We start from the raw sequence: 115,343 nt of genomic DNA, 5'->3' as shown, positions 1-115,343 counted from the left end.
AAGCGCATGCGCCAACCGGTTCGCCCGCGCATTCAGCTCCGCATACGTCAGACGCTCCGCTTCATGCACAACGGCGACATGATCCGGCGTCTTCCGCACCTGCTCCTCGAACAGGCTGTGGATCGTCCGATCCGACGGATACGATGCTCCCGTATCGTTGAAGCGCTCCAGCAGCTCGGCTTTCTCCGTTTCATCCAGCAGCTCGATGTCCGCCAGCTTCATGTCCGGGTTCGCCGCCAACTGCTCCAACAGACGAATGAAATGACCCGCAAGCCGCTCCATCGTCTGCTGCTCATACAGCGCTGTGCTGTATTCCAGCGTGAAGTACAGCCCTGCCGCTCCCTCTTCCGCCGTCAGCGTAAGGTCGAATTTCGCAACCCCGTTCCCCGCAGCGTACGGGCTCAGCCGCAATCCTTCCAGCTCCGCCTCTCGGCTCTCCAGGTTCTGCAGCATGAACATCGTATCGAACAGCGGGTTCCGGCTCATATCCCGCGCCACATCCAGCTTCTCCACCAGTTCCTCAAACGGATAATCCTGATGTGCGAACGCCTGCAGCACCTGCTGTTTCACTTCCTCCACGAACGCCGCGAACCGCTTCTCTCCTGACGGGTAGTTCCGCAAAGCCAGCGTACCCACGAACATCCCGATCATCTGCTCCAGATCCGCATGCGGCCTTCCCGCAACCGGCGTACCCACGACGATATCCGCTTGACCGGTATATTTGGAGAGCAGCGCCGTATACGCCGATAGCAGCACCATGTACAGCGTCGCTCCCTGATCTGCACCCACTTGGCGCAACCGTTCCACCAGCTCCGCTTCCACCGTGAACTCGATGTGATCTCCCTCGAAGTTGCGTACCACAGGCCGTGGATGATCTGTCGGCATTGCGAGCACTGGAAGCTCACCCGAGAAGACATCCTTCCAGTAGTCCTCCTGCTTCGCCAGCTCTTCTGCACCTAACCGCTCATTCTGCCACACCGCGTAATCCTTGTACTGAATCCGCAGCGGACGCAGCTCATCTCCCCGATACAGCGCGGCAAACTCCTGCTCCAGCACACCCATCGATACACCATCAGAGATAATATGATGCATATCGTACAGCAGCACATGACGCTCCTCCGACAGACGCAGCAGACCGACCCGCAGCAATGGCGCGCGCTCCAGATCGAACGGACGGATGAAGGCCTCCACTCGGGATGCTACCCCTTCCTCGCTGCAGCTCTCCCAGGAAATCGTGAACGGCATCTCTCCATGCACGCGCTGCATCGGCTCACCGTCCACCCATTCAAACGATGTCCGCAACGATTCATGACGCGCCACCAGATGGGCGAACGCCCTCTCCAACCGAGAGCGATCCAATGGACCTTCCATCGTCAGCACGCCCGGCATGTTGTAGCTTACTTCTGCGCCTTTCAACTGCTGCAAAATCAACATCCGCCTTTGAGCTGGCGAGACCGGATAATACGTCCGCCCTTCCACCGGCTCGATGGCCGCGTACGGATTCTCCGCCAGCCCTTCAATCGCCTGCGCCAACCCGCGCACCGTTGGCGATTCGAAGATCGTCTTCAGCGGCACCTGCACGTTCCATTCCTTGTGCATCCGCAAGATCAACGTCATCGCGCGCAGCGAATGGCCTCCACGGTCGAAGAAGTTGTCCGCCGCGCCAATTCGTTCCACGCTAAGGATGTCCTCCCACAGCTTGGCCAGCCCGGCTTCCATCGCCGTGGTCGGCGCTTCGTAAGACACACCTGCGGATCCTTCTTCCGGTTCCGGCAACGCTTTGCGATCAAGCTTGCCGTTTGGAGTTAGCGGCATGCTCGGCAACTGGATAAAATAGGAGGGGATCATGTACATCGGCAGATCCCTTAACAGCTCATCTTTTAATTCATAAGCAGTATAATCCTTAACGCTCACGAAGTACGCACACAACGTCTTTTGCCCGTCCCCGTCCTCTTTCACAACCACTGCTACTTCCTTTACAGAAGCAATTCGTAGAAGCCTCGCTTCAATTTCTCTAACTTCAATGCGATAACCCCTTATTTTTACTTGATCGTCCATCCGTCCTGCATATTCCATGTTGCCATCCGGCAACCACCTGACCAGATCCCCAGTCCGATACATCCTCTGCCCAAAACGGAACGGATTAGAAACAAATCTCTCACTCGTTAATTCCTGTTTGTTCCAATAACCACGACTAACGCCGCTTCCTCCAATATATAATTCTCCAATCACACCTATCGGCTGCAACGATTGCTTGTTGTTTAACACATACATCTCCACGCCTGGAAGAGGCTTTCCGATAGGCAGTGTACTAAGCGCCTCTTCATTGCTACCTTCAAAGTAACTGGAGTCAATACATGCTTCTGTCACACCATAGCTGTTAACAATTCTCATCCGTGAGCCAAAACGCTGAAACAGTAAATTAAACTCTTTCACTGGACAATGATCCGAACCAATGATTAACAACCTCAAGCTCTCGGGTACTAACCCCTCGTCATGCAAGTAATTCATCAACGGGATTACCAATCCAGGCGTCGACTCGAACATCTGAATCCGATACTTCTGAATCAGCCTATAGATTGCCTCTGGATTAGCCCTTGCGTCTGTAGGACATAAAATGAGCGTACCGCCATGCAACAGTGCGCGAACCAAATCTCCGGAGAAGACGTCAAACGAAAAGTTCGCCCATTGCAGCCACCTGATTCCTGTCTCATGCAAGCGATATTCTTGTTTCCAAGCGTTAGCAAGTGATGCAAGCTGCCTATGCTCGATCATGACTCCCTTTGGATTGCCCGTCGTTCCAGAGGTGTAAATGACATAAGCCAAATGCTCTGAAGAGTTGTACACAACCGGATTTGAAGTATTAAAATAGCAGGACTCTTCCTCCTCAAGCAAAACCCAAACGCCTTCAAAAGATGTACGTGATTTTAAATGGCGTTGAGTGATCAGAACCCCGGTTCGGGAGTCTTCCAGCATGAATTGGATGCGGTCCGCCGGATAATCCGGATCAATCGGCAGGTAGGCTCCGCCCGCCTTCAATATCCCCAGAATGCCCACAATCATGTCCACCGAACGCTCCATCATCAAGCCAACGATCTCATCCGGTCCCACGCCTTGCTCTCGCAACGCATGCGCCAACCGGTTCGCTCGCGCATTCAGCTCCGCATACGTCAGACGTTCCTCTTCATGTACCACTGCGACATGATCTGGCGTCTTCCGCACTTGCTCCTCGAACAGGCTGTGGATCGTTCGTTCCGATGGATACGACGTTCCCGTATCGTTAAAGCGCTCCAGCAGTTGGGCTTTTTCCGCTTCATCCAGCAACTCCATGTCTGCCAGCTTCATGTCCGGGTTCGCCGCCAACTGCTCCAACAGCCGGCTGAAATGGCCCGCAAGCCGCTCCATCGTCTGCGGCTCATACAGCACTGTGCTGTATTCCAGCGTGAAAGACAGCCCTGCCGCTCCCTCTTCCGCCGTCAGCTCAAGGTCGAATTTCACACCCCTATTCCCCGCAGCGTACGGGCTCAGCCGCAAGCCTTCCAGCTCCACCTCCCGGCGCTCCAGGTTTTGCAGCACGAACATCGTATCAAACAGCGGATTTCGGCTCATATCCCGCGCCACATCCAGCTTCTCCACCAGCTCCTCAAACGGATAATCCTGGTGTGCGAACGCCTGCAGCACCCGCTGTTTCACTTCCTCCACAAACGCCGCAAACCGCTTCTCTCCTGACGGGTAATTCCGCAAAGCCAGCGTACCCACGAACATCCCGATCATCTGCTCCAGATCCGCATGCGGTCTTCCCGCCACCGGCGTACCCACGACGATATCCTCTTGACCGGTATATTTGGACAGCAGCGCCGTATACGCCGCCAACAGCACCATGTACAGCGTCGCTCCCTGATCTGCACCCATCTGGCGCAGTCGCTCCGCCAGCTCCGCTTCCACCGTGAACCCGATGTGAGCTCCCTCGAAACGGCGCACCCCAGGCCGCGCATGATCCGTCGGCATTGCGAGCACTGGAAGCTCACCTGAGAAGACATCCTTCCAGTAGTCCTCCTGCTTCGCCAGCTCTTCTGCACCTAGACGCTCGTTCTGCCACACCGCATAGTCCTTGTACTGAATCCGCAGCGGATGCAGGTCATCTCCCCGATACAGCGCAGCAAACTCCTGCTCCAGCACACCCATCGATACACCATCAGAGATAATATGATGCATGTCGTACAGCAGCACATGGCGATCCTCCGACAGGCGCAGCAGGCCGACCCGCAGCAATGGTGCGCGCTCCAGATCGAACGGACGGATGAAGGCTTCCACACGGAACGCTACCTCTTCCTCGCTGCAGCTCTCCGAGGAAATCGTGAGCGGCATCTCTCCATGCACGCGCTGCATCGGCTCACCGTCCACCCATTCAAACGATGTCCGCAACGATTCATGACGTGCCACCAGATGGGCGAACGCCCTCTCCAACCGAGAGCGGTCCAATGTACCTTCCATCGTCAGCACGCCCGGCATGTTGTAGCTTACCTCTGCGCCTTCCAGCTGCTGCAAAATCAACATCCGCCTTTGGGCTGGCGAGACCGGATAATACACCCTGCGCTCTACCGGCTCTATCGCCGCATACGGATTCTCCGCCAACCCTTCGATCGCCTGCGCCAACTCACGTACCGTCGGCGATTCGAAGATCGTCTTCAGCGGCATCTGCACATTCCATTCCTTGTGCATCCGCGAGATCAACGTCATCGCCCGCAGCGAATGGCCGCCGCGCTCGAAGAAGTTGTCCCCCGCGCCAATCCGTTCCACGCCGAGAATGTCCTCCCACAGCTTGGCCAGCCCAGCTTCCATCGCCGTGACTGGCGCTTCGTAAGGCACACCTGCAGACCCTTGCTCCGGCTCCGGCAGCGCTTTGCGGTCGAGCTTGCCATTGGCCGTCAGCGGCAGGTTCTCCAGCGCCACGAAGGCGGACGGCACCATGTACGCCGGCAGCTTCCGCTGCAGCGACGCCTTCACCTCAGCAGCCGCTTCTCCTTCCTTGCCTGCTGCCGCCGCGATGTATGCGCACAGATACAGGCTGCCATCCCGATCCTCTCTCGCCATCACCGCTGCTTCGCGGACGGAAGGTTCCTGCAGGATCGCCGCTTCGATCTCTCCAAGCTCGATCCGATACCCCCGGATCTTCACCTGCTCGTCGATTCGCCCCAAATACTCGATATTGCCGTCCGGCAGCCATCTTGCCCAATCACCCGTTTTATATAGCCGCTCTCCCGGCACGAACGGATTCGCTACAAATTTCTCCGCCGTTAATTCCGGTTTGTTCAAGTATCCCCGTGCCAAGCCGACGCCTCCGATGCACAGTTCCCCTGGCACGCCAAGCGGTTGCAGCTTTCCAGCGCGATCTACAATGTACAGGCTGGTATTGTAAATCGGTTTGCCGATACACATCCGTTCCAGCTCGTCCATGTCGCAATCGAAGGAGGTCACGTCTACGGTGGCTTCGGTTGGTCCATACAGATTGCTTAGCTGCGCTCCACCAATCATTCGCCCGAACCGCTTCGCCTGCTCCACCTTCAACGCTTCCCCACTGGCAAATACCTGCCGCAAGCTCACCGTCTTCTCCAAGCTGCCGGGCACGCTTTCCACGTATTCCAGAAATGCGTTCAGCATCGACGGCACAGCATGCATTACCGTAATGCCATGGGCTGCGATCGTATCCGCAATAAGTCCCGGATCCTTCTCCCCTCCAGGCTTGAGCAGACACACCTTCGCACCCTCCAACGACCACCACAGCAGCTCCCATACCGACACATCGAAAGTGTACGGTGTTTTCTGCAGGATGACATCGTCTTCACGAAGCGGGTACTTCTCCTGCATCCACTTCAACCGGTTAATGACCGAGCGATGCTCAATCATTGCTCCTTTGGGCTTCCCCGTTGAACCCGAGGTATAAATCACATACGCCAAATCCGTCGGACCGTTCACGTCCTCCAGTTCACCGCTGTCCACCCCGGCGTACAAGCGCTCATCATCCAGCAGTACCGTTCCGATTGCGTGGCCGCCTGCTTTCTCCTTCCAGCGCTCTGCTGTCACCAGCAGCCTTGCTTCGCTGTCCCCCAGTATGTAGCAGATGCGCTCCGCCGGATAATCCGGATCAATCGGCAGGTAGGCTCCGCCTGCTTTCAAGATCCCCAGAATGCCCACGATCATGTCTACCGAACGCTCCAGCATCAGGCCAACGATCTCATCCGGCCCCACTCCTTGCTCCCGAAGCGCATGCGCCAGCCGGTTCGCTCGCGCATTCAGCTCCGCATACGTGAGATGCTCCTCTTCATGGATCACCGCGACATGGTCCGGTGTCTTCCGCACCTGCTCCTCGAACAGGCTGTGGATCGTTCGATCTGACGGATATGACGCTCCCGTATCGTTGAAGCGCTCCAGCAGCTGGACTTTCTCCGCTTCATCCAGCAGCTCCATGTCCGCCAGCTTCATGTCCGGGTTCGCCGCCAACTGCTCCAATAGACGGCTGAAATGGCCCGCAAGCCGCTCCATCGTCTGCGGCTCATACAGCGCTGTGCTGTAGTCCAGCGTGAAAGACAGCCCTGCCGCTCCCTCTGTCGCCGTTAGCATAAGGTCAAATTTCGCACCCCCATCCCCCGCAGCGTACGGGCTCAGCCGCAAGCCTTCCAGCTCCGCCTCCTGGCGCTCCAGGTTTTGCAGCATGAACATCGTATCGAACAGCGGATTCCGGCTCATATCCCGCGCCACATCCAGCTTCTCCACCAGCTCCTCAAACGGATAATCCTGGTGTGCGAACGCCCCCAGCACCCGCTGTTTCACTTCCTCCACGTACTCCGCGAACCGTTTCTCTCCTGACGGATAGTTCCGCAGGGCCAGCGTACCCGCGAACATCCCGATCATCTGCTCCAGATCCGCATGCGGTCTTCCCGCCACCAGCGTACCCACGACGATATCCGCTTGACCCGTATATTTGGACAGCAGCGCCGTATACGCCGCCAGCAGCACCATGTACAGCGTTGCTCCCCGGTCTGCACCCATCTGGCGCAGCCGCTCCGCCAGCTCCGCTTCTACCGTGAATCCGATGTGACCTCCCTCGAAGCTGCGCACCGCAGGCCGTGGATGATCCGTTGGCATCGCGAGCACTGGAAGCTCACCCGAGAAGACATCCTTCCAGTAGTCCTCCTGCTTCGCCAGCTCTTCTGCACCTAGCCGCTCATTCTGCCACACCGCATAATCCTTGTACTGAATCCGCAGCCGACGCAGCTCATCTCCCCGATACAGCGCGGCAAACTCCTGCTCCAGCACACCCATCGATACTCCATCGGAGATAATATGATTCATGTCGTACATCAGCGCATGGCGCTCCTCCGACAGACGCAGCAAACCAACCCGCAGCAGCGGTGCGCGCGCCAGATCGAATGGACGGATGAAGGCCTCTACCCGAGACGCCACCTCCTCCTCGCTGCAGCTCTCCCAGGAAATGATGAACGGCACTTCTCCATGTATCCGCTGCACAGCCTCGCCGTCCACCCATTCAAACGATGTCCGCAACGATTCATGGCGCTCCACCAGACGGGCAAACGCCGTTTCCAACCGGGAACGGTCCAATGGACCTTCCATCGTCAGAACGCCCGACATGTTGTAGCTTGCCTCTGCGCCTTCCATCTGCTGCAAAATCAACATCCGCCTTTGGGCTGGCGAGACCGGATAATATGTCCGCCCTTCCACCGGCTCTATCGCTGCGTATGGATTCTCCGCCAGCCCTTCAATCGCCTGCGCCAACCCGCGCACCGTCGGCGATTCGAAGATCGTCTTCAGCGGAATCTGCACGTTCCATTCCTTGTGTATCCGCGAGAGCAGCGTCATCGCCCGCAGCGAATGGCCTCCACGGTCGAAGAAGTTATCCGCCGCGCCAATCCGTTCCACGCCAAGGATGTCCTCCCACAGCTGAGCCAACCCAGCTTCCATCGCCGTGGCCGGCGCTTCGTAAGGTACGCCCGCTAACCCTTGTTCCGGCTCCGGCAGCGCTTTGCGGTCAATTTTACCATGGGTCGTCAGCGGCAGATTCTCCAGCGCGACGAAGGCGGATGGCACCATATACGCCGGCACTTTCTCCGATACATACTCGCGGATTGCGGATGGTGCTATCGTTCCGCTCGTCGTATAGTACGCGCACAGCGATTTCTCTCCGTGCTCCCCCTCCCGAACGATCACGATTGCCTCTCGCACCGCTTCATGGCCGAGCAGCACATATTCGATCTCGCCCGGCTCAATCCGGTAACCCCGGATTTTCGCCTGTTCGTCGATTCTGCCCAAATACTCGATGTTGCCATCCGGCAGCCATCTCGCCAAATCTCCTGTACGATATAGACGGCCGCCCGCTACGAACGGGTCCGTTCCGAATCGCTCCGCCGTCAGTTCAGGTCGGTTCACATACCCCCGGGCCACCCCGTCGCCGCCAACCAGCAGTTCCCCCGGCACGCCGATCGGCTGCGGATTCCCAGCGCGATCCACAATGTAAATCCGCGTGTTCGGCAACGGTTTTCCAATTGGTATGTTCATCTGCTGCCTTTCGATTCGATGGCTTGTGCAAATGACCGTTCCTTCTGTTGGTCCATACACATTCCACAGCGCGTAGCTCTTCTCCTGATGGACCTTCGCCTTGTCCCCGCCCGTCATCAGATGCCGCAAAGTAGCGTTCTCTTGCTCCAGCATTTGCTCAAAAATTTGCGGCGGCAGCCAGCTCAGCGTGATCCCGTTCTCACGGTAGTACCCGCTTAGTCCCGCCACATCCAGACGCAACCGCTCCGGCACAATATGGACATTCGCCCCCGTGATCAAATAAGGGAACCACTCCCATATCGAGGCATCAAAACCACAGGAGGCGTACTGCGTGCTTCGATCCCTTTCGCTGATTTCAAATTGCTTCATATGCCAGAAGCACAGGTTTACCAGTGAGCGATGCTCCACCTCCACGCCTTTCGGCCGTCCCGTTGAGCCTGAGGTGAAGATGACGTAGGCCAGTTGCCTCGCATCCCCAGTCCATGCCGGATTTGTGTCCCTGTATCCACTAAGATTCGCTTCATTCAACAACAGCACACGGCCGTCAAAAGCGGACGCCAAGTCCACTGTCCCTTCCTGTGCTACAAGTACAGACGTCTGACTGTCCGCCAGCATCTGTTGGATTCGCATCGCAGGGTATCCCGGATCGATGGCCATAAACGCACCACCAGCCTTCAAAATGCCCAGCATCCCGACGGCCATGTCCACCGAACGCTCCATCATCAGACCAACGATCTCATCCGGTCCCACGCCTTGCTCCCGCAACATGTGCGCCAACCGATTCGCTCGCGCATTCAGCTCCGCATACGTCAGCCGATCCTCTTCATGCACCACGGCGACATGATCCGGCGTCTTCCGCACCTGCTCCTCGAACAGGCTGTGGATCGTTCGATCCGACGGATACGACGCTCCCGTATCGTTGAATACATGTACTAATTGATTCTTTTCATCAGCACTAACCAATTCGATTTCATCTATTCGCATTTGAACATTTTGCAAAACTGTCGTTAATACCAATGAAAACATATCCACATACCTCAAGATTGTTTCCCTTAAATATGCTTTGCAGTTGTAATGCACAGTCACGTTCAAATGACGATCACTTTCGCTTTTTCTAAAAACGAAGACCGTTGAATATATTTGCTTTTTCAAAAAGTCTTCTGTAACCTTAGCTCCATGTATGCTCTCATAAACCATCATAAGAGTCGGAACACTGTATGACCCGTTGTAATTCTCATCATTAGACTGAGTAATATAGGAAACAGGATAGAATTGATGCCTATAACCACCTGTAACAGTTTCATTGATTCGAGAGAGCAGCTCCTTTACAGTCATTTCTCCCTTTATTTGCTCATACATAAAAACAGAGTCATTATATTTACTGTCATCTTTATAGCCTTGATGCAGTGGTGTTGATATACAAATTTGATCCGAAATCAAACATTTGTGTAAAACGATATTTAAGACAGACAATAAAATCGAGAACGTCAAAATATCATTATTTTTACTTATATTGTAAATTGAATTTAAAGTTTTCTCCTCAAATTGCATCGTATATTCATTAATTTCATATCCATATTCGGAAATAGAATCTTTTGGTATCTCGGAAGCTTCTGTGTAGCCGTCTAACTTTTGAATCCAATATTTTTTCGCGGCTAAAAATCCTTCTTTTTCATCCATTATATGGTGTTTATATTCCAAGCTAGCCCCTCTTTTCTTGCTTATATATTTGACAAAGAAGGGATGGCTACAAAATGATTCATCATGTTTACCATCCCTCAACAGACTAAAAATCAAAAAGCACTGACAACTCTTCTCTGCCGTGACTCAAATGTTCTATTTCTTCCCTGCCAAACACATCCATTTCACAAAGAGCTTTAAATGGTTCTTTTACGATTTGTTCCAACATTGAAATAAATCGCTGGGTGAATAATTCCATCGTTTTTCTTAGATACAACCCTGATCGATATTTCAATATAAATTCAATTTCTTTTGAACTCTCGATACCGCCTAATTCCAACTCGAATTTTGCCTTCTCAACTTCATAATTCATGACGGTCACTTTCAACAAATCAATTTCTATGCCATTGTCCTCCGTGTTCTGAAGCGCGAACATAACGTCGAATAGCGGATTACGACTCAACCCCCTCGAATGATCAATCTTTTCAATCAACCGATCAAACGGAAAATCCTGATTTGTATAGGCTTTGAGCGCATTCTCCTTAACCTCTGCCAAAAATTCGGAAAAAGATTTGCCAGACGCCGGATAATTTCTCATGGCAAGAGTATTTGTAAGCATCCCAATCATATTTTCCAGATCTGCATGTGATCGACTTGCTATTGGCGTTCCCACGATGATGTCCTCTTGACCGGTGTATTTCGACAACAGTGCCGTATACGCCGCCAGCAGCACCATGTACAACGTCGCACTATTCTCGAAAGCCAATCGGCGTAATTTTTCCGTCAGCTCTTCATCAATAGAAAATGAAATCTGTCCCCCTGCAAAACTTGGAACCACTGAACGCGGAAAATCAGTTGGCATCGCGAGCACCGGAATTTCATCCGAGAAAACACTCATCCAATACATTTCTTGATTGACCATTTCTCCAGAAGCAAGCAGAATATTTTGCCATACGGCATAATCTTTGTACTGAATCCGCAACGGAATCCGTTCATTCCTGTCATATAAGTTTGTAAACTCCTTCACTAGGACCGTCATGGATACCCCGTCGGAGATAATATGATGCATGTCGTACAGCAGCACATGGCGCTCCTCTGACAGATGCAGCAGACCGACCCGCAGCAGCGGCGCAGTCTCCAGGTCGAACGGACGGATGAAGGCCTCTACCTGGGACGCCACCTCCTCCTCGCTGCAGCTCTCACAGAAAATCGTGAGCGGCACTGCTTCATGCACACGCTGCATCGGCTCGCCGTCCACCCATTCAAACGATGTCCGCAACGATTCATGACGCTCCACCATGCGGGCAAACACCGTCTCCAGCCGGGAACGGTCCAATGGACCTTCCATCATCAGCACGCCCGGTATGTTGTAGCTTACCTCTGCGCCTTCCAGCTGCTGCAAAATCAACATCCGCCTTTGGGCTGGCGAGACCGGATAATGCGACCGTCCCTCTACTGGTTCGATGGCCGCGTACGGATTCTCATCCAGCCCTTCGATCGCCTGCGCCAACCCGCGCACCGTCGGCGATTCGAAGATCGCCTTCAGCGGAACCTGCACATTCCATTCCTTGTGTATTCGCGAGAGCAACGTCATTGCCCGCAGCGAATGGCCGCCACGGTCGAAGAAGTTGTCCGCCGCACCAATCCGTTCCACGCCAAGGATGTCCGCCCACAGCTTGGCCAATTGGGCTTCCATCACCGTGCTCGGCGCTTCGTAAGGTTCGCCCGCTAACCCTTGCTCCGGCTCCGGCAACGCCTTGCGGTCGAGCTTGCCATTGACCGTGAGCGGGAGTTTCTCCAGCGAGACGAAGTAGGACGGCACCATGTACACTGGCAGCTTCCGCTGCAGCGACGCCTTCACCTCTGCAGCCGCTTCTCCTTCCTTGCCTGCTGCCGCCGCGATGTATGCGCACAGATACAGGCTGCCATCCCGATCCTCTTTCGCCATCACCGCTGCTTCGCGGACGGTAGGCTCCTGCAGGATCGCCGCTTCGATCTCTCCGAGCTCGATCCGATACCCTCGAATCTTCACCTGCTCGTCGATTCGTCCCAAATACTCAATATTGCCGTCCGGCAGCCATCTTGCCCAATCTCCCGTTTTATACAGCCGCTCTCCCGGCACGAACGGATTCGCTACAAATTTCTCCGCCGTTAATTCCGGGCGGTTCAAGTATCCCCTTGCTAAACCGACGCCTCCGATACACAATTCCCCCGGTACGCCAAGCGGCTGCAGCTTTCCAACGCGATCTACAATGTACAGGCTGGTATTGTAAATCGGTTTGCCGATACACATCCGTTCCAGCTCGTCCATGTCGCAATCGAAGGAGGTCACATCCACGGTAGCTTCGGTTGGTCCATACAGATTGCTTAGCTGCGCTCCACCAATCATTCGCCCGAACCGCTTCGCCTGCTCCACCTTTAACGCTTCCCCACTGGCAAATACCTGCCGCAAGCTCACCGTCTTCTCCAAGCTGCCGGTCACACTTTCCACGTATTCCAGAAATGCGTTCAGCATCGACGGCACAGCATGCATTACCGTAATGCCATGGGCTGCGATCGTATCCGCAATAAGTCCCGGATCCTTCTCCCCTCCAGGCTTGAGCAGACACACCTTCGCCCCCTCCAACGACCACCACAGCAGCTCCCATACCGACACATCGAAAGTGTACGGTGTTTTCTGCAGGATGACATCGTCTGCACGAAGCGGGTACTTCTCCTGCATCCACTTCAACCGGTTAATGACCGAGCGATGCTCAATCATAGCCCCTTTGGGCTTCCCCGTTGAACCCGAGGTATAAATCACATACGCCAAATCCGTCGGACCGTTCACTTCCTCCAGTTCACCGTTTTCCACCCCAGCGTACATGCGCTCATCATCCAGCAGTACCGTTCCGATTGCGTGGCCGCCTGCTTTCTCCTTCCAGCGCTCTGCTGTCACCAGCAGCCTTGCTTCGCTGTCCCCCAGTATGTAGCAGATGCGCTCCGCCGGATAATCCGGATCAATCGGCAGGTAGGCTCCCCCGGCCTTCAAGATCCCCAGGATGCCCACGATCATGTCTACCGAACGCTCCAGCATCAGGCCAACGATCTCATCCGGTCCCACTCCTTGCTCCCGCAACGTGTGCGCCAAGCGGTTCGCTCGCGCATTCAGCTCCGCATATGTCAGGCGATCCTCTTCATGGATCACCGCTACATGGTCCGGCGTCTTCCGCACCTGTTCCTCGAACAAGCTATGGATCGTTCGATCCGACGGATACGATGCTCCCGTATCGTTGAAGCGCTCCAGCAGCTGGGTTTTCTCCGCTTCATCCAGCAGCTCGATGTCCGCAAGCTTCATGTTCGGGTTCGCAGCCAATTGCTCCAACAGTCGGCTGAAATGGCCCGCAAGCCGCTCCATCGTCTTCTGCTCATACAGCGCTGTGCTGTAGTCCAGCGTGAAGTACAGCCCTGCCGCTCCCTCTTCCGCCGTCAGCGTAAGGTCGAATTTCGCGACCCCATTCCCCGCAGCATACGGGCTCAGCAGCAATCCTTCCAGCTCCGCCTCCTGGCGCTCCAGGTTTTGCAGCACAAACATCGTATCGAACAGCGGGTTCCGGCTCCTATCGCGCGCCAGATCCAGCTTCTCCACCAGCTCCTCAAACGGATAATCCTGGTGTGCGAACGCCTGCAGCACCCGCTGTTTCACTTCCTCCACGAACGCCGCGAACCTTTTCTCTCCTGACGGGTAATTCCGCAGGGCCAGCGTGCCTACGAACATCCCGATCATCTGCTCCAGATCCGCATGCGGTCTTCCCGCCACTGGCGTACCCACAACGATATCCACTTGACCGGTATATTTGGAGAGCAGCGCCGTATACGCCGCCAGCAGCACCATGTACAGCGTCGCTCCCTGATCTGCACCCACTTGGCGCAGTCGCTCCACCAGCTCCGCTTCCACCGTGAATCCGATGCCATCTCCCTCGAAGCTGCGCACCGCAGGCCGCGCATGATCCGTCGGCATCGCGAGCACCGGAAGCTCACCCGAGAAGACATCCTTCCAGTAGTCCTCCTGCTTCGCCAGTTCTTCTGCACCTAATCGCTCATTCTGCCACACCGCATAATCCTTGTATTGTATCCGCAGCGGAGTCAGATCATCTCCACGGTACAGCGCAGCAAACTCCTGCTCCAACACACCCATGGAAACACCATCAGAAATAATATGATGCATGTCGTACAGCAGCACATGGCGCTCTTCCGCTAAGCGCAGCAGACCAACCCGCAGCAGCGGCGCAGTCTCCAGGTCGAACGGACGGATGAAAGCCTCTACCCGAGATGCTACCTCTCCCTCGCTGCAGCTCTCCCAGAAAATCGTGAACGGTATTGCTTCATGCACGCGCTGCACCGGCTCGCCGTCCACCCATTCAAACGATGTCCGCAACGATTCATGACGCGCCACCAGACGGGCAAACGCTGTCTCCAACCGAGAGCGATCCAATGGACCTGCCATCGTCAGCACGCCCGGCATGTTGTAGCTCACCTCTGCACCTTCCAGCTGCTGCAAAATCAACATCCGCCTTTGGGCTGGCGAGACCGGATAATACGCCCTGCGCTCTACCGGCTCTATCGCCGCATACGGATTTTCCGCCAGCCCTTCAATCGCCTGCGCCAATCCGCGCAAAGTAGGCGATTCGAAGATCGTCTTCAGCGGCATCTGCACGTTCCATTCCTTGTGCATCCGCGAGAGCAGCGTCATCGCCCGCAGCGAATGGCCTCCACGGTCGAAGAAGTTATCCGCCGCGCCAATCCGTTCCACGCCAAGGATGTCCTCCCACAGCTTGGCCAACCCAGCTTCCATCGCCGTGCTCGGTGCCTCGTAAGATACGCCCGCTAACCCTTGCTCCGGCTCCGGCAGCGCCTTGCGGTCGAGCTTGCCATTGGCCGTCAGCGGCAGTTTCTCCAGCGCGACGAAGGAGGACGGCACCATATACGCCGGCAGCTTCCGCTGCAGCGACGCCTTCACCTCTGCGGCAGCTTCCCCTTCCTTTCCTGCTGCCGCCGCGATGTATGCGCACAGGAACAGGCTGCCATCCCGGTCCTCTTTTGCCATCACCGCTGCTTCACGAACGGAAGGCTCCTGCAGGATCGCCGCTTCGATCTCCCCAAGCTCGATCCGATACCCTCGGATCTTCACCTGCTCGTCGATTCGTCCCAAATACTCGATATTGCCGTCCGGCAGCCATCTCGCCCAATCTCCCGTCTTATACAGACGCTCTCCCGGCACGAACGGATTCGCTACGAATCGCTCCGCCGTTAACTCCTGATTGTTCAAGTATCCCCGTGCTAAACCCGCGCCTCCGATACATAGTTCCCCCGGTACGCCGAGCGGCTGCAGCTTTCCTGCACGGTCTACGATATACACGTGTTGGTTTGCCACAGGCTTTCCGATCAATGGACGCTCCGCACGTTCCATATGGCGATAGTAGGTCGTCACGACACTGTTCTCCGTCGGGCCGTATTCATTCACCAGTTCGAGCGTGCCGCTTACTGCCAGACTCTTCTCCACAATGTTCGAAGTGACACGCTCTCCCGCTAGCGTGACTACCCGCAGCATCCGCGCTTCCTCCGCCGTCAATTCATCCAAAATCGCGCCGTATAGCGAAGGAACGCATATGAAGTGCGTTACCCCGTTCTTTGCAATGGCCTGTTTAATCACTACTGGATTCCTGGCTTCATTGGCCCCTAGCAACACCACGCTAGCTCCGCTTACAATTCCCGTAAAGAAGCTCGTTACAAAACCGTCAAAGGCGAACGAGAACAACTGCAATACGCAATCGTCTTCACCCAGATGGTACGCTTCGCTTCTCCACTGCAGCGCATTGGCTGCACCACGATGCTCCACCATTACCCCTTTGGGACGTCCCGTCGAGCCTGAGGTATAAATCACATACACCAGTTGCTCCGCATCCGCATCGCTGCAGACCTCTGGATTCGTGTCCGGGTAGCCCTCTAGGTTCATAGCGTGCAGTAGAAGGACCGTTCCGCCACATCTAGCCGCTACCTTCGAGGTCCCTTCCTCTACCAGCAGCACACGTATCCCACTATCCTCAAACATATATCGAATGCGTTCCGCCGGATAATCCGGATCGATCGGCAGGTAGGCTCCTCCGGCTTTCAAGATCCCCAGAATGCCCACGATCATGTCCACCGAACACTCCATCAACAGGCCAACGATCTCATCCGGTCCCACTCCTTGCTCCCGCAACGCATGCGCCAACCGGTTCGCTCGCGCATTCAGCTCCGCATACGTCAGACGCTCCTCTTCATGCACCACCGCCACATGGTCCGGCGTCTTCCGCACCTGCTCCTCGAACAGGCTGTGGACCGTTCGATCCGACGGATACTCCGCTTTCGTATCATTGAACTTGTTCATATAAAGATTGATTTCATCATTCGTCAAAAGAACAATATCTTTAACTAAAGCATCCTGTTCATTCACAACAGCATGAATGAGTTGGCGAACATGACCCTGCAGCCGATCAAGCATCCCTTCATCAAAAACAGCAGGATTATAAATAAATTCAATAGCAATACTACTGCCTGGAGTTACCGTAATATTAAAATCGTAGTTCGTTTCTTCATCGTGTTGAAAATTGTAAATCTGAAATCCTAGTCCGTTTCTTGCGTTTTTCTCGATCTCTTCACCGATCGGGTAATTTTCAAATGCCATAATATGATCGAAAAGACCCTGCTTAACTTCTGAGTTCGCCTGAATTTCGAATAAAGGATGATAATGGTGATCCACAGCCAATAAAGATTTTTCTTGCAGCTTCTTAAACAGTTCCTGAATTCGCGTTGTCTCATCTGCTTGAATTCTAACAGGGATTGTATTGATGAATAGTCCGACCATTTGCTCGATACCGGGAATATGTGGAGGTCTGCCTGACACGACCGTACCGAACACTACATCTGAACAATTGTTATATTTTTGGAGCAGCATTCCCCAAATACCCTGGATGACAACGTTTAATGTAACATCAACATGATGCGCCACATCCAATAACTGCTTGCTTATTTCTTCATCAAGAACAAGTCGTTTTTTGGAATTTTTTCTATAACCGTGATCCTTATACATGGACTTATCTCGATATTTCGGCAAAGATATACTCTCATCGTAATTGCTCAGGTACGCTTTCCAAAAAACACTGGATTCCTCGCTATTCCTTTCACTCATCCATTTGATATATGTGCTGTACGAAGTAACCGGTGGAAGCGATACCTCGGAACCGTTTTTTAATGCTTCATAAATCGTAAATACTTCACTGGAAAGAGTAGTCAGGCACCAGCCATCCATCAATATATGATGATGGGTCCAGACGACATGATAGGATTCTTGAGCTGTTTTAAAAACAGCAATCCTGACCAACAAATCTTTCTTCAGGTCGAACATGAATTGGGAATCTCTTAATTTGTAGTCATTAAGATATTCTTTTTGAATATGTTCATCCAGCTCCGAAATGTCCGTGTATGGAACATTCAATTTCCTTTTCGTCAATACGATTTGCAGTGGCTTCTCGGCCTTATCGAAATGAAATACTGTTCTTAAAATATCATGCCTCTGAATCAAATGATTGAACGCTTCCGTAAAAATACTAACGTTAAAATCGCCCTTTATTTCGAATGAAGTCTGTGTTAAATAACTGCTTGATTGTTCGTCTAGTAAGCTATGAAATAACATTCCTTGCTGCATGGGAGTTAACGTATAAATATTTTGTATTCCTTGTTTTTGTTTCATAAACGAACAATAACCGCCCTTCTAGCCCATGTTTCAACTTTCGATATCGAAATCAATGTCATCCATTGCAGTTGCAATTTCGCTAGCGATCTCGTCAAGTTGATCCAAAGTTAATTCGTTGTATAATAAATCGCTTGGTGTGATTTCAGTAAATTCCCTGTTCATACAATGCTGTATAACGGAGATCAATTGGGTTCTGAAGCTGTCGGCTAAGCTGTTGATTGTGGCTGCTTCGAATTCCTTTCTGCTGAAGCCAAATGAAAACACCAACTTACTGTTTGTTACGATTCCGTTTATCTCTAAAGCATAAGTAGATTTAAGCGAAGAACTCATAGACTCCCCAGTGGAATAGGGAGAGATGGCGAATAAATCTGTTTCCGTATCGGAATCGAATTGCCCTAAGTAGTTAAAGCTGATTTCAGGGGAAACATCCACGTTAAGTTTATTTCCTCGATGACCGATTTCCTTCAGCATTCCGTACCCAATTCCAAGGTTAGGAACCGCCCGCAAACTTTCTTTAACAGATTTAATTTGATACGAAAGATCTTTATCATTTGGCATCACCAGCAAATAAGGGTAAATCGATGTGAACCATCCGATCGTCCTATTCACATCCGTATTCACAATCGCCTCAGATCTTCCATGACCCTCCATTTCAACAAATATATTGGTTATTCCCTTCCATTCCACCAAAGCAAGACCCAGTGCAGTCAACAAGATATCATTCATTTGCGTATTGTAGATTCGATTTACTCCCGTTAGAAGCAGTGAAGTCTGTTCTTCCGTAAGCTCTATTCGTACATCCGTATTGTCGGCAAGCACAGATTGCTGTTTCCCTCTATCTCGGGGAAGCTTAGACGAATAAGCAGACACAACTCGCTCCCAATATTGCAATTCTGAGCTCAGCGCATCACTGCTGCTGTACTCGTATAGTTGGTTGGACCATTCTGCAAATGAATGGGTTTTAAATGGTAGTTGGATGGGCTGTCCGTTCACTGCTTGCTCGTAAGCCATTTTAAAATCCTCAAGGAAAATCCTCCAAGAAACACCATCAACAACGAAGTGGTGAATGCATATTAACAGATGATCCCCTTGCTTCGTTTTAAATAGTCCGAATTGAACTAATGGTCCTTTGACAATATCCATGCCCTTTTGAATTTCAGTCGATTTTAAATGGATGTAGTCCCCGACTTCGTCGTCATGAGCAGTTAAATCAATAACTTCAAAATCAAATAAGTCGCTCTCATTGGAACTTCTGTAGAACTGCCTGTAATCTGAGGCCTCTTCTTTAATGAATACCGACCTAAGATTGTCATGATGCTTCACGAGTTCATGAAATACTTGAACGAGCAAATCTTCTTTAAAACCATGTTTGCCATACAAAAATATAGATTGATTAAAATGATTGGCATGCTCTTCATTCTGCTGCAGAAACCTTAGCTGTATTGGCGTCAATTGGCTATAACCTGCAACCTCGTCTTGACAGATCAATTGCTCCGCTTTTGCAACAGCTGTACTTAGTTCCTTCACTGTCGGTTTTTGAAACAAATCTTTAATATCAATTTTGTAGCCCTTCTGATGGATCCGAGAAGCAATTTGTATGGCTTTGATCGAATCCCCGCCTAAATCAAAGAATCGATGTTGGATTCCAATATTGGAAACTTTCAGCACCTCTGACCAAACGTCTAGAAGCATTTCTTGTATGGGATTTTCAGAAGCCATATAATCGGTGTTGGCCATATTTGAAAGCTCCGGCTCCGGTAACGCCTTGCGGTCGAGCTTGCCGTTAACCGTGAGCGGCAGTTTCTCCAGCGCGACGAAGGCGGACGGCACCATATACGCCGGCACTTTCTCCGACACATACTCGCGGATTGCAGACGCTGCTATCGTTTCGTTGGTCGTATAGTACGCACACAGCGATTTCTCTCCGTGCTCCCCCTCCCGAACGATCACGATTGCCTCCCGCACCGATGCATGGCCGAGCAGCACATATTCGATCTCACCCGGCTCAATCCGGTAACCCCGGATTTTCACCTGTTCGTCGATTCTGCCCAAATATTCAATCGTTCCGTCCGCCAACCATCTCGCCAAATCTCCTGTACGGTAGAGGCGGCCTCCCTCTACGAACGGGTCTATTCCGAATCGCTCCGCCGTCAGTTCAGGACGGTTCACATACCCTCGGGCCACCCCGTCACCGCCAACCAACAGTTCCCCCGGCACACCGATCGGCTGCGGCTTCCCTGCGCGATCCACAATGTAAATCCGCGTGTTCGACAACGGTTTTCCTATTGGAATATTCATCTGCTGCCCTTCGATTCGATGGCTTGTGCAAATGACCGTTCCTTCTGTTGGCCCGTACGTGTTCCACACCTTGTAGCTCTTCTCCTGATGAGCCTTCACCTTGTCTCCGCCCGTCAACAGATGCCGTAGCGTAACGTTCTCTTGCTCCAGCATTTGCTCATAGATTTGCGGCGGCAGCCAGCTCATCGTGATCCCGTTCTCACGGTAGTACCCGCTTAGTCCTTCCATATCCAGACGCAACCGCTCCGGCACGATATGGACACTCGCCCCCGTGATCAAATAAGGGAACCACTCCCATATCGAGGCATCAAATCCGCAGGAGGCGTACTGCGTACTGCGATCCGTTTCGCTGATTTCAAATTGCCTCACATGCCAGAAGCACAGGTTTACCAGGGAGCGATGCTCCACCTCCACGCCTTTCGGTCGTCCCGTTGAGCCTGAGGTGAAGATGACGTAGGCCAGTTGCCTCGCATCCCCGATCCATGTCGGATTTGTATCCTTGTATTCGCTAAGATTCGCTTCATTCAACAGCAGCACACGGCCGTCAAAGGCGGACGCCAAGTCTGCAGTCCCTTCCTGTGCCACAAGCAGGGACGTCTGACTATCCGCCAGCATCTGTTGAATCCGCACCGCAGGGTATCCCGGATCGATAGCCATAAACGAACCGCCGGCCTTCAGAATGCCCAGCATCCCGACAGCCATGTCCACCGAACGCTCCATCATCAAGCCAACGATCTCATCCGGTCCCACACCTTGCTCCCGAAGCGCATGCGCCAACCGGTTCGCCCGCGCATTCAGCTCCGCATATGTCAGACGTTCCTCTTCATGCACCACGGCGACATGGTCTGGCGTCTTACGCACCTGCTCCTCGAACAGGCTGTGGATCGTTCGATCTGACGGATATGACGCTTGCGTATCGTTGAATACATGTAATAATTGATTTTTTTCATCAACACTAACCATTTCGATGTCCGCCAGCTTCATGTCCGGGTTCGCCGCCAATTGCTCCAACAACCGGCTGAAATGGTCCGCAAGCCGCTCCATCGTCTGCCGCTCATACAGCGCTGTGCTGTAGTCCAGCGTGAAGTACAGCCCTGCCGCTCCATCGTCTGCTCCCTCTGCCGCCGTCAGCGCAAGGTCGAATTTCGCAGCCCCGTTCCCCGCAGCGTACGGGCTCAGCCGCAAGCCTTCCAGCTCCGTCTCCCGGCGCTCCAGGTTTTGCAGCACAAACATCGTATCGAACAGCGGGTTCCGGCTCATATCCCGCGCCACATCCAGCTTCTCCACCAGCTCCTCAAACGGATAATCCTGGTGTTCAAACGCCTGCAGCACCCGCTGTTTCACTTCCTCTACGAATTCCGCGAACCGCTTCTCTCCTGACGGATAGTTCCGCAAAGCCAGCGTACCCACGAACATCCCGATCATCTGCTCCAAATCCGCATGCGGTCTTCCCGCCACCGGCGTACCCACGACGATATCCTCTTGACCCGTATAGTGGGACAGCAGCGCTGTATACGCCGCCAACAGCACCATGTACAGCGTCGCTCCCTGATCTGCACCCATCTGGCGCAGTCGCTCCGCCAGCTCCGCTTCCACCGTGAACCCGATGTGATCGCCCTCGAAGCTGCGCACCACAGGCCGCGCATGATCCGTCGGCATCGATAGCACTGGGATGTCCCCCGAGAAGACATCCTTCCAGTAGTCTTCCTGCTTCGCCAGCTCTTCTGCACCTAGACGCTTGTCACCTAGACGCTCGTTCTGCCACACCGTGTAATCCTTGTACTGAATCCGCAAAGGAATCAGCTCATCTCCCCGATACAGCACAGCAAATTCCTGCTCCAGCACACCCATGGATACACCATCAGAGATAATATGATGCATGTCGTACAGCAGCACATGACGCTCCTCTGACAGATGCAGCAGACCGACCCGCAGCAGCGGCGCAGACTCCAGGTCGAACGGACGGATGAAAGCCTCTACCCGAGATGCTACCTCTCCCTCGCTGCAGCTCTCCCATGAAATGGTGAACGGCACCTCTCCATGCACGCGCTGCACCGGCTCTCCATCCACCCATTCAAACGATGTCCTCAACGATTCATGACGCGCCACCAGATGGGCAAATGCTGTCTCCAACCGTGAGCGATCCAATGGACCTTCCATCATTAGCACTGCCGGCATGTTGTAGCTTACCTCGGCGCCTTCCAGCTGCTGCAAAATCAACATACGCCTTTGAGCTGGCGAGACCGGATAATACGTCCGGCCCTCCACCGGTTCGATGGCCGCGTAAGGGTTTACCGCCAGCCCTTCGATCGCCTGGATCGCCTGCGCCAATCCGCGCAAAGTCGGCGATTCGAAGATCGTCTTCAGCGGCATCTGCACGTTCCATTCCTTGTGCATCCGCGAGAGCAGCGTCATCGCCCGCAGCGAATGGCCTCCACGCTCGAAGAAATTATCCGCCGCGCCAATCCGTTCCACGCCGAGAATGTCCTCCCACAGCCGGGCCAGCCCAGCTTCCATCGCCGTGACCGGCGCCTCGTATGGCATGCCTGCGGACCCTTGCTCCGGCTCCGGCAACGCTTTGCGGTCAATTTTGCCATTGGCCGTCAGCGGCAGTTTCTCCAACGCGACGAAGGCGGACGGCACCATATACGCCGGCAGCTTCCGCTGCAGTGACGCCTTCACCTCTGCGGTCGCTTTGCCTTCCTTGCCCCCTGCTGCGACTTCTCCTTCCTTGCCTGCTGGCTCCGCTTCTCCTTCCTTGTCTGCCGCCACCGAAATGTACGCGCACAGGTACAGGCTGCCATCCCGATCCTCTTTCGCCATCACCACTGCTTCGCGGACGGTAGGCTCCTGCAGGATCGCCGCTTCGATCTCTCCAAGCTCGATCCGATACCCTCGAATCTTCACCTGCTCGTCGATTCGTCCGTAGTACTCCATTTCACCGTTTGGCAGCCATCTTGCCCAATCTCCCGTTTTGTACAGCCGCTCTCCCGGCACATATGGGTTCTCCACGAATCGCTCCGCCGTTAATTCCGGTCGGTTCAAGTAGCCTCGGCATACCCCTTCGCCTCCTACATACAGCTCCCCAGTTACCCCTATTGGCACTAGTCTCCGCTGACTATCCAGAATATAGGCCGTGAGGGTCGGGATCGGCTTGCCGATGCTGCTGGCGTTCCTTTCGATTTCGTCCGCCGTGATTTCCTTGTACGTCACATGCACCGTCGTTTCCGTAATGCCGTACATATTCACCAGCTTCGTCTCTGGATACCTTTCATGGAAATCCTTCAGCATCACCGGCTTCAGCGCTTCACCGCCGAAGATGACGTACCTCAGCGCCAGTTCCTTTCCATTCTCCGCTTCTCGCTCTGCCAGCGCATAGAACGCCGCTGGCGTCTGGTTCAGCACCGTCGTACCCGTATCCACCAGCAGCTTCGCGAAGGCCGCTGGGTCCCGCACCGTTTCCTTCGGCACCACGATAAGCCGGCCTCCGTTTAACAAAGCGCCATACATTTCCCATACCGAGAAATCGAAGCAGTAGGAATGGAACAACGTCCACACATCCTCTTCGCCAAACGCAAACGGTTGCCGATCATTCACCAGCAGCCTCACCACGTTCCGATGCTCGATCAGCGTTCCCTTCGGCGTCCCCGTCGTTCCCGAGGTATAAATCACATACGCCAGATCACTCGGACCGTTCACCCAATCGGGATTCAAAGAATCTCGTCCTGCCAACTCCGGATTCGAGCCTGGCAGCTCCGAATTCGAGCGGTCTCGCCCTGCCAGCTCCGCTTCATCCAGCCGGATGAGGGTGCCCCCAAACACCGGTTGTTCCGAAATCGCGGGGTCTATAACCAACCACTTCGTCCCGCTGTTCTCAAGCATGAATCGGATGCGGTCCGCCGGATAGTCTGGATCAATCGGCAGGTAGGCTCCCCCGGCCTTCAAGATCCCCATGATGCCCACGATCATGTCCACCGAACGCTCCAATATCAGGCCAACGATCTCATCCGGTCCCACTCCTTGCTTCCTCAGCACATGCGCCAACCGGTTCGCCCGCGCATTCAGCTCCGCATATGTCAGACGCTCCTCTTCATGCACCACAGCCACATGGTCCGGCGTCTTCCGCACCTGCTCCTCGAACAGGCTGTGGATCGTTCGATCCGACGGATACGACGCTTCCGTATCGTTGAAGCGCTCCAGCAGCTGGGCTTTCTCCGCTTCATCGGGCAGCTCAATGGAAGAGAGGCTGGATTGAGGGTGCGATACTATAAAATTCAATATGTTTATAAAATGCTCAGATAACCTTTCAATCGTTTCTTTTTCGAACAATGAGGTGCAAAAATCAAATCTGCAGCTTAGACCGTCCCCTGCTTCCGCAACGTTTAAAGTAAGATCAAACTTTGTAAGCTTGTTATGGAGGGGATATGGCCTTAGCGAAGCATCTCCAAATGAAATTTGGGAATTGGATGCATTTTGCAATACAAACATCGTTTCCACCAACGGGTTTCTGCTTAGATCTTGACGCAGATCAAGTGAGGAAACGACCTCCTCAAAAGGATAACTTTGATTCTCGAATGCTTTTAATGAGGTATCCTTAATGCTATGCAAATATTGAATAGCTGTTTGGTCAGGCTCCGGAAAGCATCGAATAGCCAACGTGTTTAGAAACAGCCCCATGACTTGATGCGTATCCGCATGCTGTCTTCCCGCTACGGGAGTACCGACAATAATATCGGTTTGTCCGGTATATTTGGAAAGAAGTACAGAGTATGCAGATAACAAAATCATGAACATCGTCGTCTCTGAACGGTATGAGAACAGCTTTAGATCGTCTAGTAATTTAGGGTCGATAGATACAGTTACTCTATCTCCAGCATACGTTCTTACAGACGGTCTAGCGTAATCGAGTGGCAAATTCAATAAAGGAAGCTCGCCTGTCAGCTGCTCCGACCAGAATTTCTTTTGTTTCAAAAAACGAGGACTAGATTGAAATCCTTGTTGCCATACGGCGTAGTCCTTATACTGAATTCTAGTCTCTGGCAGACACTGATCCTGATCCTGATACAACTGTGTAAATTCCCTCAGGAAAATATCCATGGAAATTCCATCGGAAATAATATGGTGGATATCAAAAGCAAAAATATGTTTTCTAGGATTCAAGCTAAAGAGCCCGAATCTGAACAACGGAGCCTGTTCGAGATCGAATGGCCGAATAAACTTCTCTAGTACCGCTTCTATCGAGTCCTCTTGAGTCGGCAGAATCTCCATAGAGGAATCCACTTCCTCTTGAACAGTTTGAACGAGTTCTCCTTCTACCAAATGAAAGGAGGTACGCAGCACTTCATGCCTGAGCGTAAGCAGACGAATGCAATGCTGAACCTTATCAACCTGCAACTCCCCATCCATCTGCATAAATACGGTTTCATTGTAGCTTTTGTTACTTTCCGAAAGTTGGTTGAGTACATACATCCTCTTTTGTTCGGATGAAACCGGATAATACATCCTCCATTCCACATTAGGGATGGGCACGAAGAATGAATTTCCTGCCATAGTTATAGCTATTGCAAGCTCAGCGATCGTAGGACGTTTAAAAATCACACTGAGCGGAATCTCCACATCCCACTCCTTGTTGATTCTCGACATGAGCAGCGTAGCTCTTAAAGAGTGGCCGCCAATTTTGAAAAAGTGATGCCTTGTTCCAATATTTTGGACGCTCAATATTTCCTCCCATATAGAAACAAGCTTTCTCTCGATTTCATTAGCAGGGGCCACATAATCAAGACCATCATCTATGATCGCCGCCGGCTCAGGTAGCTCCTTGCGATCAATCTTGCCGTTTGGTGTTAACGGCATCGCCTCAAGTTGAACGTAAGAAGACGGAATCATGTAATCCGGCAATGACAAGGATAAATAAGCTGTTAGCTCATCGAAAGCGACAGGCTCGTCCGATACATAATAAGCGCACAATAAGGATTGCTCGTGTTGGTCTTCCCAGACGATAACGGCAGCTTCTCGAATTGCAGGATGCAGGAGCAAATTGGATTCAATTTCGCCCAGCTCAATCCGATACCCACGAATTTTGACCTGCTGGTCTATACGACCCAAACATTCCAAACGTCCATCAGGCAGCCATCTTCCCACATCCCCCGTCTTATACAAACGTTCCCCAGGATGGAATGGGCTTGAGATAAATCTCTCTTCTGTCAGTTCTGTTCGATTAATATAGCCTTGGCTTACTCCGTCCCCACCAATCCATATTTCTCCTTTAACACCCACTGGAACGAGCCGATGATAGTGATCCAGGATCAAGAACTTCGTATTCAGAATCGGCTTGCCGATACAAACAAAACCATCTTCACCGATCTCATATGTCGATGACCAAATCGTCGTTTCCGTTGGTCCGTACATATTGATCATCCGTGCATCCGTATGCCGCCTCAAATCCATAGCCAATTGTTCATCGAAAGCTTCCCCTCCAACAAGCACGGTTTTAAGAGACTTGATAAAACGGGAGGAATGGGCGTCATTCAAAAGCATTTTCATTCTCGATGGTGTACATTGAAACATTGTAATTGGCTTGTTTACCGGCTTCAATGATGTTTCTTGATGTGTAAATTTCTGTTTTAATGTAGTCAGCTGGTCTAATCCTTCCATAACGGAATCATAATCGATTCCGAAATCGACCAAACATGCAATCTCATCTACACCGATAGCAATAAGCTTCCTTACCATCCGTTCGCATGATTCGGGCGTCCCAAGCAGTGCTGCTGCTTGCCAATATTTATCGAATGCAACCTCCAGTAATTGCTCCATCACCTCATCGGATAATGCAGCATCCTCCATCTGCAGGCTTCGAGCCAAATTGCGAATTAAATCTACACTGGAGCGCAAATAATTGCAGAATGGACCCTTCACCTTTTCTCGAACTGCTTCCAGATCATCCGAAATATAGGTATGCAGCATTAGAGTTACTTTACAAGTATCTGGAGAATGTCCGTGTTCGGCTAGAGAGCGACGGTATAAATCAATGTTTTGCTCCAGCGCCTCCAGATCTTGACCTAATAAATGAGTCAATACATTAGCACCCAGCTTGCCCGCTTGGACAAAGGTTTCCTTATTTCCCCCAGTGGTGATCCAAATCGGTATATTTTGTTGAACAGGTCTAGGATAGGTTTTCACGGAAACAGGTTGTCCCGTTCCGTTATTGAATTCCACGGCTTCGCCTCTCCAAAGCCGTTTAAACAGATCGATCTGCTCTAGCATTTTGGCAGACCGAGCCTGATATGCCTCAGGTGCTAGAATGAAATCATCCGCGTGCCATCCAGCTGCGAAAGAAACGCCCGTTCGTCCATTTGACAACTGATCGACTACAGCCCACTCTTCGGCCAATCGAATCGGATGGTGAAGCGGCGCCACGACACTCCCCGATCTGATCCCAATGTTCTCCGTTACCATGGACAACGCGCTTGATAGGACAGATGGGTTTGGAAACAACCCTCCAAATTCATGGAAATGACGCTCGGGCGTCCAAACCGCTTGATAGCCATTGCGATCCGCATATTTCACACTATCCATCAACAGCCCATACTTTTGCCGCTCCCCATCATGATCATAGCTTGAAAAGAAGAATAAACTGAAGTCAATCGTTGCTGCCTTCCGCAGCGATAAGTAATCGTCGTAATTACCAAGACCTTGTTCTAAATCATTGCCTAATACAACGGAGATCCCTCGCGTTAATGTCCATAATAGCTCCAGCACCGATATATCGAAGGAAATGGTCGTCACCGCTAGAAGACAATCATCTGAAGTGCCGCCAACTCTTTGATCCATGGACAAAAAGAAATTATGAACGTTGCGATGGGTTACCATGACTCCTTTGGGCTTCCCTGTCGACCCCGAAGTATAGATAACGTAAGCCAAGGTCTCGGCAGACTGCTGGGATACAAGGTTTTCCGGGCTTGACGATACAATGTCCCTCCAATTGAAGTCCATTGGGACGACATGCTCTACTATTCCGTTCGCCTTGCCGGCATGTTTACTCTCCGTAATAAGCAGCTTCATTCCGCTATCTTCGATAACATACTGTATCCGATCTTGAGGATAAGCAGGATCTAAGGGAACATAAGAAGCTCCCGTCTTCAAAACCGCTAACAAGCCAACCATCATTTTCTCAGACCGATCCATCAGAATGCCGATCCTGTCATTGGGCTGAGGCTCATAAGATCTATTCAGGTAATTGGCCAATCGGTTCGCTTGTTCATTTAACTCACGGTAGGTCAACTGGACGTTTTGATAAGTTAGCGCAATGCTATCAGGCGTTTGCTCCGCTTGCTCTTCGAATAATTCGTGAATAAGTTTGTCGTTTAATACAGCCTGATCTGTATCGTTAAACATGGATAGTATTTGCGTTTTTTCCGTTTCCGTAAGCCATTCAATTTCTTGAACGGTGCCCTCCGGCTTGCTGATAAGCTCACCCAGAACATGTTTAAATCGCTCACACAACTCGTTAACCGCATGCGCCTCGAAAATCTGTTTATTATATTTGAATTCAAATGAAATTTCCCCAAAGGCTGAGATCAGAAGTGTCAAGGGATAGTGCGTTACCTCGAACATGGCGTACTCCGTCAATTGAAGCGCGTATCTGCCATGCTTCAACTGATGATCGAGCGGATAGTTTTCTACAATAACCAATGAGTCGAACAATTCCCCTGGTTGAGAATATCCGCTTGCCTCCTTAATATCCAGGATTGGAGTGGACGAGAATTTCTCCCTTTCAATACAAGATTGATGGACATGGCTCAGCAAATGAGAGATGCTTTCATGCGGTTCCACTTGAACACGAAGCGGCAGTGTATTAATAAATAAACCTGCGATATGTTCGATTCCTTTTATTTCTGGTGTTCTTCCCGACACGGTTGACCCGAAAACGATGTCAGAGCTGCCGTTATAGCCATGCAAAGTGAGCGCCCATGCCGTGTAAAATAATGAGGCGAGTGAAATTTTGTGCTGTTTAACAAATTCATGAAGTGTAGTTGCAAGCTCGATTGATAGATCCGTCCGGATGCTGGAAAAGCCTGCATTGTCTTGAATGCCATGGCGGACAGGGAGCTGCGTTTTCGTGTGAAACCCTTCCAAATATTCCTTCCAATACAGGTGATGGCTTGTTTTGTCTCGGTTTTGAATCCAGTTCACGAACTGCTTGAACTTCGTTTTCTCAGGTAAAATTACAGGTTGATGATCAGCAATCGAACTGTAGATCTCAATAAATTCCTTGAAAAGAACGCCATAGCTCCAACCATCCAGCAAAATATGATGGCTGCTGAAAATCATCTCATATTCTGTATCGCTTATTTTGCATAACGTTATTCGATAGGGCTCCAGCGTTATATCTATAGCACGCTTTCGGTCCTCTTCCTTGATGAATAACAAACCTCCCTCCGTTTCTTCTTGGGCAAGATGGCTCAGATCCTGCCTGTAAATCGGAGGGAGTATTTGCTTTACTATGATTTGCAACGGCTTTTCAAGCTTCTCCCATCTAATGACGGAACGAAGCACTTCATTCGCTTCAATTAAGTGGTTCCAGGATTGAACGAATATGTCGTCATCGAGACGGCCTTTTAACCTTAAAGATAACTGTTCGAAGTATAATTCACTATGCGGGTTTTGAATATAATGAAAGAGCAAGCCTTCTTGCAAAGGGGTTAACGCGATAATATCCTCCATATTGCTTCTATCTAATTTACCGCTTTTAAGCATAGTTATTAACTCCTTGCTGTATTTTTGCTGAAATAATGCTCAACAAAGTGTTGTTGATCCGTCTTGCCACTTGCTGCGCTTCCTTATGTATAAAGAAATGTCCTCCGGGAAATACATGAATGCTGGATCGTTTGCAAGTAAACTTCCCCCATTCCTTGACCCCTTCCATGCCTTTCTCTTCACTACCGTGCAGAATCATAATACTGCATGGAAATCTAACGTCCATTTCCTTATAAACATATTGCTCAACGATTCTAAAATCGTTTCTCAAAATCGGCAAATAGAACGCCATTAATTCATCGTTTTGAAAGAAATCGGAGGGTGTCCCCTCCATCTTCTTGATCTCTTCGAGAAACTCCCGATCATCCAATGTATGCAGCAGCTTTTCTCTTTTCACTTTATGAGGGGCAGTACACCCTGAGAAGAATAGCAGCTCGGGTGTACGGTCATTATTTTGAATGAGCAATCTGGCTAATTCGAAAGACAGCAGGCTGCCCATACTATGTCCGAAAAATGCAAAGGGCGTCCCATCCAAATGGGGTTTGATTTGCACATATAAATCTTGAACAGCTTCATCGAAATTGTCGTACAGCGAATCTTCGAATCTACTTCCTCTTCCGGAAAGCTCTATCGGAATGAGTTGGATCGATTTATGAAACCAACCATTCCAATCGTTATAAGAATAAGCAGAACCACCGGCGTACGGGAAACAAAACAGTTTAAGTGGCTTCATCATCTTAACCTGCGTGAAGAGCTTCTTCGCCCTTTGCCTGCTCGGTCATTTGTCCACCGTCCATTTTCATTAGCCTGTCAGCTACATGGAAGTAGGCATCATCATGCGAAATAATGATCACGCATTTTCCTTTCTCTTTAAGTTCGGGAAGAAGGTGTTGATAGAAAAAACGTCTGAATTCCGGGTCTTGCTCAGCAGCCCATTCATCAAATAAGTAAATTGGAGCATCTTCTATAAAGCTGATGAGCAAAGCTAATCTTTTCTTCTGCCCCGTGGAAAGCATCGCGCCTGAGAAGTTTCCGGCTTCCAGATTTATTTTATTATCCAAACCAAGCGTTTTGAGATAGTGGTCGATCTCCGGCAGCCTATTCTCATAGTCTGTGCCATACAGCTTGTCAAACAGGTAATTTCCACTAAAGACGACCGAGAATTGATCACCCAGCTCTCTGTGATCCATCTTACTGCCATTCAGCATGATCGCTCCGCCTTGCGGAATATACAGGCCTGTAACGAGCTTAGCCAGCGTGGATTTCCCGCTGCCGTTACCGCCTGTGATGAATACGATCTCACCTGATCGAAATTCCGTATTAAGAGGACCCAGTGTGAATGTTTTGTCATCCTGGTCTATGTGCTGAAACACCACATCTTTTAATTGCATATGTACACTCGAATACTGAGTGTCAGCTGCGTTGTGTACAGAATGATGATCCTCGCTTAACTGCGAGACTTCATTTAACGTCATATTCATTCGCTTCCAGCTTATTCTGATTTGAAGAATTTGGGGAATGACGTTCAGCAGCACGTTTACAGGTCCATGCATATAAAGAAATACAAAGACATACGTGAGCAGTTGGGTTCGATCCAGTTTGTCAAATAAAATCGGAAATACAAATACAACCGCGCCGATGATTGATACAAAAAGAAGTTCTCCGAACATACCTACATTCAGGAATTTATATTCACCTTGAATGCGCGTATATTTGTTTTGCTCACAGCTTTGAATCATATCTTTTTCAAAATCTTCACGCTTTCTCGTGCGAATCGAAAGCTCTTTAAATCCTTCAATCATATCGTAAATAAATCTGAAAAATTGATTTTGGATATCTCTATTTTGCTCCCAAAAACGATTGGCCCGGTTTGCAGAAACGTAATACATCAATGCAGCAATTAAAATAACGACAAAAGAAAAAAGCAATGCATACAGATCGAGAACAGCCAAATAAATGAAACAACAGACTAGCGTGATTGCAGAGGAGACGACCGAGACAAACACGCCTGCAAACATACTGATCGTTTCCGTATCATTATTCAAAACAGCATGGATTTTCCCTTTATCCAGGTTCTCCATTTTTTGAAACGGCGCTTTCAATACATTCTTTATGATGGTGACTCTTTTCTCATATACCATTTCATTTGTTTGCTTAATAAGCTTCGAACGGACAATTCGATTGCCCGCTAATGAAACAAATATGATCATTGAAAAATAAAGCAGCAGTACATTCAATTTTGAATCCAGCTGTATAGCTTGCGTTAAAATAAAAATCGTTCCCGCTCCTGCGAAGCCGCTAACAATGGATAATATTACAATGGGGAGCAACGATTTATTGTTTTTCCCTTCAAACAGGTAGTAGATTAAAAAATATGAAGCCAAAATGATGCCGATGCTTGCGCCTATGCCAAGCGCCCAAAATGCACTTACCGGAGCCCATACCCAAATAAACGACCATGTTAAGCCCCGGAACAAAAATATGGGAGAGTAGTAGATACACGACAACAATCCAGCTATAAACAATAAATAAGAGAGCATGCTATACCAGAATGTTGGCTTAAAGCCGACAAATCTGCTTTGGCCTCGACATATTTGATAAATCGCCTTGATAAATAAAAAGAAAAGAATGAGAAGTATCGGGATCATGATATACGTTGCAGTAGAAAACTTCTGATCCTCTCCTACAAAATATTCCGTTCCCGAATAATGAAATTCCATTCCTTTAATAGAAAAGTAAATAGAGTCGGCAACAAGACGTGTGTAAGTTGATTGTGAATTGGAAAGAACAACGATACCTAAGCTCTCTCTAGGCTTTAGCAACATATAGGATGAATACCCGGGGGTGCTGCCATCGTGAGAGATCGTATCCTGCGAGACATACCATCCTGTTCCGTATGAAAAGCCAAATGCATCTTGCAGCTCCCCAGGCTGATGGGATGTGTTGAAATATTCTGAAGGAAGACCTGCAGAATGAATGGAGCCAAGCTGCATTTTCATCCATAACGTTAGATCCTGCAAATTACTGAAATATTTAGAGCTGGGCGTGTCACCACGATATACAGGGGCTTCGTATTCCAACGTTTTACCGAATCCAAACTTATGCCCTTTCGCCAACTCTTTGGTTTTCGCTTCGTTTTTAAATAAATAAGTATGATTCAATCCTAACGGTTCAAGAATATGGTCTCTCATGTATTCTTCGAATACTTGTCCGCTCACTTCTTGAACTACCAAGCCAAGCACATCATAGTTTATTGTTGCATAAGTAAAGGTCTCCCCTGGTTTTGACGCCAAGTCCTTATCGACCAAAGTTTTTACTGTCTCTTCCAGCGCGGATTCATCCTGACGAGCAGGAATAAAGCCAATAGATTCGAAAGGTATTCCACTCGTGTGGCGCATTAACTGCTCAATTGTTATTGCAGCATAACCCCCATCATATTTCATTTTCAACCAGGGAATATGTTTGGTGATTGGGTCCGTAAGCTTTATTTTCCCCTCATCCACCAGCTTAAGCACCGCTAGCCCTGTAAACGCCTTGCTCATAGATCCGATTTCAAATAACGTATTCGGGGAAACCTGCTTCCCTGAATGTAAATCCGTTGTCCCTATGCCTTTTTCATAGACGGTTTTGTCACCTATGACGACCGCAATAGCAATGCCTGTTGCATGGTTCTCTTCCAATTGCTCTTGAGCAAACTTTTCAATTTTTGCAATAATATCTTGAGGCAGTTCATTCTTGCCCTCAATATTGGCAGTTGCTGCGCTTGCAGAAAAACTGCTTAATGCCATAACAATCATTATCAAGGCCACAAAACTTGCAATTCGTTTACACATTCGATATCTCCTTAAACTTTAATCAAACAAATAGTTGAGATCCGCGTTTGAAAGGCCAGAAACATCCGATTCTATTCGTAAAGTAGTAGACGTATCCTTGTACTGATATTGCAAAATGACCTCATTCAATCGTCTAACCCAATCATCCAAAATTTTTACGGCCGTGTCTCTGCATGCAACTCCATGTTTATAATCAACTGTTAGGATCAAACTCTTAGCGTCTAACTTGGCTACAGCAGCAAATACGTTGCTATTTTCCACATACTTTGAGGATGAGGGTTCATTGTCCAAATGAACAATTGAGAAATAAGGATTATCCACTAATTGTTCAGAAATCAATGATGATAAATATTGAAATACTGCATTAATAGAGCCATCGTCGATTGAAAAATCTGGCCAGACCAGTTGTACTTCCTCTAAAGAAACCCCTCTATGTAAATGTTTCATATGCTCGATCTGCTCAGAAAGATATTCAAATGAAGTTTGTTGGATATGGATCGGATATTGGTAGCGCACACAACCGACCATACCTTGAATTTCAGTGCCGATCATTTTCTCTAAAAAAACTCTATCATCGGATACCATACTTATCGTTTGATGTTGGTTATTCAAAATCGAGGATCGCGCAGCACTTAACATCGAAATAGCTAACTCAGATAAGGCAGCGCCATATGTCTGACATGCAGCCAATAATTGCTCCGTTTTTTCTGCAGAAAAACAGTAACTCTCGCTTTCACATCCATTAAAGGAATGGTCTTGATTCATGTTTATCTCTGCGCAAGACGGGATGGCTTTTGTCTGCAAGGAATCCAGTTTGGAAAATAAACGTTGATTACCGGCCACATCAACTGGTGAATCTTCTATGCCACCGGCCTCCATCCACTGGAGGATATCGCGAAGAATGATTTCAATCGATGCATGGTCCGCGGCCCACTGGTGGAGAACAATAAATAACTTTTGTTTGGATGTATCGATCTGATTATTCAGATACAATTTAATTAACGGATCTCTATCCACGTCTATCTTCGATAGGATTGGATCTGCGACAGTGCTCGTTGTCAACTCAACCCCATAGTCTCGGAATAAATGATTGCTATTATAGAATAAGGTCCCCGTAAGACCATCCCTATTGATGCGCAACGAATCATGCTTGCGAATCAACCGATTTAACATTAAAGAAAGCGTAGACTGATCATAATCAACCTTTAAATTCAGTGATATCGTCCGGGTTCGATGTCCAATCCCTTCGGCCGCTTCCCTCAAATATGCAGCATGCTCGTTTGATATACGGATGTATTCTCGTTCACCAGGATTAGGAATCATTTCTTTCTTCTGAGCGAGCTCTACCGATAATTCAATCAAATCAAAAACGGTGGAAGCGGTTAAAATATGCTGTACGTCCAAAGAGATGCCTGCATCGTGCAATCTGCTTGCTAATTGAATCGCTTTGACTGAATCTCCACCTAAGCTGTAAAAATCATCATCCAGCCCGACTGCCGTGACACCCAATAAACCCTTTAGGATGTCAACAAGCGGATGATTTATTTTATTTTCAAGCATCAAACTATTGCTGTCATTCGATGGTCGGATAGGTAGTGGAAGCGACTTGCGATCTATTTTGCCGCTAGGCGTAAGCTTGAATTCATTTACTCTCATAAATATGGCAGGTATCATATAACGTGGAATTTTTCGGGCCAAGTATTGTCTTAGCTGCTTGTCTTCAATTGAATGTTGGCAAACATAATAGGCGCAGATCGCTTTCCTGCCATCTTCCATTTCATGAATGACTGCTACAGCCCGCTGAATCGCCCCAAAATTCTCCATTTCCGCTTCGATTTCAGACGTATCCATTCGGTAACCATTCAACTTCATTTCATGTTCAATTCGCCCTATATATGCAAGGGTGCCGTCATGCAACCATTTGGCCATATCCCCTGTTTTATACATGGCCTCACCTAATCGAACAGGGTTATTGACAAAACGTTGACTCGTTAATTCGGCATTATTGAAATATCCCCGTGATACACCTTCGCCGGCAATACATAGCTCACCAGCATATCCGGGCGGCATCGGCTGCTCATACTGATCAACAATATATACCTGCGTATTGGCAAGCGGTTTACCGATCGTATGACTATCATCGGACCGAATTTCTTGTGCCGTCGACCACACCGTCGTCTCAGTAGGACCATACATATTAAATATTGTCGCCGCTGTTACAGCTCTTAATTTCGTCACCAAACGGGAAGGCAGTTCTTCACCACCGACAAACAAAGCTTCCAATTGTGATAAACCGCTTAAGCATCTTCCATCAGATACGATAACATTCATTCTGGAAGGTGTCGTTTGGAGCACATTAATTGAATTTCGCTGCAGGCAATCATTCAAATAAGGCAAATGGTTGACTTCTCGATCACTGGCCAGTACCACTGTTGAACCCTTGCAAAGCGGTAAAATGCTTTCCAGCACGAAAATATCAAAGGATATCGTCGTTAATGAGCAAATTCTATGCTGGGGCCCAAAAGCAAATAGCTGCTGTATGCCCTCAATGAAGTTATGTACATTCCGGTGCTCGATCATAACCCCTTTAGGTTTCCCTGTAGAACCTGATGTATAAATCATATAGGCCAGGTCGCTTGACACCGATGAGGAACCGTATTCTGAATGAAGGGAGCACGTTTGAATGTCTTCAACATACGTACATTCAACCCCGTTTAACCCATCTTTCGACAACCTTCTAGAGGACAGCATCATGGAAGCGCCGCTATTGTCAAGCATATACTGTACTCGTTCACCAGGATAATCAGGATCAATCGGCAAATAAGCTGCGCCGGTCTTCAGCACCGCCCAGATAGCAATGATCAAATCAAGGGATCTGTCCAACATAATGGGAACAATCATACCTGGTTTTACACCTTGAGCTTGTAAAGCCATGGCAAATTGTGAGGATTGTTGATGCAATTCCGCATAACTGAGCTTTGTCTCCTCGCAAACTACTGCTGTGGAATGAGGTGTTCTGGATGCTTGCTCTTGGAACAACTGATGTAACGTTTTTTCCCTGCCATAATGGAGTGGTGTAGCATTGAACGCTTCTAGAACCAATTGTTTTTCATTCTCAGCAACGAGGCTTAATTCATTAAAGCAAGCATGCGGATTTTCCATGATCCCATGAATAATGAGCAGTATTCTTGTTATAAAATCTTGAATTTGACTAGACGAGTAATCCTCTCTTTTATAATCAATTTCAAGGTGCAAATCGTCTGCATCGGTCCATTCTTTGATCATGAGGTGCAGGGCATACAAGGAGTGTTGATTGTAAAATTCTTTATTATCGGCCTTATAACCGGCAAAGTCGGAAACCAATTTGGCATTATGATAGTTTACACAAATTTGGAACAGTTGGTCATAACCTTTATGAGCCAGCTGCAGGTCCTGAGCCAGCAGGTTGTACGGGTACTTTTGATGAAAATAGCTTTTCGTTAATTCCGATTGAACGCATTTCATGAATTCCATTATTGTAAGCTTGCCGTCGATTTTAATTCGGAGAGGCATTGTACTAACAAACATGCCGAAGGTGCTCTTCTCCTTTTTCCCTGTTCGATTCAATACCGGTGTACCGATAACCATGTCGCTCTGACGAAGAAGCTTATGCATATAAATAAGCGTTGCTGCAACAAAAAAAGTGTTCATCGACAAGTCATGCTGTCTAACAAACTGACGAGCATTTTGAACGGTTGCTTGATCCAATTTATGAATCGTTCTCATCCCCGCCATGGAAGTCGAGCTCTTATGCAAAAATGATTCGGGCAGCGGCTCTAATTTGTCGATCCAATAATTTCGATCTTTATTGAAACGGACAGATTCCATGTATTTTCGTTCATTCAAGCAGCTCTCTCTATATGAATGCTCGACCTGTTGGAACACTTCGTCGCCGCTTTGGAGGGCCACATAAATCTGCTCCATTTGGCTTGTCAAGATCTGCATGCTCCAAGCATCCGAAATAATATGATGAAGTTTAACGAAATAGCCGATCTTGTCTTCAGCGAGTTTAAACACAGAGAACCAATAAAGCGGCGCGTTATATAGTTCCATATGAGCTGTTGCTGCTATATTCGTCCATTTCTCAAGTTCTTGTTCGGGCTCCGCATGTTGGCTGAAATCAATACAAGGAACTGCTGGCTCCTCATGTTCAACGATAAACTGCTGCGGTTCTCCGCCGGATTCAGTCATCCTAATCCTTAAAGCATCATTCTTTATTATCAATATCTTAATTGACTTCTCTAATAGATGGATGTCGATTGGCCCATCTATGATAATGGAACCCCCAATATTATGAACTGCAGCTTGAGGATTCATCTTCTCAACATACCATAATCTCTTTTGAGATTGGGTTAATGGAAAGCAGAATGAAACGGTAGACATTTGACCAGCCTCTTTCTGTAACATGACAGGGCGTAAGATTAAATCTTCACTCCATCCTCAACCACAATTTTCTTAAATTCCTCAAAAAACAATTTGGTTTTTACACCAGGTTTACCATCGCCAATTAAGCGTCCATCTATCTTAATGACCCCGATAATTTCTGCAGCTGTTCCCGTGAAGAATACTTCATCGGCTGTGTATAAATCATGTCTTGTAAGTGTGCGCTCTGTGGTAATATAACCCAACCGTTCTGACAACTCTATGACACTGTTGCGCGTAATGCCCTCCAATGCTCCCAAATAACAAGGAGGGGTCATTATCTCATTATTTTTTACCGCAAAAATATTCTGCGTTGTGCCCTCTACGACATAGCCTTCCGTATTTAACATCAGACCATCATTCACCCCGGCAACAATCGCTTCCGCTTTAACAAGTATATTATTCAAATAATTCAACGATTTAACTTGGGGACTTAACACATCAGAGCGGTTCCGTCGTGTAGGAACCGTAATGATCTCAAGCCCTTGATCATATAAGTGTGAAGGGAATGCCTCAAAGGCTTCCGTTATTACAATGAATTGCGGTGCATGGCACACAAAAGGGTCCAAGCTATATCCCATTCCGACCCCTCGCGAAACAATAATTCGAATATACGCGGTGTTTAATTGATTTTTATGCAAGGTGTCAACAACAATCTGTGTAATCTGTTCCCTTGTATAAGGGATATCTAGCAGTATGGATTTCGCTGAGTCATAAAGCCGCTCTATATGCTCCTTTAATTTAAATACATTTCCGCTATAGGCTCTAATGCCTTCAAAAACACCGTCTCCAAAGAGAAAACCCCGGTCATAGATCGATACCTTTGCATCCTCTTTTCTTACAAACTCGTTATTAATAGAGATCCATTCACTCATTATGATCGTCGCCGCCCTTTACCTATAAATTTCCTCGTTGCTCTTGAACCCTCTCAACAGATTCGAACAATGCTCTAATGTTACCGTTTCCAAAACCTTTGGAACCTTTTCTTTGGATAATTTCAAAGAACAACGTTGGCCTGTCGGAAACAGGGTATCCAAAAATTTGGAGCAAATAACCTTCCTCATCTCGATCCGCCAAGATGTTGTACTTATTCAATTCTTCAATCGTCTCATCAATATTTCCGATTCGCTCTTCCAACATTTTGTAATAAGCATCCGGTGTATATAGGAAGTCAATCCCGTTTGTTTGAAGTGTATCCACTGTTTCTATAATGTTATCCGTCAAGAGGGCAATGTGTTGCACACCAGCTCCCCCGTTATAGTCTAGAAACTCTTGTATTTGTGATTTTCTAGAGCCTTCTGCTGGTTCAATAATCGGAAATTTTACCCTTTCCGTTCCATTCTGCACGACCTTCGTCATGAGAGAGGAGTTATTGGAACTCACTTCGCCTTTCTTAAACTCATTGACAAATGAAAACCCCAACACTTCTTCGTAAAAGGATGTCCACTTGCGCATGTTCTCCACACAAATCCCTAAGTGATCAATTCTTGTAAGTCCCGTAAAGGCTGGTTCATAATTATCATGAAGCTCTTTAAAGCCTGGCGCGAAGCATCCCTCATAATTTTTACTTTCAACGAGTGTATGTACAGTCGAACCAAATGTGCCGATGACAGCCTTCTTATAGATGCCGAACTCATCTGTTTCCACACTTGGCTCCTGAATGACAGTTGCCCCTTTTAATACTGCCTCATGGAATACTTTCTCCACATCGCCAACCCGAAACGCGATATCTCTAACACCTTCCCCACAGTTCTTAATACATTCACTAATCGGATGATTCCCAGAATAGGCACTGGAGATAAGTAGCCGAATATCGCCTTGCTCCAGCACATAGGAACAAGTCTCTCGATTACCCGTCTCCAGACCGCTGTATGCCTTCAATCGAAAACCGAATAATTTGCATAAATAATAAACAGATTGCTTAGCATTACCTGTATACAATTGCAAATAGTCGATATCTTCTATATCCATAGCTACATTAAAAGAATCTACTTCGGGAATTGCATTCACCTTATTCAACATAAACTCTCCTTTATGAAGTGAATATCTTTCCGGGATTGAGAATCCCCTTAGGATCAAACATATCTTTAATTTTTTTCATAATGAACACAGATGCCCCATGTTCTTGTTCCAAATAATTCATTTTACCAAGGCCGATGCCATGCTCACCTGAACAAGTACCCCCGTTATTCAGTGCGAATTGGACGATAGCATTGTTTACATGCTGTGCTCTTTCCAAATCCCCTTGGTCAAAGGGGGCGACTGCAAAAACGGCGTGAAAGTTTCCATCCCCAACATGACCAAGAATAGATCCTTTCATATCGTTGCGATCCATCACTTCCCTGGCATTACGAATTGCAACGGGTAAAATAGTCAATGGAACACAAACATCCGTCGCCATCAGCTTTTTCCCTGGAAAGAGGTTTTTTATTGCAAAAGCAGCCTCGTGACGGATAGACCATAACTGCTCTCTCTTCTCATCGATGTCCTCAACTTCCAATTCACAACAATCAGAAAGAAGAAGCATCTCTTTCACTTGTGTAAAATGATTTTCCATAATCTCAATGAATAGAGTTGGCAATTCCGTATAACTCGTCTGCTTATAACGATTAATCGCTGAAATCGTGCTTTGGTCTAACAGCTCCAGCTTGCAAACGCTACCATTATTTCTCAATACATGGATCGCTGCATGACTCGCCGATTCAACATCATTAAACACTGCTTTCGCTGTCATGATAAACCTGGGCACACTATGAATCTTCAAAATCAACTCTGTAAAAATACCTAACGTTCCTTCGGAGCCAACAAAAAGAGACGTTAAATTGTAGCCTGACGAAGATTTAAGATAGGCCCCTCCAGTTCGTATGACCTCGCCGGTGGCAAGAACAACCTCAAGCCCGAGAATCTGATGCTTCATCGCGCCATAATATACGGCGTTCGTCCCACTTGCATTCGTTGCGGCCATGCCGCCAATTGTTGCATCCAGACCTGGATCAACTGGAAAAAACATGCCATACTTCTTCAATTCTTCATTTAACTGTACTCTGGTAACACCTGGCTGAACCTTAACGTAAAAATCTTCGGGACATACTTCAATAATGTTATTCATTTTTTGAAATGAAAGACTTATCCCCCCTCTAGTAGGAACGATTTGGCCTTCCACACTTGTTCCAAGCCCAAACGGAACAAGTGGAATATTGCCTTCATTGGCAAATTCAACAATTTTTTTAATTTCTTCGACATTCTTTGGAAAAACAACACAGTCAGGCAAATTACCGATATGATAGGAGGAGCAATCCTTGCTATGCTCAGCTCTAACCTTCTCACAACGGGTTATCCTGCTCTCATCGCCTATCAAATTTTTCAAACGATCAAATATATCCATATGATTCCCTCAACAAAAGATTGTTTTATTATGAAACATTTGTAATCTAATTGTTCATAATTGTAACATATTGAAATATCATTGACTACCTCGTCCGTCGCTAAAATTTTTCTCCATACAGTGGTTACAGGCGGTCATCATGAACAAGCATAAAAAACATCCTTCCTTGGCTAATCTCTCACCAAGCTAAGGACGTTTCCTTAATTATGAGTTTGTTACAAATTGGTTAGCGATTTCGACCAGCTCTTCTTGGGAAATCTCAGAAGAAGCAGTAGAGATGATGATCTTAAATGTAGAACCCCTCTCTCTGTCCGCCATCCAATACAATTGCTTCTCACTTAGCCCGTCCACATAATAGGCTTCTTTCCCTGCAACTTCCGTTTTCATAATGATCGGAGCTTTGTCACCCACGATTACTACTTTTTCAGAAAACTCATCCATATTGTATATGATCTTTATCTCCTTCTCAGTGGCAGTGCTCCGATATATGGTTACTGCCTTTCTCATTTGCGGCATGCCGATTACGCTGTCTGTAACAACCTTCCATGCAACAGATTCATTCGAGGTCTTTGCTTTTTCTTTTAACTCCTGTTTATACCCATCATAGAGATGGGGGGCGGGAAAAATAGCATCGACTGATTCAATTCCGCCAGAAACAAATTCATACTCATCTGCAAACCCATCCGCGACTTGAAGATTATAGGCTTCAAGGGTTTGATTCCACTCCTTAATGTTATTCGTTTCAAATGGTTTTTGAAGGATAACGACAGTATCATCGACGGCAAAATAAGCAACAGCAGCTTCTCCCGGATTCAATTGATTCTTAATGCTCTCTTCGTCCGCCTCATGATGGAATTTACCTTCCGGCAAGCTTGGGGGATCAAACCCATTATCAGGATTTGTATGGAGCTCCATTACCACCTCGCCCTTATCGTTGCGCAGTTGAAATAGATCAAACGTTGTCATGGCGTAAGCTGAACCTGCAAAAGCAAGGATCACTCCCGAGATGGCCAGAGCATGGAATTTCTTTTTACCGAACCATTTCCTCCGCGATTGAGATGCCGCCAAGTTCTCTTCTTCCAGCCCTCTATTGATTGCTTGATGTATGGCTTGATCCAGCTCATGAGGGATGCTGATCGAATCCACGTTTTCCTTCCAATCCTTGATCCGCTCATTCATTTATACATTCCTCCTCATTCAATTTCAGGCGGAGTTTTTTCAGCGCCAGATAGTAATTTGTTTTTACAGTACTCACGGGGCATTCCAATACGTCAGCAATTTGTGAAAAGGTCATATCATGATAGAACTTGAGGATGATGATGGATCTAGGTTTGTCCTCAAGCTCAAGAATAGATGCTTGTATGTCCAATCTTGCATCCGTGTCGTGTGAATAGGAAGCTTGCGTATGTATCGGATGCTCGTTCACGAAATGAATGACTTTCGATTTTCTTTTCATATTGTGGATCGCACAGTTTATCAAAATTTTAATGAGCCATGTTTTAAAATAGGCTGGCTCCCTCAAGTTTTTAATCGATTTAAACGCCTTGTACACCGTCTCGTGAACAATCTCCATCGCATCATGTTCATTGCCACAGTACGAATAGGCCGTTCGGTACATCAACGTCTTGTGATCCATGATCAGCTCTGTGAAAGCGTCTTTGTCTCCTATGATTGCATGATTGACCCGTTCCATTGTCCACCTCTTCCGTCTTTACAGCTATTTGATTCATTCTTGCTCAAGCACCGCTTGCCCCTCTCTCTGCAATTGCTCCAAAGCGTCATTCACGGGCTTTCCTCCTGTAAAGACGGAAAGCATCTCCTTGCTAGCCAAACGATGGAATTTAAGCCAAAAGCCTTCTGGTGCAGAGCTTACCCTATGGGGCGCTATGTTTTTATTCTGAAAGAACCCATTGAATTCCTCTCCATAGGTTTTCTCTATCCACTTCGTATTCGTAGAAATTCCCGATACCACCATCTCTGGGTCCATATTAAACGACAATTTATCGCTGGTGATATATTTAAGCACTTCCAGTGACTCATTGATCAGGCTGGAATCTACATGAATGGTGAAAATATCACTTAACATCATGTTAGATTGGCCATTTCCCGGTTCGGGAACAACGCCCCACTCCACGGCAGCGCCCCCGTTACGGTGCTGAAGCTTCATGATTTCCGATAATCCGATTCCGTCCACAGTCATCGCTGATTTGCCTTCGGTGAACAGGTTCGGTGTATTTGGATCTAGAGAGACAATCCCATTCGAATCTGCATCCTTCGGAATTTCCGGCAGGTAAAGATACCCTTCTTTATATCCGTTCAATACGAGGTTCGTCGTGCTCTTCCATTCATCCGTATTTAAGGCTACCTTTGTTTCGGATGCATCCAGAACAGATAAACCCCTTCCATAACCTACGGTTCGTATGATGTCAAACAAATCAAGAAATCCATATAATGGCGGGTTATATCCGTATATTCCCTCCTCTTTCCCCTTAAACCTATTGGCCAGTGCAAATACCTCTTCCCATGACATCTGCTCTGTCGGATATTCCAGGTTATATGTATCAAATAATTGTTTATTGTAGTAGAGGCCCTTGCTGTCAAATCTGGCCGGGATTCCATTCAAGCTCGCTTTATTCAATGCGGTTAGCTTTTCAATAGCGGGGGCATGCAGGTTTTCCGTTTGCAGTGCGCCTGTTTTTACATAGCTGCCGAGATCCACAAGCTCCCCTTTTGCAGCTAGCTTCTGATAGACATCCTCAAACGGAAAGATAATGAGATCGGGCTTCTCTTGTTTGATCAGATTCGAAACGTCCTCGTATATTTCCTTCATTGATCGGTCTGGCTGGCTAAATACGCTCTCCATCGGAATCACTTCAATCTCATAATTCGGATACGCCTTCATGATTTCTTTCCCATACATTTCATTAAACATCGTTTGGTTGATATGAAGGACTCGCAGCTTTACCTTGTCCTTGTTCGAAGCAACGGTGAGTTGAGCGCTCTTATCTTGCTGGCATCCCGCCAGCAGCAATATAACTACCAGGAGCAGCAGTGGCATTTTTTTCATCAAATTTTCTCCTTCTTTGAAATGTGTTTTTCTGTCTATTTAACTATTAGATCACGCAACAGAGCATTTGGTCTTCCATACTTGAAAATATTAGTCAAAAGGTTATCCGATCTCATCAGCACCCCTTGCTTCAACACTATCCATGCATAGAAAAAAGCCTTTAAACACTCGGAAATCCTTGTGTTTAAAGACTTTCTACATTAACCTCGGCGTTGCACGCTCCCGCTCCGGTCAAGCCGGAGGGCAGGCTCAACCTTGAATCGCTCTTGGGACTAGCTGGCATCCTGCTGTTCCAGCCATCTCAAAATCGCTTCGTTTGTTTCTTCCGGCTTTTCTTGCTGGATCCAATGACCGCAATCCAGATGGACCACTTCCACATTGGGTACGAACTCTGTCAGGTTTTCAGACCTCGGGATCGCATCTCGGTCGCCATAGATCATGAGGGTCGGCTGTTGGATGATTGGGTTCACGTCTGCCAATAAGCGCCAGTTGCGGTCAAGGTTCCTGTACCAATTTATGCTGCCCCTGAACCCTGATGTTTCAAAGGCGGATACGAAAACGGCCAATTCGCTGTCGTTCATCAAGGGCTCGCCGAGCGGTGTTTCCGCGTTGGCAAGATTGATCATCGCCATGCCTGGCTCAGGTGCTCTGAGAGGCTCGTTCTTGCGGTACAGGTTGCGAAGAAACCGAAACGTATTCTTATCCATTACGGCGTCCGCAACACCTGGCTGTCGATTGAAGTGGACAAAATAGTAGTCGCCGCCGAGTATTTCCTCCAAGAACTCGATCCAGGGTTTTTCTCCGCGCTCTTGGTAGGGCAAGCTCAGATTTATCACTTTGTTTACACGGTTTGGATGCAACAAGGTCAGTCCCCAAACGACCATCGCACCCCAATCATGACCGACAAAGGTGGCGTCCTCGTATCCGTAGTGATCGAGAAGTGCGATGAGATCACCCGACAAGTGTTCAATGTCATAGTCTGTTACTTCGGCCGGACGGGATGAGTTGCCGTAACCCCGCTGGTTTGGGACGATGACATGGTAGCCCGCTGCGGCAAGGGCGGCCATCTGATGGCGCCAAGAAAAGGCATGCTCTGGCCATCCGTGACAGAGGACAATGGGTTCTCCGGCATTTTGTCGGCCTGCTTCATAGACTTCGAGTTCCACACCGTTGACTGAAATAAGGGTGGGCTTGGGAAAATCGGTTGGATTAAACATTGCATCAAAACCTCCTTCTTGTGATACATGTAGTATAATGGACAAAAGGTGACATCATAGTGTCACCGTTCTGAAATCATGTAGAAAAAAAGAGGGCAATGATGGACAAAGTGGAGAGGCTCATTTCGATTATCATGATATTGCTGAAAAAAGAGGTTGTTTCTACAACGGAATTCTCACAACTATTCCATGTTTCCAAAAGAACGATCCTTCGCGATATGGAAACATTGAGCTTATCGAACATCCCGATCTACTCTGTCAATGGGGTCAAAGGCGGCTACGGCATAATGGAGGAATACAAGGTTGATAAACGCCTCTTAAACAGCTCCGATTTACAGAATATATTAACTGCGCTCGGCGGATTGGAACAAATCCTCCTTACTGAAGAAGTTGAAAGAACGATAAAAAAAATAGAGGCAATGGTTAGTCCATTGTCTCTGAATCGTTCCATTCAACTGTCGTTTTATAATTGGGAAGGTCGGTCAGAAATTCTTGAAACCTTAAAGACATGTCAAGAATCCATTTTAAAGAAAAGGCTGGTTTCGTTTGATTATACAGATAAAGACGGGGCTGTAACGAATAGAATGGTCGAGCCCTATGAGCTGCATTTTAGCGAATCGAGTTGGTACTTGAAAGGATTCTGTTTACATCGACAGGGAAATCGAACATTCAAGTTATCCCGGATCGATCATATTACGATGGATGAACGCGCGTTTCATCCTAGAGACGATTGGTCAGAGCAAGGTCGCGTTGCAAGTTATCTACCGCAGCTCGTCACGATTAAGGTATCGATATCGCCTAGCATAAGGGATCAAATCATCGAAAGGTATGGTCGAAGAAGTATTGAAGACCATAGCTCTGAATGTTTATTAGCAACCATTTATGTCCCTCAAAATCGTATGGGATTTCAATTTTTAGCAAGCTTCGGCACTCATCTAAAAGTTGTAGAGCCCAAAACCTATGTTGAAGACTTTCGAAATTATTTATATCAAATGATGGAGAACTATTCTTGATGAAGGTCTCGTCTCGGCATATATGACCGATTCCACATGAGTTGGGTCTTTACGCGCTTCTTCATAGATTTAGCGTCGAAGCTTCAACCTTCAACTCAACTTTCTGCTTTATCACTATTTGTGATACGGTTCAGCTTAACGGGTCCATCGGCGAAAAATGCTAAGGCAGCTACCACCGCATGTCCTTTGTTGATGTTCTTATGGGTTTTTAATTTCATGATCTGCACGCCAGGCTGATGATTCGGTGCCAACACACTCGAAAAGTCAGCCTTTTATTGATTTACCTTGTTGAGTTAACCGGCACGTTATCATAATCCCCAAATCGCGTCTCGTCAAGAGATAATGTGATAATGAACGACATAGTGGGAGAACCCCCCTTATGCTTTCTTAATAGGAATGAATATCCGAGTATGCAGGGCGATATCGCTTTTTCCAATTCATCCTATGTCACGTAAAATATTCTTCAGATCGATGAGGAATAAGGAAAGGAGATCTGCATGACAGACAGGTGAAGATTCGGTGTCAAGGCACTACGTGGAGCGCAATGAATATTCTCTGGAGGTAGAAGATGAACAAACAGGTTCAAGAGGCAAGCCGAATGAAGAGAGGGACAATGCTAGCCGCCCTGCTCATCGGTGCATTTATTGCGTTTCTTAATGAAAATTTACTTACCAATATATTTCCTCGATTAATGCGTGAGTTCAACGTTACTGCTTCGACCATACAATGGTTATCGACCGGTTATATGCTGATGATCGGCATACTGGTGCCGGTGACCGCATTGCTACAGCAATGGTTCACGACTCGTCGGATGTTTATGTCCGCGATGGCGTTATTTTTAGCAGGCACCTGCTTGTGTGCAGTATCCCCTGGTTTCGAAGTCTTGCTGATAGGCAGGGTTGTTCAGGCTTGCGGGACAGGATTATTGATTCCGTTGATGATGAATACGATTCTTGCCCTCTATCCACCGGAACGCAGGGGGGCCGCCATGGGTCTCATGGGGCTTGTCATCATGGTCGCCCCTGTCATCGGGCCAGCTTTGTCGGGGTTGGTTATCGATACCTTACACTGGCGCTGGCTGTTCTACATGGTGATTCCTGTCGCATTGTTTTCGATTATTTATGCGTTCATTTACTTAAAGAATGTTACAGAAATAACCAAGCCAAGGGTCGATCTTTTATCCATTGTTATGTCAACCGTCGGGTTTGGTTGTGTCACCTACGGCTTCAGCCAGACTGGTGTCTGGGCTGGTCCTGGTAGTTACAGTTTGATTGCCATAGGCGGCTTCTTCTTGCTCTTGCTTATTTGGCGGCAGCTCAAGATTAAAGAGCCTTTGATTGATCTTTCCGTATTCCGGTATCCCGCTTATTCTTTGGTAGCGGTATTGATAGTAGTGTTGATGATGGTTTTATTCGCCACCACGACATTGCTGCCGATCTATATGCAGGATGTGATGCAGTTGACAGCATTCGCGACAGGTTTACTTCTGATGCCAGGCTGCATTTTAAACGCAATGATGATGCCTGTGACAGGAAAATTATTCGATAAATTCGGGCCGAGATTCGTTATAATGCCCGGACTGGTCATGATCGCCCTATCGCTGTGGCTGTTTGCAGGTATCGACAGCGATACAACCCAAGGCTCCGTTCTGTTCAATCATGTCCTCTTATTCTTAGGCATATCATTTGTCGTCATGCCGGCTCAGACAGCAGGAATGAATCAACTTTCGCTTCACCTGGTCCCCCATGGCACGGCCATATACAATACGCTCCAACAGATTGCCGGGGGAATTGGCATCGCTTTGTTCGTCGGCATCATGTCGTCTGGGACCAGTCGTTATCTTCACCATTCGCTCGATCCCGCAGCGTTTCAAGATAAAACACAAAGCATCGTTGCCGGTTTGCAAACGGTTTTTTGGATTGAATTTATTCTCACCATACTTGTTTTGGTACTGGGTTGGTTTATAAATGGTCGTCTTTTTGCCGATTTTTCTCAAAAGAAAGAACCCAAAAACTTGTTGTCTTAGGGTCTCGAAACACTTACTTCGGCGTCACTTATGATATGGTTCACCGTATCATTCTAGAGGCGAAATTCTTTAAGCAAAAAGGATCTGGAAGCTTACCTTCAGATCCTTTGTCCATATTAAGGCTTTAAATTCCTTTATTTTTACATCAAACACTAAACACTAATGAATTTTTCAGGGGTAACTAATTCTTATTTCGTTTGTTAACTTCAATCGCAATGAACTCCGGCAAATAATTGGGAGTACAGCCCTTTGATACCATTTCATCTTTATAAAGACCCGTTTTCTCACCAAGTTTAATACAACGTGCTCGATTCTTTTGATCATAAACGCCTATCCAGCCTGCGGTGAAATTCATAGCCCATTGAACTTCCGGTTCTTCCTGCGTAATATTAGCTTCAATTGCAGATAGTAAGTCTTCGGTGTTATCAGGCGGTGTTTGCCCTGTCCATCTCAATCGCCCTTTATAATACCAGAAGGCTCGCCTTTGAAGAGCAGATGGACTATTTCCCCATAACTCCATCAATGCAATGTTCTTCTTGTCTTTGGTGAGCTGATTAGCCATTAACCAATCCATTAAGTTATTTCGCTCATCGAATGTGTGAATCTGCATATCCTTATCAAGCCCATTTAGAACATCTTCTGAAAGAAGTTTTTTGTCCATAATTAAGATTGCCAATAGTCTGGGCAAAAACTCTTCGGTTGACCAAAGCTCCATAGCTAGTTCGTGATCTATTTTAATATCCTTCGCGATTTTTCGTAAGTCGCCTAGCTTAGTTTTACTATTGATCTGTGGTAGAATGTTTTCTGCTTTAGAAGAACGTTTCATTTCTGTACTTTTATACTTATTCATTTGACACAACTCCTTTATTAAAGCATTGTTTCATAATATGTCCTTGGCGCGATATATCAATAACTTAATTTCGTTATAAGTCTTATTGCATACAAATGTACCATAACAATTGTAAAAGGAGTGATTCATTTCGCCGTTGCTTATGGTACGGTTCACCGCGGCGGGAGCTTCGGCAACGAAACGAATTTAGAGGTTGCCTGCAACATCTAGTCTCGTGAACGAGGGCTCAGCCCAAAGCATGAATGCGGTTTGGCTGAAACTGCCCTCTCCTGGGGCAGCCTAAATTATTCTTTATTTATTACATTCGATGCTGTTCGAAATGACTCTAACAAACCTTGTTTTTTTCCTCCAACTCATAAACCAAAAATAACAATATTTTGAAAAACTCTTTCACTCCTGCAATCAACTCATTATCCAAAGTTTTCTGTTGATCAACATCTCCGAGCTATCGCTGCACTGTTAGCCCCAACGGAATGGGCCTTTGTCACGAAGGTACTCCAATGCTTCGAAAAAAACTAGGAGATGTTTCTTTGCTGAAGATATTATACTGCGTTATTAGGGGCACGGAATCCTCCAGGTTCAGTGGATCGGCTTGTTCAATTTAATACTTGTAGGTCACTCGAACAACGATTTGTGCTTATGAAAAAACTGATAGAAAAACCGTACATTATCCAGTTCATACCATTCTGCTGTTTGCAGCGGGCTTCTATCCAGATTATAGATTTTGGCCTGCAAAGTACCCAGCATAATAGGGGAATGTGAGGCAATAATGAACTGACTGTCAAAAAATCGTGCCAGTTCGTTAATCTGCTCGGCCAACCTGATTTGATTGGCTGGAGATAGCGAGGTTTCAGGCTCATCCAGCAAATACAGCTTGCCTGGAAGAAGGTACTCCTCAAAAAATTGTATGGAGGTTTCTCCATTGGAATATTTCTCTTGTGAATATTGAATAATGCCCATCTTCTTCTTAAACTCATGTGAGCTTGCGTATTGCGACACCTGTTCTTGTGTCATTCCCTTGCTTCTCTGCTCATACAATATCCCCTCGCGAAGTACAGCCTCTTGCTGGATCTTCTTGATCTCGTACAAAATATCCTCTGACTTAATATATCGGCTGCCTTCAGGCAACTGCCTAATCTCCTCCTCATGCCTGTCGCTTCCCAACTGGTAACGACTCCAATCGAGAAAACGCCGCACGTACTCGCTGTACTCAAAACTCGCCATTTTCTCAGAGCCAAGCATGCCCAATTTATTGGCGATCAGATTCAGCAGGGTGGATTTGCCCGAGCCGTTGCTGCCATATAATACGGTGATTCGATTCAAGAACAGCGTCTCTCCTGCAATGTGCTTGAATACATGATCCGGATAAATATTCGGATTGCGATCTATATAGGAAGAAAGCATAAAGCTCCGCAGGTAAATCATTGGGTCCCCTCCAGTTCAGCATCTGACATGAAATCTATTTTACCAGAAAATAGGTACTGATGTTTCAGTCAACGCTCCCCCGTCAATTTTCACTTCCCAAATTGCTAAAAACCATTGACTTAACAATTGTCCCAATGATATATTGTGCATGCACGATATACACAATTTTGGAATGGAGGGCACGCTATGCTGGCATTGGATATTAAAAATCTAAATAAAAAATACGAGCATTTTCAATTAAAGAACGTATCTTTCCAAATGAAAAAGGGTTATATTATGGGATTTATCGGAGCCAACGGTGCGGGAAAAACAACTACAATCAAATCCATTTTGAATTTGACTCGTATAGATAGCGGCGAGATCCATATTTTGGGCAAGGAAATGAAGAAGCACGAAATCGAGTTGAAGCAGGAAATTGGCTTTACATTCGGAGACATCCATTTCTATACGCGCAACAAAATCAAAACGTTAACGAACGTAATCAAAAGTTTTTATCGCAACTGGGATGATGAAGCTTATCACAATTACCTGCGGAGATTTAATTTGAATGAGAATAAAAAAATAGCTGAATTGTCAACCGGAATGAAAGTGAAATACAGCTTGGCTCTTGCTTTATCGCACGGCGCAAAGCTTCTTATTCTGGATGAGCCTACAAGCGGACTTGATCCGGTTGCAAGAGACAATCTGTTGGATATTTTTCAGGAGCTGGTGGAGGATGGGGAGATCAGCATCCTGTTCTCGACTCATATTACAACCGACTTGGAGAAATGCGCGGATTATATTACGTTTATCGATAACGGGCAAATAATTAACAGCTCTGAGAAAGAAGACTTTATAGATACCTATCGCCTGATCAACGGGAAATTAGAGCAACTGGATTCCATCAAGGACCAGTTAATTGCCTACAAAAAGAATTCATTTGGCTTTACGGGCTTAATCCATACCATTGACCTTGATCCATCCTTGGATATCAAGTCAACCCTGCCTAATCTTGAGGAGATTATGATCTATTTCTCGAAAAAGGAGGATTCGCATGTATAACCTGCTAATGAAAGAATTAAAGCTGGGCGTAAGTCCTTTCTTTTATATCCTGCCGTTTTTGACAGGCGCGTTAATGCTCATCCCCGGATGGTTATATTTCCTTGTCGTCCTTTACTTCTGTTTTCTCACGGTACCGAATATGTTTGCAGGGTATAAATCTCAGAATGATTTGATATTTACAGGCATGCTGCCGGTAACCAAAAGGGATATTGTAAAAGCGAAGGTATCCGTTATTGTAATCCTGGAACTCATCCATATCGTTGTCGCAATGCTGTATGGCATGATTACTATTCGCTTGTATCCGGATCTGACCTACTATTTCTTCAAACCAACCTTAGGTTTCTGGGGACTATGTTTCGTCATGCTTGCGATCTTCAACATTATCCTTATATCCATGTATTATAAAACAGCGTTTAAATACGGCGCAGCAACGGTTGCATCCATTACAGCTGTGATGCTGTTTGCTGGAGGCGCAGAATGGCTCGGCATACAGAATTCGTACGTGTATGATCTGTTCAAAGGAACGGGTACTGATCGTTTGGGAACCCACTTATCGATTCTGATCATGGGCATCGGGATATTTGCGATATTTACGATTATCGCTTATCATATTGCCATCAAACGGTTTGAGAAAGTGGAAATATAATGAACATTGCGATTTCGAACACCTCTGATAAACCGATTTACCAGCAGCTTTTTGAACAAATCAGCGCACAAATTCTCAAGGGTGAGCTAGAAAACGGGTATAGCTTGCCACCGATACGACAAGCGGCCACGGAGCTTCGTGTTAGTATCATTACCGTAAAAAAAGCGTGGGAAGAGCTCGAACGGCTCGGTCTGATTTACACCGTAACCGGCAAAGGATGTTTCATATCCGAGCTCTCGCCACGCGAGATGCTTCAAAAACGCAATGAAATGATCTTGCAGCAGATGGCCACCGACACCTCGTATTACAAATCCTTTGGTCTCACGATCGAAGAGGTTTATGAGCTATTGAAGGAAGTTTATTGAATTCTTGCCACGATCAGCTCGCGCTATGCAAGTGATATTCGATCAAAAAAGGAACCTTCAGCTCCACTTAGATAGTGGGATTGAAGGTTCCTTTGCATCTCTTATGGGGCTGAATTCAAAGCCGCCGTGACTCTTAATGAATATCCTTCTTCTTAAAGCTTCCACCTTTTACTTCTGCCACTTCGAATACCATTATAAAAGCATCCTCGTCAATTTCATTAATAATTTCCTTCATCTTCCGTTCTTCCAATCGGTTAATGACGCATGTGATTTCTTTGAAATGCTCATTCGTATATCCGCCTTGCACCGTACTATACGTAGCACCGCGACCCAATCGAATGCGAATGCTTTCAATCATGATATCAGGATACTTGGTTATGATTTTGAACGATTTAGCTCCGCTCAAGCCTTCCTCAACGATATGTATCACTTTCGAAGCTATAAAATAGGCAATTCCCGACAATATGGCCCCTTTCAGCCCGAATACAGCCGAAACGACGATGAATACGAATACGTTCAAGAACAGGATCAGATCGCTTGTTCCGAAAGGCAGCTTCCGGGAAAGCAATACTGCCAGCATATCAATCCCGTCCAGCGCGCCTCCGTTCCGCAGGGCGAGTCCCATTCCCAATCCGATAATGATGCCTCCGACTACGGTAACGAGCAGCGTATCGCCTTCGATGATCGGCGTAATATGATGCATAACGATGGTCCCGACGGCCAGCGAAGCTATGCCGAGTACGGAATACACCGCAAAGCTTTTTCCAATCTGCTTATATCCTAAATATACGAACGGTAAATTAAGAATCGCGATCAGAAGTCCCAATGGCAGCCCGAAAAGATTTGACCCTACGATGCTTAATCCCGTCACGCCACCATCGGATACGTTGTTCGGTATTAATACGGATTCAAGTCCGTAGGCGGTAATAAATCCGCCGATGATGACGATGAGTCCGCGTAATGCTAGGTTCAGTACTGCAGTTTGTTTGTGCTCTGCCTTCATGCCCAACCCCATTTCATTTTTTTGTTCATTGTGAATATTATTCCATTAAAATTTTAGACATCTATATGTCGAAAGTCAATTCAATCTTAATGGCTGGCAGAGTGTGCACCAAACAAACTGTCACTCTGCAACACAACGAGGACAAAACGGATGTTCAATCGCAGTCATTCTTAGCCTAGCTTGAATATAGATCAAGCATCGATTATAATTTATATTGAGAATCATTATCAATTACATCGAACGATAGAGGTGTCCTCATGTACAATAATAACAGCAGGCAGCTAGCAGGGATGCCTGACAATACGTATTATTTCCCTGTTGAAATTCATAATTTACTGGATGCCCTTTCTATTGGAGGTCCTATAACAACCCGTGACTATCCTTTTTTGCTGGTCATTATGGATGGCAGCATCCGACTTGTTGTGAATGGGTTCGAGCAGTCTTTACAAGGCCGTTCGGTGTTGTTATGCGATAAAGACTTCAGTCTTCAATTAATAGAGGCGCAGGCTCAACGAGCATTCCTTATCGAATACACGTATACAACACTGAATCACTCTGCCCCAAGGCCGCTGCCATGTAGTATGCTGCCCTTTTCCTGCTCTTATCGTGCAGCTATGCTGGCTCTGGAGTTGTATACAGCGTGGCAGTCGAGATCCAAGCACCCCTTTCAAGCTCAGCGGCTATTTCTAGAACTTATCGAACAGATCCAGCTTGAATCGGAGAAAGCCATCTATCAGGGAAGTGATTGGCTGCATAGCGTGCTAAACCATATCCATTTGCATTATCGGGAAGAGCTTACACGAGAGCAGCTTGCCGCGCTGGGAAGCATTAGCCCGGAGCATTTCTCTCGGACTTTTCATAAGCAGATTGGCAGCACCTTCAGCTCTTATATGAACACGCTGCGCATAAGAGATGTGCAGCAACAGCTTTTAACAGGCACTCCCAATAACTTGCATGATCTAGCTCAAGAGGTCGGTTACAAGGACGGCTATTACTTAAGCCGCAAATTTAAGCAAGTGGTTGGCATCGCTCCTACGACATTCCTTCACAAGCCAAAACGCATTCTATCGACAAACTACAACCATACCGCGATGTTGCTTACCTTACAAACCGAACCGATTATGGGTGCCTACTCCGCATATGTGCAAGCCCAATATCCAAGTGCTCCTAACGATCAGGAACAAGAGCTTAGGTGGGATGGAAACTACGGTTGTTATGAACAGGTACAGACTCTGATGCCGGATGTTATCATTGGTTACGAGAAATTGTCCGAGGACATGAAGCTGAGAAGCATTGCCCCCGTAGTCGCCCTGCCGTTTATGAAGCTCGATTGGCGTGAGCAGTTTCGTCAAATTGCGGAAGTAGCCGGGAAGCAGCAGCAGGCAGAGAATCTGCTTGAGCAGTATAACATGCAAGTCAAGCTTGCCAATATTCAGCTGGATAAAGTACTGGGCGGTCGTGGAAGCCTTATTATATGGGAACTACAAGAGAATGAAGCCTATACGTTTGGCAATCGTTATGGTCGGGGTGGACATGTGCTGTATGATGATCTTGGTTTTGATATACCTGACGCAATAATCAAAGAAGGCATATATACAGCCGGTTATTTCCAAGTCACTCTGGAGCAGATTTGCAATTATCCCGCAGATTATATCGTTCTCTTGGATCTGCCACATTCCCCGCGGACAGAACGATTATTTCATTCACCAGACTGGCTTGCGATGGAGGCCGTTAAGCAGCACCGGGTTGTGATTCTGAACCATGCCGATCTCTTCTATGGATTTGATCCTCATTCCACCCTGCAACAGCTGAAACTATTAGTAGCCAACCTTGCATCATAAAATGCCATCCTGTCATATCATTTTGTGACATGGCGATTGGAAGCATACAAGCTTACAGTTATCAAGTGAGGATGATTATCATTTTCATTATTAAACATTGAGAGGATATATGCAGATGAAACAAAGGAAATGGAATCTTTCTTATGCAGGGCTTGCTTTGCTCTTGATTGTGCTGCTTCTAGCAGCTTGCGGAAACAATGATTCAAAGGCAACAAATGACAATTCCGTTTCGCCGACTGCTTCAACTACAGCCGATTCGTCGGATACTTCTGAAGATGTATCGACAGCGGCAACGACTAAAATCGTAACTACCCTGAATGGCGACATTGAAATCCCTGTCAAGCCGATGCGCATTGTAACAGATGACTATCTAGGCTCATTGATTGCGCTGGGGGTTAAGCCTATCGGTACACCTGGTCTGCATTTGAAAAATGTCTATTTTGCCGAAGCGCTTGAAGGGGTTGCGGATATCGGCGACTATGGCAACGTTTCTCTAGAAATGGTCCTTAATTTAGAGCCGGATCTAATCATCACAGCGGAGAATGATCCAGCCAAATATGAGAATCTGTCCAAAACAGCTCCAACTGTCTCTATCCCTTATGGCGAGTTGAAAAACGCCCGGGAAGAATTGACCTACTTTGGCAAACTGCTTGGCCGGGAACAAGAGGCTGAGGCTTGGCTTGCAGCATTTGATGAAAGACTAGCTAAGGCAAAAGCTCAAGTAGATCAAGCGATTCCACCTGAGGCTACCTTTACTATCTTCGAAGATGTCGAAAAAGCCGTCTATGTCTATGGAGATAATTTTGGCCGGGGCGGTCAGCCTATTTATCAGGCACTAGGACGCAAGCCGCCTTCAAGCATCTCAGCTGAAATTATGGAAAAACAATATGTGGAGCTATCAAAAGAAATGCTGGCAGAATACGCAGGTGATTACATCATACTAACTTCAAACTCACGGACGCTTGAAGATTACAAGAGGGATCCACTCTGGAATACATTAGATGCCGTCAAAAATGATCGTATGTATGTGTGGAAGGAAGAGCGCTCCTGGTACTATGATCCCATCGCAGTTCTCTCGCAGACTGAGGAGCTTGCGGCATGGCTTTCCCATAAACAGTAAGCAATCGTTATTCTCCTTTCATCGATGGACGCCCTTATACTATGGTATTAGGGCGTCTTCACCTCGTTCGTCTAGGCTTCCTGATTCGTTCATAAAATTTAGTAGGAGGTCATTCTACACTTTTTAATGATTCGATCATATTCATTGTGGATCCGGGATTTGCTGATGGGAGCTCGACAGCGCCTTTACAACCATTCCATACATATAGCCGCCTGTCGGCAGAGCCATAATGACCGCAAATGCATCCATCTGCGGACTTCACCTCAGCTAGACCACGGTCGAGGTTCAAACCTAACAGCACGCCATGACCGATGCGGGAAGTCGCACAACAGAAAACCACGTCTATATGGACGTGGTCATTTGTTATATTGGTGGAGCCTGGCGGAACATAACTCGCATGATGCTCGTCGCAGAAGCCTAATCGACGTAATGGATCGCAGCGGCAGTTTCAAAGAAGTCTATCGGATGCCATCAAAGACATGGGTTACAAGCCGCTTGACATAGTCATCGTCAATGGGATCACCCGATACTAACAAGCGGTAGAATATCGGCCCGTATATAAGATCCGTGCATAATGCGATATCGAGATTCTCCTTCAATTCGCCGCGTTGCATTCCTCGACTCATAATACCATGAACCTCCAGCCTGCGAGGCTGTATATAGCGCGTCCGGTAGACCTCAGCCAAAGCCGGATCAACCTGTCCTTCCCCGATAATCTCCAGAAAAATCAAGCCTTCACGACTTACCATAAACCGGGCCATATTCGTGGCGTGTTCAAGAATATCCTGGAACACTGCACCTGTATCGGGCACAGGCAATCTAATTGTCGCAGCGGATAGAAAACCGTCCATCACAACTGCAGCTTTGTTAGGCCACCATTTATAGATCGTCGCTTTGCTTACCTTGGAACGATCTGCGATTTTTTCAACTGTAACGGCTCCGAATCCGATTTCCAACAATAATTCATAAGAAACGGAAAGGATGATGTTTTGCGTTTCCACATTGCGTGGTCGCCCTCTTTTTCCCTGCACACGAATCCTCCTTAGTCTCAGCCCTGCTGAAGCACTAAATAAACAATACGTTTAGTATACAAAATAAGTCGACTTTAGAAAAGGCTATTTACAAAACCATACGTTCAGTATATGATTGAATCATAAATTATTAAACTATACGTTGAGTATTTAATTGAGGAGGGTAATTATGCACAATGAACAAAGTAATCAAGACCGTCGTATTTCACGTTGGATGATGGTGCTGCTCGCAGCCGCATGCGGACTTATCGTTGCCAATCTTTATTATGCTCAAACATTGGTAGGACCGATTCGAGATGCAATTGGCCTTTCTTCTGCAACAGCCGGACTCATTGTGACGGTTACTCAGATCGGATATGTAGTTGGGCTGCTGTTCATTGTGCCGCTAAGCGACATTGTTGAAAATCGGCGCCTCACCGTTATTATGCTTACAGTTGCAGTTGGAGCACTGCTAACAGCAGCGTTCGCCCCTTATGCGCCATTATTTTTAATCGCATCCTTATTCATTGGAACCGGATCAGTTGTGGCGCAAATTCTTGTGCCCCTCGCTGCCTCTTTAGCATCCAAGGATCAGCGCGGCCGCGTGGTCGGCAGTGTAATGAGCGGTCTGTTGCTGGGAATCATGTTAGCTCGGCCGTTAGCAAGCTTTACAGCCAGTCTGTGGGATTGGAGATCTATATTTGTTCTATCTGCAATTGTTACGGCTCTGTTGACTATTCTGCTTTGGCGAGTTCTTCCCGTGCGGAAGCCCTCACCTGCGGTGCGCTATAGACAACTTCTACTCTCGCTAGGCACTTTATTCAGGCATACGCCGGTATTGCGACGTCGCGCCTTGTACCAAGCGTTTTTATTTGGAGCCTTCAGCTTATTCTGGACCGTCGTTCCCCTGCATTTGGCTGATGCTTACGGAATGTCCCAGAGCGGAATTGCATGGTTTGCGCTTGTTGGTGTGGACGGCGCGGTCGCTGCGCCGATTGCCGGAAGATATGCGGATAAAGGCTGGAGCAATAGGTTGACGGGGCTTGCTATAATTGTGGCGGTCTTGTCTTTTGGACTCATTCATTTGTTCCATAGCCATTCTGCTCCCGCTCTGATCCTTCTCTTCATAACTGCAATTACACTTGATATGAGCGTTTCGGGAAATCTTGTCATTAGCCAACGGGCCATTTATTCACTAGGGAGTGAAGCCAGAGGACGCCTGAACGGGCTCTTCATGGCGATGTTCTTTATAGGAGGGGCTATCGGCTCATCTTTAGGTGGATGGATGTATACACAGGGAGGCTGGATGCTAGCATCGCTTATTGGCACCGTTCTGCCGCTCTTAGCTCTTATTTACTTCTTGACGGAGAACTGGGCTTTACCGGGCAGATCGAGGATTCGTAGAGAGAATTCGTAGAGAGAACATATAGGGCATTTTATACAATTTCTCGGAAAATAGTCCCTTCAGGAGGGAGATACGACTCGCGCAAGCTCGCACCTCCCCCATTGGAGCTGAGCTTAGCCGAAAGGATGGGACAGCTCATCTGTATTTAATAATACGATTGCAACAGCGATTACAAGATTCAAGAGGGCTGGGAACATTTTTCCAAACGGATGTTGGACTCTGATATGCGAGAGACACGCCACTAGCATCATAATGCCAATTCCGATTCCGGTCCATGCAGCAATCCCCGGATACCAGTAGCCGATAATGAGTCCTATGCATCCAACAATTTGAACGTACCCCGTAATGACGCGAAACCATTGAGGAAGCTTAATCGAATCAAACAGCTCGACCTGATGCTGGGCTCCTGCAATTTTGCTTCCGCCAAAGAAAGCCATGGAGAAGAGCAGCCAGCTTTGAAGAACGATAGATAGTATAAACATGCGATCCCTCTTTCATTATATTATTGAATGCGACACCATTAGGTGTCCTATTAAATAATATAACACGATCAGCTGCCTTGTAAAGCAATTATTATGCTGGATTTGGCGGAGCTTCTCCAATGGTCTTGTTGAAATCAGTGTCCGATTAATTACTGCCATCACTTCGCGGTACGAATCCTTTGACAATCAGCCATATCGGAAAAATAAGCTCAAACAGCCCTCCTGGTATAAACAGAAGCATGCCAGGGTCAAGTCCGATAATGGATAAACAACTGCTGAAGAGCAAAGCCATATATCCGACAAGCCCCAACAAAGACAATGTCCGTGGAATCAGCCTCGTGCGGTATAACAAATAACAGAACATCAAACTGCCCAAGCTAAGAGCAATCATCGCCAGCTCAAAAGCATTATTTTGTGCAACTAAAATCAAATCACCTATTATTGGGAAGTGTGAATTTGCTGCGCCCCCATCGGAGATATATTGTTTACTTAAAGCAACGAGTAGTATTGGACAGATGGTTCCTCCAATAAGCAGCACGGATTCTATGATTCTTGAGCTAAGGTAGCCATAAGCAATTGGCTGATTATGTTGTTTCAGAATCGGAAGCATTAGAATCGCAATACCGACCACTGCTGCGGAGTTAAGCAGCTCCAGAAACAGACCAATCGTCACTTTCATCCTGTTCGGATAGAGATGCGATAGATAGTCCGGTTGGTTAAGCACAGAGTCTATAAGCCCGCTTCCAGTCATAAACGCAACCGTCGCCAAAAGGAATAATACGGCTACCGTTCTTTCCGTACGTTTGTTAATTGTCATCGCCTATCTCCTTTTTGATTTACATTCTTTTATTTGCAGTATACCTACAGCGGAAATGAACGTGTAGACACTTAAGTGTGGATAGCAGTGTTTTTCTAATGACATCAAAAAACCCCATCTTACAGAAAGATGGGGCTACACTTATACCGTCATTCAGCAGGGAGCTATTCGATCCAACCTAACTTTCGAGCGAGTGCAATAGCCTCTGTACGTCGCTGCACCTGCAGCTTCTCAAATATTCTGCGATTATGTCCTTTAACCGTATCTAAAGCTAGAAAAAGCCGCTCTCCTATCTGGCGATTCGATAGCCCTTCGGTAATCAGCTTCAGTACTTCTAATTCTCGCTGGGTTAATGGCTCTATCTGCACAATAGGCTTGTCTGAGTTCCTATTGCTTTCCGCTTCACAAGCAGCTAACAGCTTTTGGATATAGTCTGTCCATCTCCCGTGAGCTGCTGCTGCCGACAATAACAGGACGATCGTCTGCCCTTCACCGATGAAGATACGCATGAACCCGCCTGGCTCAGCAAGCTCCAGCGCTTTAAGCAACAGCTGAACAGCCTGCTCCTCCTCCCCATGAGCATGCATCACTACCGCGTGCAGAACCATTGCTTTCAGAAGCTCATCCTGCCAACCTTTTACCTCTGCCTGCTCGCGAAAAGGGATCAGCTCAGACAATGCTGAAGCTGTATGACCATTTGCCAGGTGAACACGAGTCAGACTTAGCGGGAGCTGGTGGATTTCCGCCAAATACTTCGCTTCTTTTAATTCTCCAAGGCAGAGCTTTGCCAGCACCTGAAGTTCAGCGATATCAGGCAAACGATTTAACAGGCTATTTTCGCTGACATATTGTTTCGTATCTGCTAGAATGACAGCTGCGTTAACCCAATCAAGCTGGGCAAGCTTCAATCTGGCGAGATAGATCTCGCAGGTTACAAGCATGTCTTTGCTGTTCACTTGCCTGGCCATTTGGCTACACTTCTGCACATGCTGCAGGGCATTCTGAAGATCGTTCCATTCATAGCAAATACGAGCCAAACCCATATGTGCTTCGCAAACAGCCGCCAGCGGCAGATCGCCGCTCAAATACAGAGCGCTCCGGTAACGTTCCTCCGCCTCGAATAACCGGTTATCACCCTCGAACAGGTTGCCTTGACCAACGATCGCCATAATTGAAATCACATTGCTGCCCAGCTTCCGGCTTATTGACAGCACTTCGGTATAAGCTTCTCTTGCTTCAGCACGATCTCCACGCAGCTGGCAAGCAACTCCCAACAACCATAAAGCTGTAATCCGGACTGGAAGGGATTGAGGATTAAGATATTCCAAAGCACGTCGCGATTGTGCAATGACGTTATCCACCTGTTGCAAATCTAGTGCCGTACCGGCATGTCTTGGGAGGATTTGGCCCACAAGATCATTTGTTTTATCCCCCACCTCTGACAGCTGCAGCGCATCTTCGGCGGTTTGCAGCTTGTGCTCGGCAACGGACGGTTGTCCCCCTATCGCAATTGCAGCTATTGCGGCCCGAGTAGCAGCAATTAAACCGATGTAGTCACTTCCTTTGGCATCTGCTTGCAAGTGCTGCATGGCTGCTTCTGCTGCCAGCAATTTCGGTTCGATTTCGGTAGGCTTACCTGCCATCAATAAGGCCGAGCCGTATATCACCCATAGCGCAGGTTTCGCATCCAGCTCAGCTTTGGAGAGAGTCTCCAACCAGTTCAACACAGGCGCAACCTCACCTTGAAGATGCAAGGGCATCCCTCCACCTTCAACAAGCCGGGCGGCACTTTCGATATTGTTCGCAGCAACTGCATGGCGAAAAGCCTCCAACGTCAAGCCATTATTTTCATACCATACACTGGCACGTTGATGTAGTTGATCCACGCTCACCAGCTTACTAGCAGAAATATATTTCTGCAATCGTTGGCGCAACAATTCGGCAAAAAGATGGTGATACCGATACCAGCGTTGTTCTCGGTCAAGCGGTACAATAAATAGATTGGCGCGTTCGAGAGATGCGAGAACTTGATCTGAGGGAATAGTCGAAGCATCAAGCAGCAACGCATCACAAAGAGGCCCGCAGAACCGATCAAGTATGGACGTGTAGAGTAAAAATTGTTGCAACGCTTCCGACTGATTGTGCAACACTTCTTCAATCAGATAATCCATCAATAAGCGCTGATTGCCAGAAAACGACTTCACGAAGGCATCGGCTTCCGGGTGTCCGTGTAAAGAAACGGCAGCTATTTGCAGACCGGCAACCCATCCTTCGGTACGGGTCTCCAGCGACGACACTGCTTCCACGGTCAATTTGACATCCATCACATCGTGAAGAAATGCGGCAGTCTCCGCATAATTAAACTTCAAATCCGCGACGCCAAGCTCAGTTACTTGATTCCTTACCCGATAGCGGGACAAAACTAAATCAGGTTCCCTGCGTGTCAGGAGAACAATATGGACGTGTGGCGGCAAGTGCTCCAGCAGAAAGGCCACCGTTTCGTGAACTGATGTTGCATCTATCAGATGGTAATCGTCAAGGACGATGATGAAGGGTTCAGAGAATTTCACCAGATCGTTTATTAGTGTTGCTAAGATGGATTCAATCGGCGGCCGCTGAGGGGATTGAAGCAAAATCGAAGCATCACGCACAAGATTCTCCGAAATTGTATGCAGCGCCGCGAATAGATAGGTTATAAAGCGGTTGGGGTCATTATCCCCTTCATCCAGCGACAACCATGCAGACCTGCGATCACAGCCGGATAACCATTGGCTTGCCAGCGTGGTTTTGCCATAGCCAGCGGATGCCGATATCAAGGTCAATTTACGGTATAAGCCTTCATTAAGCCGCGCTATCAATTGCGTCCGAAAAATTATTTTAGGCTGGGTTGGAGGGATGTTAAGTTTGGTAGAAATAATTGAAGTGAATATGATCACTCACCCTTTCCCGAAGTGAACTGAATAGGCCTATGTCGAAATGATCATATCATAACGGGTTGAATACCGTCATTTCATTCAGCCAACAGGACGGGGACACACAGCGGGTGAGTGACTTCATCGCAGTTAACGATGCGCTCTCTCACGGATGGTCATTGGGCAATGCTATACAATTCCAGAATGCCTGGGAGCAGCTGCGACGGCAGGACAGAGCCGCCAGTTGAAATGCCCCTTTGGCATTCAAATTTGCCTTCTAATTAAAAAAGCCATCAGAGTACTCTGATGGCTTTTTTTGGGCTTCCCACAGAAGCCTGAGTATAAAATTGCATTTGTTGCAATGGGCTCTTCAAGAGAACCTGAGTTGTAAAACATCGATATTCACAGTATATGCTACGTGTCACAGATTTGCAACAGTGAATTTCACAGTGAATTCATCTTATGTTTTAAGACCTAGACCTATTTAATCCTTTAGTGGTAAAACGCTGATTTATTTTTGCATAAAGCATGCGTAACTTTGGAGAAGGAATGATAATTACTTGATCATTAGACTTGAGAGGAGCCTTTATCCTTAATTTACTGACAGCTCTCATTTGACTCACTTTTGCAATACTTTTTGTGCCTTTCGGATATCCACTAAGATCATTAATCTCAGGTATCTCATCCAAATCAACATCGTTCCAATTCACTTTTTTGTTGGCTCTCTCAGAACCTAAGGGAACCACCATAACTGTATGAGAAATTTTAGCATTATCTTCAATAACTACAGCGTAATGGCTTCCTCCTAATTCTGAACCTGGGTTATACCCCAACTCTATTGATAAAACTGTCCCGGCCACATATTTTAACGTTTCAGTTAATGGGTCGAAACTTACTTCCCGTTTCAAATACTCCGAGTAACAACTTAGCCATGAAATCATAAGTAATTGATTCTTTTCATCCATCAAATTCACAGAAGCTTTTAATTGTTCTATAACTTTATCAAGTGCAGAATTATCATTGCCAGTTGTCAAATTACTAACCCCTTCAACTTGTTTTTACTATAAATTGTAAGGTTTTTCTCGAAATTTGTCAGCTTTTAATTAAACGTACTAAACAATAAATACGGCATCTCTACCGTTGTTTGTAAGTTTGGTGGAGCTAGAAGATCCGACTTCGCACAAGCTCGTCTTCCCATCATGGGATGTATGAAACCTGATTAAATGTTCGCAGAAGCCTATTCGCCGAAGTAGATCCCAGCGGTAGTTTCAGACGCCGTGCTCCTCCATTTGAAGTCTTTCTTCGAAGCCATTTCATCCACTCCGTCCGCGCGGGCGAACCCATAGGGGTTCATCTCCCCTAGGCAATCCATACAAAAATCGCCACCACGTAATGTAGTGACGTTTCTTTTGTATGGAGCCTAGAAGATCCGACTTCGCGCATGCTCGTCTTCCCATCATGGGATGTATGAAACCTGATTAAATGTTCGCAGAAGCCTATTCGCCGAAGTAGATCCCAGCGGTAGTTTCAGACGCCGTGCTCCTCCATTTGAAGTCTTCCTTCGAAGCCGATTCATCCACTCCGTCCGCGCGGGCGAACCCATAGGGGTTCATATCCCCTAGGCAATCCATACAAAAAACGCCACCACGTAATGTGGTGACGTTCTTTTTGTATGGAGCCTAGGGGGATCGAACCCCTGACCTCATCGCTGCCAGCGATGCGCTCTCCCAGCTGAGCTAAGGCCCCATGATTAGTGACGACAAGTAAGATCGTACCATAGGGAGAGCTGAGCTGTCAATCCTTCTTGTTGATTCCGAGCGGATGCTTGGAGAGCAGATTGTTCAGTTCCTTCATAAACATGTCGATATCCTTGAATTGGCGGTATACGGATGCGAAACGAACGTATGCTACCTCGTCAATCGGATAGAGCTGTTCCATAACGATCTCGCCGATTGCGCGGCTCTCGACCTCAGCGTTCGCTGTCGTACGAATTTCCTTCTCTACCTCGGAGACAATAACCTCAAGAAGCTCGACGGATACGGGACGTTTCTCGCAAGCCCGAATAAGTCCGCGTAGCATTTTGTCACGGCTGAATTCCTCGCGGCTGCCATCCTTCTTAATAACGATTAGCGGAGTTTCCTCCACCATTTCGAAGGTAGTGAATCGGCGTGTGCATTTCTCGCATTCCCGTCTGCGGCGTATCGATTTGTTCTCATTCGCTGGTCTGGAATCAAGCACTTTCGTCCCCGCGTAATCGCAATATGGACATTTCATGTTCGTATAATCCTCCATTTACATTTTACCAAACGTTCCCTGTCATGAAACTGCCGCTTTCGCACATAATACTTTTACCAACCGCAAGGAGGTGAAAGACAATGAGCTCAAATCGCAGCAGCAATCAACTAGTTGTTCCACAAGCTACAGCAGCGCTCGACCAAATGAAATACGAGGTCGCACAAGAGCTGGGCATCGCCATCCCGCAAGATGGCTACTATGGCAACATGGCTACGCGTGACGCTGGCTCCCTTGGGGGTTACATCACTCGTAAACTGGTACAAATCGGTGAGCAATCCCTTGCTGGACAGTTCAAATAATGACAAGGCTTCATAACGGAAGCTTTGGCCAATCGCCCTCACAGGTGGTCGGCCAAGGCTTCCTTCCTTATGATGCAAATTAAAATTCCGTGTAATACTTCTGATACTTATTATAATAATAAATAACTCGTTGTACATAGTGGCGCGTCTCGCCGTACGGTATTTCCTTCACCGTCTCGAATGTGCCATCCCAAGTGCCTTCGCTCATCCACCGCTTTACAGTACCCGGACCTGCATTATACGCGGCTAACGCTGCATACAGGTTTCCGTCGAACTGCTTATGTAAGGATCGCAGATACCAGGACCCCAGCTCAATGCTAATATCCGCGCGAGCAGTCAGCATCTTGGGCGAAACAGCAGTAAAGCCGCCCTTCTTCATAATCCATTCCGCTGTATCGGGCATGAGCTGCATGATGCCCACTGCCCCCTTGCCTGACACCGCCTCAGGCCTATAATTCGTCTCGACTCGAATGACAGCCGCTATGAGCAGCGGATCAAGCTCATAGTTCTCTGCGCTGATCCGAATATCCTCCTTATAATGAATGGGATACATCCAGCGGCCCATCCAATCCGGCTTCAAGAACAGGACTGCAAGGAGCAGAGCAACAAGGACGAGCAATATAAGGAAGAATAACGCCCGCCTGCGTGCCGAACGTCGTGCCGAACGTCGTGCCGGACGTCTCATGATAACCCTTGCTTACGCCAAAATCCATCAATTTGACGCTTAGTATCCTGTATTGTTCCGCTGTTGTCTATAACAATTCCTGCAAGTCGTTTCTTCTCTTCAATATCCATCTGTAGAGCAATCCGCTTCTCAGCTTCTTCAGCCGACATACCACTTCTAGCCATGAGCCGCTCCAATTGAACGGCCTTCGGCACATAGACAACCATAACGTCGTCATACAGCCCAGCTTGTCCCGTCTCATACAGCAAAGGAATATCGGCCACGATCAGCTGGCTCGGATCTTCCGCCTCATATTTATTGATCTTGTCCCACATTCGGCTTCGAATCGCTGGATGCAGGATCGATTCCAGTCTATCCAATTGCTCGCGATTGCCGAACACGACTGTGCCCAGCTTCTTCCTGTCCAGTGTACCATCCTCATTCAGAACCTGCTCGCCAAAAGCAGCGACAATGTCGTTCAGCGCCGGCTCGCCGGGAAGGACGACCTCCCTGGCGACAGCGTCCGCATCAATGAGCTTGGCTCCTCGCTGAACGAGCATGGCCGACACCGTACTTTTGCCACAAGCGATGCCGCCCGTCAAACCAAGTTTCATTCCTTCACCTCATTACTGACCTATCCTAGTACTACCTACTCCTACATCAACTTCATCAAACCCATAACAATAAGCATCACACCCGGCAGCACAGACAATGTGCGTATGCCCCTCATCGACGCAAGCCGGAATCCCAGCTGCATCCCGCCGAGCAGGAACAAGCCGCACGCAAGTGAGATAACAGCAGAGGTAAGCAGCGGCGAAAAGCCAATCATGGCCGCTCCCAGCCCTGCGCCCAAGCTGTCCAGTGATAATGCAAAACCAAGCAATACGGCCTCGGACGCGCTAATAATTCCCGAACGGTCTACGTCAGCAATCTGCGGTGTGCGCAGAATCTGGATGACGAGGCCAAGCCGCTTTAGCTCTACGATCAGGATGGTCTTCGCCGTTCTCCGTATGCCCAGACCTGTGTTCGGCACATTCGGCTGGTCATGGCCATCATTATTCCCCTCGACATTATCCTCCGAACGGTCAAAACGTCTCTTCCACAGCTGATACAACGCCCAGCAGCCAATTAGAATAAGCAAACCGGCGCCGATCCACTTCGATATCTGCGGGGACATGTAATCAGCCAGCACAGCACCGATCCCCATCGAGATCCATACGACCAATCCAGAGCAAAGCACAATAATAATGACCGACAGAAGCGGAATACGAATACGACGCAGGCCATAGGTGACGCCGACTCCAAGACCGTCCAGACTGACGGCGAATGCAAGCAGCAGCAATGAGGCAACTTGTGTGAGCAACCCAATGTCCCTCCCATGACGGCGAAACCCGCTCACACGCAAGCCATTATTGAACCGTCATACAATCCATCTCACGGTTCCAATATGGATAGCTGCGGTGTGCATTCGCCCATGAATGGTACATCATATGCGGCTTACTCCCGATCGTGCATCTTCATTTCAGCTGCGTTACCTGAGCGCTGCTTCGGCAGCGGCTGACAGCTCGTGCAAATATGCGTCCCGCGTCCACCTACAACCAGCTTCTCAATGGCTCGGCCGCAGCGGCTGCAAGGCTCATTCTTCCGTCCGTATACGAGAAGCTCATGCTGGAACATTCCCATCTCGCCCTGGCCGTTCACATACGACTTGATAGAAGAACCGCCTGCTTCTACCGCTCTGGCGAGCGTAGCGCGCACAGCCTCGTATAATCGCGCCCACTCCGGCCTTTTCAGCGAATCCGCCGTGCGCTCCGGATGAATGCCAGCCGTGAATAACGCTTCATCTACATATATATTGCCCAGTCCAACAACATATTCCTGATTCAGCAGGAGCGGCTTGATCCTCGTCGTTCGACGGGCCAGCCTCTCCTTGAACACGTTCAAAGTGAATCCATCGTCGAGCGGTTCAATGCCCAGCTTGTTCAGCGGCGGCAGCACAAGCTCTTCCTCCGGCGTGAACAGATGCATCGTCCCGAACTGCCGCACATCCTTATATCGCAATTCCGTGCCATCATCGAAATGAAAAATAACATGCGTATGAGACTCGATCGGCTCATCCTGCGTAAAGACGCCATAACGGCCTTCCATTCGCAGATGGGAGACAAGCACCAGATCCTCCATCATAATACGCAAAAACTTCCCGCGCCGCTCAACCGTCCTTATTGTACGGCCTTCAAGCGCTGCGGCGAACTGCTCCGGCTCGCTCGGCCGCTGAATGATTCGCGGCAGCCTCACCGTCACCCGTTCGATACGCTTACCAGCAACAAGCTGGTTCAACGTCCGCCGAACGGTCTCAACCTCCGGTAATTCCGGCATTCTCTCACCTCCGCCACAACCGGCTGCTGCAGACGCTGCTGCAATCAGCCCGCCGTACTTTCCCCATTATACCCGATTCATTGGCGGGATGTCTTACTTGGATTCATACCAATTCGCACCGTAGCTGACATCCGCCTTGAGCGGCACATCCAGCTTCAACGCGCTCTCCATCACTTCCGGCACAAGCTTCTTCATCGTTTCGAGCTCATCCTCCGGCACCTCAAACACAAGCTCATCATGTACTTGAAGCAGCATCCGACTGCGCAAGCCCTTCTCGCGAAGCTGCTCGTCCATTCTGACCATTGCCAGCTTGATGATGTCTGCGGCCGTCCCTTGAATCGGCGTATTCATCGCCGTCCGCTCGGCGAACGAACGCAAATTGAAATTCGAAGCATTGATTTCCGGCAAATAGCGGCGGCGTTCCAGCAATGTCGTCACATAGCCATCCTTACGGGCTTGCATCACGATATTGTCCATATAACCGCGTACCCCTTGGAACACTTCAAAATACTGCTCTATAAACTTCGACGCTTCCTTGCGCGTAATATTCAAGTTGTTGGACAATCCAAAATCGCTTATTCCGTAAACGATCCCGAAATTAACCGCCTTGGCAGAACGTCGCATATTGGCATCCACTTCTTCGCTACTTACGCCGAACACGTCCATCGCGGTTTTCGTATGAATGTCCATATCCTGGATAAAAGCTTCCTTCAGCCTCTCATCGCCTGAGATTTGGGCAAGCACGCGAAGCTCGATCTGCGAGTAATCCGCCGACAGAATCAACCAACCGGGCTCTGACGGGACAAAAGCTTTCCGAATCCGCCGTCCTTCCTCCAGCCGGATCGGAATGTTCTGCAGGTTCGGGAATTGGCTGGACAACCGGCCAGTAGCGGCAATCGTCTGCCTGTAGTAGGTATGCACCTTGCCAGTCTCGCGGCGAATCTCCTTGAGCAGACCTTCAACATAAGTCGATTGCAGCTTCGACAGCTGCCGATAGTGCAGAATAAGCCTTACAATCTCATGATACGGCTCCAGCTTCTCCAGCACCTCGGCATCCGTGGAATAGCCGGTCTTCGTCTTCTTCATTGCAGGCAGGCCAAGCTTCTCGAACAGCACCTCGCCAAGCTGCTTGGGCGAGTTGATATTGAATTCCATACCGGCATGAGTGTAGATATCACTCATATAACGATCTATATTCAAGCTCAGCTCCTTGCCAAGCTCCTCCAGCGTCTCGGGATTGACCTTAATTCCCTGCTTCTCCATGCCTGCAAGCACGACAGCAAGCGGCTGCTCCAGCTCATGATAGAGCTTGCTCATCCCGCTCTCCTCCAGATCGCGCTCCATTAGCGGCACGAGGCGGGCGATGGCATCTGCCTTCGCAGCCAGATGACGCGCAAGCACGTCCTCGGACGGCACTTGGAACTTCGCTCCCTTGCCGTATACGGCCTCATCTGTCGGCACAGCGGGCAGATGATAGCGCTGCGCAAGCGTTGCGACCGTCTGATTCGACTCTGTCGGATCAAGCAAATATGCAACGAGCAGCGCATCGAACGTCGTTCCGCGCAGCTCGATGCCGAGCCTGCCAAGCGTCAGATCGGCTTTATGAAGATCATAGCCGCGCTTAGGCGCCGCAGCATCTTCCAGCCAGCTGCGAATCCGCTCACTGGCTGGCTCCAGCAACGACTCTGCCGTTACGACGATGACCCGCTCTCCAGCCGCTATCGCCAGACCAAGCAGCTTCGCTTGATGCGGATTTTCGCCCGCTGCTTCAATATATACGCTGTCTGCGCTTGCAAGCGCGTCTGTCAGCTCCGAAGCCGACAGCTCCGCGGCCGAGACAACCTCATAGGTTGCCTCGACGGCCCCTGCACCGCTCCCATCGCCAGCATCCCCGCCCGCGTCAGGCAATTCAAGCCGCTCAATAAGCGACTTGAATTCCAGCTTGCGGAACATATCCGCCAGCTGCGACTTGTCGTAGCCGCTGTAGAGCAGTTCCTCCGCTTTGTTCTCAAGCGGAACCTCGCGGAAGATTGTAGCCAGCTTCTTGCTCATGCGCGCGTCTTCCTGATGCGCTTCGACCTTCTCTTTCATTTTACCCTTGAGGTCACCGATATGGTTCAGCACTTCCTCAACGGAGCCGTACTCGTGCAGCATCTTAAGCGCCGTCTTCTCTCCGACACCCGGTATGCCCGGAATATTATCGGAAGCGTCGCCCATCAGACCTTTGAGATCAATAATTTGCAGCGGAGTCAAACCATATTTCTCTTGAATGCCGCTCGGATTGTAAAGCTCGACCTCACTAACGCCTTTGCGGGTAAGCGCAATCGTGACATGATCGGAGGCAAGCTGCAGCATATCTTTATCGCCGGTTACGACAAGCGTGTTCACCTTCTGCTCATCCGCAAGCTTGGTCAACGTGCCTATAATATCATCGGCCTCATAGCCGGACAGCTCGAATTGCGCAATGCCGAATGATCCCAGCAGCTCCTTAATGACAGGGAATTGCTCCGATAATTCCGGCGGTGTCTTCGCGCGTCCGCCCTTATACTCGCTGTATCCTTCATGGCGGAAGGTTACCTTGCCTGCGTCGAACGCAACGAGCATATGGGTCGGCTTATGCTCCTCAAGAAGCTTGAGCAGCATGGTCGTGAAGCCGAATGCGGCATTCGTGTGCAGCCCGGCAGAATTCGTTAGTGGAGGCATCGCATAGAACGCCCGAAAAGCAATACTGTTGCCGTCAATCAAAATCCATTTATCCATTCTGAGGCACTCCTCACCTTTGATCATCCTACCAACTATCATAGCATAAAGAAGACAAGCTTTCCCACACCGTCCTAAGCGTAGAGGAAAGCTTGCCTATAATTTTCCAATGCTTGAATCCATCTGTCCCAAGCCAGTTTCTGGCTACACAACCGCGAGCATCGGCTTGCCTAGAAAATAACCTTGCGCATAGTGCACGCCCATCGCTTCCATATGCAGCAGCTCCGCTTCCGTCTCAATGCCTTCCGCAACGAGGGATACACCCATTTTGGCAGCCAGATCGATAAAAGTATGTACAATATGCTCCTTCATCCCATCACGATGGATATCCCGTATAAGCGACCGGTCGATCTTAATGTAGTCCGGCTCAAGCTCCACGATGGATTGTAGCGAGGAATACCCTGCTCCGGCATCGTCAATCGCGATCTGATAGCCCTGATTCCGATAATGGCCCAGCGTCCTCTTGGCCGCGCCAAAATCCTCAATGGAGCTGCGCTCCGTAATTTCGAACACCACATTAGTCGGCGAAAGCCCATACCTCTCAAGCAGCAGCAGCGTCTGACCGGGAGTGAAGAAGGGATCATTCATAATTTGCGCTGTAATATTAATGAACAGCTTCTGCTGGCTGGACAGACCTGCACTGCACTCAATGGCTCGCTCACGCGCCAGCCGGTCAAGCGCATACACCATACCTTCATCACTGGCAAAAGAAAACAATTGCTCCGGTCCCTGAAACCAACGGTTTTCAGGACAGCGCGACAGCGCTTCGTAACCGTAGACCGCACCGTTATTGAGCGAGATTATCGGCTGATAGACAGGCGTGATGAGCCGCCCCCTGATCATCCCTTCCAAAGCTTTGCGCTGCAGGCTTCGCTGAACAGCACAGACCGATTGCCCATGAACGATAGCGCGCTTCATCCCTTCATACCAAAGGTCACCCACTTGTCCAGTGTCGCCATTGTTTCCCACAATAGAAATACCCGCATGCAGCCGCAGATCCAATAACTCGCCGCTCCCGCCAAGCGCAGCAAAGAAAAAGCGTTCCTCCCATTCCTGCTGCAATCGGCATCCGAGCTCAAGCAGTTGCTCCTCCACGCCTAAATCATCCGAGCCAATAATCGGCAGAGTGATATACAGATCATCTCGCATCCATATGGATGAAGCGCCCCTTAGTGCTCCGTGCATTTGCTCAGCGATAGCTTGCTCCGCACAATCTCTCCAGCTGCTCTGAATCGCGCTGCGAACATCGATTCGGTCCAACGCCTTTCCATGCCATGCCAAATAAATAATGCCCCTTGGTCCGTTATGTTCGGAGCGCAGGCTGCTGCCTGCTGCAAGTATGCTGCTGTATCCACTCAAGTTATTCGTCCCTCTCCCAGATGCTTTTCAACAACCTCACCCATTACATATACACTGCCGTTCAGAAGCTTGGCCTGTTTCTTGAGCCTTGCCGCCGCTTGAGAGATGAGCTCAGTCGTAATATCCTTGCTGCCGTCACAATAGACCACAGACAACGAGATACTCACACCGTTCTGTTCAATGCGGTTGCCGCTTCGATCCACAACATTCGCTACATCCATACCGTTATAATAGGATTTAATCCCTCCATTGAACCGCCAAATCATACTGCGGCACAGCTTGTCCGTCTCTTCCACACTGCAGCTTGTAAGAACAATATAATCATCCCCGCCGATATGCCCGATAAAATCCCCGCTTGCGCCGAGCATGCCCGTCACATCCTGCAGAACAGTAGCCGTGTAGCGTATCAGCGCATCCCCCTGACTAAAACCAAAGCAATCATTGTACCACTTGAAATAGTCCAAATCCGCATAAATAACCGCGAACGGCTCACCCGACTCAATCCTCTGCTTCATTTCCCGTTGAATCGCGGCATTGCCCGGCAAGCCCGTTAACGGATTCGCAGTACGCGCCTCTTCCGTGCGCAGATTCGTTATCCATTCCAGAATTGAACGAATCGAAGCAGCACCGAGCAGCTTGCCGTCTCGTGTGATCGTCACCACATCATACAGCCGGGAAATATCGCGAGCCATAGCAAGCTGAGCAACCTGCTCAACTGGAATATTCGCGTCTACGACGAGCGAGTCATCATCCATGATTTTCTCAACGGAGCGGTTCCAATACAGAGGCAGGCCGAACTGTCCTGCAAGCATCTGATGCATCTTTTCCTTCATAACAAGCCCGACCGGCCGACCTTGATGAACAATAACAGCGCCTTGAACATGCGTGTTCGATTCGAACAGCTTCGCTACATTGGACACAGGCGCATGGATACCGAAAGTAGGAATAGCCTTTGCCAGGACACCGATTCCAATGGAGCTGTTCCATTGAGCGTTTTCCCAGGCTTCTCCATTCCCGATACCAGGCTGCTCAGCATCCTCCTCCTTCATTCGTGCATGAAGCATCGAAAGCATAGCCTCTCTAATCGCATGATAGATCATCGCTTCCGCAGAGCGGCCGATACCAGAAGGAGAAGCGGAAGCAGTCCCGATTGTGAAAGAAGGTTTGAGCTTCTCTTTCGCTCCTGCCGAAGCTTCAGCTCCAGCCTCAGTGGCAGTGGATGCAAGAGAAGCGGATGAACGTGCCGAATTCAGTAGGCTGTTTGTCAGACTGGACACGGCTGACTTGAGAATCAGACCCATTTGACGATCTGACTTGATCCGGCATAGGAAGAAAAAGTATTCATTCTCCATACGGTAGCGCCAGAACAAACGAGATTGCTGAGACATCCATAGCTGCACCGCATCCAGCGCAGCGGCATTGACATGCCGCAATTGAAGCACAACAATGCCGATACCCCCGTGACGCCATCGCTCCGTTACCTGTTGAATCATGTTGCGATCTAACAATCCATAACCGATATCTTCCACAGCTATCCCTCTCGAAGAATCGTATTGTATACTGGTAGTAGGACCATTGTACCAGTCAAATGTGAAGCGAACGTTCCAAGTAGATTAAATGTTTGTAAACATCCCCTGCGCAAGAGCAATAACACCCCCAGCACACTCCCTCCAGCTCCTTTAGCCGCTATCCCCTTAACTCAGATGACAATGCCACTTTCCGTACCTTTTGACCACTATCCCCTCAGTTCAGATAACGATGCCACCTCCCGCTCCTTTTGACCACTATCCCCTTGGCTCAGATAGCTGTCTTTCTGAGCCAAGGGGATAGTGGCCTTAAGCGCTTATAAACCCCCTCCAATCCAATAATTCCCACCCTACGATAACCCGTCCATGACAAATCGATACTCATCTGAGCGAAAGGGATAGTGGCCTTAAGCGCCCATAGACCCTACTCTCACCCTCTAGTGCTCACTCCACGATAACCCCGTCCATAGCACACAATGCTTATCTGAGCGAAAGGGATAGTGGCCTTAAGTGCCCATAGACCCTACTCCCACCCTCTAATGCTCACTCCACGATAACCCGTCCATGTCCATGACAAATCGATACCTATCTGAGCGAAGGGGATAGTGGCCTTAAGCGCCCATAGACCCTACTCCCACCCAATAATTCCCACCTGCCTGCGATAACCCATCCATGACGACACGATCCTCATCTGAGCCAAAGGGATAGTGGCCTTAAGCACCTACTCCCCCTCCCCCCGTTCCTGGTCACATCAAAAAACCCGCAGCATGAGCTTCATCATGTGTGCAGGTTTTTCCTCATTTTCATATGGCGGCGAGAGTGTGATTATACGTTCAGATCCGGGCGTTTGCCGGTTACGAGATAGACGACGCTCTCGCCGATATTCGTAGCATGGTCGGCAATACGCTCGATATAGCGGCCTACGAAGCTGAGCAGCACGGCCTGCGAGATCGTGCGCGGATTCTCCATCATCAACGAGAACAGCTCGCGAATAATTTGGCTGTAGAGGGCGTCCACCTGATCGTCATCCTTAGCCATTTTATAAGATAAATCCACATTCTCCTGCACGAAGGACTGAATCGACTCCACGGTCATCAATTGCGCAATTTCCGCCATGCGCGGAAGATCAATCAAAGGCTTGATCAGCGATTGTCCTTCCAGACGAAGCACCACTTTGGCAATATCAACGGACAGGTCGCCCATTCTCTCCAAATCGCTTGAAATTCTGAATGCGGCCAATATACGCCGCAAGTCCTTAGCTACAGGCTGCTGGGTCGCAATAAGCTTGGAGCCAAGCTCCATTATTTTCTCCTCTAGCTGGTTAAGCTGCGGGTCTTCCTTAATAATGCGCGTCGCTTCTTCTACATTTATATCTTTCAGCGCGTTCATCGCGTCTGCTAATGCTTTCTCGACATGTCCGCCCATCTCCACAAGCAGGTCATGCAGCTCGGACAATCCGAGATCAAACTCTTTGCGAGTCACCATTATTGTTCATCCCGTCCCTTCTATTTCCATGTGCAAAATTATCCGAAACGTCCGCTGATATAATCTTCTGTCCGTTGGTCGGAAGGGTTGGAGAACAGCTTCTCCGTATCTGCATATTCCACAACCTCGCCATTCAGGAAAAATACTGTCTGATTCGACACCCGGGCAGCTTGGTGCATATTGTGCGTTACCATTACGATGGTGTAGCGATCCTTCAGCTCTTGTGCAAGCTCCTCGATCTTCAAGGTCGAGATGGGATCAAGTGCAGATGTCGCTTCATCCATCAGTAGAATATCAGGGTTCACTGCAAGCGCGCGCGCAATGCAAAGACGCTGCTGCTGTCCGCCGGACAGACTGAATGCCGAGCGCTTCAGATGATCCTTAACCTCATCCCACAATACCGAAGCCTTCAAGCTGTTCTCTACTATCTCATCCAGCTGCTGGCGGCTGCGAATGCCATGAAGGCGCGGTCCATAGGCTATGTTGTCGTAGATGGACTTCGGGAAGGGATTGGGCTGCTGGAACACCATCCCTACTTTCTTGCGCAATGTCTCGACATCCACCTCATTGGAGTAAATATCGGTTCCGCCAATCGCGATTGTGCCTTCGATCCGCGTGCCGGGAATCATGTCGTTCATCCGGTTCAAGGTTCTAAGCAGCGTCGATTTGCCGCAGCCAGATGGTCCGATGAAGGCAGTGATGGCCTTCTCCGGAATTTCGAGTGATACGTTTTTGAGCGCGTGAAATGCGGTATAAAACAAGTTCAGCTTCTTAATCTCTATTAACGTTTGCATCGATTTTCCTCCGTTATATGCGTATGATCAAACGTTCTTCTGATATTTGTTGCGCAGCAGTATGGCCGCAAAATTCATAAGCAGCAGCATGATGAGCAGCACGATAATGCCCGCAGCAGCTAGTTCATGGAAGGCTTCATTCGGTCTTGAAATCCAGTTGTAAATTTGTATCGGCATAACGGTAAAGGAATCCAGAATGCTCTCCGGCAGGAAAGCTACGTAAGTCAATCCACCAATCATAACCAGCGGCGCTGTCTCGCCGATTGCCCGCGACAAGGCGAGAATAACTCCAGTCAACACACCCGGAAGCGCTGAAGGCATAACGGAGCGGGATACGGTCTGCCACTTAGTCGCGCCAAGCGCAAAGGACGCGTCGCGTCTAGCCTTCGGCACCGCTCGAATCGCTTCCTGTGCGGACACGATGATGATGGGCAGCACAAGCAATGTCATTGTGAGCGCTCCCGACAGCAGACTGCGCTCCAATGCAAGACCGCGTACAAACAGTGTTAGTCCAAGTATGCCGTACACGATGGATGGAACACCTGCCAGTGTACTAATATTGAGTTGAATCAACCTTGTCAATCGATTCTTCTTCGCATATTCTTCGAGGAAGATCGCTGCTCCAACTCCTAGTATGAAAGAGAGCGGAGCCATGATCAGCAGCATATATAGGGAACCGACAATTGCCGATTTCATTCCGGCCTGACTCGCTCTGCGCGATGGATAGTTGGTGAAGAGATCCGGCGCGAACCGCATAATGCCATCCATAATAATATCGACCATCAACGCCATTAGCGCGAGAACACCGATCGATGTGCAAATAACGAACAAGATATGAAGGATGAAATCCATTCGTCTGCGCTGCGCAATCTGCTTGCGCCCTGTATCCTCTTCTAATAATGACATCCTAGTACTCCTCCCGGAAACGTCTGGCCACATATTGCGCAAGAATATTAAGCAGGAATGTAATGACGAAGAGCGTCATTCCAACCGCGAATATCGTGCCATATTCAATAGAGCCATGCGGTGTATCGCCTAAGCTGACTTGTACGATATAGGCGGTCATCGTCTGTATGCTCTCCAGCGGATTTCCGGTCAGCTTCGGAGTTGCTCCTGCTGCAACGGTGACGATCATCGTCTCGCCAATCGCACGCGAAAATGCCAGCACAGCTGACGCTACAATTCCCGACAAGGCCGCTGGTACAACGATCTTCAACGCAACCTCGAACCGCGTCGCGCCTAGTGCGTAAGCTCCATCCCGCAAACTGCGCGGCACTGCTGACATCGCATCCTCACTTAGCGAGCACACCATTGGAATAATCATGATGCCAACTACGATACCGGCGCTCAGTGCATTGAACACACCCATATCGGGGAAAATAGTCCGAATAAGCGGCGTAATGAGCGACAGAGCGAAATAGCCGTATACAATCGTCGGAACGCCTGCCAAAACCTCAAGAATCGGCTTAATGATCTTCCGAACAGTCTTAGGCGCATATTCACTGAGATAGATCGCGCTCGCAAGACCTAACGGAATCGCCACCAGACAAGCAATGACTGTAATCATGAACGTTCCGCTCAGAAGCGGCAGCACGCCGAAGGAGGTTGGAGTAATAAGCGGTGACCACTTCGTGCCGAATAAATAGTCCATAATCGGGACCTGCTGGAAGAACTGATATGTCTCTGATATGAGGGTAATAACAATCCCGATCGTTGTCACAATGGATAATGCTGCGCATAAGAAAAGCAGAATCGGGACGATTTTGTCCAGCATATGATTCTTCTTATTCTTGAATACAAGCTTCCCCATTTCTTTCGATGGTTGTATGGTTTCGCTACGCATAAGGACAACCTCACTTTGCTTTGCTTTACAATTCGTTAACATATCTTGCGTGAAAAATGTGATGCCCATCAAGACACCACATTGTTCACACAAGTCATTTGCAATCAGGCATTAAGCTTCGATTTTCGCAGCTTCTTCTGTATATTTCTCGTCTGGCATTGGCACATAACCGACTTCCTTCGCCATGTCGCCAATGTTCTCGATATAGTACTTCACGAAGCCTTTCACTTCTGCACGATCAAGCTCTTTCTTGCTCACATAGATGAAGAGCGGGCGGGACAATGGCGCATAGGAACCGTCTTTGATGGAATCAAGCGTAGGCTCAATTGCGCCGCTGCCGCCGTCAACCGGTACAACCTTCAATTTATCTGCATTCTCTTCGTAATAAGCAAATCCGAAGTATCCGATGCCGAATTTGTTGCCAGCTACACCTTGAACCAATGTGTTGTCATCTTCGCTGAAGCTGATTGCGGAATCATTGCGGATACCTTTTTTATCAAGAATGGCTTCATTAAAGTAATCGTAAGTGCCGGAATCTGCGCCTGGCGAGAACATTTTGATCTCTTCTGCCGGCCAGCCTGCGCGAATATCAGCCCAAGTCTTCGCTGTTGATTCGGAGGAGAAGATTTTGTTCAATTCTTCAACTGTCAGATGATCGATAAAGTCATTATCCTTATGAATGACGATGGACAAGCCATCGTAAGCTACGCTAAGCTCTGTAAATTCGATGCCTGCTTCTTTACACTTGGCAGCCTCTTCGTCCTTGATGTGACGGGAAGCATTGCTGATTGCAATTTCGCCTGCGCAGAATTGCTTGAAGCCGCCGCCAGTCCCTGAAGTACCAACGGATACGCGGACATCTTTATTCTCTTTGCCGAACTCCTCGGCAGCTGCTTCTGTAAGCGGGAATACGGTACTTGATCCGTCTACTTTAATTTCGCCGGAAAGGTTAGCAGCAACTTCTTCATTCGTTCCACTGGAGACATTGCCGCCAGCACCACTATTTTTGTCGTTGGCCGTGTTTTTCTCCCCATTGCCGCAAGCAGCAACGAATACCAGCGTCATGACCATGAACAACATCAGAATACTTTGCAGACCTTTACCTTTTAACAACAGTACCACTCCTCTTAATCTGTTTTTGTATGATGATATTTTCTGTACAGGTTCTATCCTACTCCCTGTTTGTAAATCTCATATTTGTCTTTTGTAAACTTGATGTTAAAAATAATAGAAATGCCCTATTCGCCCGTCTCTTCAGGACTATGAATTCAAATCCGGACGCGTTCCCGTTACGAGATAGACAACGCTCTCGCCAATATTCGTCGCATGATCGGCGAACCGTTCGATATAGCGCCCGACAAAGCTAAGCAGATTGGCCTGCGAGATCGTCTTCGGATTCTCCATCATAATGGCGAACAGCTCGCGGATAATCTGGGCATACAGCGCATCTACCACATCATCGTCCTTGGCCATTTTATAAGCCAGCTCTGTATCCTCCAGAACAAAGGCTTGAATAGATTCATAGGTCATCAGCTTCACAATATCCGCCATGCGCGGCAGATCGATCAGCGGCTTGATCAGCGTCTGCCCCTCCAATCGAACCACTACCTTGGCGATATCTACAGACAGATCACCCATCCGCTCCAGATCGCTTGCGATCTTGAAGGCAACCAGAATGCGCCGCAGATCCTTGGCAACCGGCTGCTGCCTGGCTATAAGCGATGCGCCCAGCTCCGAGATTTTCTCTTCGATCGCATTCAATTCCTTATCCTCGGCAATGAGACGCCTCGCTTCCTCTACATCTACACTCTGCAGAGCGAGCATGGAATCGCCTACAGCCCGCTCCACCCGCTTGCCCATTTGAACGATAAGCGCATTCAGCTCATCCAGCCCCAGATCAAATTCTTTGCGTGTCGTCATCATTGTGAATAGACTCCCCCTTAGCCGAATCGTCCGCTAATATAGTCTTCCGTACGCTGGTCACGCGGATTGGAGAACAGCTTCTCCGTATCCGAATATTCCACGACCTCGCCATTCAAGAAGAACACGGTCTGGTTCGATACCCGTGCCGCCTGGTGCATATTGTGCGTCACCATCACAATCGTGTAGCGGTCCTTGAGCTCCTGCGCCAGCTCTTCGATCTTCAAGGTCGAGATCGGATCAAGCGCAGATGTCGCTTCATCCATCAGCAGAATATCGGGATTCACCGCAAGCGCGCGGGCAATGCACAGCCGCTGCTGCTGGCCGCCGGACAGACTGAGCGCAGAGCGCTTCAGATGGTCCTTCACTTCATCCCACAGCACAGCAGAGCGCAAACTTGTCTCAACGATTTCGTCCAGCTGCCCTTTGCTGCGTATGCCGTGAAGGCGCGGTCCATAGGCGACGTTGTCATAGATGGACTTCGGGAACGGGTTCGGCTGCTGGAATACCATGCCGACCTTCTTGCGAAGCGTCTCCACATCTACTTCCTTCGAATAAATATCAGTGCCGCCAACTGCGATACGCCCTTCAATACGCGTGCCCGGAATCATATCGTTCATCCGGTTGAGCGTTCGCAGCAGCGTCGATTTGCCGCAGCCCGAAGGACCGATGAAGGCGGTAATCGCCTTCTCTGGAATGTCCATTGAAACATTCTTGAGCGCATGAAATGCGCCATAGTATAAGTGAAGCTTCCCAATATCGATTAATGTCCCCACAACAATCTCCTCCATGTAGGCGAATTAAATTTGCGAGCCGCGCCCGGTCTGCATCTCGCCGACCAGCCGCTTCATCTCCCCTATGACCCGTTCCGACTGCTGATAGGCTTGACTGGACAGTCTGCCTATCTCCTTGGCGCTCTTGCTGTTGTTCGCTGCCGCATGGAACAACTGCTCGAATACCTGGAATGCGACGCCGATGTTGGCCTGACTGGATTCCGTCTCCGTACGTCCCATGCCAACCAGATCAACAGTGAGGCGCACGGCCTCCATAATCGTCTTGATCATCTTGTTGATCTCATCTGCCGATTGCTTCGTCCTCGCAGCCAGATGGCGCACTTCATTCGCGACAACAGCGAAGCTTCTGCCATGCTCTCCTGCTCGCGCGGCTTCAATCGTCGCATTCACAGCAAGCAGATTGCACTGATCCGCCAAATCTCTTATGAGCTTGGAGACGCTGCCGATTGAATCCGCGCTCTCTTGAAGCTCTTGAATTTGCCCTTCCTGCTTCGTCGCATTCTCATTCAGGCTGCGGATAGCGCCTGTTACCTTATCCAGCTCATTCTTGCCCTTGAGCGTCAGATCAACCATCGTCTCCGACATCTTCTCGCCAAGCTGTGCTGCGCTCAGCACATTCACGACCGACTTATCTATCTCATTGATCATCGATTCCGCACCGTTAACTGTGCGTATCTGTGATGCAACACTTTGCTGCTGGAGTACCCGGGACAGGCGAAGCAGATCGGCCACCGTCATAACTCCGAGGAAGCTTCCTCCATCCGTTAGGATGACGCAGTCATACAGTGTTGCTTCATCCCGCCCGAGCGCCCGGTCCAGCAGCTCCTGGGGCGAAATCATTTTATCGACAACAAGAGGTTCCGTATCCATCAGCTTCACAATCGAACGCCCGTAATAAATCTCTCTTCCGAAACGATGCGTCTCAATAATCGATAATCGACTTTTCATAACGAGGCCAAGCGGTTTATTAGCTTCATCGCATACGACGATGCAATTGCAATCCGGCTGCAGGCCAAATTGATCAATGACCTCCTTGCACGTATAAGTCCCCTGTACGACAGGAGCCTTCCGAATAAACTCACGCAATAGCTTTTCATTCGATTCCCGTTCCACGATATTGACGACAACTGTTTCTTTAGCAGCGACAGCGGCTTCCATCCATGTGACCGTCATGACACTCTCCCCCTCCAAAATCTAAGCTAGTACTATCACTATAGGCCGAAAGGATCATCGCTATTGCAAACAATTGTAAAGCAGATGTCAAAAAAGTCCTTATTCGCGTTTGGATCGAGCTCTCTAAGTCCGTGTTTTACGGGAATTCAACCATAGCGGCACACGGAAAATAACGTTGATCAACAGCACGGCGAATACGAGAACAGCCGCAGCTTTCTCGGCAATATCTGTCGCGTCCGGCACGATCGCTTCCGACTGGACATACCAGAGGTGAACGGCAAGCGTTTCTCCCGGCGAGAAAAGACTAAAGTCCCACATCTCCCCCGAGGTCGTGACGCCAGCGGTCAGAATAATTACGGCGCTCTCACCGAAGGCTCGCCCCGCCACAAGGCAGATCCCTGTAATAATGCTGTTCAGCGCTACGGGTATGAGGACACGACGAATCGTCTGAAGATGCGTCCCGCCAAGAGCGAAGGAGGCGTTCTTCATCTCGGGAGGCACGGCGCGAATTGCCTCTTCCGTTACACGGGTCAGGACGGGCAGATTGAGGAAGGCCAAACTTACAGCGCCGCCCAGAATCGTCAAGCCGATCTGGAACGCCTCAACGAATATGGCAATGCCGAAAAGTCCGAAAATAATCGACGGCACAGAGGCCAGTCCCTCGACACAAATACGTACGAAGGCGATAAACTTGTTGTCCGGTGCAAACTCCGCCAAATAGATGCCCGCCGCCATCCCCAGCGGAATTGATATGACGAGTGAAATAACGAGCACATAGACGGAATTGAACAGTGTCGGACCGATACCCCCGCCCTCTTCAATCTCACTGGGCAATCCGAACAGGAACGACCATTCCAGCTTGGGCAGACCCTTCTGCAAAATCAGAAACAGCAATCCGCAGATGAACAGCACCGTACAAATGCCGATGACCCAGACGACGAGAGTAAACAGCCGATTGCTCCAATGGTTCAAGCTTCTGCCTGAAGCGAATGGATTCGGCGGTTTACCGGATATTTTGCCGCGTGCGCTCATGACTTCACTCCTTTACGCTGAATCAATCGCACAAGCACGATCATCACGAGCGAAATGATAAGCAGCAGGAATCCCATCATATAGAGCGCGTAATTCCAGCTGGAATCGAACGGCACATTGGAGATCTGCATAACGATATTGCTTGTCAGCACAGAGGTCGGCTTGAACAGCTCATCCGCAAGCTGCGGCGTATTGCCGATAACCATAACGACGGCCATCGTCTCGCCAATGGCGCGCCCCATTCCCAGAATGACGGCATACATAATCCCGCTCTTGGCAGCCGGCAGCACGACCCTCACTATCGTCTGGAAGCGGGTCGAGCCGAGCGCATAAGAGGCATCGCGGTATTTCTTCGGCACGGCGACGATCGCGTCATCGGTAATCCGGCTAATCGTCGGCAGCACCATGATCGTCAGCACGATGGCAGCTGCGAGCAGGCCATCCCCCATACTTGTGCCTGTAAGATCACGCAGCAGCGGAATTAGAATGGTCATTCCGAGGAATCCGTAGACAACGGAAGGAATACCGACGAGCAGGTCCATGACAGGACGCAGCATCGTCTTGAGCCAGGTCGGCGTCATTTCCGCGAGGAAGACGGCGATAATAACGGAGAGCGGAACCGATATAAGCATCGTCAGGAATGTTAAAGCGAATGTGCCAAAAATAAATATAAACGCGCCGTACTGATCGTTCTCAGGCGCCCATTCCGAGGAGAAGAAGAAGGTGAATGGCGATACGGTATCAAAGGTAAGAATGCCTGTCCGGCCCATGAAGAACAGAATCGTGAACAGAATCAGGCAGACAAAGATCGCTGAGGCGATGCAGATGACTTTGAACGATCTGTTATAGAAGGACAGCCTCTTCTTGCGGTCGAAGGCTTGACCGGAGCTGGATTTGAGGCTGCTTCCCAGCTCGACGCCGTTAGAAACAGGGCTTGGAGGGGGCGTTTGAAGCATATGATGGTCATCCTTTCATGTACGGAATGAAGAGAGCCAGCTTCGCCGCATTGCGCCGTAGCTGGCTCCACTCCTGCCTGTCTTAATTAGTTCTTCATCGCGGAGATCGGGATGAATTTAAGCTTTTTGAGCGAACCGTTCTGGAATGCTTTGCTTTGCACGTATTCGATGAAAGCTTTGGTAGCGCCAGTCGGCTGGCCTTTGGTCATGTAGTAGCCATAGCTCCACACTTTGTACTTGCCGTTAATGACGTTTGCTTCAGTAGGGGCAATATCGTTGATTTTGAGCGCCGTCATTTTGCTCGTAACATAGACAAGGTCCATATAACCAATTGAATTTGGCGTCGTCTCGATTGCTGTCTTCATATCGCCGCTTGACTTCACTTCCTTGTAGTTGTCGCCCTTCGTCATGAAATCAGCGCCGTCGAGCGCCTTCATTTGGAAGTTGACGCGCGTGCCGGAGCCAAAAGCACGGTTAACGACTACGATCTCAGCGTCAGAGCCGCCTACCTCTTTCCAGTTCTTCACTTTGCCTGAGAAAATATCCTGGAGTTGCTTCGTCGACAGGTTCGCCACCTTCACATTGCTGTTCGTCACAGCGGCGAAAGGAATTACCGCAACCTTATTCGCTACTTGACCATCGAATTTCTTGAAGCCAGGCACGTCGAGTGATGCGTCCCAGTCGCATGCGCCGATGTCAGCGATGCCTTTGCGAACTGCTTGCGGGCCTGTTACAGAACCTGCAGCCGAAGCGGAGATTTTCACCTTCGGATTCAATTTCTTGAATTCATTCGCCGCTTGGAGCGTCAGCGGGAGCAGTGCGGACGAGCCGTTAATGACGATTTTGCCGCTTAGCTTGCTTGCCGCATCCGCAATGTTGGCCATTGAGATGGAACCGAACGCAACCGTCAGTGCGATTGCGGTAAACGCGATATTTTTGAAAAATTTCGATTTCATAGTAATGTAAATCTCCTCTCAGATTTTCGAATTTTATGGATAGAGCTACAGAATGATTGATTTCATTTATTGGGTAACTTTCTTCCATTGGCCGTTGTTGTCGACAGATACTTGCCCATCGGATACGATTGCAATCGGCGCCCCGGCAGCCACGATCAGTTCAGTGACGCTATTAGGAACCGTGGACAGCTCCTTCTTCTGGCCAGTTGCTGCATCGATCTCGTATACGATTTCGCTGCTGCCGCCATCTGCGAGCACATAGATTTTATTGCCTGCCATGACAGCCTGCAGCACATCCTTGTCCTCGATCAGCTTCGCAATCGTTTTGTCCTTCGCTACGGAAACGAGCGAGGCCAGCTTATTGTCCTCTGCGCTCACATAGAACGCTTTGCTTCCATCAGCAGCTGCGCCAACGAATACTTTATCATCGGTCGTCGCAGTCAGCTTCTCGGGCTTGCCATCCTTGATCGAAGCATCGAAACGGTATACCTGCGGCTCCGTACCTGTCAGGTCGATTGCAACATCGTCCTGATCCACCGGCTTGGAGGAATCAGCTGTTACAGCGCCCGGCTTAATAACCGTGTAATGGAACTGGCTGCCGTCTGCCGACACGCTCAGGTTCGCTTTGTAATCAACTTTATCCTCCAGCACTTTGGAAATCTTGCCATCGGAGAGATTCAGCTTCGCTATTACGCTGCCTTTGTCGCCTTGCAGGAAATAGATGGCGCTGCTGTCTGCGGACCATACAAGCTCCGGCTTAATTGAGCCGTCATATGTAACGGCCTTGGACTGTTTGCTGGCCAGATCAATAACATAAACCGCGCCGCTTTCAACAGAGTAGGCTGCTGTTTGACCGTTCGGAGCAACAACCAGATCGGATGCGTCTGTCGTTGTGAGCAGCTCGGTGAATTGTCCCGTCTTCGCGTCCACGATGTAATCGAAGCGGCCCTCTTCCTCAATAACCGATGCAAGCAGGCTGCTCGCATTCAGCCAGATGACGCGCGAAGGATCCTTCACCTTCTGCACGGTGCTAAGTGATACTTGACCTGCTCCGTCAAGAGTGGACTCAGCGCCGATCGCGCTGATGAAATCACTCAGCGTGATGAAATACATATTGTTGACATTTTCCACCGCGTATTGAAGCTCACGGGCTGCCCCGTCAACAACGATTTCCTTCGACAAGCCGCGCAGCTCGATCGTATGGCCTTGGAAAAAGGCGCTTACGCCGCCCTTGTCGTTCACCTCAAAGTAAACACCTACTGCATTTCCGAGATCACGAATCGACATGTAAGTTATCCCGTTCAATGTAACGGAGCGAATCGATGCCATTGCATCATTGATAGACAGTGAGGATTGCTGCGTTCCAATCGCTTGCTTCATCTGGGTTTGGGCTGCTGCGGCAGCACCAACTATTGAAACACTAAGTGCTGTTGCCAGCGCAGTAACGACAATCGTTTTTTTTATTGACATTGGGCTCGTATCACCTTTCTGGTATTGGATTTCGCTAACAAATTGAACTTCGCTGACCATCGTGCTGTGCCATTTGATGACCATCGGGCCGTGTCATTTGATGACCATCGGGCCGTGTCATTTGATGACTATCGGCTGTGCCATTCGATGACTATGAGGCCGTGTCATTCGGTGACCATCGGGCCGTGTCATTCGATGACCATGGCTGTGCCATTCGATGGAAATAAGTCTGCGCCTGTGCCGATTGACGATACGGAACCGGTCGCAATAGTTCTATTTATATTAAATTGCCGACCCGCCCCAGCCTTCATTAGTTGCCGGGTTGCTCATCCTCCCAGAACGTCAATGTTATGTACAATCTGATTATAAGGACCTATTGTAAAGTGAAAATCAAGCTATTATGTAGATATTGTTAATAGTAGGAGGTAGCACGTGATACCCGCTGGCTCATACGCTTCGCAAATCCACGACACCGCCGCAAAATGTACCCTGATCATGACCCTAGCAGCATAATCGCACGGCATCATCACCCTTCAATCAGAGATAATGCCATATCTGAAACACGATAATTATCCGCTTACAGCACATTTCACACCTTACATGCCTTACACTCCCGATCTCCCGATCTTTGAAGCTCAAATCGCCGGGTTTCGTCGAATACACTTGGCCTCGCGCTTCATCCGCACACCACCCATGTCTGTAACACGATAATTCATGCTTACAGCCGATCCAAAACCAGATTTACACGCTGTAAGCGGGTTTTACACGCTGTAAGCGGGTTTTTCACGCTTACAATCCTACAATCGACTCTCATTCGGCGTTATGCGTCACTTTAAGCGGGTTTTTCATGCTTACAGACTGCCGAGCAAGTCCGATTTTCGTTGTAAGACGGAATTATCCGCTTACAGCGCATTTCACACCTTACTTGCCTTACATTCCCGATCTTTGAAGCTCAAATCGCCGGGTTTCGTCGAATACACTTGGCCTCGCGCTTCATCCGCACAACGCCCATGTCTGTAACACGATAATTCATGCTTACAGCCGATCCAAAACCAGATTTACACGCTGTAAGCAGGTTTTTCACGCTTACAATCCTACAATCGACTCTCATTCGGCGTTGAGCATCACTTTAAGCGGGTTTTTCATGCTTACAGACTGCCGCGCAGGTCCGAAATTCGTTGTAAGACGGAATTATCCGCTTACAGCGCAAAGCATGAAAACAACCCCTGACGCACAGAGAATTCAATCAATAAAAATCTTGATTATACATCCAATCCATAGTACGATTGCTTTATATTGGTTGGTTGTGAAGCACACACCGCTCATTTGGAGACGCTAGTCGTTTCCGAATAAGCGGTTTTTTTATTTTCTAAATAGGGGAGTGGATAGTATGGAGTTTCAATCAGCATATGAGGATTGGTTAGATAAACACATGGGACTTAGAAAAGGCGAGAAGAAGCGGCGGCTGGCACAAGGTCTAGGCCATGGGGAGCGGTTGTTTCTGAAGCAGGTCTGGTATCCAGCTTTTCGACAGTTTGAAGGACTGCATCCAGAGTATGAGGTAGCTGACTTTCGAGATGGTTCGAGGTTTTTGGACTTTGCCTATATTCGTTTTCCATTAAAGCTAGCTATTGAGATCGATGGCTATGGTTCGCATGCATCTCATGCAAGCCGATGGCAATTCGCAGACTCTCTGATGCGCCAAAATCATCTCATTATCGACGGCTGGCGAATTTTGAGGTTCTCATATGATGATGTATCCGAAAAACCACGCACATGTGAGCAAGTGATCCAACAATTTTTTGGTTCCTGGATCGGTGTCAACAGCCAAACAGACTCCAGCTCGGCTGATATTATTGAAACGGAAGTGCTGCGGCTCGCTCTGCGATTGGATCGTTTTCTGCGTCCGGACGATGTCTGCAATTTGCTCCAGATCAGACGCGATAAGGCGCGCAGCGTCCTTCATAGCATGGTGAAAAAACAAACCTTGCTCCCCGCAGGACAAGGGGTCCGGCGAATCCGTTGCTTTAAAGTTAATCGTGAGCGGATTAACGAGAGGACCTGGCAATAATACTGTGTTATGAGGAGAGTTAATTAGAGTTGGATGGTCCAGGACTTGTAGACGCGAAAATTCTTGAATCACGATTTACGCTCTAACAAAAAGAAGAGCGCGGCTGCCTCGCGCGCCCCCCTACTTTCTACTCTCTACTCTCTACTCTCTACTTTCTACTTTCTACTCTCTACTTTCTACTTTCTACTTTCTACTTTCTACTTTTGTACACTCTACTCTCTACCTATACACTATTCTTTCTACTCTGTACTCTCTCTACTCCGAACCCCCTGTTCCACTTCTCACCAATCCTCCCAGATTTCGCTCAGCTTACGTTGCTGTAGCGAATCTGCACCTGCTTGCCTTCGCTTTCGAAACGTTCCTTGATACTGTTCAGAGCAAGGCGTGCGGAGTGATCCCAGACATGCGCCTTGGTCAGATCAATAACAATATGCTCAGCCTCGTCGTCATAGGCAATGCTTTGGTTCAGCTCCTCGGCAGAGCCGAAGAAGAGCTGGCCTTGCACCTCGTATGTTCTTTTGGAGCCATTTTGCCGATGATGAATTTGAATCTTGGTAGCAGCGTGGTAGACGAATACGAAGAAGCTCATTGCAACACCGACTAGAACGCCTTTGGCCAAATCATGTGTTATAACTGACACTGCGGCCGTTACCAGCATAATGACCGCTTCGCTGCGTGGAATCTTGTGCATGCGGGCTACATATTTCCAGTCGAGAATTTCGACTACAATATAAAGCATAACGCCAACCAGCGCGGCAATTGGAATAATGGATACGAGCTTGCCGAACACGAGCACAAGCAGCAGCAGAAATACACCGGCTGTCAGATTGGATAACCTTCCACGCCCACCCAGTTTCACGTTAATAACAGATTCAGCGATCAGCGCACAGCCTGCCATGCCCCCGAAGAAGCCAGTCACGAAGTTGGCCGCGCCCTGACCTCTCATCTCCTTATTCTTATCTGTTTTGGTCCGTGTCATATCATCAATAATATCCTGTGTCAGCAGCGTTTCCGTGTAACCTACGAAAGCGAGCGACAACGCAACCGGGAAAATAATCGCGAACGTGCTCCAGCTCATATCGACTAGCGGAAGATGAAATTCCGGCAAGGCCGACGTAATGATCGCAATGTCGCCTACCGTACTGACATTCCAGCCAGAGGCGATACAGAAAATCGTCACGGCTGCTACTGCAACAAGAGGTGACGGAATCGCTTTAGTAAGCCGAGGCAGTAAATAAATGACCGCTAATGTGACTGCGATCAGCGCATACATCTCCCACGAAGCTCCTTCGAAATGCTTGAACTGCGAGATCAGAATAAGAATCGCAAGCGCATTGATAAATCCGATTACGACAGCATGCGGCACAAATCTCATCCAACGCCCCAGCTTGAACACGCCCATCAGAAATTGCAGCACACCGGTCAATATCGTAGCCGCGAACAAATATTCAATTCCTTGCTGCGCGACCAAAGCTGTCATCAAGACGGCCATCGAACCCGCCGCAGAGGATAGCATAGCCGGACGAGCACCGAAGAAAGCCAGCAGAATGAGAATACAGACAGAGGAATAAATCCCTATCATGGGATTAACACCTGCTATGAAAGAAAAAGCAATCGCATCCGGAATCAGAGCCAATGTCGCGGTAATGCCGGCCAACACATCAAGCCGAATATTAGAGAGCCATGTTTCTCTTAACTTATGAATCAAAACCGTAACGCTCCTCTCTACACAGCACATCACAAGGGCACAATGACTTGCAGCCCTATCTAACGCGCAACCGATCACCGTCATGCCGCGAAACAGCGATTTGGGAGCTGCGCGCAGTTCATATCCATCATGCCCCTCATCCGAATAGTAACGAGAGACCGAACGTTCGCAGGCTGCAAAACAGACCAACCTTGCTATTATAAGCGGAGAACGCCTGTTTGAACACCCGCTTTACAGAACCTGACGACAAAAACCTCTGACCGACAATTCGGCCAGAGGTTCAAAAAGCTGTTCTCGCAAGCGATAACATTTTCTAAAAATTACATTTGCACTACTTCACATACAGCCGTCCGGTTTCCTCCCAGATTTCACCTGGCTTCAAGCTGAACAGTCCCATTTCCTCCGCTGGGAGATTCATATTGGGCGCGTTGATCAGATTGGTCTGCGGCTCAGGACAAATGAAGCCCTCGATGGCAAAGTTGTTCCAGATCATCCACTGTTTAAAGGAAGCTCCAACATCATAGATTAGAGTCACATTCTGCTTCAGATCGGCAAGCTCCATCCGATTGCGGCCATTCTGGGGAGCCGACCGATAGTGATTGTCCATTTCCTCCAAAAAGGGGTAAATGCCGCTATCCCGCAACTGCTCATCCTCAGCTGTCAGCTGCTGATAGCTGCCCGTGGGCAGCATCCGTTCATCCAACTCCCAACGTTCGCCGATCGTCACCCTTACACGGCAATCCCGCGCGGTGCTGCCCGGTGCGAAAGGCGCATTGATCGCTGTGTGGAACGCTAACAGACAAGGCATCTCATCATCGCCTTCATTGCGAATGATAACCTGCTGCGACAATCCATCCTCACTGATTGAATACCGGAGCTTAATCGTGAACTTGTGCGGAAAATATGGATAGGCGACATGCTGCTCATCCACTGTATTGGTCACCGTTACAAAGCTCTCGGTCCTCGTGCTGCCAAACTCCACGACTTCCCATGGAATATCCGTAAAGAATCCATGCAAATGATTGCCTGTTTCCGCCTCATTCACAGGGAATTGATAGGTTTGGCCCTTCCACAGAAACTTCCCGTCCCGATACCGGTTCGGCGGGAACAGAACGGGAATGCCATACACAAAGGGACGCGCCTTGAATTTCTTCATTCCTTCCTCTTCATCAGGCTCGCGGAGGAACCGATACCCGCTCTCGATATCGCGAAATGCAATCAGATTGCCACCGTTGTCCGGCAGAAGTGCCGCTTCATAGCGGCCGCCTTCCAGCCAGATGGCTTTCTCGCCTTGATATATACCTTCATATGCTCTATGCTGTCTCATATCATCCCACCCCTTCAGTATCGATCAACAGCTGCACTTCGTAATGAATCGGTCGCAATCATCTCATTGCCGCACAAGCACTCTTTGCTTCGTGTATGCGGATTCCAGACAAGCATCGATTGCCTTCATATTCGCCACAGCGTCAGACGGGCCAAACTGGCTGCACTTCTCTCCCCAAACAGCCCTTGCAAATTCATCTGCTTGCAGCGCATACTGGTTCAGCATCTCCTGCGGCTCCTCGCGCGTGCCGGCTTCCGAATGAATGAGAATACGGGCATCCTTAATGAGAAAAGCAGAAGGAACCTCAATACGTCCCTCCGTTCCCAGCACCTCAAGCGAATTGCGAAACGCAGCCCACATCCCGCAATCGAACGTTAACGCCACGTTCCCGGGAAATTCCAGAATACCAGCGGCCATCATATCAACATGATCATGCTCCGGCGAGATCAACGCCTGAACAGTCGCTGCCTCTGGTTCTGTTCCAAGGATCATTCGCGCTGCGCTTATTGGATAGCAGCCGACGTCGTACAGTGAGCCGCCGCCCCATTCCTTGCGATAACGGACATTAGTCGTGTCCGCAGCATTGTTGAAAGTAAACACACCATGTATGCCTCTCAGCTCGCCGATTTCACCAGATGAAATAATCTCCTTGATGCGGCTGTAGCGGGGGTGATGGCGATACATGAAGGCTTCCGCCAAATGAACACCTGTTGAGCGGCTGGTATCCGCCATTCGCTGAGCTTCCTCCGCATTCAATGCAATCGGCTTCTCGCAGAGCACATGCTTGCCTGCCTCCATTGCCCGAATGCTCCATTCCATATGCAAATGATTCGGAAGCGGTATGTAGATGGCATCGATATCATCATCCTCGATAAGCTCCTCATAGCTGCCGTACGCCCGTGCGATATCCAGCTTGGCCGCCGTCTCTTGCGCTTTTCCAATGTCACGGCTCGCAATAGCAGCCACTTTCCCTGTACGCGATTGATGAATGCCGGGAATGACTGAATTTACCGCAATGCCAGCACAGCCCATAACTCCAAAGCGCAGCTCTCGTGTCAATACGAACACCTACCCTCTCCTACTTCTATCTATGATGTCTTGAGGTGCCACTTTTCTTGCATGATATACTTCTTCTCCCTCGTGTACCGCTGCTCCTTCTGTGGTAAGATGATTAACAGACATAAGTAACCTAGAGGTGAAGCAAATGGACAAGCTTAAGCAGGCTTATGAACAAATGGGCCTACCTGAGAATGCAAGTAAAGAGGATGTCGAGAAAAGATACTCGATTCTGGCCCGTCAAGCCCGTACTCGAAAGCAGCGTCAGGGAAGCTCTGCCCCTGAGAGCAATGATGATTATTTTGCAGCGGTTACTGAGGCTTATCGGCTTATACTGGATCTCGACAATCAGAAATCGGTTGAACAAATCAACGAAAGAGAATACGGCAAGTACAAGAAATATGCAGGTACAGTCGAGAAAACAGATCACTTCTTCCGTTATTACAAATTCCATCTGCTCGGCGGCATTGTTGCTGTCGTGCTTATCATCGTCGGCATTCAAACGTACTTGAATTATCAAGCCGAGCAGGAAAGGCTGGCGAAGCTGCCGCCAATTGATCTATCCGTCATGTTCATCGGCGATTTTATTCAGAAGGACAGCGACGAGCTGTCGATTCTAGAAGAAGCATTGCTGGTCCACAACCCGGAATGGAAGCGAACCTCGGTTAGCATGACCTTCCTGCCCTCACAGTCTCAAAATGATCACATGCTGCGGCAGAAAGCAATCCTCATCTTAATGACCGAAAAGCCTGACGCCTACATCATGGACCGATCCACCTTCGATTGGCTAAGCGATCAAGGCCTTCTGAGAAATCTCGATGAGGAGGCCGAGCTTGGATTCCAGTCCGACTTGCCTCCGAATGCAGCAGTCAAAGGCAAGTCTTCAAAGGATACCGCCGAGCACATCTATGGAATTGACCTCACTTCCAGTCCAGCGGTACAGAAGCTGCCGCTCAAGCTGAAAGAGTTTATCTTCGGCATCCGTGCCGGGGGCAGCAATGATGACAAGGCGCTGCAATTCATAGCCAACTACTTAAAGTCGGAATAGCTGCTTCCGCACCGCGTTCAGCTCATGGCGAGCGGTGAGGCGGTGCATGACGAAAGGCCGGCCATAAACCTCCACGCGCACTGCAAGTGAGCGCGATTGGAGGTTTTTTTTGATGCAGCCGCGCGCAGCTCCAAGCACGGGGTGCGGCGATACGAGTGTCAGCCAGCCACACAACAGGTCAACGATTATCCGGCTGCAAGGCAGCCTCAACCTCTAACAGCGTCGGCATGCCTCCCTGTGCCCCGAACCTCTGGACAGAAAGAGAAGCGGACGTGACCGCTAATGCCACGGACTCCGCCATAGGCTTGCGCTGCGCCAGTCCGTATGCAAGCGCTGCATTGAACGAATCCCCCGCTCCAGTCGTATCGACAACCTTCACTCTTGGAGCTTGAAAGGTCTTCAATTGTCCTTCCTCCACATAAGAGCAGCCCTTGTCTCCTCGCGTCATGACAACCTTGCTGTTGTATTGCTTCTCCCATTCCGCAATGGTATGGCCTAACAGTACCTCATCCTCCTGCCCGGAGACACCGCTAATAAGCTCCCATTCTGATTCATTGGGCGTTATGTAATCTGTCAACAGCAGCAGCTCTTCCGGCAAAGCTCTGGCTGGAGCAGGATTTAGAATCGTTGCAGCATTCTTGCCCTTCGCAATCGAGAAAGCTTCAATAACGGCCTCCAGCGGTATTTCGAGCTGGGCGATGACAACATCCGCTGATGAGATCGCGGGCTCATGCTGACGGACGTATGCTGCGGTGCACATTGCGTTGGCGCCCGCAACGACAACAATACAATTGTCCCCTTGCGCTAGTGAAATATGAGCGGTCCCCGTCGTCTCTCCTTCCAGAACGCCAACAGAATCGAGCCCCACACCGCTTGCCGCCAAGCCATCCAGCACCATTGGCCCGAAGGGATCGGAGCCAACACAGCCGATCATTGTCGTTTCTGCATTCAGGCGGCTGCAGCCGAGCGCTTGATTGGCGCCTTTTCCGCCAGGCATGTAATGAACCGCATCACCGGCAATCGTCTCACCCATTTGGGGCTGCCGTTTCATCGATACGACAATGTCCATATTCAAGCTTCCCACAACCGCAATCCGAGGCTTGCTCATATCGCTGCTCCTCCTTTCATTTACACTGCCTTAGCCCTTTTTACTCAATCGCGCCCTTTAATCGATCTTGGCCCTTCTACTCAACCTTTGCCCCTAGCGCGCGCAAAAATGCAGCCCCATGAACAATGTCCATGCGCACACCCTTCAATTCCAGCGATCTGAAATCTATGCCATCCAGAATCGCCCCTCTGAAATCCACGCCATGCAGCTTGCTGCTCGCCAGTTGGACGCTCGTCAGATCAGCTCCCCGCAGGTCCGACTTCTCCAGATTGCAGCCGTACAGATCCGCTTCAACCAGACGGATGCCGCGCAGATCCTGCTTGGAGAAATTGAGATGACGCAGATTCGTATACGACCAATCTCCCTTGCTAATTGTTATGCCGTCCATCTGGGCATGCGTGAAGTCTGACCCCGTCATTTTACAATTGATGAATTTGGCCACGAATAGATTCGCGCCGCTGAACTGACAGTTCATAAAGGCTGATTCCTGATGTATAGATGCATTCAAAGCCGCATCGCGAAAATCGCACTCGATAAAGCTGCAGCCTATCGTCTGGATTTCTTCCAAAGATGTCCCGCGAAATTTGCACCGTTTGAACGTGCAGTGCTGCAGCTCCCCATCCCGCTTATCGGAATGGCTGAAGTCCACCTCTTCATAAACCTCGTCGGTATATTGATACATGAACCATCTTCCTCTCTCACACTGACTTTACCTCGTTGCAATAATTAATTTTAGCACGAACACCGTGCTGCGCGGTATGCCCTTGGAGTCGCAGGTTCAACAGTTCGACAACATTTAGACAGACGCAAGACACAATTGTATGTGAAAAATATCACATAACTGTTTATAATACTAATAAGATCTTCACATACTTAACCTTTGGAGGGAAGGGATTCGGATGGAGAACAATCGCAAGCCGAAGGATAATCGTGTTGCCAAACAAGAGAAGGGGCTCATCATCCTCTGCGTTGTGGTCGCAGTCGTGATGCTGCTTGCCTTGTCCCGGAGAATATTCAGTTAAGCCTTTAGCAGGTAATAATAAACATAGCATCACATTCTGGAGGGGATTCTAGATGTTATTAAGCACTTACGACCCGGTTTTCTACAGCCGAATATTGACCTCGTTCACACTCGCTTTTCACATTATTTTCGCTACGCTTGGGGTCGGCGTTCCGCTCATGATAGCCATTGCCGAATGGATCGGCATTAAGCGGAATGATCCGCATTACCTGCTTCTCGCGCGGCGGTGGGCGCGGGGCTTCGTTATTACAGTCGCTGTCGGCGTCGTTACGGGAACTGCTATCGGCTTGCAGCTTAGTCTGCTATGGCCGAGCTTCATGCGCGTAGCCGGTCAATCGATCGCCCTGCCGCTGTTCATGGAGACATTCGCCTTCTTCTTCGAGGCGATTTTCCTCGGAATCTACCTGTACACCTGGGATCGGTTCAAGAACAGAATGGTTCACTTCTGGCTGCTTGTGCCCGTTGTTATCGGCTCTTCCGCATCGGCCTTCTTCATAACGATCGTGAATGCGTTTATGAATGCGCCTGCCGGTGTTACGGTTGAGAACGGCAAAATCATTGACATTGAGCCTTTTGGAGCGATGCTCAGTCCAGCGATGCCGACAAAGGTGTCGCATGTGCTCATAACCGCTTACTTAACCTGTGCGCTCGTACTTGCCGCCATTGCCGCTTGGTCGCTCCTCAAGGGCCGCAAGCATGTCTACTACAAGAAGGCGCTCCGTCTGACGATGGTATCCGCATTCGTTTTCATAATCGGTAGTGCAATAATCGGCGATCTGTCCGGCAAATATCTTGCCAGCTACCAGCCTGAGAAGCTGGCGGCGATGGAATGGCATTTCGAGACTTCCAAGAATGCGCCGCTTGTGCTGGGCGGAATTCTGACCGAGGACAACGAGATCAAATACGGACTCAAAATCCCTTATGCGCTCAGCATTCTTGCCCATGGGCTGCCGAATGCAGAGGTAACCGGGCTTAATGATATACCTGAGGACGAGCATCCTCCGCTCATTATTCACTATCTATTCGATATGAAAATGGGGCTTGTCGCGCTCATGACACTTGTCACGACCGTCTTCATCATTCTGCTCTGGCGCAAGCGGCATCTCGCATTCTCGAACAAATGGATGCTGCGCGCTATTATCGTCGCCGCGCCTGTCGCGATGCTGACCATCGAGCATGGCTGGATCTTCTCAGAGATCGGCCGCCAGCCGTGGATACTTCGCGGCATTATGAAAACATCGGAAGGCGCAACCGTATCGGATCATGTGGATACGATGCTGCTGCTCTTCTCCCTGCTCTATATCGTTCTCGGCATTACATCCATCCGCGTGCTCACCCGAATGTTCCGCAACAATCCTGCGGAAGAGGAGCTGAAGACGAGAGGCATTGAAGGGGGAGGCAATCAATGAGCTATGAAGTGCTTGGCATTACCGTGCTGTGGGTGTTTCTATTCGGCTACCTGATCGTAGCCTCGATTGACTTCGGCGCTGGCTTCTTCAGCTATTACAGCACAATAACGGGCAAGCGCCATCTCATCAACAATATTATTGAGCGCTACCTGTCGCCCGTCTGGGAAGTAACGAATGTGTTTCTCGTTTTCTTCTTCGTCGGCATCGTCGGGTTCTTCCCTGACACCGCCTATTACTACGGCACTGCGCTGCTTGTGCCCGGCAGTATTGCCGTTATACTGCTGGCCATTCGCGGCTCCTACTATGCCTTCAATACGTATGGAACACGAAGCAAGACGCCTTATATCTTCCTGTATGGCGCAAGCGGATTGTTGATTCCGGCTTCCCTGTCCACCGTTATGACCATATCGGAGGGCGGCTATATCGAGGTTGACGCCAGCGGCAACCTGTCATTCCTGTACGGCAAGCTGTTCACAAGCACCTATTCGTGGGCGGTCGTCCTGCTCGCGATTGTGAGCGTCCTGTACATTTCAGCGATGTTTCTCAGCTACTATGCGAATCGGGCCAACGACCGCGTTGCCTTCGAAATCGTCCGCAAATATGCGCTGGCATGGAGCGGACCAACCATACTGAGCAGCTTGCTCGTCTTCTTCGCCATTCGCGGCCACAATGCAGAGCACTTTGACCGCATGACATCGCTCGCCTGGATGTTTGTCATCTCCTTCGCCTGCTTCCTGATCGCTGTCTATCTGCTATGGACGCGCAAGCGGCTTGGACTCGCGTTTATATTCGTCATGCTGCAGTTCGGCTTTGCCTTCTTCGGATACGGCGCGGCGCATTTGCCGTATATTCTGTATCCGTACCTGACGATTTACGATAATTTCACCAGCGAGCCGATGGCACTGGCGCTCATCTCTGTGTTCATTCTCGGTTTGCTGCTGCTTGTGCCGTCACTGTACCTGCTTATGCGACTGTTTCTATTCGATGCCAAATACGTGCAGGGCAAGCGGGGCAAATAATACACTATTCATGGGGAGGATTGGGATATGAATGAATTTTTGATCTTTGTGGCGCCATTTCTCGTCGTAGCGATTTCAGTTGTTTTCCTGTTCTGGTGGGGAGCAAGGAAGCCAAGACGGGAATTGGAATAAAGGAGACGGCGATTGTCAAAAACGATTGAAATGAACAAAGAGGCCGCTGCACTGGGGAATGTTCTTACGATCGCTGTTGTTCCCGGAATTCTTGAATTCAGGTTGTTTGTAATAGTGGAATTCCGGGAACAAAGGCGAGCGCTTACGCTTCTTCAGAATCATTCCCCTGCTCCGCTCTGTTGTTCTTTCTTAACTTCAACTTATTTAGCTATCCAGCCGTTGCAGTATACGGCTGGACAGGAACGCACACGATAAGGGGGTCCGTTCATCTCCCTACGAAAGGAGTATCATACATGACCACATCACAACGACGTCGTGAAAGCGCCTGGAAAAGCCGCAAGCAGAACCATAAGCCGCATGGCGAGGTCAAATCCCTTTCGGAGCTGTCAGACGAAAGCTCGTCAGGAGCTGCCGGCAACGAGAACAACACGTCACATGAATAACTTGCATAATAGGGGTAGATAATAAGCCTGACTCTAACCTTGCATACAATGCAAAGTGAAGAGTCAGGCTTATTAGCCTTTATGCTGCAGACTAGCTCCCAAGCAATTGTACAAATTACTGGCTGGCATACTGTTAACCTTCTTTTACTACTTCTACACTGCTTCCTTTGCTCCTGCTCTGGTTGCTCTTCCATCTCTTCTTGCTCTTCTTGCTCTTCTTGCTCTTCTTGCTCTTCTTGCTCTTCTTGCTCTACTGCTGCTTGCTTACTTTCTCATCTGTTTCGTCTATCCGCTTCTATTGTACAGCTTGCCCGCCGTAATACACTTGAAGCGCGTCTTTAATACCGAGCGGGTTTCTCCGCAGATCCTTTGCACTGAAGAAAGCATCGCCTTTCACGATTTCCGGATATTTGAGGTTGTAATTGAGCTGGTCAATTATTTCTTGAGCCGTTTGCCAGCCGCTCTCCTTCGTGCCAAGCTTGTATGGCGAATGACCGATATAAAGGTCGACATTGGTTCCCGTTACTTCTCCGACCCACCAATCTACCAGCTTATCGTATCGTGCCGCGGTGAAGGACATGCTCCAGTAGATTTGGGGAACGACATAATCAATCCAATCCTGACGAATCCATGTCCTTACATCGGCGGACATGCTGTCAAAGGCGGTTACACCTGCATTCGTATCGGAGCCGGTTGCATCCTTCGCACTATTGCGCCACACACCGAACGGGCTGATGCCGAACTGAAGCTTAGGCTTGGCGCTGTGAATGGACTCCCCAAGCATGCGGACAAACTCATTGATGTTGTCGCGGCGCCACTCATCCTTCGTCGGCAGATTATTGGCATTGTACAGTAGGAACGTATCATCGTCCTTTAAACCACCTGAGGATGGATAGAAGTAATCATCCAGATGAATACCGTCGATATCATACCCATTCACGACTTCCATCACAGTATCGATAATATGCTGCCTCGCTGCGGGAATGCCCGGGTTGATAAGCAGCCCGCTTCCAGACTTCAGAATCCAGTCCGGCTGTGCGATTGCGACATGATTGGAAGCCAGCTTAGTAAGGTCCGAATCCGTATTCGCGCGAAAAGGATTAAACCAGGCATGAAAGCTCATCCCCCGCTGATGTGTCTCCTCGATCATAAAAGCAAGCGGGTCGTAGTCAGGCTCCGTACCCTGCTTTCCTGACAGTACCTTCGACCAAGGCACGAGATCAGACCGATAAAGCGCATCTCCAGATGGCCGTACTTGAACGAATACCGTGTTCATCCCCATCGCTTGCAATTCATCAAGAAGGCTCTTATATTCTTGCTGCTGAAGCTGCTTGTTGCCATATGATTTTGTCGAAGGCCAGTCCAAATTGTAAATGGTGGACACCCATGCCGCTTTGAGTCCCGATTTGCTTCCTCCGCCAGAACCATTGCCAGCACCAGGATCAGGCTGCATCATACTCGCATTCAAAAATACGGTACGAGTCTTCCCATCCCATTCCACCTCAATGCCCAGCTCTTCTCCAACAAACCGGAGCGGAACCATTACTCTCCCGCTCTTGAGCTCTACAGACGCATCGAGACGGATCTTATCTCCATTCACTTCAGCAGTCTTCTGACCAGGTCTCATGATGATCGTGGTAGTTCCCTGCTCAATCGTTACCTTTCTAGCAACTGGCGACCAGTCCACAGCCGCTCCCAAATTCTCACTAATAACGCGCAGTGGAACCATCGTCACATTTACTTTTGGAAGCACATAAGGGGCAACGTCGCTGCTGATAAGCTGACCATCCAATATTATTCGAATATCCTTGGATGCCTGCGCATTCACAGGAACAGAGAACACCGACAACAACATACTGAACACGAATAGCAAACTTGCTCCTAGCCGAAATCTCATTAGCATTAATCCTCCGAGCCTAGATTTAGAGGTGAGCGTCAAATAGCCCCCACCATTTAGAGAGTCAGGAAAGATTCCCCTTCCTATAGACGCTCTCCCGGCGAATTTGTTGCTATTAGAACTACTAAAAACTAAATAACCAACTCATAAATGGATTAACGCGCAATGGACAGTCTACAGTCACGACCAAAGTCGAACCAAATTACTTGCTGAGCTTGATGCTCGAAGTGACTTTTTCCGTTTTACAGCTATGTTGAGTGACCGCAGCGAGGCTTTTTTGGCGCTGTAGCACGGTTTTTCGGGCTTACAGCAAGCGTGAGTTTAGTTTTTCGCGCTGTAAGAGGTTTTTTCCGTTTTACAGACACTTTGAGTGCCCGCAGCGTGGCTTTTTTGGGGCTGTAGCGCGGTTTTTCGGGCTTACAGCTAGCGTGAGTTTAGTTTTTCGCGCTGTAAGAGGTTTTTTCCGTTTTACAGACACTTTGAGTGACCGCAGCGAGGCTTTTTTGGCGCTATAGCACGGTTTTTCGGGCTTACAGCAAGCATGAGTTTAGTTTTTCGCGCTGTAAGAGGTTTTTTCCGTTTTACAGACAGATTGAGTGCGGTAGGATGCTGTAGTGCTAGTACGGTTTATCGCGCTTATTCATCTCTTCAGAGGGTCTTTCATCCGATTGTCGTGTTCACCGTTCTCATCTCACTGATGCACTCCATTCAATTGCGAGCAATGATATAGGTATGAATATGATTCCACACGCTTACATTCAAAAAAAGCCGGGGCATACTTGCCCCGACCTCTGCAAACCTCAAATCCGGCCTTCACAAACTCAAATCGCATCTGATACCTCTTTATACAACTTACCCGATACGCATCCTTCTTCAACACGCAACTTTAATCAAAATATATCGCTTTGCCCGTCCGTGAGGATTCGTACACCGCTTCGAGAATCTCCGAAACAACGAGCGCTTGCTCTGGCGTGACAAGCACTTCCTTGTCATGGATAATAGCGTCGATCCACGTACGCATCTCCAGCTCTTCCGGGTGCTCGCTTGCGCCGTCATAGAATGCGACACCGCCAGCATTCATCTCGATCTCGTTGACGTAGAGACGGCTGTTCTTCTCTCCGTTGATGCGCAGACCTTTCTTCATGTCTGCGCCAGCTTTCGTACCGCAAAGCGTTACTTTGGCCTCGTCAACCTCAAGCGTGTTGAGCGCCCAGCTGGATTCCAGCACGATCGATGCGCCATTCTCCATTGTAATCATGGCGAACGCCGAATCTTCAACCGTAAATTGCTTAGGGTCCCATGATCCGAATGCGTTAGCCGCATTTTCTGTCTGCGCCAGCTTATGATAAGCACGGCCCAGAACGACCTTCGGCTTATAGTTGTCCATCATCCAGAGCGCAAGATCAAGCGCATGCGTGCCGATATCGATCAGCGGTCCGCCGCCTTGCTTCTCTTCATCAAGGAATACGCCCCATGTCGGAACCGCACGACGGCGAATCGCATGTGCCTTGGCAAAATAAATCTCGCCCAGCTCGCCAGCCGCGCAAGCGTCCTTCAAATAACGGCTGTCAGCGCGGAAACGGTTGTTGTAGCCGATGCTGAGCTTCTTGCCCGTATTCTTCGCAACCTCCAGCATGCGGCGCGCATCATGCGCGGTCTTCGCCATTGGCTTCTCGCACAGAACGTGCTTGCCTGCTTCGAGTGCTGCAATGGTAATCTCAGCATGGGAATCATTCGGCGTACAGACATGAATCACCCCTATGGACGGATCACGAAGCATATCGTGATAATTGCTATATACAGCCGCCTCATGGCTGCCATATCTGCGCTTCGCATCCTCAGCTTTTTCCACTATGATATCGCAAAAGGCTACCATCTCTGCTTCATGTACTTTAGCCAAACTTGGCATATGCTTACCGTTGGCAATACCGCCACAGCCGATAATGCCGATTCGAATTTTGGACATTAAATGTCTACCCCCAGTCATTTGTTCATCATTATTTGCAGGAATCATCAATTGTATGCTTGTTTCAATGCCACACAAACACTAGAATAAGTATAGTTGAAAGTACGCTGCAAAGTATAGAATCAGAATAGCGATGCTTTTATGCGATTTTGTCGTAGGAGGGCTATTATCGTGGAAATTTACAATGAAAAAGTCGTATATGAAAACCCTCTTTTGTCCATTCGAGTATTCCAGGCTCAACGTGACCACGATTTCTTCATCAATTGGCATTATCATCGCGAGCTGGAGCTGCTGCTTGTAAATGAAGGCATTCTTGATGTCTATATCGATGATGATTACATGCGTCTCCATGCAGGCGACATCGCCATGATCGGAGTCAAGCAGCTTCACCGGGACCGCAGTTTGGGCGGAGCGCTTAACTATATCGTCCTGCAATTTGATCTGGAACAATTTTTTGATCATAGCACGATGCCTTATATGCGCTTTTTCTCGGAGACGAAAAATCCGCTTAGCCGGGCCAATTATATTTTTCGCGAGAACGATACCGCCAGATTGGAGGCAGCCGAATGTATCCGCTCCGTGCTGAAGGAGGTCACCGCCAAGCAGATTGGCTATGAGATGGCCGTCAGCATGCTGATTAAACAATTTCTGCTGCTCCTGCTTCGCAATGATCCCAATAAGGTATTGGCCGAAAGTGAGGATTTCGACCGTGTGCGCCTGCGCAGCGTCCTTGATTTCGTGGAGGACCATCTGTCTGAGCGCATTCAGGTTGAAGAGGTATGCAAGCTGGCGAATATGAGCTATTATTATTTTGTTAAATTTTTCAAGAAAGCGATCGGCTTATCGTTCACAGAATATGTGAATTATCGGAAAATCAAGTGGGCCGAGCGGATTCTGCTGACGAAGGATCTTAGCGTGTCAGAGGTTGGCGATCGGATCGGCATGCCGAACATGGCGCATTTCTATAAAATGTTCAAGAAGTACAATGACTGCTCGCCCAAACAGTTCCAGAAGCGAATGCTGGCCTGGAACCGCCATTAGACGCCCCACCCCACAATCACGCCTCAATCAAAAAAAAGCTGGTTCACCGTCTCACTTCGGTGTTCCCAGCTTCTTAGGCATTACGAGCTTGTAGCCGACTCCGCGAATGGATTCAATCCCAACCGACTGCTGTCCCAGCTCCAGCTTCTTGCGAAGCGAGCTGACATGCACATCGACCGTCCGCTGTCCGCCAATATAATCAAATCCCCATACCACATTCATAAGATCATCCCGTGTAATCACCATGCCTGGCCGTTGAACCAGATAGAGCAGCACTTCGAACTCCTTCGGACGCAGCGGCACGGAATCTCCATTGAGAATAACCTCGTATTTCTCCGGATAAATAAACAGATCGCCCGCGTTAATAACCTTCTCCGTGGATTCACTGACTTTGCTATCTTCATGATTCGTGCGACGAAGCACCGCGGATACGCGGGCAAGAAGCTCGGCAACGCCGAATGGCTTCGTAATGTAGTCATCCGCGCCGCACTTCAAGCCTTGCACGACCTCTTCCTCAGCATTGCGTGCAGTGAGTACGATAACCGGCGTCACATTGCCGCTCTGCCGCAGCCGTGACAATATCTCAAATCCGTTCATTCCCGGCAGCATAATATCCAGAATAATCAAATCAAATGAACGCTGCAGCGCTGTCTGCAACCCTTCAAATCCATGATCGATCACTGTGGTGTCGTACCCTTCCTGACTCAGGTTGTACGAGAGCAGCCTCGAGAGTGTCGGTTCGTCTTCAATAACCAGCACTTTTTGCGACATGTTGACCCCCAGCCTCCGCGTTTGTTGCTCTACGCGATTTGCACTAACTTTTTTACAAACTCATCATATCACTGTTCTCCATTGGGGGTAAACCATTATTTCAGTCCAACCGAGGTTCCAGCAGCGTTCGCAATCCGGGTCCAGTGATGATTGAATTCCTCCCACCGCAAGCAGCTCCCAGCGCACGGTGTTTCGCTGCATGACGGCGGTCTGTCAACCACATGATCAGTTACTGCTGCAAGACAGGCAGCTCGATCGTGAAGGTAGAGCCGATTCCAACGTTGCTGTCCAGCTCAATGCTCCCTCTATGCAGCTCTACAAGGTGCTTCACGATGGACAGCCCGAGCCCTGTACCGCCTGAACTGCGCGAACGAGCCTTGTCTACACGGTAGAAGCGCTCGAATACGCGAGGAAGATCCTTTTTCGGAATTCCGATTCCCGTATCTGTAATCATGATGCGAATATGCTCGTAATCAACATCCTCTTCATTCATGCCCTCCATCCAGGGCAGCAGCACGGGCTCAACCAGAATCGATACCACTCCGCCTTCCGGCGTATAGTTAATGCCGTTGGACAACAGATTCATAACGATTTGGCGCAGGCGATCCTCGTCCGCCTCCACATACAGTCCCGGCTCCACCTTCATCGTAATCCCGATGTCCTTGCGGACGGCCTCCGATTCCATAAGCTCCACGGTCTTGCTCATGAACGGCTCCAGCTCGATTGGCGAGAACATAAGCGGCACACGGCGCGACTCAATCTTGGACAGCTCCAAAATATCGCCGATAAGACGGTTCAACCGATCGCTCTCGTCAAAAATAATTTGCAGAAAGGAGCGCGCAGTCTCCGGATCGTTCACCGCGCCGCCAAGCAGCGTTTCCGCGAACCCTTTAACAGCTGCAATTGGCGTCTTCAGCTCATGGGACACGTTAGCCACGAACTCGCTGCGCATCCGCTCCAGCCGCTTAATCGCAGAGACGTCCTGCAGAACGAGCAGCACGCCGCCAAATTCCTCATTCCCATCAAAGATCGGAACGAGATTCAAGTCCAGCAGCCGCTCCTCGGGAAAATAAAACGTAATCTCTTCACGCAGATGCTCTCTGCGCTCAAGCCCGTCCTGTATAATCTGCGAAAGCTCATATTGCTGCTTCGCTTCCGTATAATGACGGCCTGCAAGCTCCCTTGCCGAGAAGCCCAGCACCTCTTCAGCACGCCTGTTCAGCAGAACGACCCGTCCCGCGCGGTCTATCATCACGATTCCGTTGATCATATTGTCCAGAACGCTAGCCAATTGGCTTTCATTCTGATGAATGCGAGCCATCTGCACCTGCAGTCCATCGGCCATCGCATTGATTGCCAGACCAAGCTCTCCAATCTCGTCATTGCTCTTCACCGTCACCCGTGCACGGTAGTCCATCGACTTGATCCGTTTGGCTACACGGGTTATTTGCTCCAGCGGCCGCGTTAGCCCGCGGGCGATCCGGTAGCTGATCAGAGCAGCCACAGCAAACAGAATAAGCAGGCCGATGAAGAGCGCCGTCCAGATTCGCTGCATGCTGGCATCGACATCTTGCAGGCTGAGCGCCATACGGATCATATCGGAATCGGGATTGCCCGGATCTACTTGCATTGCAACATAGAGCAGATTGGCGTCCAGCGTATCGCTATGGCGGATTGCTTTTCCAACTCCACCCGCCTTGGCTTCTTCAACCTCGATACGATTGGCGTGATTATCCATCATCTTGGGATCATGATCGGAATCGCCTACAACGGTCCCATCACCGCTGATGAATGTAATCCGCGATTCTGTTATTTCCTTTAACCGCAACGCTTCCTGCGTATAATAACCGTACAGCTCCTCGGGCTTCCCATGCTTCCAATCCATCCGATCCAAAATAATCTTCATCTCGCGCACCAGATTATCCTCCAGCGCATTCAGATGGTTGTCCTTGAATGTCTTGCCCATGAATATGCCGGCAGCCAGTACTGAGAAACCGACCATCACGACCATAATAACGGTCAACCGCACGCGATAACTATTCATTGTTTGCTCATCCTCCACGCATACTATCGCCCTTTATCGTACCTGTCCCTTCCCTTTCACGCCAGCCTTTGAATTGTTAAGTTTATGTAAAACATAATGATGCAAGGTGGCAAGCGGCTGCTGAATCAATATGGACAGCACGACCGGCACAGCAGCAAGCGGGCTGAAATAACCAAGCGCAAGAACGATTCCGAGCGATATGTTGCGCATGCCCGATGCGTAAGATACCGTCACCTGCAGCTCCCGATTGCCCATGAACGCAGTTCCGAAGAAGCCGATCGCATAGCATAGACCTACCATAAGGACCGCTATCGGCACCAATAGCAGCAGGTCATCCTGCAGCACGGACAGATAGGGCTCAATCGCTGCAGCATTAAGTGAGACGACAGCAACGAAGCATAGTTTGGACAACGGCGCACTGTAGGGATGCACCGCCTTCTGTATCCGCCCTTTCGTGACCTGGTGCAGCAGCACGCCTATGGCAGTAGGGACAACAATGATGAGCAGCAGGTCTGCGATCATTTGCCCTGTCTGTATTTCGATATCCGTCTGAAAAAACAGATGGATGCCCGCCGGCACGACGAATGGACTCAGCGCCGAATCGATGACGACCATCGCCAGAATAAGCGGCACACTGCCGCCGGACATTCCCACCCACAGCACAGTTGAGACGCCGAGCGGTATGATCGTAAACAATACAAGTCCAATCACATAGGGCGAGTCTGCTCCGAACGCCAGCATCCCAACCGCGTAAGCGATGATTGGCGATGCTGCATGTGCCAGAATGAACGTCCACAGCATAATGCCAGGCTTGCGAATGACCGCCCTGAGCTGTCCGATGCCGCAGCCAAGCGCCATCGTCAGCGTCACATAGGCGAAGAGATAAGGGACAGCCGGAACGAAGCGGTGCAGCATCGGGGCAAAAAGAAATCCCAGGACGAGTGATCCGGGGATAATAAGAAACATCCATTGTTCAAACCTTTTGTTAAAGGCCAATCCTAAATTGCGCGTAACGCATCCCTCATTTTGTATCGATGAATGGACCGGAATGAGGTTCCGATGGGGCAATTCCCTTCCGGCGCCATGCTGATTAATAATGAACTGAACTGAACTGAACTGAATAATTAATTGAATACTTAATTGAATACAGGGTCTTTGAATTGGGAGAGCTTCGCGAAGGAATCCTGCTCGACATCGGCATGCAGGCTGTTGCCATGCGCGTCCATCGTGACGATAGCAGTGAAGCCTTTTGTCTGCAGATGCCACATCGCTTCAGGAATTCCGAATTCCATGAAGTCAACGCCATTGACCTTCTTGATGCATCTCGCATAATATTGCGCGGCTCCGCCGATTGCGTTCAAGTAGACAGCGCCATGCTCCTGAAGCGCGGCCAACGTTTTGGCTCCCATGCCGCCTTTGCCGATAACGGCGCGGATGCCGAATTTTTTAATAATCGTGCCCTGGTAAGGCTCCTCGCGGCTGCTTGTCGTCGGTCCGGCCGCTTTGACATGCCATTCGCCAGCTTTATCCTGCATCATAACCGGTCCGCAGTGATAAATAACGGCGCCGTTCAGATCGATTGGAGCATCGTGATCCATCAAATGCTTGTGCAGCGCATCGCGCCCTGTATGCATTTCTCCATTAATCGTGACGATGTCGCCAACCTTGAGGCTCCGCACCTGCTCCTCTGTAATCGGCGTCTGCAGAACGATCTCGCGGGGTTCCTCCTGATGTTCTGCCACGGCTTCCACAGCAGCTTCAGCGGATTTCAACTTCATCGGCGTACCCGTGCCGCTCGGATAGATCCATTCCTTTATCTCGCCAGAGGCGGAGTTCAGCAATACGCCTTGACGGCGGTAAGCCCAGCAGTTGTAAGCGACCGAGACGAAGAAGCTTGCCGGAAGCCGGTTCATCACGCCCACTTTGCAGCCAAGCAGAGATACTTCTCCGCCAAAGCCCATTGTGCCGATTCCGAGCTTATTAGCATTCTCCATTACGTATTCTTCCAGCTGGCGAAGCTCGTTATTCGGGTTCGTATCATGCGTATGGCGGAACAACTGCTGCTTGGCAAGCTCGTAGCCTGTCGTGCGGTCGCCCCCGATTCCGACACCGATGAAGCCAGCGCTGCAGCCTTGGCCTTGCGCTTGATAGACCGCGTGCATGATGCATTTGCGAATGCCGTCGAGATCGCGGCCTGCCTTGCCCAGACCTTCAAGCTCAGTGGGAAGACTGTATTGAATATTCTTATTCTCGCAGCCGCCGCCCTTGAGAATAAGACGCACATCAATATCATCCTTCTCCCATTGCTCGAAGTGAATGACCGGTGTGCCGGGGCCAAGGTTGTCCCCTGTATTCGCGCCTGTCAGCGAGTCTACGGAATTGGTGCGAAGCTTGCCATCCTTCGTCGCACGCGCGATAGCGCTGCGGATCTGGCCCTTCATAATGATTTGGTTCGCGCCTACCGGCGTATGCACGACAAAGGTCGGCATTCCGGTATCCTGGCAAATTGGCGACACATTGTTCTCTGCCATCTCAATATTGGTCGCAATTGTGGAGAGCGACAAGCCTGCGCGCGTAGCGCGGTCCTCCACTTCCTGAGCCGATTTGATCACTTCCCGAACGTCGCCAGGAAGATTGGTGGAGGTTTCTACGATAAGCTTATATACGCTTTCTTCAAACTGCTGCATGGATCATGCCGACTCCTCTCTCTAGTTAGATTGGAAAAAACCAACTGGCTGCTGCGCAGGGGAATGTTCTTACGATCGCTGGCGCTTCTTCAGAATCATTTCCCCTGCTCCGCTCTGTTGTTCTTTCTCTCGTTCAACTTGTATAGTCGCAATTCTTCATTCACTATATAATATAATAGCATATACCACCTCAGATGTGTGGTAGATTCAAGCTGGCTTAATACGGATTGTTGAACATACTACGCCGAATTACGCCACTTTTATCAACTATGCTCCGCTTATCGCATACTATTATCCAGTAGCACTGTCCTGCTCCTGCTGGTAGAGCAGGACAGCGCTACTATAAAGCAGACACTTTAGGGAACAAGATACATCGAACACTAGGGTGCTCATGTGCGACTGCCATGAGGGGATTTAATCAATTTCTTGTTTCACGCTCACGGCGGGTAATTTACTGTCTGCGCCAAGTGTAGCAGACCTACAGAAGAGCTTTGGAGCTTTGGAAAGTTAGACGCGATCTGCTGTAAGAAGATCATTCCGCCTTACAGCGGAATTCGGACTTGCTCGGCAGTCTGTAAGCGTGAAAAAACCTCTTAAAGTCTCACATAACGCCGAAAGAGAGTCGAATCTAAGATTGTAAGCGTGAAAAACCTGCTTACAACGTGTAAATCAGGTTGATAATCGGCTGTAAGCATGATTTATCGTGCTACAGACATGGGTGAGTGCAGACGAGCGCGAGGCCTCATGGTGTTGGAGCTATTCAGCTAACCTATGGTACTATGCGGAAGAGCGCGAGGACCCATGGTGTTGGAGCTATTCAGCTAACCTATGCACTATGCGGAAGAGCGCGGGGCCTCATGGTGTTGGAGCTATTCAGCTAACCTATGGCACTATGCGGAAGAGCGCGAGGCCACATGTGTTGGAGCTATTCTGTTCAGTTAACCTATTTTAGTTTGAAGGATAAGGAGCGAATACGAGAGTGGACAGTCATTTTATCGCGTATATGTACCGTTTGAGATATATCGAGCGTTGGAGCCTGATGCGCAATACAACTCGTGAAAATGTTGCCGAGCACTCCTACCATGTCGCGCTGCTCGCCCATATGCTGTGCGAGATTGGCAATCATGTTTTTGGACGGTCGCTTAATGCTGACCGGGTGGTCACGATGGCGTTATTCCATGATGCCACCGAGGTTTTCACCGGCGATATTCCTACTCCAGTGAAGCATCATAATCCCAAAATGCTGGCAAGCTTTCGCGAGATCGAATCGCTCGCCGCTGAGCGTCTGCTGGGCATGGTCCCTAAGCAGCTATATTCTGCCTATGCGCCGCTAATAAGCGGACAGCCGGATGCTCCAGCTTTGAATAAACAATCATCGGATGCCCCATATTATAGAAACCACACAGACGCTCCGCCATTAAACAATCACGCGGATGCTCCAGCTTTGAGCAATCATTCGGATGCTCCGCCTGCAGGTGGACATATGAATTCTGAAGACAGCAACAGCAATAGCAGCAGCGAAACAGCAACCGCCGGATATGCCAGCTCCATCAACAGTGACAATGAGCTGCGCAAGATGCTGAAGGCTGCCGATCTGCTGGATGCATATATCAAATGCTTGACCGAATTGTCATCCGGCAATCGGGAGTTTGCCGTGGCCAAAGGCCAGACCGAGAACAAGCTTGCCAAGCTTGACATGCCCGAGGTAGATTGGTTCCTCTCCCACATGGCGCCAAGCTTCAGCATGACGCTTGACGAATTGTCCCAAGAAGATGAATAGCCTCCGCATCTGAATGGTCTGCATACCTTTTCCCCCATATCGTACAATCCCATGCCTTCACGGCAGCGCTCAATCGGCGCTATTGTGAAGGCTTTTTGACAATTCCGGGTCCTCGCTCTTGTTGTGATTTTTGTCACATAGCCATCGCATCATATCTGTCATGATAGCTGTACAAACTTACACAGAAGAGAGAGAGAGGGAAAGAAATGTTCGAAACGCTCGATATCGTTACACTTTCGCGACTTCAGTTCGCTTCTACGACGATTTTTCATTTTTTCTTCGTGCCGCTGTCCATAGGGCTCGCCCTGTTGATCGCCATCATGGAGACGCTATATGTCGTCAAAGGCAATGAGCTGTACAAGAGGATGGCCAAGTTCTGGGGCAAGCTGTTCCTCATCAACTTTGCAGTCGGCGTCGTGACCGGCATTCTGCAGGAGTTCCAGTTTGGCATGAACTGGTCCAATTACTCCCGCTTCGTCGGTGATGTGTTCGGCGCACCGCTGGCTGTGGAGGCGCTGCTCGCTTTTTTCATGGAATCGACCTTTATCGGTCTGTGGATATTCGGCTGGGACCGTCTGAGCAAGCGGGTTCATCTGCTCTGCATCTGGCTCGTTGCGTTCGGAACGTCGATGTCGGCTTTCTGGATTCTTGCGGCCAATTCCTTCATGCAGCGTCCGGTCGGCTTTGAAATCAACAATGGAAGAGCGGAGATGAATGATTTCTTCGCGATATTGACCAACGGCCAGCTGCTGGTGGAGTTTCCGCATACGCTGCTGGGGGCTTTTGCCACGGGCGCATTTCTGGTTACAGGGGTTAGCGCATACAAGCTGCTGAAGCGTCAGGATGTCGACTTTTTCCGCAAATCGTTCCAAATCGCCGCGATCGTCGCCGTTGTCACCTCAATCGGTGTTGCGATGTTCGGCCATCAGCAGGCGCAATATTTGGTCCAGACACAGCCGATGAAAATGGCCGCAAGTGAAGGGCTTTGGGGCAAAAGCGGCGATCCCGCCGGCTGGACGGTCTCTGCTTTCATCGATACGGAGAATCAAAGCAACTCATGGGAGATCAAAATCCCTTATCTGCTCAGCTATCTATCCTACAGCACATTCTCCGGCGAGGTAAAAGGGATGCTGGAGCTGCAGGCAGAGTATGAGCAGACCTACGGACCCGGCAATTACATTCCTCCTGTAAAAACAACCTTCTGGAGCTTCCGCATTATGGTTGCCTGCGGTTCAGCTATGATTCTGATGGGAATGTACGCTGTCTATCTGACGATTCGCAAAAAATGGTCGCGCCCGAACAAATGGTTTCTGCGCTCCATGGTGGCCGGCATTTCGCTGCCTGTCATCGCCAATACGGCGGGCTGGATTATGACCGAGATCGGCCGCCAGCCTTGGACGGTGTTCGGATTGATGCGGACTGAGGACGGCATATCGCCGGGCGTGTCTGCGGGCGAGGTTCTGTTCTCGCTTATCGCTTTTAACGTTATCTATGCTGTGCTGGGCACAATTCTGGTCTATCTGTTTATCCGTGTTATTAAAAGAGGCCCTTTCGAGGATAAAAAGCCGCAGCAGCGTTCTAACGACCCTTATGAGGAGGGATACCATGTCTCTTAATGAATTATGGTTTCTATTAGTAGGCGTTCTATTCGTTGGATTCTTCTTCCTGGAGGGTTTCGACTTCGGCGTGGGCATGTCAACGGCGATTATCGCCAAGACGGACAAACAGCGCCGCGTACTCATTAATTCCATTGGCCCCTTCTGGGACGGCAACGAGGTATGGCTGCTAACGGCGGGGGGAGCGATGTTCGCTGCTTTCCCGAACTGGTATGCCACCATGTTCAGCGGATTTTATACGCCGCTGGTGTTCCTTCTGCTTGCTCTGATCGGTCGCGGCGTCGCCTTCGAATTCAGAGGCAAGGTCGATACGCCGCAGTGGCGGAAAACATGGGATGTCATCATTTTCGTGGGCAGTCTGCTGCCTCCGCTTCTGCTCGGTGTTGCCTTCTCCGGCATTCTCAAGGGGCTGCCAATCGGCGCAGATATGGAGATGCGCGCCGGAATATTCGATATCGTCAACGGCTACACGCTGCTCGGCGGCATCACCGTCGTCCTGCTCTGTCTTGTACATGGCCTGATGTTCACCACCCTGCGCACAACTGGCGAGCTGCAGGAAAGAGCCCGCATATTGGCGAGAAGGCTGCTTCCACTGCTTGCCCTGCTGCTTGTCGGCTTCGCCGTCTACACGTATTATGCGACAGATGTGTTTCAGGTTAGAGGCGGAATTCTGAGCGTGATTGCTCTGGTTGGCCTGGTTGCATTCCTGCTGTCCGGTTATTTCATGAAGCTTCGGAAGGACGGCTGGGCCTTCACCATGACCGGTGCTGTCATTGCCCTGTCAGTCGCATCGATCTTCATCGGGCTGTTCCCGCGCGTCATGATCAGCTCCATCGACAGCGCCTACAATCTGACGATCCATAATGCCGCATCCGGCCAATATTCGCTGCAGGTGATGAGCATTGCCGCGCTCACACTGCTGCCTTTCGTGCTGGGCTACCAAATATGGAGCTATTTCGTCTTCCATAAACGCGTTCACGAGAAGGATCATCTGGAGTATTAATCCGATGGGACGCTCATTAATGAAATACAGCGGCATTCGGGCCGTCCTGTTCGTTACCGCCGTGCTAACGCTGCTGCAATGCGCAGCGATTATTGGAGCAGCCTATTGGCTCGCGGAGACGATATCTGCTTTATTCGCTGGAGAGCCCCTTGCGGAGCAGCTCGATGGCATGCTGCTGTTCCTGCTCGCTTTTGCCATGCGGCATGTGATGTCCATGCTTCAGCAGAAGGCGGCGCATCGCTTCGCGTCCGACACTGGCGCGTCCATGCGCCGGGAGCTGATGGAGAAGCTGTTCCAGCTCGGTCCGCGTTTCTCATCGGTCAAAGGTACGGGCAATCTGGTGACTCTCGCGTTAGAGGGCGTCACGATGTTCCGCAATTATTTGGAGCTTATTATTCCCCGCATGGTCGGGACGGCAATCGTTCCCGCACTGGTGCTCGGCTATGTGTATTGGCTGGATGTGCGGTCAGGCGTCATTCTGACCCTAACCCTG

At 49.1% G+C, this 115,343-nt stretch carries 73 protein-coding genes and 1 tRNA gene (2 of these 74 cut by a window edge); 21 read left to right on the top strand and 53 right to left on the bottom strand.

The features are described 5' to 3' along the window. The 13 genes from L6H65_RS12660 to L6H65_RS12600 all read right to left on the bottom strand — a co-directional run. Positions 1–10,254 carry part of the coding region annotated (locus L6H65_RS12660) for a non-ribosomal peptide synthetase (RefSeq protein ID WP_236342904.1) on the bottom strand (this coding region is incomplete at its 3' end). Its footprint begins 3,143 nt before the window's first position, so 10,254 of the 13,397 annotated nt are shown. 106 nt (positions 10,255–10,360) lie between these two features. Next, on the bottom strand, positions 10,361–18,025 hold the full coding sequence (locus L6H65_RS12655) for a non-ribosomal peptide synthetase (RefSeq protein WP_290370410.1): 7,665 nt from the start codon (positions 18,023–18,025) through the stop codon (positions 10,361–10,363). A gap of 33 nt (positions 18,026–18,058) precedes the next feature. Further along, positions 18,059–30,082 (bottom strand): non-ribosomal peptide synthetase, encoded by a 12,024-nt coding sequence (locus tag L6H65_RS12650; RefSeq protein WP_236342896.1) that lies wholly within the window; start codon positions 30,080–30,082, stop codon positions 18,059–18,061. Then, positions 30,075–30,818 carry a thioesterase II family protein gene (locus L6H65_RS12645; protein ID WP_236342895.1) on the bottom strand — a complete coding sequence of 248 codons (744 nt, stop codon included), beginning with the start codon at positions 30,816–30,818 and terminating at the stop codon, positions 30,075–30,077. Before L6H65_RS12645 ends, L6H65_RS12650 begins: the two co-directional genes overlap by 8 nt. Position 30,819: 1 nt before the next feature. Continuing rightward, entirely contained in the window at positions 30,820–33,915 is a 3,096-nt protein-coding gene (locus L6H65_RS12640; protein ID WP_236342894.1) for a cyclic peptide export ABC transporter, read from the bottom strand. 18 nt (positions 33,916–33,933) lie between these two features. Continuing rightward, positions 33,934–38,337: a non-ribosomal peptide synthetase gene (locus tag L6H65_RS12635; protein WP_236342893.1), complete on the bottom strand. Its 4,404-nt coding sequence runs from the start codon at positions 38,335–38,337 to the stop codon at positions 33,934–33,936. A gap of 38 nt (positions 38,338–38,375) precedes the next feature. Next, a complete protein-coding gene (ilvE, locus tag L6H65_RS12630; protein ID WP_236342892.1) occupies positions 38,376–39,251 on the bottom strand; it encodes a branched-chain-amino-acid transaminase in 876 nt (291 codons plus the stop codon). A gap of 22 nt (positions 39,252–39,273) precedes the next feature. Then, a complete protein-coding gene (gene hppD, locus L6H65_RS12625; RefSeq protein ID WP_236342891.1) occupies positions 39,274–40,398 on the bottom strand; it encodes a 4-hydroxyphenylpyruvate dioxygenase in 1,125 nt (374 codons plus the stop codon). Positions 40,399–40,408: 10 nt separating this feature from the next. Then, a complete protein-coding gene (locus L6H65_RS12620; protein ID WP_236342890.1) occupies positions 40,409–41,761 on the bottom strand; it encodes an FAD-binding oxidoreductase in 1,353 nt (450 codons plus the stop codon). Positions 41,762–41,965: 204 nt separating this feature from the next. Continuing rightward, the gene (locus L6H65_RS12615; RefSeq protein WP_236342889.1) at positions 41,966–42,940 is read right to left on the bottom strand and encodes a hypothetical protein; all 975 of its coding nucleotides are present in this window, start codon (positions 42,938–42,940) and stop codon (positions 41,966–41,968) included. Next, positions 42,933–43,454: a sigma-70 family RNA polymerase sigma factor gene (locus tag L6H65_RS12610; RefSeq protein ID WP_236342888.1), complete on the bottom strand. Its 522-nt coding sequence runs from the start codon at positions 43,452–43,454 to the stop codon at positions 42,933–42,935. The genes L6H65_RS12615 and L6H65_RS12610 overlap by 8 nt, the downstream gene beginning before the upstream one ends. Positions 43,455–43,487: 33 nt before the next feature. Further along, positions 43,488–44,828: an ABC transporter substrate-binding protein gene (locus L6H65_RS12605; protein WP_236342887.1), complete on the bottom strand. Its 1,341-nt coding sequence runs from the start codon at positions 44,826–44,828 to the stop codon at positions 43,488–43,490. 272 nt (positions 44,829–45,100) lie between these two features. Continuing rightward, entirely contained in the window at positions 45,101–46,045 is a 945-nt protein-coding gene (locus L6H65_RS12600) for an alpha/beta fold hydrolase (protein WP_236342886.1), read from the bottom strand. Between the two features lie 101 nt (positions 46,046–46,146). Here L6H65_RS12600 and L6H65_RS12595 point away from each other — a divergent pair, with 101 nt between their 5' ends. Further along, a complete protein-coding gene (locus tag L6H65_RS12595) occupies positions 46,147–47,058 on the top strand; it encodes a helix-turn-helix transcriptional regulator (RefSeq protein ID WP_236342902.1) in 912 nt (303 codons plus the stop codon). Between the two features lie 568 nt (positions 47,059–47,626). After that, the gene (locus L6H65_RS12590) at positions 47,627–49,084 is read left to right on the top strand and encodes an MDR family MFS transporter (RefSeq protein WP_236342885.1); all 1,458 of its coding nucleotides are present in this window, start codon (positions 47,627–47,629) and stop codon (positions 49,082–49,084) included. A 181-nt stretch (positions 49,085–49,265) separates the two neighbouring features. Here L6H65_RS12590 and L6H65_RS12585 read toward each other — a convergent pair whose 3' ends face one another. Further along, complete coding sequence (locus L6H65_RS12585) at positions 49,266–49,934, bottom strand: DNA alkylation repair protein (RefSeq protein ID WP_236342884.1); 669 nt, start codon at positions 49,932–49,934, stop codon at positions 49,266–49,268. Positions 49,935–50,549: 615 nt separating this feature from the next. Continuing rightward, positions 50,550–51,359 (bottom strand): AAA family ATPase, encoded by an 810-nt coding sequence (locus tag L6H65_RS12580; protein WP_236342883.1) that lies wholly within the window; start codon positions 51,357–51,359, stop codon positions 50,550–50,552. 186 nt (positions 51,360–51,545) lie between these two features. Between L6H65_RS12580 and L6H65_RS12575 the strand changes: the two genes are divergently transcribed. Genes L6H65_RS12575 through L6H65_RS12565 form a run of 3 tightly spaced genes read left to right on the top strand, consistent with a single transcriptional unit; the run spans position 51,546 to position 53,411 of the window. Continuing rightward, positions 51,546–52,400, top strand: a complete 855-nt coding sequence (locus L6H65_RS12575) for an ABC transporter ATP-binding protein (protein ID WP_236342882.1) — start codon at positions 51,546–51,548, stop codon at positions 52,398–52,400. Further along, positions 52,393–53,046, top strand: coding sequence for an ABC-2 transporter permease (locus L6H65_RS12570; RefSeq protein WP_236342881.1), 654 nt, complete (start codon positions 52,393–52,395; stop codon positions 53,044–53,046). The genes L6H65_RS12575 and L6H65_RS12570 overlap by 8 nt, the downstream gene beginning before the upstream one ends. Continuing rightward, positions 53,046–53,411, top strand: a complete 366-nt coding sequence (locus tag L6H65_RS12565; protein ID WP_236342880.1) for a GntR family transcriptional regulator — start codon at positions 53,046–53,048, stop codon at positions 53,409–53,411. Before L6H65_RS12570 ends, L6H65_RS12565 begins: the two co-directional genes overlap by 1 nt. 133 nt (positions 53,412–53,544) lie before the next feature. Here L6H65_RS12565 and L6H65_RS12560 read toward each other — a convergent pair whose 3' ends face one another. Next, entirely contained in the window at positions 53,545–54,414 is an 870-nt protein-coding gene (locus L6H65_RS12560; protein WP_236342879.1) for a YitT family protein, read from the bottom strand. Positions 54,415–54,671: 257 nt separating this feature from the next. Between L6H65_RS12560 and L6H65_RS12555 the strand changes: the two genes are divergently transcribed. Then, positions 54,672–56,255: an AraC family transcriptional regulator gene (locus L6H65_RS12555; RefSeq protein WP_236342878.1), complete on the top strand. Its 1,584-nt coding sequence runs from the start codon at positions 54,672–54,674 to the stop codon at positions 56,253–56,255. A gap of 115 nt (positions 56,256–56,370) precedes the next feature. Further along, on the top strand, positions 56,371–57,375 hold the full coding sequence (locus L6H65_RS12550) for an ABC transporter substrate-binding protein (protein ID WP_307728339.1): 1,005 nt from the start codon (positions 56,371–56,373) through the stop codon (positions 57,373–57,375). Positions 57,376–57,833: 458 nt separating this feature from the next. Here the strand turns inward: L6H65_RS12550 and L6H65_RS12545 are convergent, their stop codons facing one another. Beyond that, entirely contained in the window at positions 57,834–58,406 is a 573-nt protein-coding gene (locus L6H65_RS12545; protein WP_236342876.1) for a TetR/AcrR family transcriptional regulator, read from the bottom strand. A 169-nt stretch (positions 58,407–58,575) separates the two neighbouring features. Between L6H65_RS12545 and L6H65_RS12540 the strand changes: the two genes are divergently transcribed. Further along, positions 58,576–59,802: an MFS transporter gene (locus L6H65_RS12540; RefSeq protein WP_236342875.1), complete on the top strand. Its 1,227-nt coding sequence runs from the start codon at positions 58,576–58,578 to the stop codon at positions 59,800–59,802. Between the two features lie 101 nt (positions 59,803–59,903). On the opposite strand, the gene L6H65_RS12535 is transcribed toward L6H65_RS12540, so the two are convergent. The 6 genes from L6H65_RS12535 to nrdR all read right to left on the bottom strand — a co-directional run bounded on the left by L6H65_RS12535 (position 59,904) and on the right by nrdR (position 66,275). After that, positions 59,904–60,272, bottom strand: a complete 369-nt coding sequence (locus tag L6H65_RS12535) for a DoxX family protein (protein ID WP_236342874.1) — start codon at positions 60,270–60,272, stop codon at positions 59,904–59,906. 145 nt (positions 60,273–60,417) lie between these two features. Then, positions 60,418–61,089, bottom strand: a complete 672-nt coding sequence (locus L6H65_RS12530) for a DUF4386 domain-containing protein (protein ID WP_236342873.1) — start codon at positions 61,087–61,089, stop codon at positions 60,418–60,420. A gap of 164 nt (positions 61,090–61,253) precedes the next feature. Continuing rightward, on the bottom strand, positions 61,254–64,025 hold the full coding sequence (locus L6H65_RS12525; RefSeq protein WP_236342872.1) for a winged helix-turn-helix domain-containing protein: 2,772 nt from the start codon (positions 64,023–64,025) through the stop codon (positions 61,254–61,256). 443 nt (positions 64,026–64,468) lie between these two features. Beyond that, a complete protein-coding gene (locus L6H65_RS12520; protein WP_236342871.1) occupies positions 64,469–65,035 on the bottom strand; it encodes a type II toxin-antitoxin system PemK/MazF family toxin in 567 nt (188 codons plus the stop codon). A gap of 639 nt (positions 65,036–65,674) precedes the next feature. Beyond that, positions 65,675–65,747 (bottom strand) — tRNA-Ala (locus tag L6H65_RS12515). 48 nt (positions 65,748–65,795) lie between these two features. Next, the gene (nrdR, locus tag L6H65_RS12510) at positions 65,796–66,275 is read right to left on the bottom strand and encodes a transcriptional regulator NrdR (RefSeq protein WP_236342870.1); all 480 of its coding nucleotides are present in this window, start codon (positions 66,273–66,275) and stop codon (positions 65,796–65,798) included. A gap of 101 nt (positions 66,276–66,376) precedes the next feature. On the opposite strand from nrdR, the gene L6H65_RS12505 reads away from it, so the two are divergent. Continuing rightward, positions 66,377–66,595, top strand: a complete 219-nt coding sequence (locus L6H65_RS12505; RefSeq protein ID WP_219873908.1) for an alpha/beta-type small acid-soluble spore protein — start codon at positions 66,377–66,379, stop codon at positions 66,593–66,595. A gap of 79 nt (positions 66,596–66,674) precedes the next feature. Here the strand turns inward: L6H65_RS12505 and L6H65_RS12500 are convergent, their stop codons facing one another. The 19 genes from L6H65_RS12500 to L6H65_RS12410 form a co-directional block, all read right to left on the bottom strand. Beyond that, on the bottom strand, positions 66,675–67,280 hold the full coding sequence (locus tag L6H65_RS12500) for a lytic transglycosylase domain-containing protein (protein WP_236342869.1): 606 nt from the start codon (positions 67,278–67,280) through the stop codon (positions 66,675–66,677). Then, the gene (gene coaE / locus L6H65_RS12495) at positions 67,277–67,873 is read right to left on the bottom strand and encodes a dephospho-CoA kinase (RefSeq protein ID WP_236342868.1); all 597 of its coding nucleotides are present in this window, start codon (positions 67,871–67,873) and stop codon (positions 67,277–67,279) included. The genes L6H65_RS12500 and coaE overlap by 4 nt, the downstream gene beginning before the upstream one ends. 41 nt (positions 67,874–67,914) lie before the next feature. Continuing rightward, a complete protein-coding gene (ytaF, locus tag L6H65_RS12490) occupies positions 67,915–68,622 on the bottom strand; it encodes a sporulation membrane protein YtaF (protein WP_236342867.1) in 708 nt (235 codons plus the stop codon). Between the two features lie 134 nt (positions 68,623–68,756). Then, on the bottom strand, positions 68,757–69,635 hold the full coding sequence (gene mutM, locus L6H65_RS12485) for a DNA-formamidopyrimidine glycosylase (protein ID WP_236342866.1): 879 nt from the start codon (positions 69,633–69,635) through the stop codon (positions 68,757–68,759). A 93-nt stretch (positions 69,636–69,728) separates the two neighbouring features. Continuing rightward, the gene (gene polA, locus L6H65_RS12480; RefSeq protein ID WP_236342865.1) at positions 69,729–72,395 is read right to left on the bottom strand and encodes a DNA polymerase I; all 2,667 of its coding nucleotides are present in this window, start codon (positions 72,393–72,395) and stop codon (positions 69,729–69,731) included. A 144-nt stretch (positions 72,396–72,539) separates the two neighbouring features. Next, positions 72,540–73,754 (bottom strand): EAL domain-containing protein, encoded by a 1,215-nt coding sequence (locus L6H65_RS12475; protein WP_236342864.1) that lies wholly within the window; start codon positions 73,752–73,754, stop codon positions 72,540–72,542. Continuing rightward, positions 73,751–75,283 carry a GGDEF domain-containing protein gene (locus L6H65_RS12470; protein WP_236342863.1) on the bottom strand — a complete coding sequence of 511 codons (1,533 nt, stop codon included), beginning with the start codon at positions 75,281–75,283 and terminating at the stop codon, positions 73,751–73,753. Before L6H65_RS12470 ends, L6H65_RS12475 begins: the two co-directional genes overlap by 4 nt. Before the next feature lie 822 nt (positions 75,284–76,105). Then, entirely contained in the window at positions 76,106–76,765 is a 660-nt protein-coding gene (phoU, locus tag L6H65_RS12465; RefSeq protein ID WP_236342862.1) for a phosphate signaling complex protein PhoU, read from the bottom strand. Between the two features lie 38 nt (positions 76,766–76,803). Further along, positions 76,804–77,559: a phosphate ABC transporter ATP-binding protein PstB gene (gene pstB, locus L6H65_RS12460; protein WP_236342861.1), complete on the bottom strand. Its 756-nt coding sequence runs from the start codon at positions 77,557–77,559 to the stop codon at positions 76,804–76,806. A gap of 27 nt (positions 77,560–77,586) precedes the next feature. Beyond that, complete coding sequence (pstA, locus tag L6H65_RS12455; protein ID WP_236342860.1) at positions 77,587–78,465, bottom strand: phosphate ABC transporter permease PstA; 879 nt, start codon at positions 78,463–78,465, stop codon at positions 77,587–77,589. Position 78,466: 1 nt separating this feature from the next. After that, positions 78,467–79,369 carry a phosphate ABC transporter permease subunit PstC gene (gene pstC, locus L6H65_RS12450; RefSeq protein WP_371877696.1) on the bottom strand — a complete coding sequence of 301 codons (903 nt, stop codon included), beginning with the start codon at positions 79,367–79,369 and terminating at the stop codon, positions 78,467–78,469. Between the two features lie 144 nt (positions 79,370–79,513). Then, complete coding sequence (locus L6H65_RS12445; RefSeq protein WP_371877695.1) at positions 79,514–80,482, bottom strand: PstS family phosphate ABC transporter substrate-binding protein; 969 nt, start codon at positions 80,480–80,482, stop codon at positions 79,514–79,516. A gap of 180 nt (positions 80,483–80,662) precedes the next feature. Continuing rightward, a complete protein-coding gene (gene phoU, locus L6H65_RS12440) occupies positions 80,663–81,322 on the bottom strand; it encodes a phosphate signaling complex protein PhoU (RefSeq protein ID WP_236342901.1) in 660 nt (219 codons plus the stop codon). A gap of 20 nt (positions 81,323–81,342) precedes the next feature. Then, complete coding sequence (pstB, locus tag L6H65_RS12435; RefSeq protein WP_236342857.1) at positions 81,343–82,113, bottom strand: phosphate ABC transporter ATP-binding protein PstB; 771 nt, start codon at positions 82,111–82,113, stop codon at positions 81,343–81,345. Between the two features lie 9 nt (positions 82,114–82,122). Continuing rightward, entirely contained in the window at positions 82,123–83,289 is a 1,167-nt protein-coding gene (locus L6H65_RS12430; protein ID WP_236342856.1) for a methyl-accepting chemotaxis protein, read from the bottom strand. 123 nt (positions 83,290–83,412) lie between these two features. Continuing rightward, positions 83,413–84,321, bottom strand: a complete 909-nt coding sequence (gene pstA / locus L6H65_RS12425) for a phosphate ABC transporter permease PstA (RefSeq protein ID WP_236342855.1) — start codon at positions 84,319–84,321, stop codon at positions 83,413–83,415. After that, a complete protein-coding gene (gene pstC, locus L6H65_RS12420; protein ID WP_236342854.1) occupies positions 84,318–85,277 on the bottom strand; it encodes a phosphate ABC transporter permease subunit PstC in 960 nt (319 codons plus the stop codon). The genes pstA (L6H65_RS12425) and pstC (L6H65_RS12420) overlap by 4 nt, the downstream gene beginning before the upstream one ends. An 86-nt stretch (positions 85,278–85,363) precedes the next feature. Continuing rightward, on the bottom strand, positions 85,364–86,233 hold the full coding sequence (locus tag L6H65_RS12415) for a phosphate ABC transporter substrate-binding protein (RefSeq protein ID WP_236342853.1): 870 nt from the start codon (positions 86,231–86,233) through the stop codon (positions 85,364–85,366). Positions 86,234–86,299: 66 nt separating this feature from the next. After that, entirely contained in the window at positions 86,300–87,703 is a 1,404-nt protein-coding gene (locus L6H65_RS12410) for a TolB family protein (RefSeq protein WP_236342852.1), read from the bottom strand. Between the two features lie 1,390 nt (positions 87,704–89,093). Here L6H65_RS12410 and L6H65_RS12405 point away from each other — a divergent pair. After that, the gene (locus L6H65_RS12405; protein ID WP_236342851.1) at positions 89,094–89,774 is read left to right on the top strand and encodes a putative endonuclease domain-containing protein; all 681 of its coding nucleotides are present in this window, start codon (positions 89,094–89,096) and stop codon (positions 89,772–89,774) included. Between the two features lie 304 nt (positions 89,775–90,078). On the opposite strand, the gene L6H65_RS12400 is transcribed toward L6H65_RS12405, so the two are convergent. The 3 genes from L6H65_RS12400 to L6H65_RS12390 all read right to left on the bottom strand — a co-directional run bounded on the left by L6H65_RS12400 (position 90,079) and on the right by L6H65_RS12390 (position 93,841). Next, positions 90,079–91,482: a SulP family inorganic anion transporter gene (locus L6H65_RS12400; protein WP_236342850.1), complete on the bottom strand. Its 1,404-nt coding sequence runs from the start codon at positions 91,480–91,482 to the stop codon at positions 90,079–90,081. A gap of 331 nt (positions 91,483–91,813) precedes the next feature. Further along, the gene (locus tag L6H65_RS12395; protein ID WP_236342849.1) at positions 91,814–92,809 is read right to left on the bottom strand and encodes an aldose 1-epimerase; all 996 of its coding nucleotides are present in this window, start codon (positions 92,807–92,809) and stop codon (positions 91,814–91,816) included. Between the two features lie 63 nt (positions 92,810–92,872). Then, positions 92,873–93,841, bottom strand: a complete 969-nt coding sequence (locus tag L6H65_RS12390) for a Gfo/Idh/MocA family protein (RefSeq protein ID WP_371877694.1) — start codon at positions 93,839–93,841, stop codon at positions 92,873–92,875. A gap of 172 nt (positions 93,842–94,013) precedes the next feature. Between L6H65_RS12390 and L6H65_RS12385 the strand changes: the two genes are divergently transcribed. Further along, positions 94,014–94,913: a J domain-containing protein gene (locus L6H65_RS12385; protein WP_236342848.1), complete on the top strand. Its 900-nt coding sequence runs from the start codon at positions 94,014–94,016 to the stop codon at positions 94,911–94,913. A 178-nt stretch (positions 94,914–95,091) separates the two neighbouring features. Here L6H65_RS12385 and rbsK read toward each other — a convergent pair whose 3' ends face one another. Together rbsK and L6H65_RS12375 are read right to left on the bottom strand one after the other, a co-directional pair. Continuing rightward, on the bottom strand, positions 95,092–96,021 hold the full coding sequence (gene rbsK, locus L6H65_RS12380) for a ribokinase (protein ID WP_236342847.1): 930 nt from the start codon (positions 96,019–96,021) through the stop codon (positions 95,092–95,094). A gap of 76 nt (positions 96,022–96,097) precedes the next feature. Then, positions 96,098–96,703, bottom strand: coding sequence for a pentapeptide repeat-containing protein (locus L6H65_RS12375; RefSeq protein ID WP_236342840.1), 606 nt, complete (start codon positions 96,701–96,703; stop codon positions 96,098–96,100). A gap of 217 nt (positions 96,704–96,920) precedes the next feature. Between L6H65_RS12375 and L6H65_RS26580 the strand changes: the two genes are divergently transcribed. The 5 genes from L6H65_RS26580 to L6H65_RS12360 all read left to right on the top strand — a co-directional run bounded on the left by L6H65_RS26580 (position 96,921) and on the right by L6H65_RS12360 (position 100,045). Then, complete coding sequence (locus L6H65_RS26580) at positions 96,921–97,043, top strand: hypothetical protein (protein ID WP_290370404.1); 123 nt, start codon at positions 96,921–96,923, stop codon at positions 97,041–97,043. 52 nt (positions 97,044–97,095) lie between these two features. Continuing rightward, a complete protein-coding gene (locus L6H65_RS12370; RefSeq protein ID WP_236342832.1) occupies positions 97,096–98,451 on the top strand; it encodes a cytochrome ubiquinol oxidase subunit I in 1,356 nt (451 codons plus the stop codon). Further along, positions 98,448–99,470 (top strand): cytochrome d ubiquinol oxidase subunit II, encoded by a 1,023-nt coding sequence (locus L6H65_RS12365; protein ID WP_236342830.1) that lies wholly within the window; start codon positions 98,448–98,450, stop codon positions 99,468–99,470. Before L6H65_RS12370 ends, L6H65_RS12365 begins: the two co-directional genes overlap by 4 nt. A 27-nt stretch (positions 99,471–99,497) precedes the next feature. Further along, positions 99,498–99,602, top strand: a complete 105-nt coding sequence (gene cydS, locus L6H65_RS26790) for a cytochrome bd oxidase small subunit CydS family protein (RefSeq protein WP_371877692.1) — start codon at positions 99,498–99,500, stop codon at positions 99,600–99,602. 293 nt (positions 99,603–99,895) lie between these two features. After that, the gene (locus L6H65_RS12360) at positions 99,896–100,045 is read left to right on the top strand and encodes a DUF6254 family protein (RefSeq protein WP_236342814.1); all 150 of its coding nucleotides are present in this window, start codon (positions 99,896–99,898) and stop codon (positions 100,043–100,045) included. 295 nt (positions 100,046–100,340) lie between these two features. Here L6H65_RS12360 and L6H65_RS12355 read toward each other — a convergent pair whose 3' ends face one another. Together L6H65_RS12355 and L6H65_RS12350 are read right to left on the bottom strand one after the other, a co-directional pair. Next, entirely contained in the window at positions 100,341–101,942 is a 1,602-nt protein-coding gene (locus L6H65_RS12355) for a family 10 glycosylhydrolase (protein WP_371877691.1), read from the bottom strand. A gap of 886 nt (positions 101,943–102,828) precedes the next feature. Further along, on the bottom strand, positions 102,829–103,908 hold the full coding sequence (locus tag L6H65_RS12350; RefSeq protein WP_236342812.1) for a Gfo/Idh/MocA family protein: 1,080 nt from the start codon (positions 103,906–103,908) through the stop codon (positions 102,829–102,831). Positions 103,909–104,079: 171 nt separating this feature from the next. On the opposite strand from L6H65_RS12350, the gene L6H65_RS12345 reads away from it, so the two are divergent. Further along, complete coding sequence (locus tag L6H65_RS12345) at positions 104,080–104,949, top strand: helix-turn-helix domain-containing protein (protein ID WP_236342810.1); 870 nt, start codon at positions 104,080–104,082, stop codon at positions 104,947–104,949. 51 nt (positions 104,950–105,000) lie between these two features. Here the strand turns inward: L6H65_RS12345 and L6H65_RS12340 are convergent, their stop codons facing one another. From L6H65_RS12340 to L6H65_RS12325, 4 genes are all read right to left on the bottom strand, one after another. Then, positions 105,001–105,720, bottom strand: coding sequence for a response regulator transcription factor (locus L6H65_RS12340; protein ID WP_236342808.1), 720 nt, complete (start codon positions 105,718–105,720; stop codon positions 105,001–105,003). Positions 105,721–105,949: 229 nt separating this feature from the next. Next, positions 105,950–107,764 (bottom strand): two-component system histidine kinase PnpS, encoded by a 1,815-nt coding sequence (gene pnpS / locus L6H65_RS12335; RefSeq protein WP_236342806.1) that lies wholly within the window; start codon positions 107,762–107,764, stop codon positions 105,950–105,952. 33 nt (positions 107,765–107,797) lie between these two features. Next, positions 107,798–108,730 carry a bile acid:sodium symporter family protein gene (locus L6H65_RS12330; protein WP_236342799.1) on the bottom strand — a complete coding sequence of 311 codons (933 nt, stop codon included), beginning with the start codon at positions 108,728–108,730 and terminating at the stop codon, positions 107,798–107,800. A 170-nt stretch (positions 108,731–108,900) separates the two neighbouring features. Then, positions 108,901–110,451, bottom strand: a complete 1,551-nt coding sequence (locus tag L6H65_RS12325) for a fumarate hydratase (RefSeq protein WP_236342797.1) — start codon at positions 110,449–110,451, stop codon at positions 108,901–108,903. A 979-nt stretch (positions 110,452–111,430) separates the two neighbouring features. Here L6H65_RS12325 and yfbR point away from each other — a divergent pair. The 4 genes from yfbR to cydD all read left to right on the top strand — a co-directional run. Then, on the top strand, positions 111,431–112,231 hold the full coding sequence (gene yfbR / locus L6H65_RS12320) for a 5'-deoxynucleotidase (RefSeq protein WP_236342795.1): 801 nt from the start codon (positions 111,431–111,433) through the stop codon (positions 112,229–112,231). 206 nt (positions 112,232–112,437) lie between these two features. Beyond that, positions 112,438–113,847, top strand: a complete 1,410-nt coding sequence (locus L6H65_RS12315; protein WP_236342793.1) for a cytochrome ubiquinol oxidase subunit I — start codon at positions 112,438–112,440, stop codon at positions 113,845–113,847. Continuing rightward, entirely contained in the window at positions 113,837–114,850 is a 1,014-nt protein-coding gene (gene cydB, locus L6H65_RS12310) for a cytochrome d ubiquinol oxidase subunit II (RefSeq protein WP_236342791.1), read from the top strand. Before L6H65_RS12315 ends, cydB begins: the two co-directional genes overlap by 11 nt. A 4-nt stretch (positions 114,851–114,854) precedes the next feature. Beyond that, a protein-coding gene (cydD, locus tag L6H65_RS12305) for a thiol reductant ABC exporter subunit CydD (RefSeq protein WP_236342789.1) crosses the window boundary here: on the top strand, positions 114,855–115,343 show its 5' portion. Its footprint extends 1,461 nt past the window's final position; 489 of the gene's 1,950 nt are visible here — the first part of the coding sequence; the start codon lies at positions 114,855–114,857; the stop codon falls past the right edge of the window.

The sequence above is a fragment of the Paenibacillus plantiphilus genome (assembly GCF_927798095.1).
Lineage (GTDB): Bacteria > Bacillota > Bacilli > Paenibacillales > Paenibacillaceae > Paenibacillus_Z > Paenibacillus_Z plantiphilus.
The sequence above is the reverse complement of the archived record's forward strand: the minus strand, read 5'-3'. Positions and strand labels throughout refer to the sequence as shown.

Coding starts and splice junctions, on each gene's coding strand:
- L6H65_RS12655 (WP_290370410.1), bottom strand. CDS start 18,025: ATGAAACAAAAACAAGGAATACAAAATATTTATACGTTAACTCCCATG.
- L6H65_RS12650 (WP_236342896.1), bottom strand. CDS start 30,082: ATGCTTAAAAGCGGTAAATTAGATAGAAGCAATATGGAGGATATTATC.
- L6H65_RS12645 (WP_236342895.1), bottom strand. CDS start 30,818: ATGATGAAGCCACTTAAACTGTTTTGTTTCCCGTACGCCGGTGGTTCT.
- L6H65_RS12640 (WP_236342894.1), bottom strand. CDS start 33,915: ATGTGTAAACGAATTGCAAGTTTTGTGGCCTTGATAATGATTGTTATG.
- L6H65_RS12635 (WP_236342893.1), bottom strand. CDS start 38,337: ATGTCTACCGTTTCATTCTGCTTTCCATTAACCCAATCTCAAAAGAGA.
- ilvE (WP_236342892.1), bottom strand. CDS start 39,251: ATGAGTGAATGGATCTCTATTAATAACGAGTTTGTAAGAAAAGAGGAT.
- hppD (WP_236342891.1), bottom strand. CDS start 40,398: ATGTTGAATAAGGTGAATGCAATTCCCGAAGTAGATTCTTTTAATGTA.
- L6H65_RS12620 (WP_236342890.1), bottom strand. CDS start 41,761: ATGGATATATTTGATCGTTTGAAAAATTTGATAGGCGATGAGAGCAGG.
- L6H65_RS12615 (WP_236342889.1), bottom strand. CDS start 42,940: ATGAATGAGCGGATCAAGGATTGGAAGGAAAACGTGGATTCGATCAGC.
- L6H65_RS12610 (WP_236342888.1), bottom strand. CDS start 43,454: ATGGAACGGGTCAATCATGCAATCATAGGAGACAAAGACGCTTTCACA.
- L6H65_RS12605 (WP_236342887.1), bottom strand. CDS start 44,828: ATGAAAAAAATGCCACTGCTGCTCCTGGTAGTTATATTGCTGCTGGCG.
- L6H65_RS12600 (WP_236342886.1), bottom strand. CDS start 46,045: ATGTTTAATCCAACCGATTTTCCCAAGCCCACCCTTATTTCAGTCAAC.
- L6H65_RS12595 (WP_236342902.1), top strand. CDS start 46,147: ATGGACAAAGTGGAGAGGCTCATTTCGATTATCATGATATTGCTGAAA.
- L6H65_RS12590 (WP_236342885.1), top strand. CDS start 47,627: ATGAACAAACAGGTTCAAGAGGCAAGCCGAATGAAGAGAGGGACAATG.
- L6H65_RS12585 (WP_236342884.1), bottom strand. CDS start 49,934: ATGAATAAGTATAAAAGTACAGAAATGAAACGTTCTTCTAAAGCAGAA.
- L6H65_RS12580 (WP_236342883.1), bottom strand. CDS start 51,359: ATGATTTACCTGCGGAGCTTTATGCTTTCTTCCTATATAGATCGCAAT.
- L6H65_RS12575 (WP_236342882.1), top strand. CDS start 51,546: ATGCTGGCATTGGATATTAAAAATCTAAATAAAAAATACGAGCATTTT.
- L6H65_RS12570 (WP_236342881.1), top strand. CDS start 52,393: ATGTATAACCTGCTAATGAAAGAATTAAAGCTGGGCGTAAGTCCTTTC.
- L6H65_RS12565 (WP_236342880.1), top strand. CDS start 53,046: ATGAACATTGCGATTTCGAACACCTCTGATAAACCGATTTACCAGCAG.
- L6H65_RS12560 (WP_236342879.1), bottom strand. CDS start 54,414: ATGAAGGCAGAGCACAAACAAACTGCAGTACTGAACCTAGCATTACGC.
- L6H65_RS12555 (WP_236342878.1), top strand. CDS start 54,672: ATGTACAATAATAACAGCAGGCAGCTAGCAGGGATGCCTGACAATACG.
- L6H65_RS12550 (WP_307728339.1), top strand. CDS start 56,371: ATGAAACAAAGGAAATGGAATCTTTCTTATGCAGGGCTTGCTTTGCTC.
- L6H65_RS12540 (WP_236342875.1), top strand. CDS start 58,576: ATGCACAATGAACAAAGTAATCAAGACCGTCGTATTTCACGTTGGATG.
- L6H65_RS12535 (WP_236342874.1), bottom strand. CDS start 60,272: ATGTTTATACTATCTATCGTTCTTCAAAGCTGGCTGCTCTTCTCCATG.
- L6H65_RS12530 (WP_236342873.1), bottom strand. CDS start 61,089: ATGACAATTAACAAACGTACGGAAAGAACGGTAGCCGTATTATTCCTT.
- nrdR (WP_236342870.1), bottom strand. CDS start 66,275: ATGAAATGTCCATATTGCGATTACGCGGGGACGAAAGTGCTTGATTCC.
- L6H65_RS12505 (WP_219873908.1), top strand. CDS start 66,377: ATGAGCTCAAATCGCAGCAGCAATCAACTAGTTGTTCCACAAGCTACA.
- L6H65_RS12500 (WP_236342869.1), bottom strand. CDS start 67,280: ATGAGACGTCCGGCACGACGTTCGGCACGACGTTCGGCACGCAGGCGG.
- coaE (WP_236342868.1), bottom strand. CDS start 67,873: ATGAAACTTGGTTTGACGGGCGGCATCGCTTGTGGCAAAAGTACGGTG.
- mutM (WP_236342866.1), bottom strand. CDS start 69,635: ATGCCGGAATTACCGGAGGTTGAGACCGTTCGGCGGACGTTGAACCAG.
- polA (WP_236342865.1), bottom strand. CDS start 72,395: ATGGATAAATGGATTTTGATTGACGGCAACAGTATTGCTTTTCGGGCG.
- phoU (WP_236342862.1), bottom strand. CDS start 76,765: ATGGTGACTCGCAAAGAGTTTGATCTCGGATTGTCCGAGCTGCATGAC.
- pstB (WP_236342861.1), bottom strand. CDS start 77,559: ATGCAAACGTTAATAGAGATTAAGAAGCTGAACTTGTTTTATACCGCA.
- pstA (WP_236342860.1), bottom strand. CDS start 78,465: ATGTCATTATTAGAAGAGGATACAGGGCGCAAGCAGATTGCGCAGCGC.
- pstC (WP_371877696.1), bottom strand. CDS start 79,369: ATGGGGAAGCTTGTATTCAAGAATAAGAAGAATCATATGCTGGACAAA.
- L6H65_RS12445 (WP_371877695.1), bottom strand. CDS start 80,482: ATGTTGTTCATGGTCATGACGCTGGTATTCGTTGCTGCTTGCGGCAAT.
- phoU (WP_236342901.1), bottom strand. CDS start 81,322: ATGACGACACGCAAAGAATTTGATCTGGGGCTGGATGAGCTGAATGCG.
- pstB (WP_236342857.1), bottom strand. CDS start 82,113: ATGGAGGAGATTGTTGTGGGGACATTAATCGATATTGGGAAGCTTCAC.
- L6H65_RS12430 (WP_236342856.1), bottom strand. CDS start 83,289: ATGACGGTCACATGGATGGAAGCCGCTGTCGCTGCTAAAGAAACAGTT.
- pstA (WP_236342855.1), bottom strand. CDS start 84,321: ATGAGCGCACGCGGCAAAATATCCGGTAAACCGCCGAATCCATTCGCT.
- pstC (WP_236342854.1), bottom strand. CDS start 85,277: ATGCTTCAAACGCCCCCTCCAAGCCCTGTTTCTAACGGCGTCGAGCTG.
- L6H65_RS12415 (WP_236342853.1), bottom strand. CDS start 86,233: ATGAAATCGAAATTTTTCAAAAATATCGCGTTTACCGCAATCGCACTG.
- L6H65_RS12410 (WP_236342852.1), bottom strand. CDS start 87,703: ATGTCAATAAAAAAAACGATTGTCGTTACTGCGCTGGCAACAGCACTT.
- L6H65_RS12405 (WP_236342851.1), top strand. CDS start 89,094: ATGGAGTTTCAATCAGCATATGAGGATTGGTTAGATAAACACATGGGA.
- L6H65_RS12395 (WP_236342849.1), bottom strand. CDS start 92,809: ATGAGACAGCATAGAGCATATGAAGGTATATATCAAGGCGAGAAAGCC.
- L6H65_RS12390 (WP_371877694.1), bottom strand. CDS start 93,841: ATGGGCTGTGCTGGCATTGCGGTAAATTCAGTCATTCCCGGCATTCAT.
- L6H65_RS12385 (WP_236342848.1), top strand. CDS start 94,014: ATGGACAAGCTTAAGCAGGCTTATGAACAAATGGGCCTACCTGAGAAT.
- rbsK (WP_236342847.1), bottom strand. CDS start 96,021: ATGAGCAAGCCTCGGATTGCGGTTGTGGGAAGCTTGAATATGGACATT.
- L6H65_RS12375 (WP_236342840.1), bottom strand. CDS start 96,703: ATGTATCAATATACCGACGAGGTTTATGAAGAGGTGGACTTCAGCCAT.
- L6H65_RS26580 (WP_290370404.1), top strand. CDS start 96,921: ATGGAGAACAATCGCAAGCCGAAGGATAATCGTGTTGCCAAACAAGAG.
- L6H65_RS12370 (WP_236342832.1), top strand. CDS start 97,096: ATGTTATTAAGCACTTACGACCCGGTTTTCTACAGCCGAATATTGACC.
- L6H65_RS12365 (WP_236342830.1), top strand. CDS start 98,448: ATGAGCTATGAAGTGCTTGGCATTACCGTGCTGTGGGTGTTTCTATTC.
- cydS (WP_371877692.1), top strand. CDS start 99,498: ATGAATGAATTTTTGATCTTTGTGGCGCCATTTCTCGTCGTAGCGATT.
- L6H65_RS12360 (WP_236342814.1), top strand. CDS start 99,896: ATGACCACATCACAACGACGTCGTGAAAGCGCCTGGAAAAGCCGCAAG.
- L6H65_RS12355 (WP_371877691.1), bottom strand. CDS start 101,942: ATGAGATTTCGGCTAGGAGCAAGTTTGCTATTCGTGTTCAGTATGTTG.
- L6H65_RS12350 (WP_236342812.1), bottom strand. CDS start 103,908: ATGTCCAAAATTCGAATCGGCATTATCGGCTGTGGCGGTATTGCCAAC.
- L6H65_RS12340 (WP_236342808.1), bottom strand. CDS start 105,720: ATGTCGCAAAAAGTGCTGGTTATTGAAGACGAACCGACACTCTCGAGG.
- pnpS (WP_236342806.1), bottom strand. CDS start 107,764: ATGAATAGTTATCGCGTGCGGTTGACCGTTATTATGGTCGTGATGGTC.
- L6H65_RS12330 (WP_236342799.1), bottom strand. CDS start 108,730: ATGTTTCTTATTATCCCCGGATCACTCGTCCTGGGATTTCTTTTTGCC.
- L6H65_RS12325 (WP_236342797.1), bottom strand. CDS start 110,451: ATGCAGCAGTTTGAAGAAAGCGTATATAAGCTTATCGTAGAAACCTCC.
- L6H65_RS12315 (WP_236342793.1), top strand. CDS start 112,438: ATGTTCGAAACGCTCGATATCGTTACACTTTCGCGACTTCAGTTCGCT.
- cydB (WP_236342791.1), top strand. CDS start 113,837: ATGTCTCTTAATGAATTATGGTTTCTATTAGTAGGCGTTCTATTCGTT.